Source organism: Xanthomonas sp. Leaf148, assembly GCF_001423585.1.
Lineage (GTDB): Bacteria > Pseudomonadota > Gammaproteobacteria > Xanthomonadales > Xanthomonadaceae > Xanthomonas.
Genome location: NZ_LMOP01000008.1, coordinates 632,664 through 747,067, shown reverse-complemented (window position 1 = coordinate 747,067; position 114,404 = coordinate 632,664). Strand labels below are relative to the sequence as shown.

The window sequence follows — 114,404 nt, the reverse complement described above, 5'->3', positions numbered from 1 at the left end:
TTTCGGAGATGAATCAGCATCTGACCCGTGTTATCGCGCGAGAAATCTTGGGTATCCAAGTGGAATTCCGTAGTTCCACCGAATTCTCGCTCAATGGCAGCAAGCTTGAACGCCTAGTGGATCTAGTTCGCCAATCCGGCGCTACTCACTACTTGTCGGGACCTGCAGCCAAAGCATATATTGAACCCACTGCATTCGAGAAGATCGGCGTAGCCCTGCAGTATAAAGACTATGCTGGATACCCCCAATATAGGCAACAAAGCGAGACGTTCGAACATTCCGTGAGTGTATTGGACCTGATATTCAACACAGGCGACAACGCTTCAGACTTCATTTGGGACTGGCGCAACCGGTCTTGACTTTGCTCAGGTGCGTGCTTACTTCGTCACGGTGTCCGCCCGTGCAGATCCAGCCAAGCTTCCCGCACTCGAACGTTTGTCTCCCTTGAGCAGATAACTATGGCTTATTTTTTCGTCGCGCTGACCATCATGCTCACGGTATATGGTCAATTGGTACTTAAGTGGCAAGTTGGTCTGTACCCCCAACTGATCGGCCATCCATTTAGCCTACACAACATTGTCGCCCTACTACTTAAGCCTTGGGTCCTATCCGCTTTTGTCGCTGCGTTTGGTGCTTCGATTTGCTGGATGGCTGCAATCAGCAAGCTCCCGTTGAGTCGAGCCTACCCCTATATGGCGGTCAATTTTCTCTTGGTCTCATTGATGGCCTCCTGGCTTTTTCATGAGCAGCTCAATGGCTACAAGCTAGCAGGCACTGCGCTAATCATGCTGGGAGTCCTCGTCCTTTCCCGCTCCGCTGGCTGACAACACCAGCTCCCTCCGTTCCTGTGAAGAGTGCTCCATGATTCCGTTCAACAAGCCCTATATGACTGGTCGCGAGCTTTCGCTGATCGCCCAAGCCCATAGCAACGGACATCTCTCCGGTGATGGCCCGTTCACCAAGCGCTGCCATGCGTGGCTGGAGCAAAACACGGGAGCAAATCGCGCATTGCTGACGCATAGCTGTACTTCGGCCTTAGAAATGGCCGCGCTTCTTCTGGATCTGGAAGAAGGCGATGAAGTCATCATGCCCTCTTATACTTTCGTTTCCACCGCCAACGCCTTTGCCTTGCGTGGCGCGAGTCCGGTATTCGTTGATGTACGGAACGATACGCTGAACATCGACGAGCGATTGATCGAGGCAGCAATCACCCCCCGAACCAAAGCGATCTGCGTGGTCCATTACGCAGGAGTGGCGTGTGAAATGGACGCAATCATGGCGATCGCTGAACGCCACAACATAGCTGTGGTCGAAGACGCTGCGCAAGCCATCATGTCCACCTACAAAAGTCGCCCCTTAGGCACTATTGGTGAAATGGGTGCGTTGAGTTTCCATGAAACGAAAAACATCATTTCTGGTGAAGGTGGCGCGCTACTTTGTCGAGACCGCACCCATGCCGAGCGTGCCGAAATCATTCGGGAAAAAGGCACCAATCGGAGCCGTTTCTTCCGTGGCCAAGTAGACAAGTACACCTGGGTCGATGTGGGCTCTTCCTTCCTTCCTGGAGAAATCACTGCCGCGTTTCTGAGCGCGCAGATGGATGCAGCTGAACAAATCACCGCGCAACGTTTGTCTATCTGGGACAAGTACCACGCCTGGGCTGAAACGCATGAGCGTAATGGTTTAGTGCAGCGTCCGACTGTGCCCTCGCATTGCACCCACAATGCCCATATGTACTACCTGCTGCTGCCTTCACTGGACGTACGTACCCGATTCATCGCCGAGATGAAGCAGCGGGACGTGCAGACAGTGTTTCATTACATCCCGCTGCACTCATCCCCGGCAGGCTTAGCGCACGGTCGTCGCGGCTCGGAAATGACGGTCACCGACGACATCAGTGCCCGTTTGGTACGCCTTCCATTGTGGGTAGGCGTTGGACAGCATATGGATGCCATCCTGCAGCATGCCGACGACGCGCTAAATGTAGTCCAGGGCTAACCGGAATCCCTGCCCAGGCAACGCAGCATTGCCTGGGTAAGCCGCAAGATTCGCTCACCTTCCATTTCCTCATACAGCTTGGTCATTGCTGACCTATCGTTACATTTAGAAGGTAAATTTTTCTTTATCTAGTCCGCACCTGTCGCGTGTGGAAGTTCACCGTAGCGTTGCCTGTGTAACGTATTCTGACGAGAAAAATTCTAAACGAACTCGGCAGCAGGCAATCGTGCAGCAATGCCCACACAGTCAAAGCTTGACAAGCCACGACCCCAGCTGTTCATTATTGCCTGGTGGAGGCACGTCAAAAGAAGATTGGCGCGCATCCACCACAAAGGTACGCCAGTTCCGCTTAATGGGTGTAACTTGGGTCCAGCGTTGATGCAAGCGTTGACCGTCACTAGATCTGCCGCCTGGGCTTGCATGGCTCTGACTTAATGCGTGATCATCGGTATGTCCGCTCAGTGAGCGTATACCTATTAGCTCCCTCTTGAAGGATCCGAGATGGCTCAGAAGACTACCGGCCTCCATGCAGTTTTGTCGGCCCCCTGGGCCTATGACCTGTTGCAGAATTTACTCGGGGCACACAGGGGGAGAACACAGCTGGTGAGAGATCACATTCGCCCTGGCCAGGAATTCACGATCCTGGATATCGGCTGTGGGACCGGCGAAATCGTTCCACATCTTCCCGGAGACAGTAGCTACCACGGCTTCGACCTTTCGCCTTTGTACATTGACTCTGCGAAGCGCAGATTTGGCCAACGGGCCACTTTCCACTGCATGGACATTGCGGACTACCAACCCACGGACAACAGCAAGCTGGCAGATGTTGTGCTCGCGATAGGCATTCTTCACCACCTTGATGATGGGATCGCTCATAAGTTGATAGAAGGTGCACGTAGCAAGCTCAAACCAGGTGGACGACTCATCACCATGGATGGCGCCTTGGTCGAAGGTCAATCTTCAATGGCAAGAAGCCTTATTCTGCGAGACCGTGGCCAGAATATCCGTACGCCGGATGAGTACCTTGCGCTGGCCGGAAAAGCATTTGATCGTATCAAGATGACCATCCGGCACGACATGATCTATGTCCCTTATACACACTGCATCATGGAATGCAGTGCCTAACAATCTATTTTATGCGTATGTCCATCGCCCACCATGCCACCCGCGCTAGGGCGCGGCTGACATGGCGAGCTACCGCTAGGGAATAGGCGAGAGTGTTACACCCTTGTAATTAACTATACCTTCACCATTGCAGATAACCCGAAGTTCCAGATTCTGCACTGGCTGACTTAAGCTAAATTCAATGACATAACTGCTTTGATCATTAGCCACGACGGCCATTGCACCTAAGGTCTGAGTGCCTCCCCCGGCAACGACATCCACTGTTGCGACTGCCGGCTTGCCGCCCTCAGTTTTACCTGATACGTCAAAGGAAGCGCGATAGCGCCCACGCCCCAACTGCATGTAAGGTCCAAACTGGAGAAAGCCAGACTCACCTAGACGCGCCTGCAAAGCTCCCTCCGCCTCTATCCATCGACCCACAGTCTTCATGCCATCAGGTACGGCCCAGATGCGCTGAGGACCATGCAAACGAATACCCCACCCTGGCAAATTTCCAGACAAATTATCCTTAAAAACAAAGACATGCATACCCTGGACCGTGGCCTCCCGCACAGGTTGGCCCACATAACGGGTCAGCGTGCTCCAATCAACAGCACTAACCTCTGCATCTGTGAGAAGCAGGAACGTCTCACCCTTCCACGCTTCCGGCTCATACCAGCGATTGGAGGAAAGGTGACGCATGGGCAGCGGCAAGCCCTTGGGAATAAGGATTTGGCGCACTTTGAGTTCGTTTCTGCCTAAAACAGTAAGCGCTCCTGCATTCCAGTAACTGGCATAGCCATAGCGAAGTCCCATGCTTTTCAGCTCATCGACCAGTTCCTCGCGTTGCAGATTCTTCCAACCCGGATGGATCAGCGAGTTTGGGTTGATGCGAACTATGCTATTAGACGCAAGAAGTACACCCAGACCAACAACCATCATAGTTTCGAACCAGGAAGCTTGTTTGAGTGGTGTGCAAAACAACACCATTAGGCCCAGCACCAACGCCGGAGTCAGATAACGCGCTGAAACCAGGGGATTGTTCATGTCGGGCACTGTAGTCGTGACTTGCAGGAACAAGAAACACAGCGCGAGTCCTGCAACAGCACCGCCAATGTAACGCGCTCTGGGAGCCTGATTGCTACACAGCTGGACAACCTTGCATGCAATCAACACGAGAACGATCAACCCCGCTATCAATCGGAGCGCAGCATAAATACCCGAACGGGAAATGACATCGCCATTGACTACCGGCAGGGCTCCCAGCAACCCCATCAAGCCATGGATCGCCTGCAGGGCGTTTCGCGTCATGCCATTGAAATCGAGCCAGCGCGCAGCGCCTGCTCCGGCATTATTATTTACATGACCCAATGACCAAAAGCTGATCACTGATCCCAAGATGAAACCGGCTATCGTCATCACAATCACCGGTCTCATCGCGAGCAGGCGATCCTTCCATCCATCACCCCACAGATAAGCCGCTAACCCGCAGTAAAGCGGAAGAACATATGAGGCTGCGGCACGCTGTGGATTGCTCCATGTCACCAATGTCGTCAAGGTAAACAGCAATATCCACCAAACGGGACGACCCCTGCTCACGGAGGCCATCGACCTCCAACTAAGCATAATCATCAGGCATGTTAGTGCTAGCAGAACACCGTATGCTGCCTGTCCGAACATGTCCTCGGCAAACGTAGTGGAAACACCTCCGGCGAGCACAGCCAGGGATAAAAGTCGCTGCCCTAAAGTGGCACCTAGCAGACTAGTAAACCACCATCCGCTACCGAGGACGAGCAATCCTGTAACAACACCAGCCACAGCAAAGAGTGTGTAGCTGTTGTCAAAGAAGAAAAGTAAACCCCATACGAGAAGGTGAGGAAAAACCACCATCAGATCTTTATTGACATAGTTCCAGTCTTGCGGAAAGAAACTACCTGTTTCATGCATTTCCTGCGCGAGCAGATTACGGACCGATGAATCGGAGTGAAAGTAACCCCGGTAGTATGAAAACAAAAACACACAAAGCAGCATCACGTTCACCGCAAGCAATATGCCGGCAAGTGATGTACGTACTGAATTGCTGGATAACACAGAGCGAAGTAGCGCGACTGATCGCTCGACCCTAAAGCGCATCCCCGTAACCGACTTTGAAGATCCCTCAATCACTCGATTGCCCCGTACATCCAAGACAGAGTGGAAGAAAAGTCGAACTTCGGCAATGCCTCCACTACTGACCTCAGCTTATTGTTAGAACCGCGCAGTGATTTAACTTCGTTGGCACGAACGAAGGACGGATTGACCCGAACCTTGATAGCGTGGCCGGACAGATCGCGTAAAGTGTCGATGACTTGCTCCAAAGACCATTCAACGCCCGAGCAGACGTTGTAGACTTCTCCCGCAGCTGGTAGTGCCAGCAGGCGTCCATATAGCTGCGCAACATGGCGAACATCGTAGAAATCACGTGACACGTCCAAATTGCCCAGTTCGATGACCTCGTCCCGGCGCTGAAAATGCGACACGATTTTCGGGATCAAAAACCGTTCGGATTGGCCCACGCCGGTGTAATTGAAGGGGCGCACGATCGTAATCGGCAGCCGATCAGCCCAGAGTTGAGCCATTGCCTCCATTGCCATCTTACTTACCGCGTAGTCATTCTGTGGAAACAGAGGTGACTGTTCGTCCAAAACACCTCCAATATTCCCATAAACGTTTGCGCTACTGACCAACAAGATATGCGACGGAGGCGACGGCAATTCGGCCAGAGCCTCGAGCAAATTTCGGGTACCGACAATGTTTACCCGATAGATCTCCTCCGCATCGCCATGGGCGACGAACGAAATCGCCGCCAAGTGAACGACCGCATGCGGTCGCAGAGTCTGCAGTACGTCGCGCAGAGCGTCGCGATTTAGCAAATTGACAGAACTGGAGGTTGTCGTGCCGGTAGATGACAGTTGCACCACCTCCCAACCTTCGGCTCGCAATTGGTCAATAACGTAGCGCCCGGTGAAACCGGACGCTCCAGTGATCAGTACCCGCTTGCCCAAACCCTCAGAAGGAGAAACCACGTTCATTCCTTTTGAGATCGGCTTCGACCATCATCTGGCACAGCTGTTCCAATGTGGTCTGAGGCTTCCAGCCCAGAACGCGCTCGGCCTTCAGCGGATTACCAATAAGTAAATCAACTTCTGCCGGGCGATGAAACTTGGGATTGATCCGCATCACAGTCTTGCCGCTGGCAGCGTCGACGGCGGTTTCATCCTGATCCTTACCGCGAAACTCTATATCGATTCCGGCACCCTTGAAGGCCATCTGCACAAAATCGCGAACGGTTTCGGTGCGATTGGTCGCGAGCACGAAGGTATCCGGCTCGTCGGCTTGCAGCATGCGCCACATACCTTCCACATACTCCTTAGCGAAGCCCCAGTCGCGCTTCGCATCCAGGTTGCCCAACTCCAAACAATCAAGCCGACCCAACTTGATCTTAGCGACAGAGTCAGTAATCTTACGAGTGACGAACTCCCGTCCGCGCAGCGGGCTTTCATGATTGAACAAGATGCCGCTGGACCCAAAGATGTTGTAACTTTCACGGTAGTTCACCGTGATCCAGTGTGCGTAAAGCTTAGCCACACCGTATGGGCTACGTGGGTAGAAGGGGGTCTCCTCGATCTGAGGAATGGCCTGTACTTTCCCGAACATTTCCGAAGTCGATGCTTGGTAGAAACGGGTCTTTGGATTGATCAAACGGATTGCTTCTAGCAGGTGCAGTGCGCCCACGCCGGTGATCTGCGCGGTAGTCGTGGGTTGCTCGAAGCTAACGCCAACGAAGCTTTGCGCTGCCAGATTGTAGATTTCATCCGGCTGGATCCGCTGCAACATCGCGATAGTAGTACCAAGATCTGTCAAGTCGTACTCGACCAGCTCAAGGTTGGGATGATTGGTAACGCCAACCTCGTCGAGACGCCAAAAGTTAACCGAGCTGGTGCGACGATAGGTACCGTAGACCTTATATCCTTTCTCTAGCAACAACTCTGTCAGGTAAGCGCCGTCCTGCCCAGTGACGCCGGTAATAATTGCCTTTTTCATAATCTTTCTTCTTCTTCAATGATAAGTGAGGGTTAGAGAATCTAAATACTCAGCCGCAGCTTTGCGGCACACGATGGTCATGGACTCGATCCGTGCGGCGCTTCATTCAGAACACCTGCTGCAACTAGCCAATCAGACCAGGCGACCTCAACCACACCTCTCCAACGTAGATGACGCTTAGCAGACTCAGCCGAGGGCGCGCCAGCGGAGAGGATGAAAATATCGCCGACACGCGCATCAACTGGCTCATCACATAGCATACTCGTCGGGCAGCCGAGCAGCTCTAAAGTGAACTGACGGGCATAACTGTAAATTCCATCGTCTGAAACTATGACCGGCTCAATCCGCCAGCCTACTGGGGGCGCGAGCAACAAATCGCGTAGGGCATCCCGACCAATCGCGACACTGCGTTCGGCCAACGCTACAACATCGACGAATACCTGTTTCGCAGGTTGCGGCAATGATGAGTTCCATGCCAATGCCTGACCCAAAGCTTCTTCGTTGATCACATTGCCGCCATCAGCCAAATAGCGCCCAAGAGACGACATCAACTGCTGCTGGGAGCCCTGAACTGGTACGTAGAACTCTTCAATCGTTTGAGCATAGGCATCTGCACAGCGCCGCGGCTGGTGGTGCTCAGTCATCAGCGCCTTGGCGGCCGCGGACAACTGCGCTCGTAGCACCTCATCTTGATAGAGAAGCGCTAATGCATCCCGCAAAGCACTATTGTCAAAGTCGTTGGGCAGTTTGATGACCACATCATCAGGTAGGTCGTCCATTGAGCCATTCGCATTAACGATCGTCGCTAGTCCATAACTGAGAGCATCCAGGACGGCTGCCGAAGTCTCTCCCCGGGACATTGTGCGCAGCTGTACAGCGACATCTGCCGCTTGCAGATAACCGCGGAAGTCATCCTGCGTAACGAACCCCGTTATGCGGATGCGTTCACCTGCCGAAGTTGAACGAATCTTCTTATCCAGTGCTAGTCCGTATTCGTTTGGATCTGCGCCGCCGACGAAGACAAGATAACAACGGTCGTTGTTGGCCAAAGGAGACGCTAGCCATGCGTCAACCAGCTCAATATTCAGCTTGGTTGGTGCAGTGAAGCCAAAACTGCACACCAAAAATGCATCCGACGGCAAATCAAAATTATCTCGCACAGCAGCCCGGGATGAAGGAAGTTGCGCAGGTGCACGTAAGAGAGGTACCTCTTTCCAGCGTAGCGTGCTGCTATGTGGGTAATACTGACAGGCCATACGGGTCGACACGGCCGAGTGGACAATCAGACCAAGTGCCGCTGCGAGAACCGTAAAGTTGCAGGGATAATTCAGTAAAACGGGTTCATGTTGCCTAGCGGCGAGTGCAGGCAGAGGTGCATAACCGTGTGATCGATATAACACATCAGACCAGGATCCCTTCACGCCGAGCATGAGCTCGCGATAAGCAAACATTCCGCTCAAGAAGAAATCGTGCAGCACAACGACACCCGGGACTCGCTCGAGCATCTCAACCATGTGGACGTGGAATTCGGAGTTACCGAAATGATAGACGACCCGATCATAACTACGCCCATGAAGCTCGAACCAGGCGAGATCGCGTATACGAGCTGCGCCCGCCACAGCCGGGTTATCGACACTGGGCTGCGCTACGATTACATCAATCTCGTAGTGTCGTGCTAGTTCAGGAATCAGGTCCGCACTATAGTCCGCAATACCACTTCGTTCCGGGGGAAGGGGAGAAACATAGGCAAGCCGCGGACGCATAAGTGGGAGCGGTCGCGTGCAAGCCTCCTCCATTGCGTTGAGGGCGCGGATTGCGCTCGCGTCCCACGAGAACTTCGTGGCTTGGCCCGGAGCATGCGCAAGGAGACGCTGCCGAAACGGCTCATCAGTCAAGCCCTGATGCATTTTTCCCATGATGGCATTTTCATCACGCGGATCAAAAAGAGCCTCTTCTAGACCAATCACTTCAGGCAGGCTCGATGTGGACGCGCCGATAACCGGTGCGCCACATTGCATTGCTTCGAGAGCGGGCAGACCAAAGCCCTCATGCCACGAAGGAAATACGAACAAGCGTGCCGCGTTGTACAGCTTAACCAAATCTTCGTCAGGCACGAACCCAGTAAGAACAAGCTCATCGTCACGTAGGCCAGAGTCACGCGCCAACCTTTTCAACATCGCACGCGCATCATCATTTATCGAACATACGATGGCCAGCTGATGCGTGGCGCGCACGTCCTTCGGAAGCAGCGCGTAAGCCCGTATTAGCCCTTCTACATTCTTCCGATGATCAATCCCGCCCGTATACATTACATAAGGCAGGAAAAGCGAATACTTACCAAGCAGTGCCTGCTTATCCCATGAACCAGCCGGCAGGCATTTGAAACCATCATCGATTGCCGAAGAAATATTGACAACTTTATCCGTTTCGAATCCAAGATGATCGATAGCTTCCTGGGCTGCGGAAGCGGAAATACCTAGAAGCAGATCTGCACGCCGCAAATGAGCAATTTTTCTAAAGTACCATTGCGCCATCTCCGGGTTATCCAGGTAGCGCTTCTTATAAATCATAGGAATAAGATCAAACAACGTCACCGCAGTCCGCAGTGGCTGCACTCCAGAATTAATACATGTGATCGCACAATCACTCCAGCCTTCAAACAAACTGGAGACGTGCACGATGTCCGGCTTCAACGAAGCGAAGAAAGCTTCGCGAACACGCCCTTCAACCCCTTCGTCTACAGCCATCCCCTCCGACGATGACATCCATATGTGGAAACGCCAGGAGGGAAGCGAGTCTCCAAATGCAGCTCGGATGAGCTCAATACTGTCGCCCAAGCGCGCATTGAGTGCTACATGGATCTCGTGCGAGCCGGCGTTACGCACCATCGCCAACGCCAAGGACAACGAGTAGCGCCCAATGCCGCGAAAGCGACTACCGGTCTGTGCACCCTGAAGATCGATAACGATACGCACTAATACTTGCCTCTCGTCGCGGCATAGCGCAAACGCAACAAGCTCTGACGCGCATATGCGGAAATGCCCTTAGGCAGAGGCTCGGATAGCTTCTGCGACACTGCACTGACCTCACTTTCAGCTAATGTTTTCTGCCGATAATCCACTACTTCAGGGCCCACCGACGCTCTGTGGAGTTGACGAACGCGCATTCCGAGACCGGGACTTGTCGCAAGCACACGCCGCACTAATCTCCGCATTATCGGAGAACGGGCCGCGCGCCGCGTCACGCCATGCACGAAGCGCCCAGCATCGGCCTTAACTTTGCCAGACAGTCGACGCAGAGCTAACGTCGGCATTTTAATAACCCAACGTACCAGACGCGACAATGATCGCAGAGGACCAGTTACAAGCCAAGAGGTACTAGAATGGATAGCCCTTAGGTCGGCATATAGCCTTGCTACATCGTCAACCGCAGCATTACGTTCTCGCTCTAATCGTTCTTGAAGTGCATCAGCACCAGCCATTATCTCTGTCTGTCGGATAAGTAGCGTACGTTCACGCTCAGCTGAATCAATACGTTGTTGAAGGAGGACATGCTCAAGCTGGACGATGGAGTCACGTGATGACGCTTGCTCAGCCTGCAGGCGGGCATTTTCGCCTTCGATCAACCACAGATTATGGCGCGCACTAACAACATCCTCCTTCAGCTTCGCGGCGAAGGTAGACGTTGCGGTACCCGCCAAGGAGAAACGATCGAATACGTTGGGACCAACACGGAACGCATCTTCGATCCATGGATGCATATCATTGACATAGAAGCGGTTCAATCCATCAAAGTAAACGAAGCGGTATCCCTTACTCGTGACCAAGGCTTCCCATTCATCATGGTTTTGCTCTTGACTCATAGGCTTGGTGCTTTCGATCACAAGTATCCATGGACGGCGATTTCCCTGCCAGCCCTCAAGTACCTGCCGTTCGGCTCCCTCAACATCTATCTTCAACCAATGGATGTCGCCATCGACGATCTCAAGCACCTTATCAAGAGACACTATAGGAACAACTTCACGCCTGACTTCACGGCCGTCGCGCTGATAGTCTTTGGCCAAATCTTCACGAGAGGTGCTCAGCCCCGTCCCCGACATAGCGAAGAACTCGCCGATCCCCTCATCCGATCCGACCATGACTTGCAGAACTACATCGCCAGGACGCTCGTTGCGAAGCTGATCCGCATAAAACGACATCGGTTCGACGTGGACTCCTTTCCAGCCATGCTCATGAAAAGCACGACTTACAGAATCTTCGAAAGCACTTTGTGCGCCCACATCCACGTAGTTACCGGCAACAACGCCTCCAAGCGCACGCCACAACATCACATCTTCGAAGTTCTGCGCGTACGAAATGATCCCCTCGGTCACGCGACACCTCCGCGGCTATCCAAGTCCTGAGCTCCTTCACGATCGATCGAGAATCTGGCATCCAACCAACTAGTACCGATGAAAACATCACGATCGACATTCACCACATCGAAAACCAGTAAGTTATCGATCCACTCATAGTTATTCTCGAGATGATTGTCTCCGCTTACCAAAGCAGGGGACACAGAGTAGGATCCCTGGCCGAGGGTGCATGTAAATTCCAACGAAAAAACAACGGAATCACCGGCAACAAGTTCCCGTTCAACCTGCCCTGTATGCCAAGTGTTAGTCCCCCAAACAACATGCCCGAATTTATCGCGCAGCATGTATCCGAGCACCAATCGCTCCACATCGACATGAACTCCAGCCACAAGTTTGAGCTTCACCTTTTGACCGACCTTCGCCACACGGATCGGGCTACCGTCAGCATCACACAGTGCAAGCGATTCGCACGTCACCTCACGCGTTCCACTACGTGTCTGCAACCAACCGTCGTCTTCCCGGCGTTGTTCGATATGGAGCGTCTCGTTTTCCTTTTTCGCTACAAGCGCGTTGTAAAAATCAACGACTTCATCAGGCGCCCCATCTTTCAGCACACGCCCTGCGTCAAGCAAGATAACGCGATCACAGAGCGTCTTGACTTCAGACATACCGTGCGAGACGAAAAGGATGGACGTTCCCTGCTCACGAAAAGTACGAATACGGTCAAAGCTCTTGTGTTGAAAGTATGAGTCACCGACCGACAGCGCTTCATCCACGATTAGTATGTCTGGCTTAAATGCCGTTGCGACACTGAAAGCGACGCGCATCTGCATTCCGCTGGAATAAGTGCGTACTGGCTGATCAAAATATTCCCCGATTTCAGCGAATGCTTCGATATCAGGCATTGCCTCAAGCACTTGCGAAACCTCATAACCCATCAATCCTGAAGCATGAATGACGTTTTGGCGCCCAGTCAATTCAGGATTAAAACCCATACCTAGCTCTAGAATCGCTGCGATGCGTCCATTGTGATCTGCACTACCAACCGTGGGCCGCACGGTGCCCGTCACGATTTTAAGCAACGTACTCTTGCCCGCACCATTCTGACCGATCAGACCTATTGTCTCACCAGCACGGACATGCAGATTTATATCGTTTAATACCCAATGCTCTTCAATCGGCTGCGTCGGAAATCCGAGCCACGATGCAATACGCTTCCATTCACTACCCCAATTGCGATATGCCTTGCCGACACCGGAAAGAATCAACTCACCGTTCATAACACGTCCACCATTTCTGAACTTGCACGACGAAACAAGAGCAGCGCTATTGGACCAACGACGAGCGTTATTACCAAAAGCCATGTTATCCCTCCCCATACGGGAGGCTTATCGTAAAGCAGAACGTTTTGGTAGCTAGTCACAAGTGGGTAAAGAGGATTCAGTGCAAAAATACCCTGAACATGCTCCGGCAGTATACGAATGTTGTAAACAATTGGAGTTAACCAGAACAATGCCTGCAGCACAACCGGCACCACCTGTCCAATATCGCGCATGAAGACGTTCAACACACCAAGAAGAAGGCCAATTGACATTGCGAATGATAAGGTAATTAGCATCAATACCGGCAACCATAACGCATTAAGACCAGGCAGGTGACCTAGCGCAGCGAAGACTAAGAAGATGGCGAAAAGTAATAATATGTTATTGACCAACATGGTCCCGCCCGCGATAAATGGCAAGCAGATTCGGGGGAACGACATTTTTTTCATGAGGTTACCGCTGTCTACGAATAGCGTGACGCACCTACTAAGTGTCTCAGCGAACAAACTCCAGCACAGCGTGCCCGACATAAGGTAAAGCGCGTAGGCGTACTTATTATCTATACCAGGCAACTTCGCCGACAACACTGTGGACAGGATCGTTGCGAAGATCAACACCTGGAGCAACGGATGGATGATCATCCACAAACCACCAAGCTTGCTACGCACGAACCTTATCTTCAGGTCGTTCCGTATGGAAGACAACACAAAATGTCTATAGCCCCAAAGGGCTCGCAACATATCATTCATTGAGACGCCTCACCGGCACTACATGTGGCCACCGCAAAAGATCGCTGCGGAGGAAAAGACTTAAAAGGATCGACATTATTTAAAACATCTTGCTGCGAAAGACCGCACTGTATAGAAGCCCCGCGCGTTATTTTTGAAGATAAGTGAATTGCACGCAGCATATTCCGGAGACGAATAGACGGCGATACCCCAGCCTGCTCTTGAGCTTCTGCAAGCGAGCGACGCGGAAGAATTGCGGATATGTCGACGACCCCACGCCTGCGCAATGCATTGAGACCATCTACATCCGGTACAAGAACGCGGGCGCAGTGCCTGACTTGAGTAAGCAATGAATCCGACCATGCAACAATGTCTTCATCATTCTCCAACAGCAGCACGATGCTCGTCCGTCCCACTCTTAGTTGCGCCAATAGCAGCTCAAGTTGATCTTGCGCTATTAGTCCTATTTGGTAGTGAATGAGCACCCAAGTTGGATTCAAAGCTTCTATTTCGGCCAACAGGACTTTCGCGCAATCTATTGATTCGCCGCGCCAGCATGGCAGGGATTCCACTTTCATTTCGACGTTGTTGACATCAAGTTCGGAAAGGATCCTCACCTCATATGGCAGTCCATGGATGAGCTCACTGACTGCAATAGAGGCACTTCGCTTGCAGTCGAGCGAGCCCACCCAGGCAACCTTGGGCATTGAATCATCTTTTGGCAACCTCGAAACATCGCTGGCGAAATGCAGCAAACGATGCGCAGCAGCGGACCATGTGAAGTGCTCACTCAGCAGACTCTGACCACGCTTGGTGCGGAGACTGCGTACCTCTTCAGGCAGTTCCCAGACCTCCCTTAGAAGCCGAGACAGGTGCTCCGGGGATGGCTCTGCCCACACGGAATCCGGCAGGTCAAAAATAGTATCTGCTTTCGCGAACTCATAATCGATCAACCACGAAGTCTCTGGAGTACAGAAATCGCACTGCCCTCCCCAGCCAGTGGTGATTACCGCCAAGCCTGACATCATTGCCTCAGCCAATGGCAATCCAAATCCCTCCGCGCGACTTGGAGCAACCATGACATGACATTGTGCATAAAGGCTTTTCAATTGAGCACTGTCGACATCCTGTTCAATGAAGATGACATGAGGAAAGCGCGCGTTATTTTTTTGCAGCTGATGTAGAAGATGCCTGACGTTTTGCTGAGGGTTAGCAAATGTTTTGATAATCAGCGTTACATCATCAGCATCGTTAAATACCTCAGCGTATGACTGCAACAGAACGTCTACACCTTTTCGAGGTAAGCAGGATGAGACGTGGAGAAACCGAAAGCTACGAGCATTCAGTGGAAACACGCCATCGTCCGAGACTCGACTCCAGTGATCAACGCCCGCCCCACACACCCCAATAGGCAAGCCAACCCCGTTGTCGATCAGTACTTTGCAGACATGAGACGAGAGGGCACTGATGCCTTGAAGGAACTCATTGAAATCTTCGATCCATGCAGACGGGATTTCGGATTCCTCCCATGCATAAGCGTGTAGAAAGTTAAAGCGTGAATCCATGTCGGCGACACGGGGTGGGTAGAGGAGGCGGCTGCTGACGTCAGCCTGACGGGGTATCAGCCGAGCAGCCTGGGCGTGTAGCTTTTCGAGTTCGGGAACCGACTTCATGAACTGCGGGTCCGGGAGAATGTCCCCGATACCATCAGTAGAGTGAAGAGCAACATGCAGACCCAAATCATTCAATGCTTTTGCTAACTCACGATTCACAAGAGCCAGGCTGTAGCTGCTATCGAAGGGACCTTCGACTCTCCACGAAGGCTTAGCAGCCAACGGCTCGCGGTGACGATAGGCATTCCTGATCATCTCTTCGTTTGCCGCCAATGCGGCGGCAGCAGACATCAGATCATGGTCATTGGCAGCAACTGACGCGCTATCCACATCCACCAACTCACCGATAAGCACACACCTGTCGGCGCCTTGGGTGTCCAGCATGTGCGCCCATCCTCCTATCGCCTCCCCTGTCCGAGCGCGGCTCTCAAATGCATCTAGCGCCCGCGAGGCGCTTGAGGCCCAAGAAAATTCATGAGACCTCCGTAATCCATACTGCCGCAGATCTTGTGCAAAGGCAGGCTCACACAGTACTCGCTCGATTGCCACCGCAATCGCCGAGGGATTCTTCGGATCAAACAGAGCATCACGTCGCGCGAGCACCTCAGGAATGCTAGTAAGGTTTGAGCCAATAACAGGCGCACCACATGCCATCGCCTCAAGAATGGGGAGCCCAAATCCCTCGTGCAGCGACGGAAACACAAAGAGTTCAGCGCCGCTATATAGTTGCGCGAGCTCTAGATCCGAGACATGTCCCACCAATACAAGGCGATCCGGTGCGATGCATAGTCGATTCGCAATCAGCCCTAACCGGTCACGCTCCAATGAGCTCAGCCGCCCGCTGACGACCAACTGGCAACGAGCTATTGAAGCTGCTGAGAGCATCGAATACGCGACAAGCAGGCATTCTAGATTTTTGCGAACATCCATTGCCCCGCTATACATCATGTAGGGACCAAGAATTCCATAATCGATTGAGAAGCGTTGTCGAATTTCAAAGTCAACAGGAATTGGCTTGAAAGTGCTTGCAGCAGCGGATGAGATATTGACAATGCGTTCTGCAGGGATAGAGAGCATCTCCATCGCGTCTGATCGAACATAGTCGGAAATTGCCAACAACAAGTTGGCACGCTTTAACGAGGCCAATTTATCCTGATACCACCGCTCCGCCCAGGCGGCAGAAAGATATTCAGAGTGATGCATCGGGATGAGATCATAGAGCGTCGCTGCAGTAAAAACGGATTCCGGGCTAGCCCCGATCGACGTCACGGCGCAATCCTGCGAACCCTCCATCAAGCTCGACACATGGACGACATCAGGTTTAAGGGCGCGCAGGAACGCTTCCCGCGCACGCTCAGAAGCCATGCGGCGCCAGCAATTCGCCGAGTCCTGCCAATGCGTGGATTGCAGGGTTCGAAAAGAAACTCGCCGTTCGGGTGGCACCAGAACTGCTATATCACCTAGATCAGGTGGGGCGATATCAGCGTTCGTGACAATCCAAAACTCATGATTGCGCGGCTGACGCAACATCGCTTCCGCCAAGGCGAGCGAATAGCGACCTATTCCACGATCCCGGCTACTGGTTTGAGCACCCTGCAAGTCAAGGACAATGCGCACTTTTAGCCCTGCCTCTTGGCCATAGCCTTGGACAGTTCACGATATATTTGGGCTTCGCGCACCGAAAGCTTTCCCTGCCGCAAGAGATTTTGATGGCGTGCATGTATTGTCAAGTGTCCAGGCCCCATGGATTGTGCAAGTCCGGCACGGACGCCAAATCGTTTCAACGACAGCGACAGGCCCGGCACCATCGCCAGTAGCTGCATGACCGGTTTCTTAAGGGTTGGTCGCAGCAACACGTAACGCATGCACTTGGCAATCCAGCTGCGCAACCGTCCTTCAGATGAGTGGCTATCAACCATGATAGTCATGGGCCAGGCACACATGTGGCAGGCTATCCCGATACGTCGACCAATCCACAGCCGTCGTCTCAATAGTTAAGAGCACGATCCAAATCCCCACGCAAATCCCCCACATCCTCAACCCCCACACTCAACCGCACCAGCGCATCGCTGATACCGAGTTGTTCGCGGCGGGCTACTGGGATGGAGGCGTGCGTCATGACGGCGGGATGATTGACCAGGCTTTCCACGCCGCCCAGCGATTCGGCCAGGGTGAACAGTTCGGTCTTTTCGCAGAAGCGCTTGGCTGCGTCGAAGCCACCCTTGAGCACGATGGAGACGATGCCGCCGAAGCCGGACATCTGGCGCTTGGCCAGTGCGTGCTGCGGGTGCGAGGCCAAGCCGGGGTAGATCACCTTTTCAATGGCGGGATGGGTTTCCAGCCACTGCGCCAGCGCCAGTGCGTTCTCGCAGTGCGCACGCATGCGCAGCGGCAAGGTCTTCAATCCGCGTAGGGCGAGGAAGCTGTCGAACGGGCCTTGTACGCCGCCGATAGAGTTCTGCAGGAAGGCCAGTTGTTCGGCAAGCTCGGCGTTGTCGCCAACCACCGCGATGCCGCCGACCATGTCGGAGTGACCGTTGAGGTACTTGGTGGCCGAATGCACGACGATGTCGGCGCCCAACTCAAGCGGGCGTTGCAGCATCGGCGAGGCGAAGGTGTTGTCGACCACGATCAGCAAGCCGTGCTTGCGGGCAATGGCAGCAATCGCTGCGATGTCGACCAGCTTGAGCATCGGGTTGGTCGGGGTTTCGATCCACACCATCTTGGTGTCGGGGCGGATCGCGGCTTCGAAGGCGGCCGGGTCGGTCAGGTCGACGAAGCTGAAATCCAGGCCGGCGGTGCGGCGACGCACGCGCTCGAACAGGCGGAAGGTGCCGCCATACAGGTCGTCCATCGCCACCACGTGGCTGCCGGCATCCAGCAATTCCATCACGGTGGAGGTGGCGGCCATGCCCGAGGCAAACGCGAACGCGCGCGTGCCGCCTTCCAGCGCGGCAACGCAGCGCTCGTACGCAAACCGCGTCGGGTTATGAGTGCGCGAGTACTCGAAACCCTGATGCTCGCCGGGGCTGGACTGCGCGTAGGTGGACGTCGCGTAGATCGGCGGCATCACTGCGCCGGTGCTCGGATCTGGCGACTGCCCTCCATGGATCGCCAGCGTTGCAAGCGCCAATGCGCGCTCGCCATCGTGGCTCTTGGTAATGCGGTTGGACATGGAGGTTCCCGGAAAAAGTGGGCGATTGTATCAAGCAGGTCTGAACGGCCAATGCCGCGCGTCTCACTGACACGCGCGGCCTTGCGCGATCACTGCACGCGGCGACGCAGGTAGTTGAGCAGATCGATGCGGGTGATCAGGCCCAGGAATTGCGTGCCGTCCATGACGATGGCGACCTGGCCGCGGTCGAACACCGGCAGCAGCGCTTCGATCGGGGAAGCGACATCCAGGCGATCGAGTTTGCTGACCATGGCAGTGGAGATCGGATCGCGAAAGCGCGCTTCATCGCCATACACATGCAGCAGCACATCGCTTTCGTCGACGATGCCGACCAGTTGGCCATCATCGATCACCGGCAGCTGCGACACGTCGTAGAGCTTCATGCGCTGGTAGGCGGTGGTCAGCAGGTCCTTCGGACCCACGACGACGGTGTCGCGCTTGTTGTACGGGCGCAGGATCAGGTCGCGCAGGTCGCCATGTTGCGGGCGCTCCAGGAAACCGTTGTCGAGCATCCAGTAGTCGTTGTACATCTTCGACAGATACTTGTTGCCGGTATCGCACACGAACACCAGCACACGCTTGGGCGTGGTCTGCTCGCGGCAATACTTCAGCGCTGCGGCCAGCAACGTGCCGGTGGACGAGCCGCCGAGGATGCCTTCTTTGGCCAGCAGCTCGCGCGCGGTGTGGAAGCTTTCGGCATCGCTGATCGAATAGGCCTTCTTGACCCGCGAAAAATCCGAGATATCCGGCAGAAAATCTTCGCCGATGCCTTCGACCAGCCAGCTGCCGGACTTCTCGCTGACGGTGCCTTCTTCGATGTACTGGGTCAGGATCGAGCCCACCGGGTCGGCCAGCACCAGTTCGGTGTGCGGCGAGGCGGTGGCGAAGGCGCGCGACAGGCCGGTCATGGTGCCGGAGCTGCCGCAGCCGAACACGATCGCGTCCAGCTGGCCGTCCATCTGCGCCAGGATTTCCGGGCCGGTGCCGAACTCATGCGCAGCCGGGTTGTCCGGGTTACCGAACTGATTGATGAAGTACGCGCCGGGGGTTTCGGCGGCGATCTTGGCAGCCAGGTCCTGGTAGTACTCCGGGTGGCCCTTGGCCACGTCCGAACGGGTCAGCACCACATTGGCGCCCATGGCCTTGAGATTGAAGATCTTCTCGCGACTCATCTTGTCCGGCACCACCAGAATCAGCTGGTAGCCCTTCTGCTGCGCCACCAGGGCCAGACCCAGGCCGGTATTGCCGGCCGTGCCTTCCACCAGCGTGGCGCCGGGGCTGAGGTCGCCGCGCTGCTCGGCCGCTTCGATCATCGACAGGCCGATGCGATCCTTGATCGACCCGCCGGGATTGTTCGCCTCCAGCTTGAGGAACAGCTCGCAGACGCCGGTGTCCAGGCGCTGGGCCTTGACGATCGGCGTGTTGCCAATCAGTTCGAGTACGGAGGAATGAATCGCCATCGGGATATCGTCGCTGCGCCGCGCGGGCTAGGCCGATCATTATCCGACGAACGGCCGGGGAATGCTCATTCAGGCGGGAAACGATCGTGCCCGCCCATGAACGAGCGTGCTCAACTGCTCACAAAGAGCAGCGCGTCGCACAGCAGGCCTATGCCAAAACGAAAGACGCGGACGGTGACAGCCGACGAGGAGGCTGCCACCGCCCGCGACGGTGAACTTGTTCTAACGGTGGGGAAGGATCAGTGCGTGAGCTGGTCGTACATCCGGGTGAGTTTTTCTTTGGCCTGCAATTTTTCGCGTTTCATCTGACCCAAGGTCACGTCGTCGATGGGGAGTACCCCAAGTTCGGCATCCATGCATTTCTTGTTCAAGAGCTTGTGGCGTTGGTACAGCTGCTTGAACTCGGGATCGGACTTGATCAATGCGTCGATTTCGGTCTGCGGTTGCCCTTCGAACATGGCGTTACCTCCTTCACTTAAAACAAGAACGCCCCGGCCGCGGACGGCACAGGGCGCTGCTTGGGAATGGAAGACCCACGAGTCACGTTGGCAAAGGTCACAACGGCAGACGCACTGACGAAACCACCATCTGTTCCAACCGCTTGCGTCGCTGCGTGCCCTTGCGTCACTGGCCCGGCCCTCCGTACTTTCCGGGCGGCGGAGTTGCTGCCCGGAGGTACGACCCTACGCCGGTCGCGGAGGGGGTTCAAGGCCGGAACGGCTGCTTTTGCCGTTCCTTGGCGCAATCAGTGACCGCGGTTCAACCGGGCGTCATGCCCGGGTTAAAAGACCTTAACTTCCAACCACTTGCACTACGGCGCTACAACGACCTCGGCCGCACGCGTTTTGCTGGCGGCACCCTTGCCACCACTGACCTGCAGCCGCGATGCCGCGACACCGCCAGCGACCAACGCGTCGCGAAGGGCCTCGGCACGCTTCTTGGCTGTGCCCGCATCGCTGTCGAAGCCGACGATGCTGACCCGCCCCTTCTTGCCGATGTTCAGATACTCGGCCAACGCCTTGGCCTGCCCGGCCGCATCGCCGGACAAGGCCGCCTTGCCACCGAACGCGCCGCTGCCCAGCGAGAACACTTCGCCGCGGCTGTCCACCTTGGACGACGGCAGCTTGGCGCCGGCCACCAACTCGGCTTCTTCATGGGCGAGCTGGATGGCCTTCTGCTGGGCGGCATTGAGCTTGGCGGTCTGCTTGCCGGCCACGCTGGTCAACGCCAGCTCGGCATCCTGGCGGGCCAGGGTTTCCTGTTCGGCGGCCTGACGCATGCGCTCGGCCTCCTCGGCCTGGATCTGCGCCTGCACACGCAGACGCTCGGCCTCCTGCCGGGCGCGCGAGGCGTCACGGCGGCTGGCTTCGATCAGCAAATCGTTGCGAGTGCCTTCCAGGCGGTCCAGCTCGCGCCGGGCCAGTGCGGTGCGGGCGGTGAGCTCGGCGATCTCGACCCGGCGGTCGGCCAGAAACACCAGCGCATCGCGGTCGCGGCGCTTGGCCTCGGCCAGTGCCGCCACGCTTTGCTGGGCCTGCAGCCGCTCGTAGCGGGCCAGATCACTGGTCTGCGGGTCGTTCTGCAACGCTGCCAGCCGCCGATTGAGCGCGTCGGCCTGCGGGTCGTCCTTGGCGGCCATGGCCAGCGGAGACAGCGTGGCCAGGCTCAGCGCACCGATGTAAAGCAAGGGACGCAGTTTCATCGGCCGTTCTCCCCGGTGTTGAGGGTGTTCTGCAGCTGCGCCACTTCCTTGCGACGTTGCTCCAGCTGGGCGCTGACCACGGCCTCTTCGCTGCGCGCTTTGGCCAGATCGGCATCGGCGGCGGCGCGCAGGGCGATCTGCGGCACCTCCTTGCGCTGTCGCTTGTCCAGTTGCGCCTGCTGGGCCTGCATCAATTCCTGGCGGGCCAGGTTGACCAGATCCGGGGCGTATTGGTCGGCATCGGCCTGGGTGGCGCGTTGTACGGCCTGTTCGGCGGCAGTGAGCTCCGGTGCCACCTGGGCGGCGGCCGGAGAGGAAAGAACCATGAAACAGGCGATGCCATACAGGGATCGCCGCAAGTATGCGAAGCTAGCCGTCATTAGGGGAGCCGTAGCGAGGAAGTCTCGAGCACGGCCATTGTCGGAAGCCTGCGGCGGACTTGCAACGAGACGCTGCTGTTTGTTGGGGAACCATTGCGCATGGATATCGGCTACTTCCTGAAGCTGATGACCGAAAAGAATGCCTCGGACATGTTCTTGACCACCGGCGCGCCGGTGTACATCAAGATCGAAGGCAAGCTCTACCCGCTCGGCAACACGGGGTTGCCGCCGGGGATGGTCAAGAAAATCGCTTACTCATTGATGGACGAGGGCCAGGTGCCGCAGTTCGAGCGCGAGCTCGAGCTCAACATGGCCATCGCCCTGCCCGATGCCGGCCGCTTCCGCGTGAACGTGTTCAAGCAGCGTGGCGAGGTGGGCATGGTGATCCGCGCCATCCGCAGCCGGATCCCGAGCATCGAAGAGCTCAACCTGCCGCAGGTGCTCAAGGACGTCATCATGACCCCGCGCGGGCTGGTGCTGGTGGTCGGCTCGACCGGCTCCGGCAAGTCGACCTCGCTGGCGTCGATGATCGACCACCGCAACAGCACCACCACCGGGCACATCCTCACCATCGAGGACCCGATCGAATATCTGCACAAGCACAAGATGTCGATCGTGAACCAGCGCGAGGTGGGCCTGGACACGCACGCCTTCCAGAGCGCGCTGAAGAATGCGATGCGCGAAGCGCCGGACGTGATCCTGATCGGCGAAATCCTGGATGCCGAGACCATGGAGGCAGCCATCGCGTTCGCCGAAACCGGTCATCTGTGCCTGGCGACGTTGCATTCCAACAACGCCGACCAGACCATCGAGCGCATCCTCAATTTCTTCCCGGAAAGCGCGCACAAAAACGTGCTGATGAACCTGGCGCTGAATCTGCGCGCGGTGGTCTCGCAGCGTCTGGTCAAGGGCGTGGACGGCCGCCGCCGCCCCGCCACCGAAGTGTTGCTCAATACCCCGATGATCCGCGACCTGCTGCGTCGCGGCCAGGTGCACGAGGTCAAGGCGGCGATGGAAGAGTCGTTGGAAGAAGGCATGCAAACCTTCGATCAATGCCTGTTCCGCATGGTCAAGACCGGCGAGATCGAGCAGGAAGAAGCGCTGCGTGCAGCCGATTCGCGCGATGGCCTGGCGCTGAAGTTCCGCCTGTCCGAAGGCGGCTCCGGCGAGCACGACCCGTATGCGGATTACGAGGCAGCGTCGGCGCCGAAGATCAGTCACGGGTTTATTTGATTGGGAATGCGGCAGCGCCCTCATCCGGCGCTGCGCGCCACCTTCTCCCGCGTGCGGGAGAAGGCCATGGGCCTTGACGCGCGCGGTGATGGCGCGCTGTGACTGATCTGCTTCTGGCGCGGCCCGCTGCGACTGATTTGTTTCCGTTGCGGCCCGTGGCTGGGGTTTGGCGCGGATCAGGGCTGTCGTTCAAGCCCTCACCTTACTCTGCACCGCTTCAACACTAGGCACCGCTTCAACGCGCCGCACGTTTCCTGCCTGTGAGGGACGGTGGCCGAAGGACTGCTGCCACCGTCGAACATCTCGCTGCACTCACACCGCCGCGTCGGGTTGGGCTTCTGGCCGGGCAGCGTCGAATTGCGGGAGTGCCAGGCACTGTCGTTCGATCCGTTGCAAGGTGGGATACGGTGTCAGATCGACCTCGAACCGACGCGCGTTGTAGAGCTGCGGGATCAGCACGCAATCGGCCAGGCCCGGCGTCTCGCCATGGCAGAACGTCCCGGTGCGCGGGTCTTGCGCAAGTTGCGCTTCCAGCGCGCTGAAGCCGCACTGCATCCAGTGCTGCGTCCACTGCTGGCGTTGCGCCGCGTCCAGCGCAACGCCGCGCTCCAGGTAGTGGGTGACGCGCAGATTGTTGAGCGGATGCACATCGCAGGCGATGACCTGCGCCAGCGCGCGCACGAGGGCGCGGTCGGCTGGGGCGGCTGGCAACAGCTGCGCACTATCCGCAAAGGCCTCTTCCAGATACTCCAGAATCGCCAGCGACTGCGGAATCACCACCGCGCCGTGGCGCAGCGTCGGCACCAGCTCCTGCGGATTGAGTTGCGCGTAGGCGGCGGCATGCTGCTCGCCGCCGTCGCGCACCAGATGCACCGGGTGCGTGACATAGGCCAGCGACTTCAGGTGCAGCCCGATGCGCACGCGATACGCCGCGCTCGAACGCCAGTACGAAAACAGCTCCAGCGCCGCGCTCATGCGCGGCCGCCAGTGACCGCGCCCGCCGGCAGGACGCTGCGCGTCATGGCAATGGCTGCCGTTCGACGCGCTGCTCGATCGCGCCGAAGATACTGGCGCCGCTGGCATCGAACATCTCGATCCGCACCACATCGCCGAACGCCATGAACGGCGTACTCGGCTTGCCATCGCGCAAGGTCTCGACCACGCGCTGTTCGGCAAAACACGACGCGCCCAGCGTGGTGTCCTGATTGGCGATGGTGCCGGAGCCGACAATCGTGCCGGCTGACAACGGACGGGTCTTGGCGGCGTGGGCGATCAGCTGGGCGAAATCGAACTGCATGTCGTTACCCGCTTCCGGCGCACCGAACCAGGCACCGTTGACGTGGGTCACCAGCGGCAGATGGACCTTGCTGTCGCGCCACGCATCGCCCAGCTCGTCGGGGGTGACGAACACCGGCGACAACGCCGAGCGCGGCTTGGACTGCACAAAGCCAAAGCCCTTGGCGAGCTCGGCCGGAATCAGGTTGCGCAGCGAGACATCGTTGACCAGGCCGATCAGCTGGATATGCGCGGCCGCCTGTTCGGGCGAGACCCCCATCGGCACGTCGTCGGTGATGACCACGATTTCGGCCTCCAGATCGATGCCGTGGTCTTCGCTGATCACCTTGATGGCATCGCGCGGGCCGTAGAAGCCGGCACTGGTGGCCTGGTACATCAGCGGATCGGTGTAGAAGCTCTCTGGTACCTCGGCATTGCGCGCGCGGCGCACCCGCTCCACATGCGGCAGGTAGGCGCTGCCATCGACGAATTCGTAAGCGCGCGGGAGCGGCGCGGCCAGCGCCTGCAGATCCAGATCGAAGACGCCATCGGCGCTGCCGTCGTCGAGCGAGGCAGACAAGGCGTTCAGCCGTGGCGCGACGTTGCTCCAGTCTTCCAGCGCGCGCTGCAGCGTCGGCGCGATGCCGGTGGCCTGCACGGCCTTGCTCAGGTCGCGTGAGACCACGATCAGGCTGCCATCGCGGCCGCCTTCCTTCAGGGAACCTAGCTTCATGACGATCCTGTTGCTGTGGCTGATCGGCCGATTGTACGACCTGTTGCAACAGTGGTTGCACCTGAAACAACTGACCCGTAGCCCAACCGCAGACGCGGTCTTTTGTGCAGCGCGCCAAACGCGCGTACACTTGTCTGGTCTGCATGCGGCCGTCCGTTTCCCTTTGGGACCGCCGGCGAGGCCAGGATCGATCGATCCGCTCGCCCGCCCCACCCGACGCCTTTCGTGGTGCCGACAAACCCATCGCTTCTTGATCGGGTTGTTCCACCATCTCGCAGCGCGGTTCACGGGAACGCTCCGAGCCTCACTTTTTGCATCTGCAATGCGTTTGCGCTCCGGGCCTGGCCTGGTGGCGACGCTTTACTTGGAGCTTCCTGATGTCTTTTGAATCCCTGGGCCTTGCGCCCTTCCTGCTGCGCGCGTTGGCCGAGCAGGGCTATGAAACCCCCACTGCGATCCAGCAGCAGGCGATCCCGTTGGTGCTGGCCGGTCACGACCTGCTGGCAGGCGCACAGACCGGTACCGGCAAGACTGCCGCATTCGGCCTGCCGCTGCTGCAGCACCTGGGCACCACCCCGCAGCCGGTCAATGGCCCGCGCAAGCCGCGCGCGCTGATCCTGACCCCGACCCGCGAGCTGGCCACCCAGGTGCACGACAGCCTGCGCGGCTATAGCAAGTACCTGCGCATTCCCAGCGCGGTGATCTACGGCGGCGTAGGCATGGGCAACCAGCTCGACACCCTGCGTCGTGGCGTGGACCTGCTGATTGCCTGCCCGGGCCGTCTGATCGACCATATCGAGCGTCGCAGCGTGGACCTGTCCGGCATCGAAGTGCTGATCCTGGACGAAGCCGACCGCATGCTCGACATGGGCTTTTTGCCGTCGATCAAGCGCATCCTGACCAAGCTGCCGCGCCAGGACCGTCAGACCCTGCTGTTTTCGGCGACGTTCGAAGAGAACATCAAGCAGCTGGCGCTGGAGTTCATGCGCAACCCGATGCAGATCCAGGTCACCCCGAGCAACACCGTGGCCGAGAGCATCACCCACCGCGTGCACCCGGTCGATGGCGCGCGCAAGCGCGATTTGCTGCTGCACCTGTTGGCGCAGGACAGCCGCGAGCAGACCCTGGTCTTCGCGCGCACCAAGCATGGCAGCGACAAGCTGGCGCTGTTCCTGGAAAAGTCCGGCATCAAGACCGCGGCGATCCATGGCAACAAGAGCCAGGGCCAGCGCATGCGTGCACTGAGCGACTTCAAGGCCGGCCGCGTGACCGTGCTGGTGGCCACCGATATCGCCGCGCGCGGTATCGATATCGACCAGCTGCCGAAGGTCATCAACTACGACCTGCCGATGGTGGCCGAGGACTACGTGCACCGTATCGGCCGCACCGGCCGTAACGGCTCTACCGGCGAGGCGATCTCGCTGGTGGCGCAGGACGAAGCCAAGCTGCTGCGTCAGATCGTGCGCATGCTGGGCCGCGACGTGGAAATCCGCGACGTGCCGGGCTACGAGCCGCAGACCCCGATCCGTTGGGGCAACAGCGCCCCGGGCCGTGCCGAACAGCCGGGTGGCGATCGCGCACCGCGCAAGAGCCACGCGCGTCGTCCGCATGGCGATGCACCGCGTCAGGCGCATGCGCATGCCGGCCCGAAGAAGCCGGGTGGCCAGCGCAGCGCTGGGCCGCGTCAGGCCAATGCGGGCGCAGGTGCCGGCCGGCGCGACAGCCGTGGCGGCGCTGGCCGTCCGGCCAACCGCGGCGCCTGATAGACAGCGTCTGCTGAGAACAAGGGCCGCCATGCGGCCCTTGTTGTATCAGGCCCGCTTTGTATTCAGGCCTGTTTTGTATCGGGCCCGGCCGGTCCGGACCCTTGCGTGATCCGGCACCACGCCGGCACCTGCCCTTCCCTTTCGTTACTGCTTGCCGATCACCGTCATGGATATCTTCAAAGTCTTTACGCTCGAAGCCGCGCATCGGCTTCCCAATGTGCCGCCCGGCCACAAGTGCGCCCGGCTGCACGGCCATTCGTTCCGAGTCGAGCTGCACGTCAGCGGCGAACCGGGTGCCGACACCGGCTGGATCATGGATTTCGGCGATATCAAGGCGGCCTTCCAGCCGATCTACGACCGCCTGGACCACCATTACCTCAATGACATCGAGGGGCTGGAGAACCCGACCAGCGAACGGCTGGCGATCTGGATCTGGCAGCAGCTCAAGCCGGCCTTGCCGCAGTTGAGCGAGATTGTGGTGCATGAAACCTGCACGTCCGGCTGCCGCTATCGCGGTTGACCGCATGCGCACTGTTTGACCCGAAGCCGCCTGATGGGCGGTTTCGTCGTTTTTGACGATCATCTAACCGTTTGAATTGCAAAGCTTTCCAACGAAGTTTGGGAAAACTTCAGGAAACGTGTTGCATCGCAACAATATCCGCGTATGCTGCAACGCAACAAACGGTCACGGCTTTCCCGAAGGGGTTCGCAATGTCGGCGCAGTTCGAAAACAGCTTTACCAGTCAGTTCGCCTCCGCTGCAGCACGTGCCAATCAGTTGGCATTGGACACGCTGGAGCAGAACGTCACCGCCACCACCAGTTTCTTCGGTGAGTTTGCGCAGGCACGCGACCTGGGTGCCTACCAGACGCTCTGGCCGAAAGGTCTGCAACTGGCCCGCGACAACCTGGAACGTCTGGCCTCGGCCAACCAGGAAGTGGTCGGGATGGGTTTGAAGATGTCCAGCGAGCTTGGGCAGTTTGCCAAGCAGCAGTTCGACACCGGCAGCGAGCAGGCCGGCGCAGCAGGCAAGACACGGCGCAGCTAAGCGCCACCAAAAATTCAGCGTCTTTGCATGGGTCCCTCCCCCCATGCAATCCGGCCCGACAGATCCCTCCCTCTGTCGGGCTTTTTTATTGTGCGTTTGCCGGCCATCTGTCGCCGCGGCTTGCGCGCGGCGAGTGGTACTGGCGTGCTTGCCGCCTGGGCGCTACTAAATCGGTAGCCGCAGCTCCTGCGCCTGGCTGGCGGCATCGGCGCCCGGGCGCCAACGGATCCGCCCCCAGCACGGCATCGCCAAACGCTGATGCAGCATCTGAATGTTCTCTTCGACGCGCTCCATCTGCGGGTCGATTGCGTTGGCGATCCAGCCGATGCACTCCAGCCCGTCGGCGGCGATGGCTGCAGCGGTCAGGCGCGCGTGGTTGATGCAGCCCAGCCGCACGCCGACCACCAGCACCACCGGCAGTTGCAGCGCGCGGACCAGATCGGCCTGGTCCAGATCGGCGCTGAGCGGGGCGGCCCAACCGCCGACACCTTCGACCACCACCACCTCGGCCTGGCGACGCAATTGCGCAAACGCCTGTGCAATTGGGTCCAGCGACAGGGTCACGCCGACATCGGCGGCGGCCAGCTCCGGTGCCAGCGGTGCGGGAAAGGCGTAGGGGTTGAGGGTGGCGTAGTCCGGCTGCGGGTCGCTGGCCGCTTGCAGCGCCAGCGCGTCTTCATTGCGCCAGCCATCCGGCGTCTGTTCGCAGCCACTGGCGACCGGCTTCATCCCCACCGCGGTGTGCCCGCGCGCGCGCAACGCATGCAGCAACGCCGTGCTGCCCATGGTCTTGCCGATGCCGGTGTCGGTGCCGGTGACGTACAACGCAGGGTGCTGCATGCGTTCGATCCTGCGGCCGGGCCGCCATTGCCGAGAGGGCGCGCAGCATAACGTGCGGATCCGAACGCGCGGCTGAGTCGCAATGCCGCTGCGGATGGCCGCTGCTAAACTTCGGCCATGTTCGCCACCTCGTCGCTGACCGGCAGCAAGCCGGAACAATATGCCCAGCTCACCGCCCAGGCCAAAGCCCTGGTGCACGGCGAGCCGGATCGGATCGCCAACGCCGCCAACCTGGCCGCACTGATCTTCAATTCGCTGCCGTCGCTCAACTGGGCCGGCTTCTATTTCTACGATGGCCGCGAGCTGGTGGTGGGTCCATTCCAGGGCTTGCCGGCCTGCGTGCGTATTCCGCTGGACAAGGGCGTGTGCGGTGCGGCCGCCAGCACCCGACAGAGCCAGCGCATTGCCGACGTGGACGCGTTTCCCGGGCATATCGCCTGCGATTCGGCATCGCGCTCGGAGCTGGTGATTCCATTGGTCAAGGGCGATACGTTGATCGGCGTACTGGATCTGGACAGCCCGGAGCTGGATCGCTTCGACGCCGACGATCAGCAGGGCCTGGAGGCCATCGCGCAGATTTTCGTCGGTGCGTTGACGTGACCACCGAACGGCTGCGCAACATCGGCCCGAAAAGTGCGGCGTGGCTGCGCCAGGTCGGTCTGCGTACGCAAGAGGATCTGCAGGCAGTGGGCGCGGTGGGCGCCTTCGTCAAAGTCCGCCGCGCCGGTTTCAAGCCCAGCCTCAATCTGCTGTATTCGCTGGAAGGCGCGTTGACCGATTGCCATTGGCAGGACGTGCCGGAAGCGCGTCGGCATGCCTTGCTGGCGGAATACGAAGTGGCCAGTGCGCTGTTGCCAGTGCGCGGCCGCGCGGTCGCGGGGCCGGTGGAAACCGTGCACTACGCGCGGGCGGACAACGACGATACGCATGGCGACATGCTCGAAGGACACGATGACGCTGCGGACCTGAGCCAGACGCGCGAGGACTGAGGCCACACAGTGGGTGGAGCGCAGTTGCGGCGTCTGGTATCGGCGCAGTGCGGCAGTACCTGACACGATGGCTGCGAGCGTTGCGCGCAGGGCTTGGTCACAACGTCAGCGGCACACCACGCAAAAACCCTGCTGCGAATTCCAGCTAGCGCACCCACTCCGCTGTCGACCGCATTATCGTGTCGCGCCGTACACCAGACGCAGCTAACAGCAGCTACGAAGCGATCGTCGGTTGGGTGCGGACGCTACGCTCAGAACCGCAGGTAAGGAAACAGGACGCGCTGCACCGATCACCGATCACGACCGCCTGGCTGCCGCGCGGTCGTTTTGTCGGCCGCTCTAGGTCAATGCCAGCAGCTCGCGCATGTCATCCATGATTGCCACCGCGCCGGAGCTCTGCACATCGAAACCGCGCAGATAGCCGTAGCGCACCATCGCCAACGGCATTGCCGCTGCGTTTGCGGCCGCTGCATCGGTGGCCGAATCACCAACCATCAGGCACTGCTGCGGTGCATGCTGGAATTGCCTGGCCAGGTGCAGCAGCGGCGCGGCATCGGGTTTGCGCTGAGGTAGCGAATCGCCACCGAGCACGCTGCTGAAATGCGCCGCGATGCCCAGATGCTCCAGCAGCGGCGCGATGAACCGCGATGGTTTGTTGGTGCACAACGCCAGCGTGGCACCGGCCTCGCGCAGGCCAACCAAGGCCTCGCCGACACCGGGATACAGCTGCGGGTTATGCAGCAGGCTGGCTTCGTAGTGACGCATCATCACCGGCATCGCGGTATCGGCATCGTGCGTGCCGCCGGCTTCGCGCAAGGCAGTGGCAAGCAGCACGTGCACGCCTTCACCGATCCAGCCGCGGATCGTCGCCTCGCTGAACTGCTGCAACCCGAGTTCGTGCAAGGTGGCGTTGAGCGCTTCGGCAATATTGGGTGCGCTGTCCACCAGCGTGCCGTCCAGGTCGAAGATCACCAGCGGATACGGAAACATGCACAACGCCTCGTTGGGGAGCGGACTGCAGTGTACGAGCGGCTGGATTCAGACCGTGTCAGCGTGCGCGATGCAGATGCGTGATGCAGTCATCGCTGAAGGCTGCAAGCTGAGAGCGGCTAACACAACGTCGCGAGCAGTCATCAGGTGGGTGTGGACAGCGCGCTCAGACCCGGAGTGTTCGCGTGGTAATGCCGCACCGAGCACCGGCTGCGCCCGCCCGGCGGTGAGCACAGCCGTTCTGGTAGCTGCTCCACCACACGGCATCGCAGGCACGACCTCACTGCGCCTGCGACATCTCGCCGAACAACTCTCCCTGCACCGCGCCCTCTTCGACATCGCTGAAACCGCTCAACCCCACTCCGACCAGGCGATAGCGTGTGTCGTCGGGCAGCTCCACGCGCTTGGTCAGTGCAAGCGCAATCTGCGCCAATGCATCAAAGGAAGCCGGTGGCTGATCTGGCGTGTACGAGCGGGTCAGGATGCGAAAGCTTGAGGTCTTCAGTTTCAGTACCACCGTGCGCCCGATCCGCTCGGTGCGACGCGTGGCGAGCCAGGTTTTTTCGGCCAGGCGCAGGATGTGCGGGTCCAGTGCATCGAGCGCCAGATCCTCGCTGAAGGTGTCTTCCGAGGACACCGACTGCACTTCCTGGTCTGGCTCCACCGGGCGGTCGTCGATGCCGCGCGCACGGCGATACAGGCTGTGTCCGAAGCTGCCGAAATGCGCCTGCAATTCTTCCAGCGGGCGCAATCGCAGATCGGCCACGGTGACAATGCCCAACGCCGCCAGCTTGCCGTCCATCACCTTGCCCACGCCTGGGATGCGATTGACCTTGAGCGGCAGCAGGAACGCATCCACGCGACTGGGTGCAATGACGAACTGGCCATCGGGCTTGCGCCAATCCGAAGCGATCTTAGCCAGGAATTTGTTTGGCGCGATGCCGGCCGATGCGGTGAGCCGGGTTTCGTCGCGGATCTGGGTGCGGATCAGTTGCGCGATTTCGGTGGCCAGCTGCATGCCGGTCTTGGCGTGCGTGACATCCAGATAGGCTTCGTCCAGCGACAACGGTTCGACCAGATCGGTATGCCGATAAAAGATCTCGCGCACCTGCCGCGACACCGCCTTGTAACGCGCAAAATCCGGCGGCACGAACACCGCATCCGGACAGAGCCGCTCGGCGCGCAGCGCCGGCATCGCCGAGCGGATACCGAAGGTGCGTGCCTCGTAGGAGGCCGCGCAGACCACCGAGCGCGCGCCGCGCCAGGCCACCACTACCGGCTTGCCGCGCAGGCTGGGATCGTCACGTTGCTCCACGGACGCGTAGAACGCATCCATGTCCACGTGCACGATCTTGCGCATCAAGCTGGTGTCTCTTAACAGGGCTGTGGCCATGATAGAGCAGCCGCGTCTCACGCCTTGATCCAGTACTCACGGCAAAGCGGCACGAAACGGGCGCGACCGTCGCCGGTTCTCGCCTTCGCCATCGCGCTGGACCGTCATGGCGGCGTCCCGATGTCGCTGTTGCCGACGGCTGGATTGCGTGTGCCAGGCCGAGGTGGCGACGCCCCCCATTGCGTGCCGCAGCGCGCAATCGTCTGAAAACAGCACGCATGCGTACGGATAAAACGTTTGATTGAACCGCGCCGGCTCATGCACCCTTGCCGGCTTCGCCATTCGCTCCTTGCAGGAAACGTTTGTCATGACTCGTCAAAGTGCGTATTCGCGCGACCAATTGCTGGCCAGCGCGCGCGGGGAATTGTTCGGACCCGACAGCGGCCGGCTGCCGAACGACCCGATGCTGATGTTCGACCGCATCACCGAGATCAGCGACACCGGCGGCGCACACGGCAAGGGCGTGATTCGCGCCGAGCTGGATGTGCGCCCCGACCTGTGGTTTTTCGGTTGCCATTTCATCGGCGACCCGGTGATGCCCGGTTGCCTGGGGCTGGATGCGATGTGGCAGCTGACCGGCTTCTTCCTGACCTGGATCGGCGCTGCAGGCCGCGGCCGCGCGCTGGGTTGCGGGGAGGTCAAGTTCACCGGCCAGGTGCTGCCCAGCGCCAAGCTGGTGAGCTACGAGATCGATGTGAGCCGCGTGATCAACCGCAAGCTGGTGATGGCGCAGACCGATGCGCGCATGCTGGTTGACGGGCGCGAAATCTATACCGCCAAGGATCTGCGCGTGGGCATGTTCACTTCGACGGAGAACTTCTGATGCGTCGTGTCGTCGTCACCGGAATGGGCATCAATTCGTGTCTGGGCAATGACCTGGACACCGTCTCCACCGCATTGCGCGAAAGCCGCTCCGGCATCACCGCCCTGCCTGACCATGCCGAGGCCGGTCTGCGCAGCCAGGTGGGCGGTGCGGTCACGCTGGATCTGGAAGCCCTGATCGACCGCAAGCTCAAACGCTTCATGGGCGACGCCTCTGCGTACTCCTATCTGGCCATGCGCGATGCGATTGCCGATGCGGGCCTGAGTGCCGAGCAGGTCAGCGATGTGCGCACCGGCGTAATCGCCGGTTCCGGTGGTGGGTCCAGCCAATGGCAGGTGGAAACCGCCGACCTGCTGCGCAACCGCGGCGTGCGCAAGGTCGGCCCGTACATGGTGCCGCGTACGATGTGCTCGGCGGTGTCGGCCTCGCTGGCGACCGCGTTCAAGATTCGTGGCCTGAGCTATTCGCTGTCGGCCGCCTGCGCGACCTCGGCGCACTGCATCGGCGCGGCGGCGGATTTGATCCGGCATGGCGCGCAGGATGTGATGTTCGCCGGCGGCGGCGAAGAACTGCACTGGACCATGAGCGTGATGTTCGATGCGATGGGCGCACTGTCCACCGGCTTCAACGATCGCCCGGCAGTGGCCTCGCGCCCGTACGATGCGCAGCGCGACGGTTTTGTCATCGGCAGCGGCGGCGGCATGCTGGTGCTGGAAGACTACGACCACGCCATCGCACGCGGCGCACGCATCCATGCCGAGCTGCTCGGCTATGGCGTGACCTCCGATGGTGCGGACATGGTGGCGCCCAGCGGCGAAGGCGCGGTGCGCTGCATGCACATGGCCATGCAGGGGCTGGATCGGCCGATCGATTACCTCAACACGCACGGCACCTCGACACCGCTGGGCGATGTCACCGAACTGGGCGCAGTGCGCGCGGTGTTCGGCGACAACGTACCGCCGCTGTCGTCGACCAAGGCGCTGTCCGGTCATTCGTTGGGCGCAGCCAGCGTGCATGAGGCGATCTACAGCCTGCTGATGCTGCGCGATGGTTTCATGGCCGGCTCGGCGCATATCGACGAACTCGACCCGCGCGCCGAAGGCTTCCCGATCCTGCGGCAGACACAGGAAGCGACCTTGAACACGGTGATGTCCAACAGCTTCGGCTTTGGCGGGACCAACGGCACACTGGTGTTCGGGCGGGCGTGATGGCTGCATGCGAACGCGCGTGAGCGCGTTGTGCTGCCACGCGGGTACGGAGAGTCGATCCGTGTCCGCGCCGTGCAAGGGCTTGCCCCTCGTCCATCAGTGGAAAGACGGGCGGTGCAACTTCAAGCAACCGCGATGCACCAGAACAGCGTTGCCAGCGCGCATGTTGACGACATGCCTATGTGAAAGCAGCGACGTGCAATCACGCGTTACCGCCCTGCGCCAAGGCGCAGGTGCGGTGCCTTATTCGTCCCGCAAGCGGTCGCAATCTTCCATCGAGGTCCCACTACTGGCGGGCTGGCCATTCGCGTCCCTGGCAGCGCTTTGCTCTTGTGCGCGCTGCCTGCTGCGGCACGCCGTGCGGGCCTGATCGCGCTTGAACTGCAAGCTCCTGGCCGCATCGATCTCGGCTCGCTCGCGGTTGGTCCGTTCGGTAGTTACGCGTGTCTCCTGCTTGGCGCGTCTTGCGATGGAGGGGTCGCCGGTTTGCGGCAGGCCCTCACCGGGCGCAAGCACTTCCAGCGCCGGCGAGTTGCCGGGTGAATGGTCGCGCCACAGCGCGCGCTCACTCTCAACGGTCCATTCGCGGCCGCGGTAATGCGCATCCCAATAAGTGTCCAGCGAGAACTCGATTTTTGGCACCACGCGGCTCAGATCGCCGCGCTCCAGTGCGATCGCTTGCGCAGGCATCCAGCCGCGCGCATCCGGCGTACGCACATCGCACCATGTGCCGTTTTTCAGGCACCCATAGACCGTGAGCGCGTTGCCGGCGCTGGCCTCGCCCACGCGCCGGTATTCCTCGCCCGGGCCTGCGCGCAGGCCAGCCAGACTGCTGGCGTGACCGGCGTGCTGCGCCGCGGCCGGTACCGCCGCGGCAATCAACACCACCAAACTCCATGACAGACGTTGCTGCATTGCACGTTCCTTGATGTGCTGATCCAGTCGCGCATCGGCCACCTGAGTGACCGCGCTGCTGCGCTTAAACGACAACCCACCTCACTGCATTGCGAACGCTTGCATTGCGAACGCAACGCCTGCCAGCGATGGCAGGCGCACGACTGGCCCGCTCAGCCCGCCATGCCGTTATGCCGCAGCAGCGCATCGATGCTGGGCGCGCGACCACGGAAGGCGCGGAAGTTGTCGGCAGCGCTACGGCTTCCGCCACGCGACAGCACCTCAAAGCGAAAGCGCGCACCGGTCTCGGCAACTTGCTCGGGTGCTTCTTCGAACGCGGCATAGGCGTCGGCGCTGAGCACTTCGGCCCATTTGTAGCTGTAGTAACCAGCCGCGTAGCCGCCGGCAAAGATGTGGCTGAACTGATGCGGGAAGCGATTCCACGCCGGCGGGCGATTGACGGCCACCTCGTCGCGCACGCGCTCGATCAGCTGCAGCACGCTGTCCTGAGCCGGATCGAAACTGATGTGCAACTGCATGTCGAACAACGCAAATTCCAGCTGCCGCACGGTGAACATGCCGCTCTGGAAATTGCGCGCGGCCAGCAGCCGGTCGAACAGATTGCGTGGCAGCGGCTCGCCGGTTTGCACGTGCGCGGTCATCGCCTGTACGCGCTCCCATTCCCAGCAGAAGTTCTCCATGAACTGGCTGGGCAATTCCACCGCGTCCCATTCCACGCCGTTGATCCCGGCCACACCCAGCTCGCCGATCCGCGTGAGCAGCTGATGCAGGCCATGGCCCATTTCATGGAACAGCGTAGTGACTTCACCATGCCGGAACGTGGCCGGTGCATCCCCGCTGCCACGGCCGAAGTTGCACACCAGATACACCAGCGGCGTCTGCACGCCATTGGCGGTCTCGCGGCGGTTGCGGCAATCGTCCATCCACGCGCCACCGCGCTTGCCTTCGCGCGCGTACAGATCCAGATAGAACTGGCCGACCAACGCGCCTTGCGCATCTTCGAGGCGGTAAAAACGCACATCCTCATGCCAGACCGGCGCGCTGTCGGGCTTGACGCGCAGGCCGTACAAACTGTGGATCACGTCGAACAGGCCGGCCAGCACTTTCGGCTCGGTGAAATACTGCTTCACTTCCTGCTCGGAGAAACTGTAGCGCGCCTGCTTGAGCTTTTCGCTGACGTAGGCCAGGTCCCAGGCCTGCAGGTCGTCCAGGCCAAGTTCGTCGCGCGCAAAGGCTTCGAGTTCGGCGCGGTCGCGTTGCGCATAGGGCTTGGCGCGCACCGCCAGGTCGCGCAGGAACCCCATCACTTCATCCGGGCTTTGCGCCATCTTGGTGGCCACCGAATAGTCGGCATACCCGGCAAACCCGAGCAGCTGCGCCAGCTCTGCGCGCAGGGCGAGAATGCGATCGATATTGGCGCTGTTGTCCAGCGCGGCATCGCCGAATTCGGACGCGCGCTCGGCGTTGGCGCGATACAGCAGCGCGCGCAGGTCGCGGCTATCGGCATCGCTTTGCACCGGCAGATAGCACGGCATCTGCAAGGTGAACTTCCAGCCCGGCACGCCATCTTTCTCGGCGGCAGCGCGGGCGGCGGCGATCACTTCGGCCGGCAGGCCGGACAACTGGGTGTCGTCTTCGGTCACGTACGACCATGCGTCGGTGGCGTCGAGCACGTTCTGCGAAAACTTGGCCGCCAACGCAGACAGCTCTTCCTGGATCTGCGCAAAGCGCGCCTTGGCCTCGTCGTCCAGCTCGGCGCCTCCAAGACGGAAATCGCGTAGCGCGTTATCCAGCACTTTGTGGCGTGCGGCGTCGTAATCGGCCGCTTCCGACGATTGCGCCAGCGCCTTGTACTGCGCGTACAACGCCAGGTTCTGGCCCAGCGCGCTGCCGAAGCGGCTCACCTTGGGCAGATTGCTGTTGTAGGCCTCGCGTAGCTCGGGCGTGTTCATCACCGCCTGCAGATGGCCGACCTGGCCCCACGCGCGCCACAACCGCTCGGTGGCATCGTCCAGCGGCACCACGAAGCTGTTCCAGCTCACCGGGCTGACCTGCTCGGCCGCCTTCACCGCCGCTTCCGCCTCGGCCAGCAGTTGGTCGATCGCCGGGCCCACGTGCGCGGGAAGGATGGCATCGAAGGACGGCAGTCCGGACAGGTCGAGCAGCGGGTTGGTCATGAGGCGCTCCGGCGGTGGACTGGATCAGGGATGACGAAGATGTCGGGTGACACCTGCCGACACGCGGCGCGCGTCAGCAGGCTCCCGATATGGCGATCATTCCAGCGCAGCACAAGGCAGCTGCGGCAATGCGCCGCCGTTGACCGCGCCGGCAATGGCCGCATCGCTGTCGGTGACATCGATCGCGCGTTCCACATACCAGGCCGGGTTGTAGTAACTGTGCGCGTAACGCTCGCCGGCATCGCACAGGATGCTGACGATGGAGCCCTGACGGCCTTCCTCGCGCATCCGCTGCGCGGCGTGCAGCACGCCGATGAAGTTGGTACCGGTGGAACCGCCCACGCGACGGCCCAGGGTGGCGCTGACGTGACGCATCGCGGCCAGGCTCAAGGCATCGGGCACCTTGATCATTTCATCCACGCAGCTGGCGATGAAGCTCGATTCCACCCGCGGCCGGCCGATGCCTTCGATGCGCGAGCCGCCGGTGATCGCCAGCTCCTTGGGGCACTGCCCGTCCACCGCGCGGCAATAGCCGTCGAAGAACACCGACACTTCCGGGTCCACGCACAGGATGCGGGTGTGATGGCGGCGATAGCGCACATAGCGCCCCAAGGTGGCGCTGGTGCCGCCGGTGCCGGGGCTGCAGACGATCCAGTCGGGGATGGGGTGCGGTTCTTCGGCCAGCTGCTTGAAGATCGATTCGGCGATGTTGTTATTGGCGCGCCAGTCGGTAGCGCGCTCGGCGTAAGTGAACTGGTCCATGAAGTGCCCACCGGTCTCGCGCGCGAGCTGGTGCGAGGCGCTGTCCAGATCGCAGGCACGCTCCACCAGATGGCAGCGGCCGCCCTGGAATTCGATCGCGGCGATCTTTTCCGGCGAGGTCGAGGCCGGCATCACCGCGATGAAGGGCACCCCCAGCAAGCGCGCGAAATAGGCTTCGGAAATCGCAGTCGACCCGCTGGACGCCTCGATCACCGGGCGCCCTGCACGCAGCCAGCCATTGGTCAGCGCATACAAAAACAGCGAGCGCGCCAAGCGGTGCTTGAGGCTGCCGGTGGGGTGGCTGGACTCGTCCTTGAAGTACAGGTCGATGCCCGGATAGCCCGGCAGGCCCATCGGAATCAGATGGGTGTCGGCCGAACGATTGAAATCGGCCTCGATCTTCTGGATGGCGGCGGCCACCCACTGGCGCTGCGACATGGGCACGGACGTGATGCGAAAGAGACGCCGATTCTACCGCCGCCAGGCGCGCACCCGGGGCGGGCAGTCATCGGGCGGACAGTTGCGGGCCGGTGGTATGCTCGCAGCGTCCTTTGCCAGCCCCGACCGCCCGTGCTGCGTTGCCTGTTCCGCCTGCTGTTATGCCTGTGCCTGGTCGCCAATACGGCCACCGGCGCGTGGGCGTCGGTAGGCATGGCGATGCCGGACATGGCCAGGCCGCAGGTAGCAACGCACGCGATGCAGGCGCGCATGACAGCAGCAATGCCTTGCCATGACGCCATGCCAGCGCCCGATACGGCGCCGTTGCCCGACAAGACCCAACACGCGCACGCAAGCGACTGCTGCAAGCTGGGCAGCTGTGACTGCCTGCAACACGGCAGCCTGGCCTTGCTGACCCTGCCTGCGGTTCCGGCAGGGCTGCTCGGTCATTCCGCGGTGCCTGCCGCCCTGGACGAAGGCCGTGCCAGCCCGGCACACGAACAACCGGTTCGACCTCCCATCGGCTAACGGCCGATACGACACGACGCGCTTCATCAGCGCTGCGTCGCCGCTGCTCAGCATCGGCAGGGGCTGCGCGAACGCTTCGACGATCCGTGCGTCGTCCGTCTGATCCGACGATCGCGCGCCGCGTCCATCGGCCATTCCACGCATGCTTCGCCCCGCGTCCTCGCACGCGGGATTTCCCAGCGATGCGCTGCGTCTGCCTGCTGTTGCAGACGCGCCGGAGGTGACATGTCTTCCGATTCCCCTGTGTTCGATCCAACATCCACACCCACCCTCAGCCGGCGCCGTTTTGTGCAAGGCCTGGCCCTGGGCGGGCTTGCCGCAGGCGCCGGGCTGTGGCGCACCGATGCGCGTGCGGCCGGCGCGGTCTCCACGCCGGTCCTGCGCGGCAGCAGCCAGTCGCTGCAGATCGGCCGCCTGCCGGTCAATTTCACCGGGCGCACGCGCCCTGCCATCACCGTCAATCAGAGCCTGCCTGCGCCAACGCTGCGCTGGCGCGAGGGCGACACGGTGAGCGTGCGTGTGCGTAATGCGCTGACCGACCAGCCCACCTCGGTGCATTGGCATGGCCTGCTGCTGCCCGCCAACATGGACGGCGTGCCGGGCATGAGCTTCGATGGCATCGCGCCGGGCCAGGAATATCACTACCGCTTCGCGCTGCGCCAATCCGGCACCTACTGGTACCACAGCCACTCGATGTTCCAGGAGCAGGCCGGCCTGTATGGCGCCATCGTCATCGACCCGCTGACACCGCCGCCGTACCGCCACGATCGCGAACATGTGGTGCTGTTATCGGACTGGACCGATCTCGACCCGGCGGCGCTGTTCCGTCGTTTAAAACAGATGCCCAGCCACGACAATTACGCGCAACGCACGGTGGGCGATTTTGTGCGCGATGCCCGCGAAGACGGCTTGCGCGCGACACTGGCCGACCGCGGCATGTGGGGGCGCATGCGCATGACACCCACCGACCTGTCGGACGTCAACGCCAACACCTACACCTATCTGCTCAACGGCGTGGCGCCGGCCGGCAACTGGACCGGCTTGTTCACTCCCGGCGAAAAGGTGTTGCTGCGTTTCATCAATGGCTCCTCGATGACCTACTTCGACATCCGCATCCCCGGCCTGCGCATGACCGTGGTCGCCGCCGACGGCCAATACGTGCATCCGGTCAGCGTGGACGAGCTGCGGATTGCCGCGGCCGAAACCTTCGATGTGCTCATCGAACCGACCGGCCAGGACGCGTTTACGTTGTTTGCGCAGGACATGGGCCGCACCGGATTTGCCTGCGGCACGCTGGCAGTGCGGCATGGCCTGCGGGCGCCAATTCCCACACTGGACCCACGCGCGATCCTGACCATGCAGGACATGGGGCATGGCGATGGCATGGGACATGCCGATCACTCTATGCACGCTGACGATGCCATGCAGGGCGACATGCATGCCGGACATGCGATGCCGATGCCGGCCCAGCATGCGCACACCCCGGACAGCGCATCGGACAAGGCACCGCACCACTCCGCCAGCGAAACTGGCAATCCATTGATCGACATGCGCAGCAATGCCACTGCACCGCGACTGGACGACCCCGGCATAGGCCTGCGCGATAACGGCCGCCGCGTGCTGTGTTACGGCGATCTGCACAGCCTGTTCGACGACCCGGATGGCCGCGCGCCTAGTCGCGAGATCGAGCTGCATCTGACCGGCCACATGGAAAAATTCGCGTGGTCCTTCGACGGTATCGCCTTCGCCTCGGCCGACCCGCTGCGGCTGCGTTACGGCGAGCGGCTGCGCATCGTGCTGGTCAACGACACCATGATGCAACACCCGATTCACCTGCACGGCATGTGGAGCGACCTGGAAGATGCCGACGGCAATTTCCAGGTGCGCAAGCACACCATCGACATGCCGCCCGGCACGCGCCGCAGCTACCGCGTGCGCGCGGATGCGCTCGGCCGCTGGGCCTACCACTGCCATCTGCTGTACCACATGGAAGCGGGCATGATGCGCGAAGTGCGGGTGGACGCATGAGCGCGTTACGTCTACGCCCACTGTTCGTGAGCACGTGGTTGCTCAGTGCATCGTTGGCCGCACAGGAACATGTGGATGCACAGAGCAACGACGCAGCGCACGACACGCATGTGCATGCAATGCAGATGACGGCCGAAGCTGACGATGCCGATTTGCACACGGTGACAGCGTCGGATGCGGAGTCGACAACTGCGCAGGACACGCCTCCTGCCATCGAGATGGCCCACGCGCACAAGAAGCACGTCGGTCAGGCGTCATCGCCTGCAGAGACTGCTCACCACGACGCCGCACAACATGCAGCACACACCGATGTACCGGCGCTGCAGCATGCCGAGACGCAGAAATCCGCATCAAAACCGCCTGCCGATCACAGCCACATGTCGCACGCGGGCATGGAGCATGGCTCCATGGATCACGCGGCGATGAATCACGCTTCCATGGATGAAGCCCCAGCGCAGCAGATGCCGATGGATCACACACCTATGGACCATGCGCAGATGCATCAGGACGCGCCTACAAACGTGCCGATGCAAACGCATGCATCCATCCACAGCACCGCACTGCCACGCGAGCCGATTCCAGAGCCGACCGCCGAAGACATCGCAGCGGCCTTCGCCCCGTTGCAGAGCCACGCGATGCATGGCACGGGAGTCAACCGGTACGTGCTACTCGATCGACTGGAGGCCTTCGACAGCGATCGCGGAAGCGGCCAGGAATGGGAGGCGCGCGCGTGGATCGGTGGAGACATCAACCGGCTCTGGCTACGCAGCGAAGGCGAGCGACAACAGGGGCGCACGCAAGATGCGTCGGTCGAAGCGTTCTACGGCCACGCCGTTTCGCCCTGGTGGGATGTGCTGGTTGGCGTGCGTCAGGACATCGGCACCGACCATCGCAGTTGGGCAGCATTCGGCGTGCAAGGCCTGGCGCCGTACAAGTTCGAAACCGAGGCCACCCTCTTCGTGGGCAGCGGCGGTCGCGCGGCCCTGCGCCTGGAAGGCGAATACGACGTGCTGCTCACCAACCGCCTGATCCTGAAGCCGCGTGTGGAAGCAAACACCGCACTGAGCGAGGATACACAGCGCGGCATCGACAGCGGACTGGAGCAGCTCGAAGCGGGCGTGCGACTGCGCTACGAAATCACGCGCCGGTTTGCGCCCTACATCGGCTGGGTGCATCAGCGCAACTTCGGCGACCGAGCCCAGCGCGCCACGATGGATGACGAACCGGCACGCGACAGCCGCTTCATCGCCGGCGTGCGCATCTGGTTTTGAGATGGACACAGCCGTGCGCATGGACCTAGCCGCTCCGGCCCATGCGCACGGCCTGTACGCAGGCAAACGCAGACATAAAGCAATGATCGACTACAGCGCGTTGCGGCCAGATCACCGACGCGCGTAATGCAGACACGCCGACAACCATTGCCTCGCTAACATCGGCATCCACTGCAGCACTGACCTGTGCCCCGGATTTCAACAAGGAACCCAACATGCCTCTGACCGATCTGCAACACGTTCCCGGCGCCAGCACCGCGCCCGCTGAAACCAGTGGTTTCGTGTTCAACCACACCATGCTGCGCATCAAGGATGCGCAACGCTCATTGGACTTCTACACGCGCGTACTCGGCTTCCGCCTGCTGGATGCGCGTCACTTCGCCGAAGCCCAGTTCAGCCTGTACTTTCTCGCACTGCTGCTGGAAGGCGTAGCGATTCCCGACGACGACGCAGCGCGCCGTCTGTGGATGGCCGGCATCCCTGGCGTGCTGGAACTCACCCACAACCACGGCACCGAAACCCAGGACGGCCCGGTCTATCACGACGGCAACAGCGACCCACGCGGCTTCGGCCACATTTGCGTCTCGGTACCGGACATCCACGCCGCCTGCGCACGCTTCGACAGCCTCGGCGTGGCATACCAAAAACGCCTGCAAGACGGCCGCATGAAGCACCTGGCTTTCATCAAGGACCCGGACGGCTATTGGGTGGAGATCATTTCCAATACACCGCTGGCGTGAGCACGCAGGCCGCTCGGCACCACTAAGGTTTCAGCGGACGGGTGATGCAACGGACGAGGTGCAGGCCTAAAACCCCACACCTCCGCTTACCCCGAAGCCCCATGTCCAGCGGGCATCCTGCCCCCGCAATGCTCGGCGCGACGACTGGACACATCGCCGCGCTGGAGTAGACTTTCGCCGCCCTCCGCAATGGATGCACCCTATGCTCGTCAGGAAGATTCCACTGATCCTTGCGCTAGCGATGATCGCCGCCTGCAAGCCGGCGGCAACGGACGCCACACCTCCGAAGACAGCCGCCACCGCGGCCAGCGCCATCCCCAAACCTTCAGACAAGGATGCTTCTCCCATGCAGGATGCAACCCAGGGTTCAACCCAACAGCTCCAGCCCCCCCGTCCGGATAGCGTGCTCTACTTCATCAGCAACCTCGATGGCGACGGAGCAACTTCTTACGAAGTCGCCAATGGCAGCTGGATCAATTACTGGTACGGCTTTCAATTTGAACTCGGTGGTACGCGTTACTACACCGGCTTCGCCTGGGAAACGCCCGAGCTCTACGGTGCCGAGCGCGAGAATCACTACCCTGCGCCAGACACCAAGGTGACCTTGGCACAGGCCACGTTCGTGACTAGCGAGCCTGGTAGCAAGTCGCCGTGGAAGCTGCGAGGCGTAGAACCCTACATTGGTGAATTCGGGGGCAGCGAAAAAGGCAACGAGGTTGATACCGAGCGCAAGCCACAGACCTGGAGCACACCCTCGGGCGACATGCTGCTGGCGTTACCCACGTGGTATCTGGTCTCGGGTGTCCGCATGCGGACGATCGAGATCCTGCTATTCAATCCGCACGAATTGACAAAAACCGATGAAAACATGTGGCGCTACGTTGCAACGCTTGAGGCCGGCTCCAATAACGACGCTAGCTGCGGACCTGACTCACCCGGCTCCATCCCTTGCGTCGACGTCACCGGCAAGCTAGCAATCGTGCCGCAAGATGGTAGCGACATGCCGCTGTTGCGGGTGAGCGTTCCGGGAGCAGCCAGCCAGGGTGACACTGTGACCGAATACCTTTACGATGTGGCGCAGAAAACCTACCGGTCGACCTCCCGGTAAGGGCCAAAGGATTGGCTCAGGTCGACTTAACGCGGCAGCATATGCTGCCGCCTCAATCGCATGGAGAACGCGATGGCACGTGACTACACCCGCGCTGAAGTACTGGACATCATCGAACGTGAAGCACAGCAGCGGAATATTCCGCGCGACGACTTTATGCGCTTCGCCTACATCGAAACCGGCGGCCAGTTTAACGAACAGGCATCCCGCGGCCCTGATAGCGCCAAAGGTTTATTTCAGTTCGTACCCCAAACGGCTGAGCAATACGGCATCAAGGGCCGTGAGTTGGATGCTGTCGCTAACACCGATGCGGCTGCACAACTGTATCAGGACAATCGTCGCATTCTGGTAAACCGCCATAGTAACAACGGCATGCCCTATCTATCGGGCAAAGAGCAGCCGGATGGAATGGACCTGTACATGGCGCACCAGCAGGGTGCAGACGGCTATCGTTCGATCCAGTCGGCGATCACACACGGCGAATTCATCCGCCCCGATACCCGCGCGAAGATCATCAACAATGTCTCCAGAGAAGACCTGAAGGAAGTTACAGGGGTCGACTACGATGCGTTTAAACGTCTTCCTGACAAGGAAATGGCACAAACGTTCAGTCAATACTGGGATAGTAAGTTTGATCGAATCCGAATCCCTGAAAAGGGCATCGAACCAGTTAACGATGCACCTTCACGCGTATCGACGCAGACACAGGGCACTCCTGAACAAGCACGGACGCCGGCAGCACAGCAGAAGGGTCCTATCGAGCTAAGCGCTGCCTACGATTTGACGGAGAAGTATGACCACGTCAAATACGCGATGAGCGGCAAGCACGCAGGTGTGGATGGTAAGCACCCGGAGCAGGGATATGTCGATTGTTCTGGCTGGGTAGCCACGATGCAGAACGCAACCATGAAGGAGATCAACGCCAAAGCTGGGCATACCGTGTTCAGCAAAAATGACGAATTCAAGCTGGCAATTGACGGTGCGGCGATGATCCTGGAAAAGGCGAAGGAGCGATCCGGCGTGCTGATTGAAGGCAAAGACGTCACTGCCCAGACCCTCAAAGAGGGCATGATCATTGGCGAGGACAATGGTCCCCAGAGTTGGGACAAGGGGCGCTACAAGGGCATCGACCACATCACCATGGTGGTGCGCGACCCCAAGGATGGCGAACTCAAGATCAGCCAGTCGCGTGGTGGCGAGGGCGTCGAACTCAGTTCACTTGACACCTACCTTGAACGCAAGCACGCCAAGGGCGTCAAGCTCTATGCCAGCGACCCGCTGTCCGAGGCGCGCGAGTTGCTGCAGGACCGCAGCCAAAGCAAGCAGCAGTCTCACGACGGCAACGCACACAAACCGGCGCATGCGCAGGCTGGGGCAGAAACATCCGGGGTGCTGCGCGACAAGGCGCACGGCACTGAGGTTTTGAAAGTGCAGCAGACCTTGCAGCAGTTGGGCTACAAGGACGCAAAGGGCAATGCGCTCGACGCCGACGGCGCCTATGGTCAGCGAACGGGTGAAGCGGTCAAGGCCTTTCAGCGTGCACACGGGCTACAGGATGATGGCGTAGTGGGTGGCGATACGCTCAAGGCACTGAAGCAGGCCGAGAAGACGCCGTTGCTGTCGGAAAAAACCAATCCCGATCATCCGCTGTACAACCAGGCCGTTAGCAAGCTGGAACAGCTGGGTCCGAATGCATTCACCGACCGTCGTGCGTTGGAAAATGCGGCGGGTTCATTGGCCTTCGAAGCCAAGGTCAGCGGTCTGCAGCGCATCGACGCGGTCATGCAGAGCAAGGACGGCACCGGATTGTTCGCTGTACAGGGTCAGCCGAGCGACCCGGCGCACCAACGGATCTATGCGGACAAGGCCGCCGCTGCAGAGCGCCCGTTGGAGCAAAGCAGCAATGCCGTGCGGCAGGACGCGCAGACGCAGACGCAGGCTCAAGATCAGAATGAGCAGCAGCGTAACCAGGCGCGCAGCGTAGGCTGATCGTTCTGCAATAGGAAGACACAAGGGGCACTGATCGATGGATCAGTGCCCCTTGTGGTTTAGGGATGCATTTCCCGTGATTCTTGTCGGATTACATCAGGCGTCGGATATCCGGCGTCGACAGATTTGGCGATTCAGTTGGACGCCGCAACAGCCGCTCTGTCGGGAAACCACTGCGGCAACCGCTCGGCGAATTTCGCTGCGCATTCGTCGCTATAGGCTTGTGCGGCCTCTTTGACCAATGCGTAATCGTTGGCTTCCCACTCTTCCAACGAGGCGGTGCGCGGTGTGGGCGTACAGTCCAGACTGACTGGGCTCGCCTTGCGCTTGAGAAGGCCCGTGCGTTCCCCGCCGATCGTCACTGCGTAGCGTAATTCGTAGGGCGATTTGGTGTCAGCCAGGCTCTGATAAACCAGCAGCCAGTCGGACATCAGCACCTGCAATGGGAACCGATCCACCGGCAGCGCTGCCGGATGCCCGGTGAAGTAGGTCTTCAAATGCGCGTTGACCGCATCGCGCTGCAGTTGATAACCGGGATTGCCCACACCTTCCATCTTCTCGCCTTTCAGCTGACCCTTGCTGAAGGCAGATACAGTAACGCCGCGTGCAAACAAGCTGGTCGCGATCTGCAACCCCACTAACGCTCCGGTATGCCCGCGCCGCACCACGCGCAACATTTCATCGCCGTTGGGCAGACCGTTCGAGCCTACCCGCATGCTGGAATGTAACGGAAGCTGCAAGGCCCAGTCAGACGACGGTGTAGTGACATCCTCTACATCGGCTGGTGTTTGCGTCGATGGCTGCCCTTCTGCCGGCGCAACCGCAATCGTCCCCGCTTCAGCCGCCGCCGCATAGGCGATTGCCGTGGAAAAATCACCGCCCGCCAACGCAGGTACCACCGCAGCGGCTTCCGTCACGCGCGCAGGCGTACAAAACGTGGCAGCTGCCCGCATCTGCGCTGCATGGAAACCGATGCCGTTTGTCTGATGCACCACGGCATCCTTGCCGTACTGCTCCACCAGCTTGGCGATCACCGCATCCGATGGCGGTTGCTGTGCGCAAACCTCGGCAGCGGCGATGCGCGACCAGGCGAACTGCAGTGCAGGATCCCAGCCCATCGCATCTTCGCCCACGAAGCCGTGGTCGTAGTGATACGCATAGATGGCAGGGTCGATTTCCTGCAGCGTCATTCCGCCCTCACCGGCATAGCCCGGCGGCAGGTCTTGTGCAATAGCAAGCCCAGGCAGTGCCAACAGCACCGCCGCGATACACGTCTTCATGAATCCACGTCCCTCTGGATGATTGCGACGCGCAGCATGTCCCCCATGCTGCGCGCACGATGCGCCGCAGCGCATCGACGCTACGACGATCAACACTGCAGGGCATTGATCATGGGGGTAATGGCACTTACCCGGCGGATCTGCCTGCCGGGGTAGTGTGCGCGCAGACGCGGGCAATCGCAGTCGGGGCGGACCCGACGCGTGTGTCGGGACCACCCCTGCCCAGGCTCACTGCTCAGGCATGCAAGATCCCGCCCGCTCCAGGTTGCCAATTGGGTGGCGTGCGTAATGCAGCAAGGATGCGGACCAACTCGCGATAACTGTCGGCCAGTTGCGCGAACAGGCTTGCATCACTGCAGCGGGTGTCGGCGACGTCGGAATAGGCGCCGCGGCCGAGATCGATGAAGTAGTCCACGCTGACCCGGCGGCGTTGTGCCAGGCCGGGAAACAACCCGGCAATCAGCAGACAGCCGTCGCCCACATCCCGCAACAAATCGGCACGCACACTGCCGACCTGCTCCTGCGCGTGCAACCACGCCAATGCCTGCGTGCGCGACAGCAGATGCGCATCGCGCTGAAAGCGCAGCAATACGAAGACCAGATAATGCTCGCGCGACTCGTCCAGCGGACGTGCGATCCGCTGCCCCGCCTCGCGCACCAACGCCTGCCACAATTCGGCCGGCGCCCCCTGTTTGAAAGACTCTTGCATACGTCCTCCTGCGTGGTGTGGACCCTCGCAAGAAGCTTATGCATAACCTGGGCCAAAGCGTTGGCAGAGGCTGTGCTCGAGCGCCAGAAACCGCTGACCAAGCTGCTGCCGGCCGTCAGGCAAGTATGGTCGTTGCGCGAATCGACCCGCGCCACTCGCAACAGCAGAGATGTCTGCGCCTCGCGACTACTGCGCAACCACGGCGATGCACGCTCCACTCGCAATCGCTGCCTTGCCGATCGCATCGCATCGCAGAATGATTCCGTCACGAGGGCGGAGGGAAGCGAACGATTCCGCAGCGCGATGCGGCAGCGGGCGACCACCCCATATCGCCTTCACATGTCTCAAAGAGTGACTTGGCTCCCGCAGCGAGACATTGGAACCAAGCGAGCACGACTGTGTGACATCTGTTCGCATTCAAACAGCTGCGCATCTCTAGGATGGCCGCTGCTCGGCGAGCCCCACGCCACTGAGCATCATGGTTCTGCGGTTGTAGCAGGCGCATGCGCGTGTGCGATGCACCGCTGTCGTCATCCAGCAATAACCGTTGAACCGTCTTGCACGATCCTTGCGCAACGCATCGCGTGGTGGTCGCACGTTCCGGAAGCCCTTCGCTTCCGCATCAGGAGTGATCCGACATGGGTGTAAAAACCTCCAAACTTACGGCCTTTATCGCAGCGACGCTTTGCGTTGCCAGCACTGATGGCAGCGCATCCCAACGGCCTGATCTGGGCGCTAACCAAGCGCGCACGGGAGGCGCGGCTTCTCCTGCATCGCTTGCTTATCCACGGCCTGACGAGGTGCCGCCAGGTACCGCAATGACGTTCTGGGCATCGCAGCCGGTCGATCGCAACGAGACGGTTGTCGTGAGCGGCGGCAATCTCAACCCAACCGCCACAGTGCGCCTTACCCGGCTCGACGATGGCGCAGTAGGCAGCCCATTGGATGTCGCCGACAGCACCAACAGTGGTTGGATCAACGTGGTGCCGAGCCAAGCCACCGAGCAATCACTCAAGTTTCAGCTGCCTGATCGTGCGCGCGGCGTCTACGCGTATCGGATAGTCACCGGCATCGGGACCGGTGCGACAACGCTGGTGAATGCGCCGGATATCTGGTTCGTGCAAGGCAACGTCGGCGGTGGTGCGTCTCCAGGCGGCAGACTCAACGTCTTCGGCACGGCACTGGGCAGAATGTCGGCATCGAGCCAACCGGTACGGATCGCATTGGTCAGAAACGGAAGCGTGCAGCGAATCCTGAGCGCAGATCTCTCCAATCCGAAGGAAGGCATGTATGTGCAGAGTTTTGCCATTCCCGCCGACGTGCCGCAAGGCGATTATGAGCTGTATCTACACAATGGCTCCGGTGGCCCAAGCGCATGGAGTCGTTATCAAAACTTCGGCAGCGGACCGGATCGCACGGCGCCGCGCACTACCATCACCAGTATCAACATCGGGTATGCAACCAATTGGCCGCAAACCCGATGCAATGTCGCGCCGCCCATCGGCAACGGCGCTTCGGACGACGCCAGCTTTGCGGCCGCATTCGCCTGCGCGGCCAATGCAAAGGGTGGCGTGGTGTCCATTCCTGCGGGCAGCTACACCTTGTCCGGCCGAGGCTTCGACAATATCCCCAACCACACAGTCATCGCAGGTGCGGGCAAGCAGGCAACCGTGCTGAACTTTCCGCAGGTGGTCGGCAGAAAGGATGCGCCGGCGGTGATCTTCAAGGGTGGCTCCACTGCCTACAACCAGGCCAAACAACCTAAATGTGGCCGCCCGATCAATTATGCCGCTGGCGTGTATGGCATACGCGATCTCTCCATCAATGCGCCGAATCTGCGCGAAGGCAGTGCAATCCTGTTCGAACACATGTCCGTCGAGGACCTGCATTCGATTCCGTTCGTACGCGACTCAATCATCACACTCGGCAAGTCGTCAGATCGGACAAGAACCGATCCGCACACGACCGGCATCAAGGCCATGGATACGTCCAACTTGCAGATCTCCGGTAACGACATCACCAGTAGCAAACCGATTTTCATGGACAGCAATGTTTATGGCGTGACAGTGCAGGGCAATACCTTGCGTTGGCACGAGACGGCGCTGGCGTTCAACCACGACGCGCAGAACGCGCTCATCACCCACAACAGGAACATTTCTGCAGGGGCACCCTATTACGGCACACCGTCGGAACTGCAATTCAGCGCGCCAAGCCGGGATGTGTATTACGCCAACAACGCCAATCAATACCCAGTCGACGCCGAGCCCCCACCGTGGCAGCTCACGATGGACGAAGGCACGGGCAACTACTTCGGGAAGGCTGCTGCGGTCTCGGGGAAGCAACTGACATTGGCAAGGCAAGCCATCGATCTGGCGTACCGCTGCAATGCCGACGGCAACTCAGCGATGATCGTTGCTGGAAAAGGCACCGGACAGCAGCGCTACCTGACAGGCAACCCGCTGACTCTCGGCAACACCGTCACCCTAGACAGCGCCTGGCAGATCCCCCCTGATCAGCAATCGGATCTGAGCATCGTGACGACCAATGGCAGGATGCTGTTCGTCAACAACGATTACAACGGGTCCGGCCCTGTCACCAACTTTTATCCATCCGCTGATGTGATCCATGCGTACAACCGTTTTAATCGCTTCGGCGGGAGCCTGGTGCAGCCGAACGGTTTTTACACCGATGCCCAGGCGCTGCTACCCGGTTGGCATTCGCAAATGCTCAACAATGAAGTCACCGCCGAGGCGACGACGAATCCATTGTCGTCGCAAGACTCGACCGCAACGTTTACCGTACATGGCGGCAATCGGATGATCAGCCAAGGCGAAGATCTGCAGAACCGCACGTACACCGGCTCCGTTCTCAGTACCGCCATCATCCGCAACAACCGGTTTGCCACCGGTGCGAGCGGCAGCGTTGGGCTGTGGGATCGGGTGAGCAATTCGCTGCTGGAGAACAACATCGTCCCGGCGTTTCGAATTCAGAATGAAAACGTCAAAGACTCGCTGATCCGCGCCAATCGCACTGCGGGCGGAGGCGAACCGCAGCGCTTGATCAATGAGCCCCGCCCTGGCAACGGCAACATGCTTTGCACAAGCACTGACGCCAGCACCTGCGCAGCACTCAACCGCTAGCGCGCACTCCCGGATGGACGCCGGCGCTGCACGCAAGCAGCGCTGGCGTTACTCCACCGTCACCGACTTGGCCAGGTTACGCGGCTTGTCCACGTCGGTGCCGCGTGCCAGTGCGGTGTGATACGCCAGCAGCTGCACCGGGATGGTGTGGATCACCGGCGACAGCACGCCGGCGTGGCGCGGGGTGCGGATCACGTGCACGCCTTCGGACTCGCTGAAGTGGCTGTCCTGGTCGGCGAACACGAACAGCTCGCCGCCGCGTGCGCGCACTTCCTGCATATTGGATTTAACCTTTTCAAGCAGCCGGTCGTTCGGTGCGATCACCACCACGGGCATGGCCGCATCCACCAGCGCCAGCGGGCCGTGCTTCAATTCGCCGGCCGGATACGCTTCGGCGTGGATATACGAGATTTCCTTGAGCTTGAGCGCGCCTTCCAGCGCGATCGGGTAATGCAGGCCGCGGCCGAGAAACAGCGCATTTTCCTTCGGTGAGAAGCGCTCGGCCCAGGCCATGATCTGCGGTTCCAGATTCAAGGCGTGTTGCACGCTGCCGGGCAGGAAGCGCAGCTGCTCCAGATAATCGGCTTCTTCAGCCTCGCTGATGCGGCCCTGCAGCTTGCCCAGCACCATGGTGAGCTGGAACAGCACCGCCAGCTGGGTGGTGAACGCCTTGGTCGAGGCCACCCCGATTTCGGCGCCGGCGCGTGTGTAGCAAACCAGTTCGCTGGCGCGCGGGATCGCGCTCTCGGGCACGTTGCAGATCGACAGCGTATGCAGATGGCCCAGCGATTTTGCGTATTTCAGCGCCTCCATCGTGTCCAGCGTTTCGCCGGACTGCGAAATGGTGACGATCAGATGCTTGGGATTGGCGTACGCAGCGCGGTAACGGTATTCGCTGGCGATCTCCACGCTGCACGGCAGCCCGGCGATGGCTTCGATCCAGTAGCGCGCGGTCATGCCGGCGTAATAGCTGGTGCCGCAGGCCAGGATCTGCACGCCTTCGATCTCGCGCAACACCGCTTCTGCGTTGGCACCAAACAGCGACGCCGGGAAGCCCTTCGCATCGATCGCCGCTTCGATGGTGTCGGCCAGCGCACGCGGCTGCTCGTGGATTTCCTTCTGCATGAAATGGCGGAACGGCCCCAGCTCCAGCGATGCCAGCGACACATCGGACAGATGCAGCGGGCGCTCGACCGGCGCGTCGTTGGCATCGAAGATGCGCACGCCCTCGCGACGCAGCTCGGCGGTATCGCCTTCTTCCAGGAAGATCACCTGACGGGTGGCCTGCACGATGGCCGAGACATCGGAGGCGACGAAGTTTTCGCCCTCGCCCACGCCGATCAACAACGGGCAGCCCATGCGCGCGCAGACAAACCGCTCCGGCTCGGCCTGGCTCATCACCGCCAGCGCGTAGGCGCCGGTGAGTTCCTTGACCGTGCGCTGCAGCGCGCTGAGCAAATCGCCCGCGTCGGCCAGATGGTGATGGATCAGATGCGCGATGACTTCGGTGTCGGTCTGCGACTCGAAGCTGTAGCCGAGCGCACGCAGCTTTTCGCGCTGTTCTTCGTGGTTTTCGATGATGCCGTTATGCACCAGCGCCACGCCGGCACTGATGTGCGGGTGCGCATTGGCTTCGGTGACGCCGCCGTGGGTGGCCCAGCGGGTATGGCCGATGCCCAGCGTTGCGCCGAACTGTTCGGCCTGCGCCGCCTGCGCCATCTCGACCACCCGCCCGGTGCGCCGCACCCGCCGCACCTGCGCGCCATCGAGCACCGCAATGCCGGAAGAATCGTAGCCCCGGTATTCCAGGCGCTTGAGTCCTTCGATCAGGACCGGGACCACATCGCGCCCGGCGATCGCTCCGACAATGCCGCACATAGGGACAGCTCTTTAGGAAGAAGGCCGGCATTTTAGCGTGTCCGCTGTTGTCCACTGCATGACCGTGCCCGGACAGCGTGTCCGCGTCGGTGTCCGCGGACACTGCGGACACGCGCCCATCCGGGATGAATGTCTTTTATTTCAGCCACTTGGCAGTTGGCACGCGCCCTGCTTTGTCAGCGTGACGCCACCGAGCACGCCGACCATGATTCGCGACACCTCTGCCCAGGACCAGGTTCTCCGTACCCCCGCCCACCACGCGCCATGGCGCCGTTGGCTGTGGCCCACCGTCGCCACCGTGGCGGTGCTGGCCAGTATCGGTTGGGCGATCAGCGCGTGGAGCGCCGGCAGCAGTTCGTTCGATGCCAGCCGGGTGCGGATCGCCACGGTGAGCCAGGGCGATCTGGTACGCGACATCGCCGCCGATGGCCGGGTGATCGCCGCCAACAGCCCGGTGCTGTACGCCATCTCGGCCGGCACGGTGACGCTGAGCGTGGTGGCCGGCGATGTGGTCAAGCAGGGCCAGGAGCTGGCGCGGATCGACAGCCCGGAACTGCGCAGCAAGCTGGCGCAGGAACAAGCCACCCTGGCCGGACTGGAAGCCGAGTCCAGCCGCGCAGGGCTGGACGCCACGCTTGCCCGTGCCAACGCCAGCAAGCTCACCGACCAGGCCAAGATCGACAAGCAGGCCGCCGCGCGCGACCTGGAGCGCTATCAGCGCGGCTACGACGGCGGCGCGGTGCCGCAGGTGGAGCTGGCCAAGGCGCAGGACACCTTGAAGAAAACCGACATCGACCTACAGCACGCCGAGCGGGATGCGTCGTTGAAGAGCCAGGGTGCGGATCTGGATTCGCGCAACAAACGTTTGCTGGCCGACCGCCAACGCGCAGTGGTGGCCGAGGTGCAGCGCCAGGTCGACGCACTGACGCTGCTGTCGCCATTCGATGGCCAGGTCGGCCAGGTGCAGGCGGTGCAACACACCCAGGTCGCAGCGAACGCACCGATCCTGGGTGTGGTGGATCTGTCCAAATTTGAAGTGGAGATCAAGGTGCCGGAAAGCTTCGCGCGCGATCTGGCGATCGGCATGCCGGCCCAGCTCACAAGCGGCAGCGGCGAACCCTTCCCCGGTGCCATTTCGGCGGTGTCGCCGGAAGTGGTCAACGGCGAAGTCACCGCACGCATCCGCTTTACCGACAAGCAGCCGCCGGGCCTGCGCCAGAGTCAGCGCATGAGCGCGCGCGTGGTGATGGACACGCGTCGCAATGTGCTCAAGGTCGAACGCGGCCCGTTTGTCGAGCAATCCGGCGGCAGCTACGCCTATGTGATGGATGGCAACACCGCAGTGCGCCGCCCTGTGCGCACGGGTGTCAGCAGCCTGGGCGAGGTGCAGGTGCTGTCCGGGCTGCAGGTCGGCGACCGCGTGGTGGTGTCCGGTGCAGACAATTTTGGTGACGCCCCGCGCGTCACCGTTCACTGATTCATTCAATCCTCTTCGTCGCACTCTCTTTCGCAAAGGAATCGGCAATGCTCAAGATGCAAGCGGTCTCCAAGGTCTTCCGCACCGAACAGGTGGAAACGCACGCGCTGCGCTCGCTAGACCTGCATGTGCGCGAAGGCGAATTCGTCGCGGTGACCGGGCCGTCCGGCTCGGGCAAGACCACCTTCCTCAACCTGGCGGGACTGCTGGAAACCTTTACCAGCGGCCAATATCTGCTCGACGGCGAAGACGTCAGCCATCTCTCCGACGACGCGCGTTCGCGGCTGCGCAATCAGAAGATCGGTTTCATCTTCCAGGGCTTCAATCTGATCCCCGACCTCAACCTGTTCGACAACGTCGACGTGCCGCTGCGCTATCGCGGCATGCCCGCGTCCGAGCGTAAGCAGCGCATCGAAGACGCCTTGACCAAGGTCGGGCTGGGTTCGCGCCTGAAGCATTACCCCACCGAACTGTCGGGCGGCCAGCAACAGCGCGCCGCCATCGCACGCGCGCTGGCCGGCAGCCCGCGCCTGCTGCTGGCCGACGAACCGACCGGCAACCTCGACTCGCAGATGGCACGCGGGGTGATGGAGCTGCTGGAAGAAATCAACAGCCAGGGCACCACCATCGTGATGGTCACCCACGACCCGGAACTGGCCGCACGCGCGCAGCGCAACGTGCACATCGTCGACGGCCAGGCCACTGACCTGGAACGCAATCCCAGCCTGATGCGCGCGCCCAATACCACTGCAAGCCTGGCCGAATAAGGACCGCCCCCATGTTCGGCTATTACTTCAATCTCGCGCTGCGCAGCTTCCGTCGCAACAAGGTGCTCACCGCGCTGATGGTGCTGGCGATCGCGCTGGGCATCGGCGCCAGCATGACCACCTTGACGGTGTTCTATGTGCTATCCGGCGATCCGTTGCCTGGCAAGAGCCAGACGATTTTCATCCCGCAATTGGATGCGCGCTCGCGCGATCACCGGAGTAAAGAAGCACTCGAGCAGTTCACACGGTTCGACGCAGAAGCCTTGCTCCGCGAGAAGCGCGCAGATCATCAGGCGATGATGAGCGGCGGAAAGGTGGCTTTGGAACCCGACAATGCATCACTACGCCCATTTTCGATCGATGCGCGCTATACCTCGACCGACTTTTTCCCGATGTTCGACGTGCCCTTTCTGTATGGCGGCGCCTGGTCGACCAGCGATGATGGCAGCCGCGCACGCGTCGCAGTGCTGTCGGAGGCGCTGAACAAGCAGCTCTTCCACGGCGAAAACAGCGTGGGCCGAACAGTGCGCGTGAATCGCAACGCGTTGCGCGTCGTCGGTGTCCTCAAGGACTGGCGTCCTACCCCAAAGTTTTACGACATCAACACCGGCAGGTACTCCAAAATCGAACAGATCTTCATTCCCTTCAGCACAGCAGTCGAGCAGAAGTTCGCAACGACCGGCGCGCGTTCCTGCTGGGGTAACAGCTCGGGGTCCAGCAATGAAGAAAAAGGAATTAATGAGCCCTGTGCCTGGGTCCAGTATTGGGTACAGCTGGACAGTCCACAGAAAGCCGTCGCCTATCGCCAGTACCTGGAAAACTATTCCGATCTGCAACGGCGTGCTGGTCGCTTCGAGCGACCCAACAATGTAGAGCTGCGTAGCCTGATGGAATGGCTGGACTTCAAGAAAGTGGTGCCCAGCGATGTCCGCCTGCAGACCTGGCTGGCATTCGGGTTTCTACTGGTCTGCCTGGTCAACACCATTGGTTTGATGCTGGCCAAATTTTTGCGGCGCAGCGGGGAGATCGGTGTGCGCAGGGCGCTTGGCGCGACCAAACGCAGCATCTTTGCGCAAGCGCTGGTGGAAGCCGGGACGATCGGGTTGACCGGCGGCCTGCTGGGTCTCGGCCTGGCCAGCCTGGGGCTCTGGGGCGTACGACAACAGCCCAGCAGCTACGCCGATCTCGCGCATCTGGATCCAGCCATGTTGCTGAGCACCTTTGCGATGGCCCTGCTCGCCAGCATCCTGGCTGGAATGCTACCGGCATGGCGTGCCTGCCAGGTCGCTCCTGCCATTCAACTCAAGTCTCAGTGATGCCTTGTCGGCCGATACGACCTTCGTCGCGTCGGCCGCAGCCAGCAACCAGAAAGGACACGCTCATGGAAATCCGCCCCATCCTATCCACGCTGCAACGGCACAAGACGGCTGCCGCATTGATCGTGCTTGAGATAGCACTGAGCTGCGCCATCATTTCCAACGCGCTGTTCCTCATCGGCAACCGAATAGAGCGTATACAGCGCCCCAGCGGCCTGGCCGAAAACGAAATCGTCAGCATCAGCATCGCTGGCATCGGGGAAGATCAAAACGCCAATGCATTGACCGAAACCGACCTGGCTGCGCTGCGCGCCATTCCAGGGGTGAAGTTCGCCTCCTCGGTCAGCCAGGTCCCGTTCGGCGATAGCATGTGGGTCACCGGTATCAAGCTGACCGCGGATCAACGGGTCCCGACCGTTGACCTCAATACCTACCATGGCGATTCCCAGACGCTCGATACGCTCGGCCTGCGGCTGGTGCAGGGGAGGCGTTTCACCGAAGGAGAATTCAGCTGGAACAATGACGAGAAGGCCACAATTCCCAGCGTCATCATTACCAAGAGCGCAGCGGAAAAATTGTTTCCCGGGCAATCGGCATTGGGTAAGTCGATCTATACCGAAGAAACGCCTAGCAAGATCGTCGGCATCGTGGAGCACTTCGCGCGTGTCAACGACTATGGTGGAGAGGCTTCCTATGACGACTCGATGCTATCCCCTGTCAAAATTTCCTACAACGATGGGCATCGTTACCTGCTGAGAACCGATCCGGATCGACGCCAGGAGGTACTGCGTCAAGCGGTCGCGATCCTGGAGAAGAACAGCAACAGTCGCATCATCGAGGAGAAGAAGACGCTGGAAGAGATGCGTCGCGACTTCTATCGCCAGGATCGTTCGATGTCCTGGCTGCTCGTCACCATGAGCATCGCCCTGCTGATCGTCACCGCACTGGGCATCGTCGGTCTTGCCAGTTTCTGGGTACAACAGCGCACCAAGCAGATCGGCATTCGCCGTGCACTCGGTGCCACGCGCGGGCAGATCCTGCGCTACTTCCAGATCGAGAATTTTCTGTTGGCCTCGGTCGGGATCGTGCTCGGCATGTTGATGGCTTACTCGATCAACCTGTGGTTGATGGCGCGCTACGAATTGCCGCGCCTGCCGTTGATCTACCTGCCGATCGGCGCGCTCACGCTGTGGATGCTGGGCCAGATCGCCGTGTTCTGGCCCGCACGTCGCGCGGCGTTGGTGCCGCCGGCAGTCGCGACGCGCAGCGCCTGAGCACACCATGGGACGCTGCCTCAAACCCATCACCACACCCTGGCGCCCGGCGATGCCGGCCGCTGGTCAGCTGCGCATGCCGACAAACCGCGATACTTCCCTCCCAAGGACTCTCTCCCTATGCGTCCGATCGTCCATCCCCGTATCGTCGCCGCTGTACTCGCCATCGCTGCGATGAGCGGCACGCTGCATGCCGGCAGTGGCGCCTCCGTGCACCCCACAACGCAGACGCGTAGCGAAGTGACTGAGCGCACCACGCTGCGTATCGACGATCATCAGCTGCACTGGCAACACAACGCACAGACGCTGGCGCTGACCGCCACAGCTGCCGGCCTGCTGGTCACGCAGGCCAGCGATACGCTGGTACTGCAGCTGCGCAAGGGCGATACCCTGCGCGCAGCCGATGGCCGCGGCATCGCCACCGTGGAAGAACTGCTGCACGCATTACGCGCTGCCGCCGGCCGTCCAGTGCAGGTCCAGGTGGCACGCGGGCAGGTGCCCTTGAGCCTGACCTGGACCGCGCAGATGTATGCATCGCTGCTGCCACCGTTGCCGCCCGCGCCACCGACACCACCACAAGCGCTGCGGTAGCCGTCGCTTGCAGCCGGGGCACGCACGCGCGCCAGCCTGTCACACGTCCAGCGCCAACTACGCCGGCGCACTGCCCAGTCGCAACGTCCGTTGCTATCGCCATCGGCTTGCGGCACGCAGTGTGCGGCGACACCGGCTGGCGCCGTATGCTGTGGCAAGTACTTCCCCAACACCTTTCGCCTTTCGAGCGCGCAATGCCGCATATCCTGATCATCGACGACAACACCGCCGTGGCCACCGCGCTGGAGGTGCTGTTTTCCTTGCACGACATCGAAACGCGGCATGCGTCATCGCCGCAGGCCGGATTGGCCCTGCTGGACGAGCAGGCGTTCGACCTGGTGATCCAGGACATGAACTTCACCGCCGACACCACCTCCGGTGAAGAAGGCGAGGCGCTGTTTACCCAGATCCGCCAGCGTCATCCGGATCTGCCGGTGATCCTGCTCACCGCCTGGACCCATCTGGGCAGTGCGGTGGGCCTGGTCAAGGCCGGCGCCGCCGACTACATCGCCAAACCGTGGGACGACACCAAGCTGCTGACCACGGTCAACAATCTGCTCGAACTCTCCGAGGCGCGCCGTGAACTCGCGCACCGCCGCGAACGCGAGCACCGCGGCCGTGAGCAACTGACCCAGCGCTACGATCTGCGCGGCGCGGTCTTCGCCGACCCCGCCAGCGAACGGGCCATCGCGCTCGCCTGTCAGGTCGCACGCTCGGAGCTGCCGGTGCTGATCACCGGCCCCAACGGCAGCGGCAAGGAAAAGATTGCCGAGATCATCCAGGCCAACTCGGCAACCAAACATGGCCCCTTCATCGCGCTCAATTGCGGCGCTCTGCCGGGCGACTTGATCGAGGCGGAATTGTTCGGTGCCGACGCCGGCGCCTACACCGGTGCCAACAAGGCGCGCGAAGGCAAATTCGAAGCGGCCGATGGCGGCACGCTGTTCCTGGACGAAATCGGCAACCTGCCGCTGGCGGGCCAGATGAAGCTGCTGCGCGTGCTGGAAACCGGGCGCTATGAGCGACTGGGTTCCAATCGCGAGCGGCATGCAAAAGTGCGCGTGATCAGCGCCACCAACGCCGACCTGCCGTCGATGATCCGCGATGGCAGCTTCCGCGAGGATCTCTACTACCGCCTCAATACCGTGGAGATCGCGCTGCCGGCACTGGCCGAGCGTCCGGGCGACATCGCGCCACTGGCCGAGCATTTCCTGGCGGGCGGCAAGCCGCTGTCTGCACAGGCGCGCGATGCGCTGCAACGGCACGCGTGGCCGGGCAATGTGCGCGAGCTGCGCAACGTGCTGCAACGTGCGTCGCTGCTCGCGCAAGGCGCGCGCATCGAAGCCAGCGATCTGAACCTGCCACGCGCCGCCGCGGCGCGGCCAGTAGCAGCAGTCGCTGGCGAGCCCGATCGCGCGCGCATCGAACAGGCGTTGGCGCGCGCGCAAGGCGTGATCGCGCAGGCCGCCGCCGAATTAGGATTGAGCCGGCAGGCGCTGTACCGGCGCATGGACCGTTACGGCATCAAACCGGAATGAATCTCCGCATGCGGCATCGCTCCTTCACGTTCGCCCTGTTTTTACGACTGTTACCGGTGCTGGCACTGGCGGCCGCGCTGCCGTGGTTCATGGCGTACTGGCTGGATCGCGGCTGGCAGGTGACTGCGATTTCGGTCGTCGTTTTGCTGGCCGCAATGTGGTTCAGCCTCAACCGCGCTACCGCACCGATGCGCTCGCTGTTTCGCGCACTGGCCGGCACCACCAGCAGCTACCGCGATGGCGAATACAACTTCGGCGTGCACTGGCGCGGCACCGACGAACTGGCGCAGTTGGTGCAGGCACATGCCGAACTCGGCGACGTGCTGCGCGCGCAACGGCGCGATCTGGTGCAGCGCGAATTGATGCTCGACACCATGCTGCAAAACACGCCTGTCGCGATGCTGCTGGTGGTGGCCGGCGGCGATGGGCTGCGCCGCATCGGCTTTTCCAACAATGCCGCGCGCAAACTGCTCTACGGCGGACGCAAACTCGAAGGCCAGCATCTGGACGACGTGCTCGAACGCATGCCTGGCGAGCTACGCGACGCATTGGCACGCGGCGGCGACTGCCTGTTCGCCGTGCGCGAGGACGGCGACGACGAGGACGACGAGCAGATCTACCACCTCTCGCGGCGCAGCTTCCACCTCAATGGCCGCGGCCACGAGTTACTGCTGATCCGCACCCTGACCACCGAATTGCGTCGGCAGGAAGTGCAGACCTGGAAGAAGGTCATCCGCGTGATCAGCCACGAATTGAACAACTCGCTCGCACCGATCGCCTCGCTGGCGCATTCCGGCGCCGAACTGTTACGGCGCGAACGCACCGACCGCCTGGGCACGGTTTTCGAGACCATCGAAGAACGCGCGCGTCATCTGGAAGGCTTTATTCGCGGCTATGCGCGCTTTGCCAAGCTGCCGCAGCCGCAATTGCAGACCATCGCCTGGGCGCCATTTCTGGAACGCCTGCAACAGCAGATTCCGTTCCAGGTGCAAGGCGACCTTAGCGATGTCAGCAGCCGCATCGATGCAGCGCAGATCGAGCAGGCCATGCTCAATCTGCTCAAGAACGCACACGAGGCCTGCAGCGAAGCGCAGCCGCCCAATAGCGACGTTGCGGTGCGCGTGACACGCGTATCGCAGTGGCTGCGGATCGAAGTGCTAGACCGCGGCAATGGCATGAACGAAGCGGTCTTGCACAATGCCCTGATGCCGTTCTATTCGACCAAACGCAATGGAACCGGGCTGGGGCTTGCGCTCACCCGCGAGATTGCCGAAGCGCATGGCGGGCGTATTTCGCTGCACAACCGCGAGCATGGCGGCCTGTGCGTGACCTTGTTGCTGCCCTCGGCATCGGCTGCTTAGGCATCCACTCGCGACACTGTGTTGCCCGTTCGAACGCGCGAGCTGACGCTGCTCCCTGATCGATTGCCGAGCTGGCAGGACCACTTCCGCCGCGCAGACAGTGACTGAAAAAATGCGCGCAATCACTTTATAAGTGCAGCGCCGTCAATCGGGCTTCAACGTACCACGCTCTGCAATGCGCGGCCGTTTGAGCGCACCACATGCATCGTCTGCACCAGTGGTACGTGTCGCATCAATGGCGCGGTAATACCCGATGCCCACGGTGTTGCCAACAAACTCACCGCCCTGCGAGGGACACTCGCCATCGGCTTTGAACCAGTCGGAAAACGCGGCGTATTTGCCAGCCCTGAGAAAGTGATTACCGCTGACATAGGTCTGGTCGGACGCATCGCGCGTGCGTATTGCATCGCCGTTGACGTCCACAAACGTATTGCCCTCGATCCGGTTACCAGACGAGTGCCGCGCCAGATACAGCGCGTGAATAAAGCCCGAGGTGTCGGTATCGTTTTCGATCGACTCAAAGCGATTGTGTTCGATGCGGTTGTCGCGTGACTGTTGCAGCCGGATCGCCGCAAACGAATACGCGGCCTCGGCACTGCGGCCGTAGCGCCCACCGATCCGTGCGAACTGCATGTTGCGGATCGTGTTGCCACCATTGCCGTCTTCATCGGTCTTGCTGCTGCCCAGATCCAGCGCCATCCAGTAATTGCTGACCTTCAACCCATCGAAGGTCAGGCGCGTCGGTGCATTTCGACCACCTTTCAATGCGAACCAGGTCGCGCCGCCGCGTCCGTCGAAGAGCGGCGGCGTGGCAGCGCCGGGAGCGGCGATAACCCGGATGGGCGCGCCATTGGCAAAGGTCCATTGCACCGACTGTTGAAGATAGGTACCCGAGGCGATCACCACCTCCACCGCCGCTGCCGGCCGTCGCTCGACCAGGCGTTGCTGCGCAGCACCGAGACTGCGCAATGCGGTCGAAGGCTCGGTGCCTGCCGCCGCATCGTTGCCATCGGGCGCCAGATACAGCCGATAACTTGACGCCGCTGCAGTGCCCGGCTGCAGCATCAGCACGCCAAGAGCAGCCAACAACACGTAGCGCGCAATCGTCAGATGGGTGTAGCCGGCGAACGGCAATCTGCGATTGGCCCATGCCGCTTCCGAGCAACGACCTCGCCCGCCTGGCGGCTGCGCCGTCGTTCGATCAGCTGCGCCATGTAGCAGGATCATCACCGTGTCTGGTCGTAGCTGCATCGTGCACCTTCCGTCATGACCTGCAACGCAGTCCACCATTGCAGCAGAGCACAACTGCTGTCTCATGCGTCCGCACCGCGATAACGCTCCATGCTACTTCTTGGTCGGCCGCTCCCAGCCTTCGATCACGGTCTGACGCGGGCGCGCAACGCTGAGCTGGCCAGCCGGCGCGTCGCGGGTGATCACCGAGCCCGCACCGATGGTCGCATTGGCCCCGATCTCGATCGGCGCCACCAACGCGCTGTTGGAGCCGACGAACGCGCTATCACCGATGGTGGTCTGCGACTTGTTCACGCCATCGTAGTTGCAGGTGATGGTGCCGGCGCCGATATTGACCTTGCTGCCGATCACCGCATCGCCCAGGTAAGTGAGGTGGTTGGCCTTGCTACCCACCCCCATCGTGACCTTCTTGGTCTCGACGAAGTTGCCGATATGCACCCCATCGGCCAACAGCGTGCCCGGACGCAACCGCGCGAACGGGCCGATCATTACCGCACCCTCGGTCACCACACCTTCCAGATCGCAGTGCGCACGTACCTGCGTGCCGGCACCCAGCGTCACATCGCGTAGCCGTACGAACGGGCCAATCACCACGTCATCGCCCAGCGTCACATCGCCTTCCAGAATCACATCGATGTCCAGTTGTACATCCCGCCCCACCTGCACCGTGCCGCGCTGCTCCACGCGCGCCGGGTCGGCCATGCGCACGCCCTGCAGGCATAGCGCACGCGCCGCACGCAGCTGCCAGGCGCGTTCGAGCTGAGCGAGTTGCCAGGGGTCGTTGGCACCTTCCACATCCTGCGGGTCGCCCACATGCACCATGTCGGCCGGGGTGAAATCGCCGGCGGCGCTGGCAAACACGTCTGTGAGATAGAACTCGCCCTGCGCATTGTTGTTGGACAAGCCACCCAGCCAACGCCGCAGTGCAGTGGATTCGGCGGTGAGGATGCCGGTGTTGATGGTGCGGATGCGTCGCTGCTCGTCGTTGGCGTCCTTCTGCTCGACGATCGCCGCCACCTTGCCTTCGGCATCGCGCAGGATGCGTCCGTAGCCGGTGGGGTTGGCAAGCTCGGCGACCAGCACCGCCATCCGGCCGGGCGCATGCAGCAACTGCAGCAGGCTCTCGCTCTGGATCAGCGGCACATCGCCGTACAGCACCAGCACGGTGGCCGCATCCGGGATCGCATCCATCGCCTGCTGTACCGCGTGGCCGGTGCCCAGCTGCTGCTGTTGCTCGGCCCACTGCAGATCGGCCTGCCCGGCAAATGCGGCACGCACCTGATCGCCGCCATGCCCGTAGACGATATGGATCGCGGCCGGCTGCAGCTGCCGTGCGGTGGCGATGACATGCGCCAACATCGGCTGGCCCGCCAACGGCTGCAGCACCTTGGGCAGGGACGAGCGCATGCGCTTGCCCTCGCCCGCAGCCAGGATCACGACGTGCAAGGGCAGGGTCATCAAAAATTCCAAAGGCGGGAGATGGGCTAAATTCTAGTCGCAGCCATGCAAAACCGCGTGCTCGATCGATGTCTTAGAGCGGCTAACAACACGTAGCGAGCAGTCGTCAGGTGGGTGCGGGCGGCGCGGAGGAACCGGAGTGTATAAGTGGTACATGCCGCACCGAGCACCGCCCGCGCCCGCCTGGCGGTGAGCACAGTCGTTTTGTTAGCTGCTCTTAAACACGCGATGACAACTTTTTTAGCACTGCGGCCGCTAGGATGGGCGCACTTTCTTCGTCCCCGGCACGCATGAGCCTGTTTCGCCAAGGCAGCCAGTTCACCCTGATTGGCGGCCTGCAATTGGCTGTGGATTGCGGCATCTTCATCGCCGCCACCGCCGCCGGCATGCCGACGGTGCCGGCCAATCTGCTCGGGCGCATCAGCGGCGCGGTGCTGGGGTTCTGGCTCAACGGCCGCTACACCTTCGCCCAGCAAGGCGGCGCGCGGCTGGGCTGGCAGCGTTTCCGCCGCTTTGCGGTGATGTGGCTGGCGTTGACGTTGATCAGCACCTGGCTGCTGTCGGCGACGGTGGATCTGGTCGGCCTGCGCCAAGCCTGGCTGGCCAAGCCACTGGTCGAAGGCGGGCTGGCGATCGTGTCGTTCTTTCTCGGCCGGCATGTGGTGTATCGCTGAACGCACGCGGGCGACCAAGGCTGGAGCGCGCGTCGTTGAACCAAGGCAGCCGACTGTTTCCCGCTTAAGTCACTCAACAAGGCGCGCACTGCAGGCGTCCACCAAGCGTGCGCCGTCCACACGCTGACGAAGCTTAAGAGCGGCATCTGCCAACGCGCCGCCTTTGCGCACCACGGCGACAGCACACCCCATCTGTTGCAGGAAAACAGCAGCCAGCAAGCGATGCACATTGCCCCGCTGCCGGCTTCATCACCTCGATTGCGTTTTACAGGCGGATTGCGATCGAGGTGGAAGCCGCGCGGCACTCTGCGGCGGATTGGTTCGCATGGAACTGCGTCGACCTTGCTGAAACATCATTACGGCAGTCGCCTTGCGCCACCGTGCCTTGTGCCGACCACACCGCGCTAGCTCTTGGCGGGTACCTGCTGGCAAAAGTCGCCCAGGCCACGCACCAGTGCTGCACGATGCAAGGCATCCAGCTGCCATTGCCCAGCGTAATGTGCCGCCGCACGTGCCGTGCTGGCCGAGCATTGCGCCGCCGAGCGCGCCGCTGCGACATCGGCCAGCGCGTCGAGCAACTCGCCCTGCAACTGGTCCAGGCGCGCGCGCAGCGCGGCCAGATCCGGGCGTACAGTGTCCGGTGCCCGTCCACGTTCATGCCAATGGTTCAACAGCGCGTATTGCACCGATTTATTGGCCTCGATCTGCGCCGCAAAGAAGCGCGCCGCGTCGTCGGCATCCAGTCCGTGCGCCGGCGCCTGATCGCGCACGCTCTGCAGCACCGCCGCTTCGCGTGCCTGGTCCAGCACCGGCTTGCCGCTATCCCACTTGCTCAGCGCCACCGCATCGCCGATCGCATTGCGTTGCACGATGCGATCCAGCAACGGATCCAGCGGCGGCTGGCTGCGTACCGGAAGCGCGCAACCCAGCAGTGCAACTGCAAGCGTGCACGTCAGTGCATAACCGCGTAAGCCATCGATCGAGCGGGTCATGGGGTGTCCTCAATGTCGGGGGTGACCATGCCATGGCGCAGCGAAGCGAAGCGCTGCATGGCAACCTGCCACGCAGTGTGCGCGCTGTCCACAACACGCGGCCTTGTGCCACGCAAGCGCATCTCCCAAAACGAAAACGCCGACACGAAGGTCGGCGTTTCCAATCCACATCTGCCTGCGGCATTACAGCTGAAGCATCTCGCTTGCCCGCAGACAATGGGGCAGGCAATCGATCAGTGCTTGAGGGTGCGGCGCAACCGCTCCAGCGCCTGCAACTGCACCGTCGCCTCGGCCAGCTGACGCTGCGCCTGGGCCACGTCCACCGTGTCGCCACGGTTGGCCAGCAAACGCTCGGCTTCCTCCTTGACTTTGCGGACCGCGGCCTCGTCGATGTCCTGCGCCCGTATCGCGGTGTCGACCAGCACGGTCACTACCTGCGGCTGCACTTCCAGGATGCCGCCGGAGATGGCGAAATCCAGCTGTTCGCCGCTGGCGGTGGTGACCACCACCTTGCCCGGCTTCAGGCGGGTGATCAACGGCGCGTGCTTGGGCGCGATGCCCAGCTCGCCCAGTTCGCCGGTGGCCACGACCAGCGTCGCCTCACCGTGGAAGATTTCCTTCTCGGCGCTGACGATGTCGCAACGAATAGTGCTCATGGTGCCTACCTTGTGAGGTGGGGATTAGGGAGTCGGGATTGGGGATTAGCAACAGCGCATTCGCCGCCACGACCACCAATCACGCTCCCGCTCACCGCCGTACCAAATCCCGAATCCCGAATGCCAAATCCCGGCCGTTAAGCCTTGGAGCTCATCTTGTTGGCTTTCTCGACGGCTTCTTCGATGTTGCCGACCATGTAGAACGCCTGCTCCGGCAGGTGGTCGTATTCGCCATCGCAGATCGCCTTGAAGCCACGGATGGTGTCCTTCAGCGACACGTACTTGCCCGGCGAGCCGGTGAACACTTCGGCCACGTGGAACGGCTGGCTGAAGAAACGCTCGATCTTGCGTGCGCGCGACACCGACTGCTTGTCTTCTTCGCTCAGCTCGTCCATGCCCAGGATCGCGATGATGTCCTTCAGTTCCTTATACTTCTGCAAGGTCTGCTGGACGCGCTGGGCGGTGTCGTAATGCTCGTTGCCGATCACCAGCGGATCCATCTGACGGCTGGTGGAATCCAGCGGATCCACGGCCGGGTAGATGCCCAGCGAAGCGATGTTACGGCTCAGCGTAACGGTGGAATCCAAGTGGGCGAAGGTGGTCGCCGGCGACGGGTCGGTCAGGTCGTCCGCAGGCACGTACACGGCCTGGATCGAGGTGATCGAACCGCTCTTGGTCGAGGTGATGCGCTCCTGCAACACGCCCATTTCTTCGGCCAGGGTCGGCTGGTAACCCACCGCCGACGGCATACGGCCGAGCAGCGCGGACACTTCGGTACCGGCCAGCGTGTAGCGGTAGATGTTGTCGACGAACAGCAGCACGTCCTTGCCCTTGCCGTTCTCGTCCTTCTCGTCGCGGAAGTACTCAGCCATGGTCAGGCCGGTCAGCGCCACGCGCAGACGGTTGCCCGGCGGCTCGTTCATCTGGCCGTACACCATCGCGACCTTGTCCAGGACGTTGGAGTCTTTCATCTCGTGGTAGAAGTCGTTGCCCTCGCGGGTACGCTCGCCCACGCCGGCAAACACGGACAGACCCGAGTGCGCCTTGGCGATGTTGTTGATCAGTTCCATCATGTTGACGGTCTTGCCGACGCCGGCGCCGCCGAACAGGCCGACCTTGCCGCCCTTGGCGAACGGGCACATCAGGTCGATGACCTTGATGCCGGTTTCCAGCAATTCGGTGCTGGACGACTGGTCTTCGTACGACGGTGCGGCGCGGTGGATTTCCCAATGGTCCGCTGCCTGCACGTCGCCGGCTTCGTCGATCGGACGACCCAGCACGTCCATGATGCGGCCCAGCGTACCGGCGCCGACCGGCACCGAAATAGCGCGCTCGGTGTTGGTCGCCAGCAGGTTGCGCTTCAAGCCGTCGGTGGAGCCGAGCGCAATGGTGCGCACGACGCCGTCGCCGAGCTGCTGCTGCACTTCCAGGGTGATGGCGGTGCCTTCGACCTTCAGCGCGTGATAGACCTTCGGTACTTCGTTGCGCTGGAACTCGACGTCGACGACCGCGCCGATGATCTGAACGATCTTGCCCTGACTCATTTGGATAACTCCACTAATGTCTGTTCGATTCTTGTGTCGGGAATGGGAAATCGAGAATGGGGAATGGGAAGATCAAGAGCACCGAAGCCTTGCCTATTCCCGTTTCACGATTCTCCATTCCCGGCTAGACAGCGGCCGCGCCGCTGACGATTTCCGAAATTTCTTGGGTGATCGCCGCCTGACGTGCCTTGTTGTAGATCAGTTGCAAGGTGCCGATCATCTTGTTGGCGTTGTCGCTGGCGGCCTTCATCGCCACCATGCGCGCGGCATGTTCTGACGCGACGTTCTCCAGCACGGCTTGGTACACCAGCGACTCGATGTAGCGCGTCATCACGTGCTCCAGCACGGTCGCCGCATCGGGTTCGTACAGGTAGTCCCAATCGTGATGCGCCACCTTGTGCTCGGCGGCCGGCAGCGGCAGCAGCTGATCGAAGCTGGCCTTCTGCGTCATGGTGTTCACGAAGCGGTTGTAGACCAGATACACGCGGTCCACCTTGCCGTCGATGAAGGCATCGATCATCACCTTGATCACACCGATCAGCTGCTCGACCTGCGGGCTGTCGCCCAGATGGGTCACGCTGCCAACCATGTTGACCTTGATGCGACGGAAGAACGCCGACGCCTTCTGACCGATGGTCACCACGTCGATCTCGGCGCCCTTGTCCTGCCACGGGCGCACTTCGCCCAGCATCTTGCGGAACAGGTTGTTGTTCAGACCGCCGGCCAGGCCGCGGTCGGAAGAGATCACGATGTAACCGACCCGCTTGACCTGCTCACGCTCGACCAGAAACGGATGCTGGAAATCGGTGCTGGCCTGCGCCAGATGCCCGATCACCTGCTTCATCGCCTGCGCATACGGACGCGAGGTCTTCATGCGCTCCTGCGCCTTGCGGATCTTGGAGGCCGAGACCATTTCGAGCGCGCGCGTCACCTTGCGGGTGTTCTGCACGCTCTTGATCTTGGTTTTGATTTCGCGTCCGCCTGCCATTGCTCGCTCCGCTCGTGAGAATCGGGAATCGGGAATCGGGAATGGCCAGAGCCTCCCGCGTCCCACTTCACGACTCTCTAATTCCTAAATCTGGGATTCGGCAGCGGTGATTCGACATGGGACAACGCCCCGAACCACCGCTCCTACAAATCCCGAATGCCCAATCCCGAATCCCGGCGCCTTACCAGGTGCCGGTGGTCTTGAACTCTGCGATGCCCTTCTTGAACGCGGCTTCGATGTCGTTGTCCCAACCGCCGGTGCTGTTGATCTTGGAGATCAACTCGCCCTGGGTGTTGGCGAAGTGCGCATGCAGGCCTTCTTCGAACGCCAGCAGCTTGTTGACCGGCACTTCATCGAGGTAACCCTCGTTGACGGCGTAGATCGACAGCGCCTGGTTGGCGATGGACATCGGTGCGTACTGCTTCTGCTTCATCAGCTCGGTGACGCGCTGACCGCGCTCAAGCTGCTTGCGGGTGGCTTCGTCCAGGTCCGAGGCGAACTGCGCGAACGCCGCCAGCTCACGGTACTGCGCCAGCGAGATACGAATGCCGCCGGACAGCTTCTTGATGATCTTGGTCTGGGCCGCACCACCGACGCGCGACACCGAGATACCGGCGTTCACGGCCGGACGGATACCGGCGTTGAACAGGTCGGTTTCCAGGAAGATCTGGCCGTCGGTGATCGAGATCACGTTGGTCGGCACGAACGCGGACACGTCGCCGGCCTGCGTTTCGATGATCGGCAGCGCCGTCAGCGAGCCGGTCTTGCCGGTCACCGCACCGTTGGTGAACTTCTCCACGTATTCCTCGGACACGCGCGCTGCGCGCTCCAGCAGGCGGGAGTGCAGGTAGAACACGTCGCCCGGGTAGGCTTCACGGCCCGGCGGGCGCTTGAGCAGCAGCGAGATCTGGCGGTAGGCCACGGCCTGCTTGGACAGATCGTCGTACACGATCAGCGCGTCTTCGCCGCGGTCCATGAAGTACTCGCCCATGGTGCAGCCGGCATACGGGCTGATGTACTGCATCGCGGCCGATTCGGACGCGGTCGCCGCCACCACCACGGTGTGCGCCAGCGCGCCGTTTTCTTCGAGCTTGCGCACGATGTTGGCAACGGTCGAGGCCTTCTGGCCGATCGCCACGTACACGCACTTGATGCCGGTGCCCTTCTGGTTGATCACCGCATCGATCGCCAGCGCGGTCTTGCCGGTCTGACGGTCGCCGATGACCAGCTCGCGCTGACCGCGGCCGATCGGGATCATCGCATCGACCGACTTGTAACCGGTCTGCACCGGCTGGTCGACCGACTTACGCCAGATCACGCCCGGCGCAACGCGCTCGACCGGTGCGGTCTGGGTGGCGCCCAGCGGGCCCTTGCCGTCGATCGGCTCGCCCAGTGCGTTGACCACGCGACCCAGCAGTTCCGGACCCACCGGCACTTCCAGGATGCGACCGGTGGTCTTGGCCACGTCGCCTTCGCGCAGGTTTTCGTAATCGCCCAACACCACGGCGCCGACCGAATCGCGCTCCAGGTTCAACGCCAGGGCGAAGGTGTTGTTGGGCAGTTCGATCATTTCGCCCTGCATCACGTCGGCCAGGCCGAAGATGCGCACGATGCCGTCGGACACGCTGGTCACGGAGCCTTCGTTGCGCGACTCCGCGGACAGCTTGACCGTCTCGATGCGGGTCTTGATCAGGTCGCTGATTTCGGAGGGGTTGAGCGTGGTTGCCATCGTTCAGTCCTAGGTGCCGGCCGCGAGGGCCATGCGTTTATGTGAATTCAGTGGGCGAGCGAGCTTTGCAGACGCGCGAGCTTGCCCTTCAGCGAGCCGTCGATGACCACGTCGCCGGTGTCGATCACCGCGCCGCCGATCAGCGATGCATCTACCGCGGTGGTGATGTCCACCTCGCGGCCAAAACGCTTCTTCAGTGCAGCGGCGATCGTGTCCAGCTCGGCCGGCGTCATCTCGGTGGCCGAGGTCACGGTCGCTTTGACGACATGCTCGGCCTCGGCACGCAGCTGTTCGTACAGCCCCGCCACTTCCGGCAACAGCGACAGCCGATGCGCATCGGCAAGCAGGCCGAGGAAACGCAGATAGTGTTCGCCAGCCTGCGGCGGCGCCAGCAACGTCACTGCCTGTTCCTGGCGCAGGGCCGGGTTGAGCAGCAGCGCAGCCACGCGTGGGTCGCCGGCCACCTGCGCCGAAAACGCCAGCGCATCGGACCAGGGCGCGAACGTGCCGCCCTCACGCGCGATTGCAAACGCGGCACGGCCGTAGGGACGGGCAAGTGTGAGGGCCTGACTCATCGGTTAAATCTCCGCCGCCAGCTCGTCGAGCAGCGCCTTGTGGGCGTTGGCGTCGATTTCGCGCTTGAGCAGCTTCTCGGCGCCGCTGACCGCCAGCACCGAGATCTGCTTGCGCAGTTCTTCGCGGGCACGGGTGGCAGATGCGTCGATTTCGGTCTGGGCCAGATCCTTCTGACGGTTGGCTTCGGCAATCGCCTCGAGCTTGGCCGCTTCGATGATCTGATTGGCGCGCGCATGGGCCTGATCGATGATCTCGTTGGCCTTGGTGCGTGCGTCTTTCAGTGCTTCGTTGACCTTTTCCTGGGCCTGCGCCAGATCCTTCTGACTACGATCGGCGGCAGCCAGACCTTCAGCGATCTTTTGCTGACGCTCTTCGATCGCCTGCAGCAGCGGCGGCCAGATTTTGGTCGCGACGATCCAGATCAGACCGGCGAAGGCCAGCGCCTGGGCAAAGATGGTAAGGGTGATATCCATGGGTCGCTCAATCGCTGTTTAGGGGTGAAAGCGCCGCCGCAGTGGCGACGCTTTCCGACCTTCATCCGCGGGCGCAGCCGCACTGGCTGCATCCCACATCCTGCTACCGCTGGATCAGCCGGCAGCCTGCGACAGACGCTCGATGAACACCTGGGCCAGCGGGTTGGCGAAGGCGAACAGCAGGCCGACGGCGACGCTGATGATGAACGCGGCGTCGATCAGGCCGGCGGTGATGAACATACGCACCTGCAGCACCGGAATCAGTTCCGGCTGGCGCGCGGCCGATTCCAGGAACTTGCCAGCCATGATGGCCAGACCGAGGCCGGCACCCAGCGCGGCCAGGCCGATCATGATGCCGACGGCGAGGACGGTGGAGCTCTGGACTTGAGCGAGGTTGGTCAGGACGGCGAGGTACATGGTGATCTCCGAACGAAAGTTTCTAAGGGTGATGGATGAATCGAGATGAAGCGTATGAAGGGTGTAGCGAAACTCAGTGACTGTCTTCCGCAAGGCTCAGATACACGATCGACAGCATCATGAAAATGAAGGCCTGCAGCGGAATCACCAACAGGTGGAACAGCATCCAGCCAAGGCCGAATACGCCGCCAGCGACCATGCCGGCGATGCCCGCACCGCCCAGCACCCAGATCAGCAGGAAGACGATCTCGCCGCCGAACATGTTGCCGAACAGTCGCATCGCCAACGAAATCGGCTTGCTCAGCCACTCGACGATGTTCAAAAGCAGGTTGAACGGCATCATCCATTTGCCGAACGGCGCCGTCAGGAATTCCTTGGTCATGCCGCCAACGCCCTTCGAGCGCAGCGAGAAGACGATCATCAGGAAGAACACGCTGATCGACATGCCCAAGGTGGCATTGACGTCGGCGGTGGGCACCGGCTTCCAGGCGTGGATGCCTGCCCAACCCAGCGGAATGGCGATGAAATCGGCCGGGACCATCTTGAGGAGATTCATCAACAGGATCCAGAAGAAGATGGTGATCGCGATCGGCGTCACCAGCTTGCTGCTGCCGTGATAGGTGTCCTTGGCCTGCCGGTCGACGAACTCCAGGCAGATTTCCACGAATGCCTGCCACTTGCCCGGCACGCCGGCCGTGGCATTGCGGGTCGCCGTCCAGAACGCCAGCACCATGACCAGGCCCATCAACACGGCCATGACCAGGGTATCGACGTGGATGGTCCAAAACGTGCCGCCACCCTCGCGAACCGGATAGATCAGGTTCTGCAAGTGATGCTGGATATAGGAGGTAGGTGTTGCTGCCTCGCCCGCCATGTGTCTGGAGCCCTTTAAGTTCGAATCAACGCCTGGCCAGAGCCAGAACCTGAAAAATCAACCCGATGGCAATACCTGCCAACAGAGCCAGAGGAGGCAACCGCCACAGGGCAAAGCCCAGCGACAACGCCGCAAATACCAACACCCACTTCAGCACCATCGCCAGCACCAACCGCACCATCGCGATGCCGGCTGCCTGGATGCCGCCGCCGAGCGCGGTGCGTGCCGCAACCCAACCGCCCAGTACCGTCGCAAACCCGGTCAATGCCAGACCGGCAGAGTAACGGGGACCGACCAACAGCAACCCCAGACTGGTTATAGCTACAGCAGCAAGCGGATATACCGCAGCGCGCAGCATCAACCGCCGACCCGCGTCAACGGAGTTCAGCACTACGGTTACCTTACGTGTGAATGAGGGGGGAAGCGCAGTTGCGCCTCGTCGAGCCGCGAAAGTATAGCAATGGGACAAATTGCGAGACAACCGGCAGAAGTCATTCGCTGCTGCAATGCACCAAGGATGCGTCGTGGCGGCGGGTGGGAACTTTGCCACAAACCGACGGTCAGAACCTGCGAGGCCTGCACATCCTCGTCGAAAGGTACCGCCGCAGGTCGCGTATGGGAGCCCTGGGAGACCGGGGCTCCCGCTTTTTACGCATTTTGTCGCACCCTGACACTTTCCCATCCGCGGTCCAATCCGCCGCACTGCACGATGTTTCGATCTGTGCAGTGCCTGGGTTCGGGGCACAGCAACGTGTGAAACGTCGTCCGTTGCGCAGTTGGCGGCCGTGACCGTACCTGATGGTATGCACTGCGACACACTTTGCGCGGGTCGTCTTCGACCCTGAATCTGCCGCGCCCTGCGCGCGATGCCCATGCCTGTTGAACTTGCGGACCGTTTTGTCCGATTGCTATATCGGCCTTCACATGTGCGCGACGAGTTCTTCACTTTTGAAAGACGCCGCCTTATCGATAGTGCGCGCCACTGGCCCATCGGCCTGACCATTCCAAGATTACGGAGCTCCCCATGAAACACCTTCTCGCACTGGCGATCCCGTGCGTTCTGGCCGTCGCCTACGTCGCCCCCGCGCACGCCGAAGATAGCGATGACCGCTTCCAGATTCGCCTCGGTGCGATGAACGTGGACAACGACAACACCATCCGTGGCAACACGCTGGTGGCAGGCAACAATGTGTCGGTCAACGAAGATTTCAAGCTGGGCGGCAAGGAATGGGAGCCGCGCGTCGATGGCGTGTTCCGCATCAGCACCCGTCAGCGCCTGATCTTCGATTACTTCAAGTACGACAAGGATCGTCGCGAGACCCTGACCCAGGATCTGAGCGCCGGTGGCGTGACCGTGCCGACCGGTAGCTTCATCAAGGGTGAGCTGAAGTATCAGGTCGCGACCCTGGTGTACGACTACTCGGTGATCGATTCGCCGGAATTCAGCCTGGGCCTGCAGATCGGTGCCGAATACGCCAAGGTTGAAGCCAATGCGTATGCCGATCTGGGCAGCGTGTTCTCCGGCGATGTGCTGGACGAGAAGGCCGATGGCGTTGCGCCGGTGGTTGGCGTCCGCTTCACCGCGCGTCCGAGCGAGCATTGGCTGTTCAACGTGCAGGGCCAGTACCTCAACACCAGCTGGGGCAACTTCGACGACTACGAGGGCGACCTGAGCCGCGCCAACGCGATTGCCGAATACCGCTTCACCAAGAACTTCGGCATCTTCGCCGGCTACGACTGGTTCAAGCTCGATGTCGACCAGCGCGGCAGCGATGGCCTGATCGGCCTGAAGCAGGAGTTCAAGGGCCCGGTGGCAGGCGTGACGTTCGCGTTCTGATCTGCGCCACTGTTGCAAGCGAACGGCCCGCCCTGTGCGGGCCGTTCGCGTTTCAGCTGCCGGGCGGCGTCGACGGCACCGGGAACAGCTGGGTGGCCACGCACACGTAGTCGGCCAGCGGCATCTCGTCCATGCCGGCGCGCAGTACGTCCACCTGCGCCGGATCGGCGATCGGCTTGGATACCCAACGTCCCTGCTCTGGGATCAGTTGGCTGCCGTAACGCTGCGGCGTGCCGTTCGCGATGAGCACGCGATCGGTCAGCAACACCAATTGGTGCGCCGACACCTCGCCACTGCGTGCGCCATGCCGGGTCAGCGTGCCCAGCACGCGCTCCTGCAAGGCCGGATCGGCGTCGGCATGCTGCACCAGCAGCCAGGCGGCGGCCACGCCGTCGCGTCCGACCTGCGCCACGCTGGGCAAACCATCATGATCGGCGACGATGCGACGCATCTGCGGCAGATGCTCGGCGTCCATCGCCAGCATCTTGCCCATCGCTTCCTGCGACCAGTCACCGTTGCGGACCTGTTGATCCAGGCGCTCCATCTCCAGCAACCGCGCGCGCAATGCGGGGTCGCTGGGAGCCGCCGTCGCCTCGGCAGGCGCGGCGGTCGCGGCATCCGCCTTGGCCTGCTCCTGCGCGCGCACGAACGCCGCCGCGCTTGGGCATTTGGCCAGCGCCGCCGCCATCTCCGGATCGTCCTGCGTGGACGCAGCTGCGGCGGTCACCGTCGCGAGCATGCAGCTCATCCATAGTCCGAGCACGGCCTTGCGCATCGATCGACACTCCCTGTGATGGACTGCGTGGCCGGACATCCGGACAGCTTCCACCTGCAGCATGCCCAAGCCACGCTGCCTCGTGCAAGACAGGGCGCTGAGGTCTTGCAGAGGCCGAGCGGACGCCTGCGCTGTTGGCAGCGTGCGCAGACGTGGCCGCCCTCAGGGATGTCATCCACACCCGGTTCCGAGTAAGGGCGGCTAACAACACGACTGCGCTCACCGCCAGGCGGGGGCGGCCGGTGCGCGCTGCGGCATGGACCACGCGTTCACTCCGGTTCGTCCGCGTCGTCCATACCCACCTGACGACTGCTGGCTACGTTCTGTTAGCCGCTCTGGRGCGCGGTTGCGCAGSMACGCCATCGGCCCGCTTGTGCCGCCATACCCACCTGACGGATGCTGACTACGTTCTGTTAGCCGCTCTGGAGCGCGGTTGCGCAGGAACGCCATCGGCCCGCTTGTGCCGCCCATGCCGCCCTTGCCTGCGGACGCGCGGTTTTGCGTGCTCTTTCCAGTTCCGATCGCGTTGCCACGCTACTCGATGAGTCGCTTGTCGATCAGCGCACCAACGACGCGCGCATCGTCAACCAGCGGCACGCTGCAGCTACGCACCGGCGAGCGCCAGGGTGCTCACTCGGCGACGCGTTCGCCGCCCTTGATCACACCCTCTACCTGCCGCAGCACGGTGACGTCCTGCAGCGGATCGCCGCTGACCGCAATCAGATCGGCGTAGCGGCCCGGGGCGATGGCGCCGACGTCACTGCTGCGCCCCAGGGCCTCGGCTGCATCCACGGTGGCGGCGCGGATCGCTTCCAACGGCGTCATGCCCCACTCCACCATCTTGGCGAACTGGCGGGCGTTTTCGCCGTTGGGATACACGCCGCCATCGCTGCCGAACACCAGCTTCACTCCGGCCGCGTGCGCGGCGCGGAAGGTCTCACGCTGCTTGCGCCCGATCTGGCGCTCCTTTTCCAGCGATTCGGCGAACAGGCCGTTCTTTTCGCCCTCGGCCAGAATGTAGTCGTCGTTGTAGATGTCCATCGAAAACCAGGTGCCGTGCGCCTTGGCCAGCTTGAAGGACTCCGCATCGGCCAGGCTGGCGTGCTCGATGGTGTCGGCACCGGCGCGGATCGCATCGTTGATGCCGGCGGTGCCATGGGCGTGCACGGCGACCTTCAGGCCCAGCCGGTGCGCTTCGTCCACCAGCGCGCGCATTTCCTCCAGGCTGTATTGCTGCCCGCCGACGCTGTCGGTCTTGGACAGCACTCCGCCGGTACCGCAGAACTTGATCACTTCTGCGCCGTATTTACGCAGCGTCCGCACCGCGGCGCGGATCGCGTCCGGACCATCGGCGACACCGGGGCCGGTGACCTTGACCGAGGGCGGGAATTCGGTGGCATCGCAGTGGCCACCGGTCGCGCCGATGCCGTAGGTCGCCGGCACGATGCGCGGGCCGGGCACGGTGCCGCGCTCGATCGCCTGCTTGAGTGCGACATCGTCGTAGTTGAGCGAACCGACATTGCGCACCGTGGTGAAGCCCGCGCGCAGCGTTTTTGCGGCATTGGCCACGCCGACCACGGTCCAGAAATTGTCGGTGTACTCCAGGCCCTTGTAGCCGCCCAGGGTAGGGTCCACGGTGAGATGCACATGCATGTCGATCAACCCCGGCAACAGCGTGCGCTCGCCCAGATCGATGCGCTGCGCATCGGCCGGCAGCGGATCGCCCTGCCGACCGACGCGGGTGATACGGCCAGCGGCCACTTCGATCTGCGGTTTGTCCACATAGCGGCCGGTCTGCACGTCCAGCAGGCGCGCGGCGGTGATCACGGTGGTCTGTGCGTACGCACACAGCGAGGCACACAGGCAGCCAGCAGCGGCGAGCAGCGCCGGCAAACGCATCTTCGACATCGGGGTCGTCCCTGAGCTGCGAACGGCGTGTCCGCGACCCGATGGTGCAAGCGCGCTGCGGGCTGTGCAAGCGCCATGGAGATCGCACTGTGGCAATGCCATGCGCGGCGGCGTCAGCCCTGCCTAGCGCGCGCAATGCACGGGCGCCACGCGCCCAGACTGGATACTGCCGGATGACCTGCGAAATCGGCTTGCAGGGGTCAGCATTGTCGACGCATGCGATCGAGTGCAGCCGCCAAGCCAGGTCGCCATATGCGGCTAAGCACCACGCTGGAAACCCCGGAAAAATCCGCGCGTGCGCAGTAGCGCCGCATGCACTTGCCCCCTACCACACGCATGGCACGGCACCGCAACTGCAACTGCAACGACCACAGCAAAAGCGATCCCGCGCACTGAGCCCCATCACGACAACGCCCCGCACAAGGCGGGGCGTTGCTGACAGCAGCCGAGGCGAGCCGTTACTTCTTCTTCGGGATGTACAGGTCGGTGATGGTGCCGTCGTACACCTCGGCCGCCATGCCGACCGATTCGCTCAGGGTCGGATGCGCGTGGATGGTGTGGCCGATGTCTTCGGCTTCGGCACCCATCTCGATCGCCAGGCCGATCTCGGCCAACAGGTCACCGGCATGCACGCCGACGATGGCGCCACCGATGATGCGGTGGGTGTCTTCGTCGAAGATCAGCTTGGTGAAGCCTTCGGTGCGGCCGATGCCGATCGCGCGGCCGCTGGCGGCCCACGGGAACTTGGCCACGCCGACCTTCAGGCCCTTGGCCTTGGCTTCGTTCTCGGTGACGCCGACCCAGGCGATTTCCGGGTTGGTGTACGCCACCGACGGAATCACCCGCGCCACCCATTCCTTCTTCTCGCCGGCAGCCACTTCAGCGGCCAGCTTGCCTTCGTGGGTGGCCTTGTGCGCCAGCATCGGGTTACCGACGATGTCGCCGATGGCGAAGATGTGCGGCACGTTGGTGCGCATCTGCCGGTCCACCGGGATGAAGCCGCGCTCGGTGACGGTGACGCCCGCCTTCTCCGCGCCGATCTTCTTGCCGTTGGGCGAGCGGCCCACGGCCACCAGCACGCGATCGAAGGCAGTCGCCTGCAGGCCGGGCTTCTCGCCCTCCACGGCCGCTTCGAAGGACACGGTGATGCCGCTCTTGTCGGCCTTCACGTCGGTAGCCTTGGTCTTGAGATGGACTTCGACGCCCTGCTTCTTCAGGCGATCGGCCAGCGGCTTGACCAGGTCCTTGTCGGCGCCCGGCATCAGCTGATCCATGAACTCGACCACGGTGACCTTGCTGCCCAACGCGCTGTACACCGTGGCCATTTCCAGGCCGATGATGCCGCCGCCAACCACCAGCAGGGTCTTGGGAATGTCGTGCAGTTCCAGCGCGTCGGTGGAGTCCATCACGCGCTTGTCGTCCCACGGGAAGTTGGGCAACTTCACCGCCTGCGACCCGGCGGCGATGACGCAATGCTCGAAGCGCAGCAGCTGCGTCTTGCCGTCGTCGCCGACGATCTCCAACTCGTTGGGCGAGACGAAGCTGGCCACACCGGTGACGGTGCGCACCTTGCGCTGCTTGGCCATGCTAGCCAGGCCGCCGGTGAGCTTGCCGACCACTTTTTCCTTGTACTCGCGCAGCTTGTCCAGGGTGATCTTGGGCTGGCCGAAGTCCACGCCGAAATCGCCGGCATGGGCCACTTCGTCGATCACCGCGGCGGCATGCAGCAGCGCCTTGGACGGGATGCAGCCGACGTTGAGGCAGACGCCGCCGAGGCTGGCGTAGCGCTCGATCAGCACCGTGTCCAGCCCCAGGTCGGCAGCGCGGAACGCGGCGGTGTAGCCGCCAGGGCCGGCGCCGAGCACCACCATCTTGCAGTCGATGTCCGCGGTCCTGCCGCTGGCCAGCGCCGGCTTGGGCGCTGCCGGCTCGGCCGGGGCGCGGTGCGACGGCGTCACCGGCGGCTTGCTGCCGGGTGCGGCGGCCGCGGGAGCTGCAGGCGCGGCGGCCTTGGTCTCGGCCTTGGCGGGCGCAGGCGCGGCGGCCTCGCCTTCGGTTTCCAGCAGCAGCACTACGGCGCCTTCGGACAAGTTGTCGCCAATCTTGACCTTGAGCTCTTTGACCACACCGGCAGCCGAAGACGGCACTTCCAGCGTGGCCTTGTCCGATTCCAGCGTGACCAGGCCCTGGTCCTTGGCCACGCTGTCGCCCACGGCGACCAGCACTTCGATGACGGGGACATCGCTGTAATCGCCGATGTCAGGAACCTTGATTTCAATGACCGCCATTTGCTTCTCCTGTGGCTTAACCGGCCGTGCCGGCAAGCGTCTGCTGGAGTTCATCCAGCGACGATTCGATTTGGGTCCAGCGCTTGTCGCGCTTCTTTTCCTTGCCGTCGCTGGCTTCGATCAGCAGCGCGGCCTGTTGCAGCAGCAGTTCGCCAGCGCCGCAGCTCGGGCGCGTGCCGCTGTAGCGCACGCCCTCGACCTGGAACGACAGCACTTCGCCCTCGGTCACCGGCGCGGTGCGGCCGCTCGGTGCCAGCTGGGTCAAGGCCGCGGTCCAGTTGCTGACCAGCCGTTTGGCCAACGCCGCCGGAATCGGGATCTCGACCGTTTCAGGCGTCTGCTCGGTGCGGAACTGCACACTGCCGCGATCGCTCTGGCTGACCCAGCTGTAGACGCGCTCGTCGGCGCGGCTGTGGCGCAGGGTCCAGTCGGCGCCGTCCTTACCCGGCACCAGCGACACGCCGCTTTCCACGCCACGTGTGGGCAGGGTCAGCAACGACAATGCCGGCTTGTTGCCGCCGTCGAGCAGCGTGCTCACCGCGGTGCCGTAGTTGCCCACGGCCGGTGGCCAGCCGCGCCCCAGCGTGCTGTCGCACTCGCGTGCCGTCGCGCAGGTCCACGGCAACACGCCGAGCACGGCGATCGTCAGCAGTGCAGTCCTCACAGCAGGACGCGACGCATGTCGGCCAGCACCTGGCTGAGGTAGGTGGTGAAGCGGGCCGCCAGCGCGCCGTCGATGACGCGGTGGTCGTAGCTCAGCGACAACGGCAGCATCAACGTCGGCACGAACTCCTTGCCGTTCCAGACCGGCTGCATCGCCGACTTGGACACGCCCAGGATCGCCACTTCCGGCGCATTGATGATCGGCGTGAACGCGGTGCCGCCGATGCCGCCGAGCGAGCTGATCGAGAAGCAGCCGCCGCTCATGTCGGCCGGGCCCAGCTTGCCGTCGCGCGCCTTCTTGGCCAGCTCGCCGCTTTCCTGGGCGATCTGCAGCACGCCCTTCTTGTCGACGTCGCGGATCACCGGCACCACCAACCCATTCGGCGTATCGGCGGCAAACCCGATGTTGATGTACTTCTTCAGCGTGAGGTTTTCGCCGGCCGCATCGAGCGAGGCGTTGAACTCGGGGAACTTCTTCAGCGCCGCGGCGCTGGCCTTGACCAGGAAGGCGAGCATGGTCAGCTTGATGCCGGCCTTCTCGTTTTCCTTGTTCAACGCCACGCGCAGTGCTTCCAGGTCGGTGATGTCGGCCGATTCGAACTGGGTGACGTGCGGAATCATGGCCCAGTTGCGCGCCAGGTTGGCACCGGAAATCTTCTTGATGCGCGACAGCGGCTGGGTTTCGGTCTCGCCGAACTTGCTGAAGTCCACCTTCGGCCAGGCCAGCAGGTTCAGGCCGTTGCCACCACCGGCCGGTGCGGCACCGGCTGCGGCAGGCGCGCCACCAGTGAGCGCGGCCTTGACGAAGCGCTGCACGTCTTCACGGGTGATGCGGCCGCCCTTTTCGCTGCCCTTGAGCTGGTTCAGATCCACGCCCAGCTGGCGTGCGAACACGCGCACCACCGGGCTGGCATAGGCCACCTTGGACGGCAGCACGCTGTCGGCGTCGAAGGTCACCGGCGGGCTGCTCGGGTTGCCGGCCGATGGCTGGCTGCCTTGCGAGGCGTCGCTGGAACGTGCGCCCTGCACCTGCGCGATCTCGCGCTGGGCCAGCTTGTCCGGCTCGGCCGACACCGCGACCGGCTCGACCTTGCCGGCAGTTTCGGCGGTGTCGGTGGTGGGTTTGGCCGGAGACTGCGCCGCACCGGCGCCGCCATCGCTGGCAGCGATGATCGCCACCACATTGCCCTGCGACAGGGTGTCGCCGACCTTGACCTTGAGCTCCTTGACAACGCCGGCGGCCGAGGACGGCACTTCCATCGTGGCCTTGTCCGATTCCAGCGTGACCAGGCTCTGGTCCTTGGCGACGGTATCGCCGACAGCGACCAGCACTTCGATCACCGGGATGTCGGTGTAGTCGCCGATATCGGGCACGCGCGCTTCGACCAGACCGCCTTCGGCGGCGGGTGCAGCCGGCGCGGCCTTGGCAGCAGGTGCCGGTGCAGCAGCGGGCGCGGCCTTGGCCGGAGCAGCAGGAGCAGCTGCTGCGGGCTTGGCCGCAGTGTCGGCGCCGGCATCGGCCACTTCGATCAGCGCCACCAGGGCGCCCTGCGACAGCGAATCGCCGACCTTGACCTTGATCTCCTTGACCACGCCGGACACCGACGAGGGCACTTCCATCGTGGCCTTGTCCGATTCCAGCGTGACCAGGCTCTGGTCCTTTGTGACCGTATCGCCGACCGACACCAGCACCTCGATTACCGGGACGTCGCTGTAGTCACCGATATCGGGGACAAGTGCTTCCTTGATTTCGGCCATACGGGGGAACTCCGGCAACAGATGGGGAAACCCCTATTGTGGCCGGCCACGGGCCGCAGCGCCAACCATTGGCGTCGAAAAAATCGCACGGCCCGCAGGATGCAGCGTCCGCGCACGCAGGTGCATGCTTATTTCGAGGCGCTTCGATCCACCTGCAACAGATGCAGTGGCTCGCCCGAGGGCAAACGATACGCCAGCGCATTGTCCAGCCCATCCAGCGCTTCGACGCGGTCACACAAGCGCTGCGCACGCGGGCGCAATGCACGCGCCTGCGGCTCGACCAGACGCTCGATGCGCGCTTCCAGCCCATCGAGCGAACGCAGCTGCATGTCGTTGCCGGTGAGCCCGGACTGCACCGCACCGGCGATCACATCGCCGATCAACTGCGGCAATACCTCGGCGACCAGCGCGCCGATGTCGTCGTCGATATTCACGGGTGTGAGCTGGCTTTTGCTGAAGCTCTGCTTCAAGCGCAGATCGATCTTTTCGCGCACGCTGGCTAGTTGCGCGCGGGTCGCCTCGGGACTGCGGCTGAACCCGGCCGCCACTTCGCCGAGCGCGGTGACCGCGATGTCGGCGGCCTCGCGCCCGACCTCCTGCGCCAGCGGCACCACCTCACGGGTCTGCCGCTCGAACTGGATCAGGCGGGTACGGTCGTCGGCACTCAGCGTCACCCAGCGATCGTCGACGAACAACGCGCCCTGGCGCATCACCAGGCGCTGCGGCGTCCCGGCGTTACGAATCAGGATGAGGCTGCGCGGATTGAGCGTGAGGTCATAATCGCTGCTGACATCGCACTGCATCTCGTCGGCAAGCGCCGCATCCGCTGCAGTGAACATACCCAGTGCGAGCGTTGCCGCCATCGTCATTGCATGTCTGATCGTCATCGCGGTGCTCCTTCATGTGCTGCCTGCACTGTGCGGCCACGCGCTGCGGGCTGCCTGTGCCGGACGCTGGCATGACTTATGGCGGCAGCTGGCGACGTGCTGGTTGCATGCGCACGCGCTGACGGGCGCGCATTGCGCAGACACGCATCATCGTCGGCGATTCATTGACGTGGGCCAGGGCCGCATCACCCCAACGCTTCGCGCACCGGTTGCCATGCGGCGCACAAACGCGGCAACGACCAAGCGGCGTTGGCCGGACTGGTGGACGGCAAGGCCAGCAGCGGTACGCTGCGCGCGTCCTGCGACAACAGCGGCCGTACATGGCGATGCCAGGCCTGCGCCGCCGCGGCGCCATTGCAGGCCACCATGCGCAGCTGCGGCAAACCTGCCAGCAACGCAGGCAGCGGATTGACCACCACACTGTCTGCGACGATCGCAGCATCCAGGCTGCCGCGACGCGCGCATTGGCCGATCACATCCCATAACCCGACACCCTGTGCGTTCAATGCCTGCATGCGTGCGGCATACATGGCAGCAGCATCAATACCCAAGAGGGCATGCATCACTGGCCAGAACCGATTGCGTGGATGCGCGTAATAGCGGCCCGCCTCCAACGAGGCGATACCTGGCATCGAGCCGAGTACCAAGACACGGCAATCGTTAGGAATGTGCGCTGGCAAGCCGTCACGCACGGCGTTTTTCGTCACGGCAATCGCATCTGCGTGAATGTCTTTTTCAGCTTGCATGTCGCAACCACGGCCTTCTTGGGAAAGTTCCTGAACAAACGAAATTTTAGCGGGTCGCAGGTGGGCGTGGATTCAGATTTTCAGGAATAGCTTTGGCGCGGCCCACTCCACGGGCCTAACAAAAATTATGCGAGGAGACCCCCAATGCGTGCCATTTCCATCCTGAGCCTGGCTGCTGTATCCGCACTTGCGATTGCACCGTCCGCGTTCGCGCAGGACACCACCTATACCGGCGATACCTCCTCGACTTCCACCAGCGCTGAGAGCGCGTCCGGCAAGCATTGGGCAGTGGTCGGCGGTGTCGCCTTGATCAAGCCGAAGAACGATCCGGCTCCGGGCCTGGACGTCGATGGCGGCCCGGCACCGACGCTGAGCGCCAGCTACTACATCAACGACAACTGGGCTGTTGAAGTGTGGGGCGCTGCCGACAAGTTCAATCACCGCGTCAACGCCGATGGCGTGGGCAAGGTGGGCACCGTCGAGCAGCAGCCGATCGCCATCAGCGGCCAGTACCACTTCGGCCAGGCCGACAATGTATTCCGTCCGTTCGTGGGCGTGGGCTACTACGAGTCGAACTTCAGCAACGAGAAGATCGATGCGGCGTCGACCACCGGTCAGCACGTTGGCCTGGATACCGCCAAGGGCGTGATCGGCACCGTCGGTGTTGACATGAACATCAACTCAACCTGGTTCGCACGTGCCGACGCCCGCTACATGCGTTCGCGTCCGGAACTGCGTGTCGGCGGCCAGGGCACCGGCAGCGAGCTGGAACTGGATCCGTGGACTGTTGGCTTCGGTGTCGGCGCGCGCTTCTAAGCACACCGATTGACTAAGTACCTCACCGAACAGGCCCGCAAGGGCCTGTTTTTTTTGATCCAAACCTCAGTTCGAAGGGAATTTTACGTCTAGGATTTCGTTGCGGGGGGGATAGATCGCGTAGAAATCAGCGCGACTTCTTCAGTTAAATATGGAGATACCATGAGCATAAGATGCCATGCAGCAGCGATATTTCTTCTTGCACTCGTTTCCTTTGGAGCTCAGGCTCAGACAACCGTCCCTACCACAGGACTTGGAACCTGCATTGACTTTATAACTTCCCAATCAACGACACTTACCGGACAAATAAACAGCAGCACCACTTTCAAGATCGCTTACGGCTCGGCCAGCTATACGGACATGCCCAATAAAGTTGTATATATCCGAAATTATAGCTGCGCGAGTCAAGATATGCCGGGCATGTATTTTACAGTCTCAGCCCTAGCCCATGAATTTGGTCATGTGAAATTCAATTATTCGTTTGCCAAAACGACTCGGCAAGCATATATAGATGAAGCATGTAAGATGGAAGGACTTGCCGTAACAAATAACATAGTTGCAAGGAATGAAATTTGGAGTTCCACTCAAAATAGCATAGACATTAAACTTGCAGCATCAAATCCCGAACAGCTTTTCGGGGCTTACTCTGCTGGAGGACCTAATGTCGTATCAAACGTTGGAAAATCCTTCTGCGCGAACAACGTAACCTCAACCACAGGACAGAACTACAACGTATATTATGGAGAGCAGTATGACAAACTTCCTTAACAGACTATCATATTCCCGCCTTACAATAACGCTAATTGCTGCCCTGATTGCACCTTCATTATATGCAACTAAAATTACAGCAGCGACAGCAGCGACAGCAGCGACAGCAGCGACAGCAGCGACAGCAGCGACAGCAGCGACAGCAGCGGATGCTGCTCGTACGTTTGAATTAGCCGAAGAAATTTCGAGAAATCTCAAAAAATCACCCTCTGAATTTATTAATTCATGGCCTGGAGCCAGAATTTCGACGCCGAATTTGAAAAACGAAGGAACGTATAAAGTTAGCGGAGGAATATTAAAGATAGGCGACCATCTGACTGCCAAGGACTCTTTCATATCAATATCAGCCGATAAAAAAAATATTGAATCAGTCCTACTCAGTCTGGAAGGCTCCTGTGTCTCTCGCCAGGACTTTAAAAGCCGCTACCCGAATTATCTGATTTCAAATATTCCGAGAGGACAGAGTAATTCAGAAACATTAACTTTGGCCGTCGTTAAAAACCATGAGAAGATGGAGTTCTCGTTCCCGGAAACCTCTCCAGATTGCCTAAGTGCCATCCGCATAGCACCAGCAGACGCGCAGATGCTCAAAGCTGCGGAAGCATTTAATTAATTAGGCATACTTGAAATTGTTACTGCTAGCACCGAGAGGGCTGGCAGTAACAATGGTTACACCTTAATACTACTCATCCTGACCGGATAAATGGTACCTAGTGAGACACAATCTGAGCACTTCTTGAAAGTCGAGGTTTGTAGAAACGCCAGTTATTTCGGGATTGTGAGTTGGTAAGGCTTCAATTTAAGGATCACCGCCAGTAGACGCTGCCGCGCAGGCGCGCGCTGCGCCAGCGCCACCACAGCAAGGTGGCATAGGCGAGCGCATAGCCGAGCAATACGCCGGCCGCGCCCAACAGGCTGGCGTGACTGAGCCACCCTTCCGAGGGCCAGGCAGCACCCTGCCAGGTGCTGCGCCACCCCTGCACCATGCCGGCGATCACGCGTGCCGCCACCAGCGCGGTCAAGACCAGCACCAGCCACAGATTGGGCCGGTAGAACAGCCCCTGCTGGGTGCGCTCGAAGCGGGTCAGACGCAGTGCCAGCAGCCCCAGCGCCAGCCCGCAGGCCCAGCCGAAGGTGGCATGGCTGATCGCGCCGGGCCAGAACGCGGCGGCGATCAACACGAAGATCACGAACAACACGGTGGAAAGGCCGGCCGAGACCAGATTGATCATCAACAGCCAGCCGCGTGCCTGCCGCCGCGCGGTACCGACACGAAAGCGCTGCACCAGCGACAACGGCAACAGCACCGCGAACACCGCCAGGGCGATGATCACGGCCAGCGGTATAGCGAGGAGAAGTGGCATCACATGCTCGTTGGCGGCGAAGGGTGGTTGGCAACACGTAACGAGCGGTCGTCCGGTGAACGTGGACGGCGCGCAGCAACCAGCATGTCCGCGGGGTGCATGCCGATGCCGAGCATCGACCACACCAGCCTGGCGGTGAGCGCAGTAGGTTTGATCGCCGCTCTTAGAATGCCGGCAGTACCGCGCCTTTGTACTTCTGTTCGATAAAGGCCTTCACTTCCGGGCTGGTCAATGCCTTGGCCAGCTTCTGCACGCGCGGGTCGTCCTTGTTGTCTGCGCGCGCCACCAGGAAGTTCACGTACGGCGACTCCTTGCTTTCGATCGCCAGCGCGTCGCGGGTGGGATTGAGCCCTGCATCGAGCGCGTAGTTGGTGTTGATCAGGGCCAGATCGACCTGATCCAGCACACGCGGCAACATCGCCGAATCGAGCTCGCGGAATTTCAGCTGCTTGGGGTTGTCGACGATGTCGCGCTGGGTAGACAGCGCGTTGCTCGGGTCCTTGAGTTTGATCACCCCGGCCTTGTCGAGCAGGATCAGCGCGCGGCTGTTGTTGCTCGGGTCGTTGGGGATCACCACGTCGGCGCCGCTCGGCAGATCGGCCAGCGCCTTGAAGCGGCGCGAGTACGCACCGAAGGGCTCGATATGCACGCCGACCACGGTCACCAGCTGGCTCTTGCGGTCGCGGTTGTAGGCATCCAGATAGGGCTCGGTCTGGAAGTAATTGACGTCGATCTGCTTCTGCACGACCTGGTCGTTGGGCTGTACGTAATCGTTGAATACGCGCACGTCCAGCTTCACGCCCTGCTTGGCCAGCAGCGGTTCGACCACTTCCAGGATTTCGGCGTGCGGCACGGCGGTGGCGGCCACGGTGAGGGTGTCGCCGCCACTGCCACCATTGCCGCCGCAGGACGCCAATGCCAGCGTGGCCGCAGCAAGAAGGGAACGAAACGCAAATGTGCTCATGAAAGGGTCCGTGGGAGGAGGAATGCGGACGGGCCGCAGGCGTTAAACCTAGCAGACCGCAGGTGCAGCGGCGATGCGGCGGCCCGCACGGGCTGTGCCTGCAAGACACACACCGGGGCGATGTCAGCGCATCCGCCTGCAGCCCGCAGCGGCGATGCACGCCGCAGCGGCATGCAGCGGCGCATCCACCAGCCGCGCGCAGCGACGCGACTGGCTCAGCGGCGGCTGTAGCGGGCCACCAAACGGTCGCCCAGCATCTGCAGCAGCTGCACCAGCACCAGCAAGGCGATGACGGTGATCAACGCGACGTCCGCATGCGAGCGCATATAGCCCTCGCGGTAGGCCACATCGCCCAGACCGCCGGAACCGATCGCCCCGCCCATGGCGGTGAACCCGATCAACGCGATGGTGGTGACGGTGGCGCCGGCGATCAGGCCAGGGCGCGCTTCTGGCAACAGCACCCACAGCACCAGCTGGCGGGTGGTGGCGCCCATCGCCTGGCTGGCTTCGATAATGCCGCGGTCCACCTCGCGTAATGCGGTTTCCACCAGGCGCGCATAGAACGGCGCGGCGCCCACCACCAGCGGCAGGATCGCGCCGCGCACGCCGAGCGAGGTGCCCATCAACGCCAGGGTGAGCGGAATCATCGCAATCATCAGGATGATGAAGGGCACCGAGCGCAGCAGGTTGATCACCAGCGCCAGCGCGCCGTACAGCACCGGGCGACGGCGCAGCTGCGGGGCGCCGCACAGGAACAGCGCAACCCCCAGCGGCAGGCCGATCAGCAAGGTCAGCGGCAGCGCGCCGGCCAGCATCAGCAAGGTGTCCAGGGTCGCCTGCCCGATGTCGCCCCACTTGGCGGCATCGAGATTGCGGAAGAAGCCGCCAGCGGCGGCGATCGGCAGCAGGTTCATACGCGCAGGTCCTCTACGTGCACGCCGGCGGCGACGAAGCCGGCGCGCGCTGCATTCTGGTCGCCACCGGTCAGGGCGACGATGAGCTGGCCATACGGCGTGTCCTTGATGCGGTCCACGCGCCCGGACAGGATGTTGTAGTCCACCCCGGTCTCGCGGGCGATGCGGCCCAGCACCGGCTCATAGGTGCCGTTACCCAGGAAGGTCAGCCGCACCACACGTCCGCCGACGGCGGCGAAATCGCGGTGCAGCTCGGCCTCGTCCACGTGCTCGGCTTCGGACACGAAGCGCCGCGTGGTGGCATGTTTGGGATGCAGGAAGACCTCGGTGACCGGGCCGGTTTCCACCAGTTTGCCGGCGTCCAGCACTGCCACGCGGTCGCAGACGCGGCGGATCACGTCCATCTCGTGGGTGATCAGCACGATGGTCAGGCCCAGCTCGCGGTTGATCTGCGCCAGCAGTTGCAGCACCGAGGCGGTGGTCTGCGGGTCCAGCGCGCTGGTGGCCTCGTCGCACAGCAGGATCTGCGGGCGGGTGGCCAGCGCACGCGCAATGCCCACGCGCTGCTTCTGGCCGCCGGATAGCTGCGCCGGATACTTGTTGGCGTGCTCCTGCAGGCCGACCCGCGCCAGCAGCTCGGCCACCCGCGCATCGATCTCGGCGCGCGCCGTGCCGGCCAGTTCCAGCGGAAAGGCGACATTGCCGGCCACGGTGCGCGAGGACAGCAGGTTGAAGTGCTGGAAGATCATGCCGATGCGCCGGCGCAAGCCACGCAGGCCCTGGCTATCCAGCGCGGTGACGTCTTCCTCGCCGATCAGCAATCGCCCACCGCTAGGCTCTTCCAGCCGGTTGATCAGCCGGATCAGCGTGGATTTGCCGGCACCGGAATGGCCGATGATGCCGAACACCTCGCCGGGGCCGATCCGCAGATCGAGCGGGTGCAACGCCACGATCTGGCGACCGTCGACGGAGTAAGACTTGTGCAGGCCCTGAAACTGGATCACAGCGGGTGGCCGATTGGGGGGTCGTGAAGCCTACCAGTCAATGTTTACGGCCGTCATTCCATTCGGTTCTATGGTTCGGGATTGGGGAGGCGTAACAGCGCAGCGCTCTTGCCCTTGCGAATCCCGAATCCCCAATCCCCACTCACGGCCGCTCAAGCGGCAACGGACGATCGGTCTGGCGAATCCGCTCCCGGCGCAGCAGATACAGGCCGCTGGCGACGATGATGCCGGCGCCGGTCCAGGTCCAGCCGTCGGGCAAGGTCTGCCACAGCAGCCAGTCCCAGCCGATCACCCAGACCAGGCCGGTGTATTCCAGCGGCGCGATCATCGAGGCTTCGCCGCGCAGGAACGCCTGGGTCAGCGCAATCTGCCCCAGCGCGCCGGCCAGGCCCATGCCGGCGATCAGCCAGCCGTGGCTTGCCCGCAGCGGCACCCAGTCGGGGATGGCCAGCACCCCGGCGCCGATCGCCATGAACAGCAAAAACCACACCACCATGGCCTGCGGCGTATCGGTGCGGGTCAGCAGGCTCACCGTGACCGCGGCGATGGCGTAGGCCGTGGCCGCCAGCAGCACCATCAGGCCAGGCAGCGAGACCAAGCCGCCCACGCCCGGGCGCAGCACCACGATGACCCCGACCAGGCCAATGCCGATCGCCGTCCAGCGCCGCGGCCCCACGTGCTCGCCCAGCAGCGGCACCGACAAGGCGGCCACCAGCAACGGCGCCACAAAGTAGATGGTGTAGGCGGTGGACAGCGGCATGCGCTTCAGGCCGTAGACGAAGCAGCCGATCATCACCATGCCCAAGGCCCCGCGCAGCAGATGCAGGCCCCAGCGCACCGGCAAGATGGCACGCGGCCCGGCTGTGGCGAACACCCACACCAGCACGAACGGCAGCGACGCGGCGCCACGCAACAGCGTCACCTGCAACGGCGGGTACTGCGCAGCCAGCAGCTTCATCGCCGCATCCATCAGCGAGAAGCAGGCCACGGCGGCGACCATCCAGGCGATGGCGGGGAGCGGAGAACGGGTGCTGGGCATGGGCGCATTATCGCCGTCGCAGCGCGCCGACCGCCATGCGTCGATGACGGCCATCGCGGCACGATGGCCTAGAATGGCGGCTGTTTTCAGCCAACAGGAGCTTTGCATGCCTTCCTTCGACGTGGTGTCCGAAGTCGACAAGCACGAACTGACCAATGCGATAGACCAGGCCAACCGTGAACTGGACACGCGTTTCGACTTCAAGGGCGTGGAAGCCAAGTTCGAACTGGAAGACGGCAAGGTCATCAACCAGTCCGCCCCCAGCGACTTCCAGCTCAAGCAGATGACCGACATCCTGCGGGCGCGGCTGTTGGCGCGCAGCATCGATGTGCGCTGCCTGGACTTTGGCGATGTGGAAACCAATCTGGCCGGCGCGCGGCAGAAGGTCACCGTCAAGCAGGGCCTCGAGCAGAAGCAGGCCAAGCAGCTGGTGGCCAAGCTCAAGGAAGCCAAGCTCAAGGTCGAAGCGCAGATCAACGGCGACAAGCTGCGCGTCACCGGCAAGAAGCGCGACGATCTGCAGGACGCGATGGCGCTGCTGAGAAAGGCCGATTTCGAGCAGCCGCTGCAGTTCGACAACTTTCGCGACTGAGCGTGGTTGAGCGATGCCGGTGAGTGCGGTGACCGACGCGCAGTGGGGCAACCGAGGCCTGCGGCATCCCTGCGTGGATCACCATCGCCGCAACGGGCTGCAGGGCTAGCGGCCCCGATGCGCTCGCTGCTCACCCGCTTGTTGCATCGCCTGCACGCCCGGCAGGCGAACGCGTCTGCCGCAGGCGGTGTGCAGTCGACCAAGATCCACGCGCAACCGCAGATCGAAAGCGGCTCGACGCTGCACACCATCGCCGGCCTCGATCCGGTGGCTGCAGCGGCCTTTGCCGACGCCTTTGCGGTGGAGATCGAACACGCCATTGCGCGCTGCACGCTTGGCGATGCCGACACCAGCCAGGCGCAGGCGCTGGAACAGATCCACTCGTTGAAGAACACTATCTCGTTGACCGGCTCGCAGCAGTTGCTCAAGGCCTGCGACCAGCTGCGCGGCGAGGTGGAACGCGACGCGCTGAGCGACACGCTTGCGCACCGCTTCACTGCCGTGGCCACTGCCGCAGGTCTACTGGTCAAGCGCTACCGGCGCACCCTTCTCATCGACGACGCGGACCCTCATGCGTAGCACTCCCAACCACGCAGCGACCGGCCTGATTCTGGCGGCCAGGCAGTTGCGCAACGACAGACTCGTGCGGTTGTTCGAGTCGTTTCTGGAATACCGCGCCTGCGTCGGCCGGGTGATCGTGCAGACCATGGTGACCCTGTGGTGCCTGGGCTGGCTGTACGGCCCACAGCCGGTGCTGGTCAAGGATGCGCACAACGTCTTCCCCACCGCAGTGACCGTGTGGGTCGTCTCGGTGGCATGGATGGTGCTCGTGCGGCGCCGGATCATCCCGCCGGGTGAGTGGCTGGATGCGATGGGCTTTGCGATGAGCCTGTTGTTCATCGGCATCCAGACCACGCTGGCCTTCATCCTGTTGATGTCGTTGAACGCCTTTCTGCCGTTCATCACCATCGCTGCGGTGGCGCGCTATGGGCAACGCGCCACCTTGCCGGTGCTGCTCAGCACCTTCGTGCTGATGCTGTTGACCGCACCCAGCGGCTACTGGCTGTCGCGGCCGGCGTACTTTGTGTATGCGGTGGCGCTCAGCATGGTATTGCCGCTGCTGGTGGCGCGCATCGTGCTTGCGATGCAGGAAGTGGCGCTGCAGGCGCTGGCCTCGCGCGATGCGCAAAGCCGCTTCATCAGCACCATGAACCATGAGCTGCGCACGCCGTTGAATGCGGTCATCAATTGCGCGCAGCTGATCGATACCGACGGCATGCCAGCCGAACAGCGCGACCTGATGCAGGCGGTGACGGTCAATGCGACCGCGCTGCGCCATCGCGTCAATGAAGTACTGGACGTGGCCAGCATCGACGGTGGGCGGCTGCAGCTGCAGAGCAAGCCACTGAGCATGCTGGACGTGCTGACCACCGTCAAAGCGGTCTGCGCGACCGCCGCATCCACCAAGGGCGTGTCGCTGAGCGTGCGCATGGAGGCACCGGAGACGCCTCATGTGCTGGGCGACGAGGGCCGCATCGAGCAGGTCATCAGCAACCTGGTCATCAATGCGATCAAGTTCACCCCGGCCGGTGGCGCGGTCGAGTTGCTGATCGAAGCCACGCAGCTACAGCAGCGCTGGTCGATCGCCGCGACGATCACCGACACCGGCATTGGTGTGCCCGACGACAAGAAGGCCTACATCTTTACGCCGTTCACCCAGCTCAGCACCGGATTCAGCCGTGCCGAGGGCGGCGTCGGACTGGGGTTGTATATCGCCTTGTCGGTGTCCGATGCGATGCACGGCAGCCTGACGGTGAGCGACAACCCCGACGGTGGCAGCATCTTCCGCTGGATCTTCGAGCTACCCGTGGCCGCGGCCGACAGCAGCCGCACGCTCGGCCTGCGCGATGCGCTGGCGCACCACGCGCAGACCGTACCACCGCTGCATTGCCTGGTCTTCGAGGACATGGACACCAATCGCCTGGTGATCGGCAATCTGCTAACGCGCGCAGGGCATCGGGTGAGCTTCCATGTCGATGGCACCGATGCGGTACAGCGCATTGCCCAGGCCGCGCCGGATCTGGTGTTTCTCGATCTGCACATGCCCGGCACCTCCGGCTGGGATGCATTGGGCCAGGCCCGCGATGCGATTGCCGCGCTGCCGCCAATCATCGTATTGACCGCCGATACGCGCGCCGATTCGATACGCGAAGCGGCAGCCGCCGGCGTGGCAGGTTATCTATCCAAGCCGATCAACGCCCACGAACTGCTCGCACTGCTGGCCCACCATGCACACCAACGACAGCACTGAGTTGAAGCCCGGCAATGCGGCGCGCTGGCATTGGCGCAGCGCTGCCCAGACACGCACCGCCGTGGCGCTGCTGTTCCTGCATGGGTTTTCTGCAAGCCCGGGCGAGGCCGGCGCGCTGCCCGAACAGATGGCCGATGCGCTGGGCGCCAACGGCTACGTGCACCGCTGGCCCCGCCATGGAGGCAGTGCACCTGATGCGATGCAGGGGCTGACGACGGCGGCGCTGCAACGCTCTGCGCTGGAGGCGCTGGCGCAGGCGCGGCGGATGGGCGAGCGTGTGGCAATTGTCGGCTCATCAATGGGCGGCACCTTGGCGCTCTGGCTTGCGGCGCAGCATCCCGAGCAGGTTGCAGCGGTGGTGGCATGGTCGCCAGGCATCCAGCCGGTCAATGCGGGCTTGCTCGATCGGCTCTGCGACGCCGATGCGCCGATCGCCGACCCTTACCCGCGCAGCGCTGAAGAACTGGCGTATTGGTCGGACACCATCCATCCGGACGGTTTTCGTAGCTTGCGCGGCCTGTTCGACACACTCGCCGCCGCGCCGCCGTGGCCACAGGTGCGCTGCCCGGTGCTGCTGGGCTATTACCGCGCGCCCAATGGCGACGAAGATCAGATTGCCTCGGTGCCGGCGATGCTGGCCATGTTCGATGCGCTGGGCACGGCTGCCCCGCTCAAGCAGGCGATCGCCTTCGACAGCGGCGCACATGCCATCGGGTCGCCGCACAAGACGCCACTGGCCGAGTACGTCGCCCAGGTGTCGGTGGAGTTCTTGCGCACGCATGTCGGTGCGCACGTGGGCGAGGCGCCGCGCAGCGACGACAGCGACACACGCTGATTGCGCGTGCGCGGCAGCATGGCGCCTGGCAGCATAGGTTGCGTCTGTTGCGTCTGTTGCGTCATCGCTGGTGAATCAGCCCGCGCGGCCGCTTCGGCAACGATCGCATACACTGGCGCGCCATCACGCCGCCGCCACGATGACCACCACGCCTGCCACGCCCGATCCGTTGACCGCTACCCGCACGTGGATCGAACGCGCGGTAATCGGGCTGAACCTGTGTCCGTTCGCCAAGGCGGTGTACGTCAAGGAACAGGTGCGGCTGGTGCTCAGCGATGCCAGCACGCCCGAGGCGCTGCTGGAACAACTGGCCGAAGAACTTGTCCTGCTGCGCGACACGCCGGCCGAGCAGATCGACACCACCCTGATCGTGCATCCGGACGTGCTCACCGACTTCCTGGATTACAACGACTTCCTCGACAATGCCGACGCGGCGGTGGAAGCGCTGGACCTGCAAGGCATCCTGCAGGTGGCCAGCTTCCACCCCGACTATCAATTTGCAGGCGCCGCGCTGGACGATGTGGCCAACTTCACCAACCGCTCGCCCTTCCCAACCTTGCACCTGCTGCGCGAGGACAGCGTGGAGCGTGCGGTGGCGGCGTACCCGGATCCGGACGTGATTGTCGAGCGCAATATTCAGACGTTGGAACGGCTGGGCCGCGCGGGCTGGGAACGCGTGTTGAACGGCGCCCAACACTGAGCCTGCGCCCTGCCGCGCGCCAAATGCATGCAGCAGGGGCCGAACGCCGGCACCGTGCGGCGGCGGCAATCCGTTGAAATGCCCATGAAAAGCGCGGTCGCGTCGCTACCGTAGGCGTCGCCGGTGTTGCTGTAGCACTGACATGGCGCGCGCTACAGTGCCGCACCCTTTCGTTATGCGCACACGCCATGGCCCTGATTCCCGCTGTTTCCGCATGGAACCCGTCACCGCTGCAGGACCGCGTGGTGGTGATCACCGGTGGCGCGCAAGGGATTGGACGCGGCATTGCGCAGGCCGTGCTGGGTGCCGGCGGCAGCGTGGTGATCGGCGATCTGGACGCCGCTGCCGGAAAGGCCTGTCTGCAGGACTGGGCGCTGCCGCAACGCAGTGCATTCGTGCGTTGCGATGCAGCGCGCGAGACCCAGGCCGCGCGTCTGATCGCCACGGCGCGCAAGCGCTTCGGCCGACTCGATGGCCTGGTCAATAACGCCGGCGTACCGGATCCACACGTTGCGCCATTGCCGCAGCTGGAGTGGGATGACTGGAATCGGCGCCTGGCAAGCCTGCATGGCGCGTTTTTATGCAGCAAACATGCCTTGCCTGCACTGGCGCAGGCAGATGGCGGTGGTGCGATCGTCAACATCGCCTCCACCCGCGCCTGGCAGTCGGAGCCGCATAGCGAAGCCTATGCAGCGGCCAAAGGTGGCCTGGTTGCGTTTACCCACGCATTGGCACTGAGCGAAGGCCCGCAGGTGCGCGTCAACAGCATCAGTCCGGGGTGGATCAGCACCGATGCCTGGCGTGCACCGCAACGTCGTCGTGCGCCCAAACTGTCGCGACGCGACCATGCGCAGCATCCGGCCGGACGTGTGGGCACGCCGGAAGACATCGCGCAGCTGGCGGTGTACCTGCTGTCACCGCAGCTATCCGGATTCGTCACCGGGCAGGACTTCATCGTCGACGGCGGCATGTCGCGCAAGATGCAGTACGTGTGACGGCGTGCTGCTCTGATACGACTTAGGTGATGCGCTTTGCAGCGCGCTGCTGCGACGCGGGGACGCGCGTGCTTGCCGGTCTGTAGTGTTCGTCATGCACGACATCGACGTTGGGATCGGTGAGGCGGAAGCTCGGAGACCGGCGCGCGTCGTGCATCCGCAGCGGCGCTTTGGGCGTTGTCCATGCGTAGTGTGGCGTGAGTCGGTTGCTCGTGCCCTCACCCCAACCCCCGCTCCGCGCCCCAGCCCGCGTTTACGACGCGGGCGCTCCAAGGCACGCGCGCCAGTGGCGCGCAAACCGCGCCTTCTCGCCCGACGGGAGAGGGGCTTTGATGGTTGCGCACGCAGCGCCCGCGCGTGGTGGACTGATCGCCAGCGCGTGCTGCAGCGCCTGTCATTTGGGCGCTGCGTTCCAGACGACTTTCCGGAGGCTTTTTCGGACGCTAATCCACACCCGCTGATCAACCCGACAGTTGCGCTTCCAGCAGGCGCTGCGCATCGCCCAGCGAGGGCATGATGCGATGGCCCAACGCGCGCACGTCCGCATCGGGTTCGAGCAGGTCCGGGATCTGGATCGGGGTCATGCCCGCCGCCAATGCAGCGCGCACGCCGGTCGGCGAGTCTTCCAGCACCAGGCAGTGTGCAGGCTCCACGCCCAGCGACTGCGCTGCCAGCAGGTAGATATCCGGCGCCGGCTTGGGATGCTGCACATCGCTGGCGGTGCACACCGCATCGAAGCGCCACAGCAGATCGGCTGCTTTGAGCTTGCGCAAGGCAAGCGGGCGTTGGGTGGAGGTCGCCACCGCACGTGGCATGCCGAGCGCAGCCAGATACTCCAGCAGCGCAATGATGCCGGGCCGGTGCGGGATGCCGCGTTCCGCGACGGCGTCATAGAGCAGTTGGGCGCGCGCCAGCATGCGTTCGGCAGCGGCGTCGCCGACGCGTTCGCCAAGCAGACGGCGGCAGGCCACATCGCCGGTACCGACCATCTGCAACCAGAACGTCGGCTCGATTGTCAGCCCCTGCGCATCGGCCGCCTGCGCCAGACAGGTAGTGATGGCGCGCTCGCTGTCGAGCATCAAACCATCCATATCGAAGATCACCGCCTGCGGGCGAAACGGCAGCGGCGTGGCCGCCGTCATGCAGTCGCTCCGCGCCCGAACAGCACCTCCAGATCGCTTGCCTCCAAGGCACGCCATTGGCCCGATGGCAGCGCGTCCAGCGACAAGCCGCCGATGCGGCTGCGATGCAATGCCGCCACGTGATTGCCGGCGGCGGCGAACATGCGACGCACCTGGTGATAGCGGCCCTCGTGCAAGGTCAGGCGTGCCTGGCGCGCGCTAAGTACCTCAAGCTCGGCGGGAAGCAATGGCTTGGTTTCGCCTTCCAGCAGCAGCTCGCCGCTGGCAAACAGCGCCGCTTCATCGCCGCGCAGGTCTTCGGCCAGGCTGACCTCGTAGACCTTGTCCAGTGCGGATTTGGGCGAAATGATCCGGTGCAGCAACGCGCCATCGTCGGTCATCAGCAGCATGCCGCTGGTCTCGCGATCCAGCCGCCCCACCGGCGCCAATACTGGCGCACGCGAGCGAAAACGCAGGGGCAGTAGCTCGTAGATCAACCGGCCGGTGTCCTTGGTCGAGCAGGTGTAACCGCTGGGCTTGTGCAGCAACAGGCTGAAACCCGGCGGCGGGTCCAACGGCTCGCCATCGATGCGGATGGCATCGTGCTCCACCTGATCGTCGGCATACAGCACCTCGCCCTGCACATCGGTCACGGCGCCCTGGCGAAACAGCTGGGTCACCTGCTTGCGGCTGCCATAGCCGAGATTGGCGATGTGTTTGACCAGCTTCATGCGCGTGCCGCCTTGCCGCGCACGGCAGCGATCAACTTGAAGCCGCCGCGCTCGGCGGCCACGCGGACCTGACCGAAGCTTTCGTTGAGCACCTGCTCGTAAGGCAGATGCCGGTTGGCCACCAGCAGCAGCTGCCCGCCCGGGCGCAAGGCCTGCGCGGCCACAGCGATGAAACGCTGGCCAATATCCGGGCGATCGGCGCGCGAGGGCGTGTGGAATGGCGGGTTGCTGACGATGAAGTCGTACTGCGCCGCCAGCCCGGCGGTGACGTCCTGCCAGAGGTACTGCAGCTGCGCCGGATGCGCGATGTCCTGCAGATTGCGTCGCGCCAGCGCGAGCGCACGCGCTTCGGCTTCGTACAGATCCAGCGCAGTGACCTTGGCGCAGCGCGCCAGTACTTCGGCCGAGAGATACCCGAACCCCGCACCCAGATCGGCACCGTGCCCGGCCAGGGTGGCGGGCAGGTGCTCGACCAGCAACGCCGACGCAGGATCGATGCGATCCCAGGCGAACACACCCGGTCGACTGACGAAGCGTCCATCCAGAATCTTGCGCGGCGCATCCAGCGCCGCCCAGCGCGCCTGCAGCGCGGCATCGGTGTCGGCGGGCAGCGGCGCGGTCCAGTAGGTGCGGCAATGGTGCTTGGTCAGGCTGCCGGCCAGACCGGCAAGCTGGCGCAGATCTGCCTCGCCTGAGCGGGCGCCCTCGTTGTTGGACTGGCATGCCACCACCCGGCCACCGGGCGCGGTCAGCGCCAGCGCGCGCGCAAACAACGCGCGCGCTTCTTCGCGCTGCCGCGGCGGCAGCACCAGTACCAGCGCGTAGCGGGTGCTGTCGGCCTCGATCTCGCTCTCTTCGCGCACGCTCCAGCCACTGCCCTCCAGCGCCTGCGCAAACGGGCGAAAACTCTGCTCGCAGGTCAGCGCATCGGCGGACGCGTGCTCGCGCAGCGGAAAGCCGTCGCGCGCACGCAGAAACAGCACAGGGCCTGTCGGCCACGGCAGCGCGCCTTGGGCGAAGGGCAGGAACAGGGCTTGAAGCGGGGCATCGTGCGGGCCAGCCATCGGATCATCAGGTCGGGAACAGGCCGCCATTGTAAGGGAGCCCTGCCTGCCGCCCGTGCTCGCCACGCGATCCGTGCTTGCCATGCGCTGACGCGGGTCATCCATTGCGTGACCTGCGAACGGATTGCCTTGCGCTGTTTATACGGACCGTTGATGCGCACGCAACATCTGCCGGCCTAGGCTGGAAGCCAAGCCCACACCGGAGATACGCGATGCGAGCCCTGTTCGTAGGTGGAGTCGTCGACAACAGCGAAATGGACCTGGACGACACCCCGCCACCCATGCATTACCCCGAAAACACCGGCGCCGGTCGCCCCCGTTACCGCCTGCATCAGGTCGGTGAGCGCGACGACGGCAGCGTGGCCTACGCGGTCTACGGCGCGCCAGAAATGGCCGACGCCGACGTCATCCGCATCACCGAAGAGCGCGGCTACGCACGCCGTTTCAGTGCATCGCCAGAGGCGCCACGCTGAGCATGGGTCTTTGTGCAGATGGCAGATGATTGAACTGCGTGCGGTACGTGTTGGCATTAGATACGTGCGGTATCAGCTAACGGTTCGGCTAGCAGCATCTTGCTGAAATCTGGCTAGCGGCTGTTCGTCGATACGCGCATAAGAGCTTGGCGCGGCAGGCATAGACGCGTCCGCTGTGCTGCTTCTATTGACGATGTGGTGTCCCCATTGCATGCCGCCGCATCTACGTTGCATGGCCATGGTGTCCGCGCAGTATGTCCACCAAGAACTGGGCAAATGTCCAGTTTTTCTGGCCGCCATTGTTGCGACCACCCATGTCTCCTGGTGGCCAAACACGGCTGAACGGAGAGAACCGTCACCTCGGAAAATCCTGCCCCCAAACAGGAAAGCGGCGACAAATCAAAGTCTCTCCTTCATCGGGAGAGGAGTTGGAATGAGAGTGCGGGGCGAAGCCCAGTACGCAGCAAGTCTACGGGGCTGCGCGCGTACCCTCATCCGCCCTTCGGGCACCTTCTCCCGACGGGAGAAGGGACAAAGCCCCTCTCCCCTCGGGAGAGGGGTTGGGGTGAGGGTACGAGGCGAAGCCACGCTATGCGGCATGTCCACAAGGCTGCGCACGTACCCTCATCCGCCCCTGCGGGGCACCTTCTCCCGCCGGGAGAAGGGACAACGCCCCTCTCCCTCGGGAGAGGGGTTGGGGTGAGGGTACGGGGCGAAGCCACGCTGTGCGACATGTGCGCGAGGCTGCGCACGTACCCTCATCCGCCCTTCGGGCACCTTCTCCCGAGGGGAGAAGGGACAGGGACAACGCCCACGAACTCCCGAGGGGAGAAGGGACAACGCTCACGAAACACCTCCGCTTACCGCGCCTTCGGCGTCACACGCCAGATCACGTTGCCCACGTCATCGGCCACCAACAGGGCACCGCTGTTGTCGGGTGCAACGCCCACCGGGCGTCCCTGTGCGTTGCCTTCGGCGTCCAGAAATCCATCCAGCACGGTGATCGGCGTCCCGCTGGGCTTGCCGTCGACAAACGGCACAAACAGCACCTTGTAACCACTGGGCGGGTCGCGATTCCACGAGCCGTGCTGACCGATAAAAGCGCCCTGGCGGAAACGCTCCGGCAGCAAACTGCCGCTGGCGAAGGTCAGGCCAAGCGAAGCGGTATGCGGGCCCAGCGCGTAGTCCGGTTTGATCGCCTTGGCCACCAACTCGGCATTTTGCGGTTCCACCCGCTCATCCACGTGCTGACCGTAGTAGCTGTATGGCCAGCCGTAGAAGCCGCCATCGCGCACCGAGGTCAGGTAGTCCGGGACCAGATCGCTGCCGATTTCGTCGCGTTCGTTGACCACCACCCACAGCGATTTGCTCTGCGGTTCCCACGCGGTGCCCACCGGATTGCGCAGCCCGCTGGCGAACACGCGGCTGCTGCCGGTGGCCGGATCGATCTCCAGGATCGCCGCGCGGTTAAGCTCGGCCTCCATGCCGTTTTCGGCCACATTGCTGTTGGACCCGACGCCCACGTAGAGCTTGCCGCCATCGGCGTTGGCCAGCAGCGATTTGGTCCAATGGTGGTTGAGCCCGCCGGGCAGATTGGCCACGAACGTGGGCTTGGCGCTGATGTGCGTGTCGCCCGCCTTGTAAGGAAAGCTCACCAGCGCATCGGCATTGGCCACGTAGAAGCGGTCACCGACCAGCGCCATGCCGAACGGCGAGAACAGCCCGCTGATGAACTGCGTGCGCACCTCCGCCACGCCGTCGCCATCGGCATCGCGCAGCAAAGTGATGCGGTTGGCGCTGGGCACCACGGCGCCAGCTTTCTTCATCACTGCGCCCTGCACTTTCTTGCGCAGACCACCACCGCTTTCGGCATCTTCAGGCTTGGGCGGTTCGGCGGTTTCGGCCACCAGCACATCGCCGTTGGGCAGCACGTACACCCAACGCGGGTGATCGAGATCGCGCGCAAAGGCATTGACCTGCAGATCGTCGGCCGCCATGGGTTTGGCGTTGGCGGCCCAGCGCTTGACCGGGGCCACTTTTACCGTGGGAATCAGGCGTTTGACCGGCTCGGGCAATTGCGGGTCAGGCCCGGTCCCCTGTTCGATGGCCAGCGTGGCGGTGTCGCCGCATCCGGCGAGAACGGCAACCGCCAGCAACGACAGCGGCCAGCGAATGAGCGGGAGCAGGGGTGCATGCATTGCGAGCCAATCCTGAACAGTTGCGACAGTCGGCCATCATGCCGGCAACCGCCCAGGAAGAAGTAAATACATCGTCAACACGTCCGCGTCACGGCATCACCTGTGGATCGTCGCCCAGTGGCAGCGGGTGCACGGCCACGATGCGATCCATCCAGATCCAGTGCGGCGCCTGGGAGGCATCCAGCTGATCCAGCCGCAACTGCCCATTGACGCCTTCGTTCTCGTTGTCATCGAGATAGGTCTGGATGGTCGGGCGCACTGCGACGGTGCCGCTGAGCATGCTGCCGTCGTCGAGCTCGATCCGCACACGCTCCTGTCCGTTGAGCAATGAGACCCAATGTTCGAGCGTGGCGATTTGCACGTGTTCGGAATACACGTGCGGGGCGTATTTGGACATCGCGATGTCTCCCTGGGCGGAGCGCATCACGCTAGGCCATCGTGCGTGAACGATGCAGCAAACGCTGCACCTGTGTTTTGCCTGAGTGCGCACCGCGCATGCATGGGCGGCGATCTCACGCGGTCCGCTCCCAAACCGAGCGACCCGTGCCTATGGCGACACCTTCCTTCAGCTGCGCGACGTTGCCGCCGCGTCGGCATCACTCCACCGCTTCGCGCGCCGCACGGACCGCGGTGACCAGCTGCGCCACGCTATACGGCTTGGCCAAGTGTTCCTGAAACCCGGAGTCCAGCGCGCGCTTGCGATCGTCGTCGCGGGCCAGTGCCGTCACCGCGACCGCCGGCAGTGCATGGGCATCCAGACCCAGGTTATCGCGCACGGTGCGGATCAATCCGTAACCGTCCATGCCAGGCATGCCGATGTCGGTCAGCATCACGTCGAAGCGTGCGTGGCCGCGGTGATCGATCAATGCCAATGCATCGGTGGCGCTGCCGGCGGTGACCACTTCGGCGCCCTGCTCTTCAAGCAGGCGACGCAGGTAATCGAGCATGTCCGGTTGATCTTCCACAGCCAGCAGGCGCAGGCCGTTGAGCGCACGCGCTTCGACGATCTGTTCGGACATCAGGCGCCGACGCAACTCGCGACGCGGGCGCTTGGCCTGATCGGGAATATGCTCGGGCAGACGCACCGTAAAGGTGGCGCCCTTGCCACGCCCGCCACTGGTGGCGCCGACCTGCCCACCGTGCATTTCCACCAGCTGCTGCACGATCGCCAGACCCAGCCCCAGGCCGCCGTGCTGGCGGGTAGTGGTGCCATCGGCCTGACGGAAGCGGCCGAACAGGTGCGGCAGGAACTCGGCCGCGATGCCGTCGCCGGAATCACGCACAGAGACCAGCAGGTGCCCGTCGTCGCGTTCGATGGTGACATCGATGCGGCCGTGCGCCGGGGTGAATTTGATGGCGTTGGAGAGCAGATTCCACAACACCTGCTGCAAGCGGGTGGCATCGCCTAGCACCAGACACGGTGTCGGCGGCACATGCAGTTCCATGACCTGATCTTTGCCGTCGGCGGCCAGTTCCTGCGTGCTCAGCGCCTCGCGCACCTGCTCGGCCAGGTCCAGCGATTCGACTTCCAGCTGCACCTTGCCCAACAACATGCTGCTGAGGTCGAGCATGTCCGAGATCAGCCGCTTCTGCGCGCGTGCGCTGCTGGCAATCACCGACAGGCCCTTGTAATTGGGATGTCCTTCTTCGACCCGCTGCAACAGCAACTCGCTCCAGCCCAGGATGGTGGTCAGCGGCGTGCGCAACTCATGCGACAGCGTGGCCAGGAACTCGTCCTTCAGCCGCGCCATGCTTTCGGCTTCGTTACGCGCACTGCGCTCCGATTCCAGCAGTTGCTCGCGGGCCAGTTCGATTTCGCGCTGCTCGGTCACATCCGGGCTGCTGCCGGCCAGGCCGATGAAACGCCCATCGGCCGAATAGCGCGGTGTGGCGGTCATTTCGATCCAGCGCCACTGCCCGTCGTGGCGGCGCGCACGCACCAGCGCACGCAGGCCGCGTTGTTCTTCCAGGGCGGCGGAGAGCTCGAACTGGAAGACAGGCAGATCGTCGGGGTGCAGCAATTCGCTCCATGCCGATACAGTGCCGCTGGAAATATCCAGGCCGAAGAATTCGCCGTAGGCGCTGTTGACGAAGCGCACCACGCCCTGCGCGTCCAACACCCAGACCGGCATCGGCAGGCCGTCCGCCAGCGCGGAAAAACGCGCCTCGCTTTCGGCCAGCTCGCGCTCCACGCGTTTGCGCTCGGTAATGTCCATGAACAGCACCGCGACCCGCGCCTGCTCCGGCTGACCGACCCGGAACGCGTCCACCGAATACCAGCGGCGCAGCGCTTTGGCCTGCATTTCGAAGTGAATGCGGTTGCCGGTGCGCGCGACCTGGCCGTAACGGTCGAACCATTCCTGCTCATGCTCGGGGAGCATGTCGCGAATGGACACATTGAGCGCATCGGACAGACCGGTATAGCGCTCGAACGCGCCATTGGTCGTGCGGATCACGTAATCGACCGCCTGCTCGCCCTCGAACACCATGTCGATGACGCAGAAACCGGCATCGATGTTGTGGAAGATCTCGTGATACATCGCCGGATCGAGAAACGGCTCGGCGATGACGGCCGGCAAGGCGGCGGCCAGATCGGGGCTGGAAGATGAGGTGCTCAAATCGGAAACCACGGATGCTGCCGGAGCGGATGACGGGCAGATGAAACCACGGCCGATGTCGTCAGCGGGTGCACAGGGGGCCGGTCTGGTTCACGCGGCCATTGCAGGGCGCCATTCCGCCCCTGTGTCGCAGGCTTACCACAGCGTGGCTGCGGCCAGGGCGATGCAGGTCGCCAGCACCACGATGCCGGCGATCACCCCGCGAAATACCCACTCGCCCTCACGGCGCAACTGCTCGTCCATCCAGCGCTGCGCTTCTTCGCGCCAGGCGGTGGAGCGTGCGTAGTCGGCATCCAGCAGTAGCAGCCTCACCCGCGACAACCCCAGTTCTGCGCACTCGCCACGGCAGCGCTGGCTGAAGCCGTCGTCGCCGGTTGCCACCTGCGCCCCGAGCGGCAGTTCCAGTTCCAATTCATGCCTGGACATAACGCGGGCGCTCCTGATCAAGCTCGTTTTCCAGCGCCATGCGCGCCAGCTGGGTGTAATTGGCACGCGGCCCTTGTCCACGGCCGGTGAGCATTCCCTGGTAATCCAGGTCCTGCCAGATCCGCGCAGTCCACTCGACACAGTCCTCGGCGATCACCAGCATCAGCGAGTAGCGATAGGTCAGACCCGTCGCGGCGGTGTAGGCGTACACCGGCGGAAACTGCACTGCCACATCGACCTGACGTGCCAGCGCGGCCAAGTGCTCGCGCAACGCATCGCGCGGGTCGGTACCGGGCTCCATGTGCAAAGCGCGCGTGGCCAGGTCCAGGTCCACCTCGCTTTGTAGGGCGACGAAGGCGGCGGCCCCGGTGGCGGGGTTGTGGCCGTGCTGTTTTGCCCAGTCGATGAACTGCAGGCGCACGTCCGCCGGCATATGTGCCGGCGCCGAAGAAACTGACTTTGTGCGAAAAGAGTGGGTGTCCATGCGAGCGATCTTCCGGCCTGTGCCGTGAAGCGCGGGCGCAGGCGCAGTGAACTCGCCGTCATGGTCGCTGCGGTGCGGATTAACCGGGCGGCAACGCAAGACGCCCCCGCGCGCAGCGTGCGTTGCGGGCGGCCTGGTGCAGCCCCACACTGCTGTAACAGCGGGTACGCAACGTACCTTCCGCTTGGAGGCTTTCCATGAAACTTTCCAGTGTTTCCGGCGCCGGCCTGTTGCTGGCAGGACTGCTCGCGGCGACCGGTGTGCAGGCCCGCGTACGCAACGTCACCGACCCGCAGGCGCCACGTGCGCTGAGCAGCGATGGCAAGGTGGACGTGCGCTGGACCGACCCGGCCGATTTCTCCGAAGTGCGCTTCAGCGGCAACCGCTGGGAAGCGCAGCGCGGCGATTGGGTAACCCAGCTGGCGACCCATTTCCAGCAGAGTGCCGCCCGCAAGCTCCCCGACGGCCAGCACCTGAGCGTGACCATCACCGACATCCGCCGCGCCGGCCAGTACGAGCCCTGGCACGGGCCACGCATGCAGGACGTGCGCGTGGTCAAGGACATCTACCCGCCGCGCCTGAGCTTTACCTACACGCTGACCGGTGCCAACGGCGAGGTGATCGACCAGGGCGAACGCAAGCTGGTGGACTCGGCGTTTTTGATGAGCGGCCCACGCCTGACCGACAGCGACCCGCTGCGCTTCGAGAAAGCGATGATCGACGACTGGGTACGCAAGCAGTTCCGCGGCGATCGCAGTACGGCTGGGTTGTGAGCTGACGCTTCGAACCCCTCTTACTTCGGTAGAGGGGTTGGGGTGAGGGGACGAGCGAAGCACGCGTAGCGCCCAGCCTGCACGAGGCTTCGGCCGTCCCCTCATCCGGCGCTACGCGCCACCTTCTCCCGCCCGGCGGGAGAAGGCCAAGCTGTCGAGCTGCTGCTCAGGCACCTCTCCCCGCGGGAGAGCGAAGCACTCGTATCGCCCAGCCTGCGCAAGGCTTCGCCCGTCCCCTCATCCGGCGCTGCGCGCCACCTTCTCCCGCCCGGCGGGAGAAGGGCAAGCAGTCGAGCTGCCGCTCAGGCCCCTCTCCCCGCGAGAGAGGGGTTGGGGTGAGAGACGAGCGAAGCACTCGTATCGCCCAGCCTGCATGAGGCTTCGCCTATCCCCTCATCCGGCGCTGCGCTTGCCCTTCTCCCGCCCGGCGGGAGAAGGGCAAGCGGTCGAGCTGCTGCTTGAAGCCCATCTCATCTCCTCTCCTCTCGGGACAGGGGTTGGGGTGAGGGGCGAAGCACTCGTGTCGTTCACACTGCTGCAGCTTCGCCCACATACACCCGGGGCACACGCTTGAGTCCGCACAGCAACTGATACGCACTGACGTTGCACTGCGTCGCCAGCGGACTGACGCGTGGCGCATCGCCCCAGAGCTGGACGCTGGCACCGATGTCGGCCTGCGGGTGATCGGTGAGGTCCACGGTGAGCATGTCCATCGACACGCGCCCGATCAGCGGGCACACCTGGCCATCCACCAGCACCGGGGTGCCGTTGGGCGCGAACTGCGGGTACCCGTCGGCATAGCCCATCGCCACCACGCCCACGCGCGTCGGCCGCTCGGCCACGAAGCGCGCGCCATAGCCCACCGGCTCGCCGGCCGGCAGGTCGCGCACCGAGATGATGCGCGAGCGCAGCGTCATCACCGGGCGCAGCTGCGTGGTGATCTCGGTGTCCTGCGGGAACGGGTTTGCGCCGTACAGCATCAGGCCCGGGCGCGACCAATCGTTGCGCAGCGCCGGCCAGCCCAGCAGACCAGGCGAATTGCGAATGCTGGTTTCCGCACGCATGCCGCCAGCGGTGAGCGCGAACGCCACCGCCTGTTCGTCGGTGCGGCTGCATTCCAGCTCGTCGGCGCGCGCCAGATGCGTCATCAACACCAGCGAGGCGATCTGCGGCAGCCCGCGCAGACGCAACCAGGCGGCGCGAAAATCCTCCGGCGACAGCCCCAGCCGGTGCATGCCGCTGTCCAGCTTCAGCCAGATACGCAACGGGCGCGGGCTTTGGAACTCGGCCAGCGCGCGTACCTGTTGCGGCGTGGCCACCACCGTCCACAGGTCATGCTCGGCGATCAGGCGCAGCTCGTCCTGCTCGAAAAAACCTTCCAGCAGCAGGATCGGTGCGCGGATGCCGGCCTGGCGCAGTTCCAACGCCTCTTCGATGCATGCCACCGCAAAGCCGTCGGCCTCCGGCTCCAGCGCCTGCGCGCAGCGCACCGCGCCGTGCCCGTAGGCATCGGCCTTGACTACCGCCAGCGCCTTGCCGCCGCCCAGCTGCTTGGCCAGGCGGTAGTTGTGACGCAATGCATCCAGATCGATCGACGCTTGCGCAGGACGCACTACGCGGCCTCCCGCTGCGGGCGCTGGCTGCGCGTGGACAGGTAGCGGAATACGTCCAGGCCCTCGGTATCGATCTCGGGCGTACGGCCCTGCATCAGGTCGGCCAGGTAACGCCCGGAGCCACAGGCCATGGTCCAACCCAGCGTGCCATGGCCGGTATTGAGGAACAGGTTGGCGTACGGGGTGGCGCCCACCACCGGGGTGCCGTCCGGGGTGGCCGGGCGCAGGCCGGTCCAGAACTCGGCCCGGGCCAGATCGCCGCCGCCGGGATACAGGTCGTTGACCACCATTTCCAGGGTGGCGCGACGGCGCGGGTTCAACGACAGGTCGAAGCCGGCCACCTCGGCCATACCGCCGACGCGGATACGGTCGTCGAAGCGGGTGAGCGCGATCTTGTAGCTTTCGTCCAGCACCGTGGAGGTCGGCGCGCGCGCGGCATCGACGATCGGAATCGTCAGCGAATAGCCCTTGAGCGGATAGACCGGCAAATGCAGGCCGAGCGAGAGCAGCAGGTCGGCCGAATAACTGCCCAGCGCCAGCACGTAGCGGTCGGCGGTGTCGAGACGGCCATCGATCTGCACGCCGGTGACGCGGCCGCCGCTGTGTTCCAGCCGCTCGATCTGCTGCCCATAGCGGAACTCCACCCCCGCCTGCGCAGCCAGCTCGGCCAGGCGCTGGGTGAACAGGCGGCAGTCGCCGGTCTGGTCTTCGGGCAGGCGCAGCGCGCCGGCCATCTGTGCGCCGCCGCCGGCCAGGCCAGGCTCGAACTGCGCGATCTGCGCCGGGCTCAGCAGCTCGTACGGCACCCCGTATTGGGCCAGGATCTCGATGTCCTGCGCGGCGGCGTCCAGTTGCTGCTGGGTACGGAATAACTGGGTGGTGCCGAGCTGGCGGCCTTCGAATTCGATCCCGGTGCTGGCCCGCAGCGCGTTCAAGCAGTCGCGGCTGTAGTCGGACATGCGCACCATCCGCGCCTTGTTCACCGCGTAGCGCTCGGCGGTGCAATTGCGCAGCATCTGGCTCAGCCACGTCAGCTGGCGCAGGTCGCGGGTGGGGCGGATCGACAGCGGGGCATGCTGCTCGAACAGCCACTTCATCGCCTTGCCTGGCACGCCCGGCGCGGCCCACGGGGAGGTGTAGCCGAACGAGAGCTGGCCGGCGTTGGCATAGCTGGTTTCCAGCGCAGAGGCCGGCTGGCGGTCGACCACGGTGACCTCGCAGCCCGCCTGGGCCAGATACCACGCGGTGGTGGTGCCGATGACGCCGCTACCGAGAATGAGCACCCGCATGTCGCTCTCCTGAAAGGGTATTCCCCCACAAGCAAGCGCCGAGGGAGACAGTTAGACGCAGTATATTGCGATCCAGGCAGTGCGATTGCTGGAATCGGCTCGCCTTTACAGTGAAACTTCCTGTCAAAGCTTGTGGAGACAAACCCCATGGCCACCCGCGCGCGCGAGCTGGACAAGATCGACCGCAAGATCCTGCGCATCCTGCAGCAGGAAGGGCGGATTTCGTTTACCGAACTGGGCGAACGGGTCGGCCTGTCGACCACGCCGTGCACCGAGCGCGTGCGCCGGCTGGAGCGCGATGGCGCCATCACCGGCTACTACGCGCGGCTGGACCCGCACTACCTCAAGGCCAGCCTGCTGGTGTTTGTGGAGATCAGCCTGGCTTACAAATCCGGCGACATCTTCGAGGAGTTTCGCCGCGCCGCGTTGAAGCTGCCCAACGTGCTGGAGTGCCATCTGGTGTCCGGCGATTTCGATTACCTGCTCAAGGCCCGCATCAGCGAAATGGCGTCCTATCGCAAGTTGCTGGGCAGCACCCTGCTCACCTTGCCGCATGTGCGTGAATCCAAGAGCTACATCGTGATGGAAGAGGTCAAGGAGACGCTGGCGCTGCCGATTGAAGGCTGAGATTGGGGATTCGGGATTGGGGATTGGGGATTCGAAAGTGCGGTTTGCGAGGGCCGGTAGCAAGGCGGGTGGAGCAGTGGCCGGCTCGGTTTGGTGTTTGGTGTTTGGTGTTTGGTGTTTGGTGCTGGGTGGCTGGCGGCAGATGTGCGGGGAGTGTGTGGCTGAGCATCTGCCTGCTGGATGGCCGCTGATGGGATAAGCACATTCACCCTGCGGCGCTGACCACGTTGCCACTGCATGCCGGCGTTGCCACTGGCTGACAGTCGGCAGGCACCACTGCCGCTGTCAGCGCACCACGCGCATGCCGTCGCCGGCCGGGACGGCGTCGTAGTAGCGCCCGGTTTTGGTATCCAGCACCCGGTTGGGGCCGGCCGGCTGCATGCCTTGCAGCAGACGCCCGTTGCGGTCGTAGACCATCGGCGTGGCGGTCGGTACCTGACTGCCCACTGGCGCAACCGGCGTTGCGGCCGGGCCACGCGTGGGGATGCTGGGAGCGGCCGGGCGCTGGCTCAGCTGTGACGGCACCGGGCTCAACGCATTGGATGGCTGCAGCGCGCGCGGCGGCGCCACCTTGGGCTGCGCGGGGGCCGGCGTCGCGATGGGCTGCAGCGTGTTCGACGAGCGCGTGCTGGTGGCGGACTGCGCCAGGGCAGCACCGGCAATGCCGAGCAGGGCGCAGGCCATCAGGGCGCGCGTGGAAGGATGGATCGCCATGTCAGCCGCCGCAGTGAGTAAGGACACTCACGGAGTGGGGGCGCCACCGTTGCGTGGCAATGGATGTGCCCGGCCGGCACATGAACGTCGGTGCTCGAAAAACCATCAAGGTGCCGTGAAGCGGACCTATCCGGGCGCGCAACAGAGGTGTCTGCGACAGCGGATCCCGATCAGGCATGGGAACAAGCGTTGGCAGACCCTGGTGCTCACTGTTCCATCCCTTGTCGGCAATGCTCCCCTGCCCCGCAAGCGCCCCGCAGGTGCGCATTGCCGCTACGACAGTTCGGCAGAACGACCGATGCAACCACGCCGATCCCCGCAGGTCTGCGCGAAGACTTGGCGAGCGTGTGCCCTCGCCTGGGAGCGCCTGCGGGGCAGCGGCGACCGGTGAACGGGTCGGCCAGCGTTGCGCTCCCGCTCCCGGTTCACCGCTCCCCGTTAACCGTTAACCGTTCACCGGTCGCTGGTCCCTGGTCCCTGGTCCCTGGTCGCCGCCAGCCAACACGGTTGAACCGGGCCCGCCGTGCCCATATCACCTGTGCAGACGCCGGTACGTCGCCAGCGCGCGCATGCGAGAGCCCTATGAGCCAGTTCGACCTGACCCCTCCCTCCCCCGCCCAGCGCGATGCCTTGATCGCCGGGCTCAGCGACGAGGAACAGCGCGTGCTGCTGCACCATGGCACCGAGGCGCCGTTCTGCGGGGTCTTCCTGGACAACAAGCTCGACGGGGTCTACACCTGCCGGCTGTGCGGGTTGCCGCTGTTCCGCTCCAGCGCCAAGTTCGAATCCGGCACCGGCTGGCCGAGCTTCTTCGCACCCTACGATGTTGCCCATGTGCGCGAAATCCGCGATATCAGCTACGGCATGATCCGCACCGAAATCGTCTGCGCACGCTGCGATAGCCACCTGGGGCATGTGTTCCCGGACGGCCCGCCGCCGACCGGCGAGCGGCATTGCCTCAACTCGGTGTCGCTGGGCTTTACCGAAAACGGCCAGGCGCTGCCCAACCCGCTGCATCGCGATGGCGCCGAGGCACAGCCGGCCTGATGGAAGCAATGGGTACGGGAGCGTGGCTGAGGCAGTGCCGCATCCCGGCTGGTGCCGACCGCAGCTAGCAACACGTCGGCCTCTGCTGCCACCGCCCACTCCGCAGACGCAGTGGGCTGGCGCTGCGGCGAGCGGGCGATCGCCGCCCGCTTCGATCCGGCCACCGAGCGGTGCAGCTGATCTTCGCCGGCCGCATGCTGGCCCTGCTCGGTGCCCAGGCCGCCTCCGGCATGCGGTTTGCCGACGCCCAGGGCAATCGATTCCGCGAATATGCCGGCGACGCGCCGCTGCCGCTGACAGGCGGCGATGCGCTGAAATGCGTGCATGAGGCCGCCACGACAATCGGCTGAGCGTTCAGTTACAGCGCACATCTTCACGCCGTGCACTTCAAGAATCCGCCGCGCAAGCCGAAACAACTAGCACTCCCAGCTTGCTTCCGGCTTCGCCATGCTCATCATCGTTGGCTTCATTGTTGTCATCGTCAGCGTCCTCGGCGGCTATGTGCTGTCGCACGGAAAGCTGGGCGCGTTGTGGCAGCCGTACGAACTGATGATCATCGGCGGCGCGGCATTGGGCGCGTTCCTGGTCAGTACGCCGGCCAAGATCGTCAAGGAGACCGTCGCCGACGTGCTGGGCGTGTTCAAGGGTCCGCGCTACAAGTCCGACGACTACAAGGACACCCTGAGCCTGATCTACGAGCTGTTGAACAAGGCGCGTCGCGACGGCTTCATGGCGCTAGAAGACCATGTCGAAAAACCGCAGGACAGCACCATCTTCGGCAACTACCCCAAGGTGGTGGCCGACCATCACCTGCTGGACTTCATCACCGACTGCCTGCGTCTGATGATCGGCAGCAACATCGAGCCGCACGAACTGGAACCGCTGCTCGAACTGGAGCTGGAAAAGCACCACCACGAAGCGATGGCGCCATCGCATGCGCTGAGCAAGGTGTCCGACGGCCTGCCCGGCTTCGGCATCGTGGCGGCGGTGCTCGGCATCGTGATCACCATGGGATCGATCGGCGGCCCGATCGAAGAGATCGGCCACCACGTCGGCGCCGCGCTGGTCGGCACCTTCCTGGGCATCCTGCTGGCCTATGGCTTCGTGGCGCCGCTGTCGGCGGCGATGGAAGCGCGCGCCGATCAGGACGGGCGCATGTACGAAGCGGTCAAGACCGCGCTGCTGGCCTGCCTGCGTGGCTACAACCCGAAAATTGCACTGGAATTTGCGCGCAAGACCCTGCCGTCCAACGTGCGCCCGAGTTTCGGCGATTTCGAAATGCACCTGAAGACGATCAAGTAGGACCGCGGTCATGGCCGAGGGCAAATCCACCGTCGTCATCCGACGGGTCAAGAAGGTGCAGGGCGGCGGCCATCATGGCGGCGCCTGGAAAGTGGCGTTTGCCGACTTCGTGACCGCGATGATGGCCTTCTTCCTGGTGTTGTGGCTGATGGCCGCCACCACCAAGGAACAGCGCGCGGCGATCTCCGAGTATTTCCGCAACCCCAGCCCGTTGTCCGGCAAATCGCCAGCGCCTTCGCCCGGCATGAACGGCCCGGGTGGCGCCAGCACCTCGATGATCAAGCTCGGCGGTACCGCCGACATGGCCAAGGGGCAAAAGGACGAGATGGGCCGCAAGCGCGACAACGCGGCCGATACCGACGTGGACAGCCGCGCAAAGGACAAGAAGCGCCTGGAAGCGCTGATGCAGGACCTCAAGGAAGCCATCGACAAGAGCCAGGCGCTGGAGCCGTTCAAGGACCAGTTGCTGCTGGACCTCACACCCGATGGCCTGCGCATCCAAATCGTGGACAAGCAGAACCGCCCGATGTTCGACATCGGCCGCGACCAGCTCAAGCCGTACACGGTGGACATCCTGCGTGAGCTGTCCAGCTTCATCAATCAGGTGCCCAACCACATCAGCATCACCGGCCATACCGACACCACCGCCTACAGCAGCGATGCCGGCTACACCAATTGGGAACTCAGCGCCGACCGTGCCAACGCCGCGCGGCGTGCGCTGGTGGTTGGTGGCATGTCCGATGCCAAGGTGACCCGCGTTGTCGGGTTGTCGTCATCGGTGCTGTTCGACAAGACCGACCCGCAGAACCCGATCAACCGCCGCATCAGCATCGTGGTGATGACCCAAGACGCCGAACAGGCGGCGCTGGCCGGCGCCGGACAGGGCGTGGCGCTGGGCAAGTCGGTGCACGACGCCGACACCCAGGTACCGGACCTCAGCGCCGCTGCTGCTACCGGCACGGCCACGGTGGGCGCGCCAGCAGCCGGTGCTGCGCCGGCTGCGGCTGCGTCGGCTACGACGCCACCCGCTGCAGCAAAGGGCGCCGCGGGGGCGACTCCGGTGCCGGCCAGCACGGCCGCTGCACGCCCGGCCGCACCGCGGATGTCGTCCAGCGCACAGGTGGCTTCGGCCGCTGCGCTTGCCAAGGCGGCCGAAGCGGCGGTAGCCGCGCCGCGGGTGGCGGTGGAGGGGCAGTGATTGGTGCTGGGGATTCGGGATTCGGGATTTGAGCTCCAGAATCTGCCAGGCAATCGCACCTGGGGCGTGGACTCCGCCTGGCCCGTGACCCCGCCGATTCCCACGACTCATCGCATCGTGCGGCGCACGTTCTAGAATGGCCGGCCATTCCCAGCGTCGAGAACACCGTGTCCCGCAATTCCAAGGCCAAGCGCGACAAGCGCAAGAAGCAGCTCCCCAAGCGCCCCATCGTCCGTCTGGGCCAGGCGCCCCAGGTCACCAACCACGCCGTGCTGCAGGACGCCGACGGCCGTGTCGTGGCAGCGATCGGTCTGCAGGGTGGCAGCGAGTGGATGCTGTCGATCGGTGGCCAGACCATGGGCAGCGCCGACAACCCGGTTCCGATGCTGGCCATGCTCAAGCACCTGGCCAACCTGCAGGAAGCCGA

104 protein-coding genes, 4 other RNA genes and 2 pseudogenes (2 of these 110 cut by a window edge) are annotated in these 114,404 nt (G+C 62.6%); 47 read left to right on the top strand and 63 right to left on the bottom strand.

The window, feature by feature from the left end:
• The 4 genes from ASF90_RS07925 to ASF90_RS07910 form a co-directional block, all read left to right on the top strand.
• Positions 1-359: the 3' portion of a WbqC family protein gene (locus ASF90_RS07925; protein WP_055848127.1), read on the top strand. Its footprint begins 349 nt before the window's first position; 359 of the gene's 708 nt are visible here — the last part of the coding sequence; its start codon lies off the left edge, out of view; it ends in the stop codon at positions 357-359.
• 99 nt (positions 360-458) lie between these two features.
• Positions 459-824, top strand: a complete 366-nt coding sequence (locus ASF90_RS07920) for an EamA family transporter (RefSeq protein WP_055848124.1) — start codon at positions 459-461, stop codon at positions 822-824.
• Positions 825-861: 37 nt separating this feature from the next.
• Entirely contained in the window at positions 862-1,998 is a 1,137-nt protein-coding gene (gene rffA, locus ASF90_RS07915; RefSeq protein ID WP_055848122.1) for a dTDP-4-amino-4,6-dideoxygalactose transaminase, read from the top strand.
• Between the two features lie 501 nt (positions 1,999-2,499).
• Positions 2,500-3,123 carry a class I SAM-dependent methyltransferase gene (locus tag ASF90_RS07910; RefSeq protein WP_055848119.1) on the top strand — a complete coding sequence of 208 codons (624 nt, stop codon included), beginning with the start codon at positions 2,500-2,502 and terminating at the stop codon, positions 3,121-3,123.
• Between the two features lie 75 nt (positions 3,124-3,198).
• Here the strand turns inward: ASF90_RS07910 and ASF90_RS07905 are convergent, their stop codons facing one another.
• From ASF90_RS07905 to ASF90_RS07850, 14 genes are all read right to left on the bottom strand, one after another.
• Positions 3,199-5,142 carry a hypothetical protein gene (locus ASF90_RS07905; RefSeq protein WP_156364961.1) on the bottom strand — a complete coding sequence of 648 codons (1,944 nt, stop codon included), beginning with the start codon at positions 5,140-5,142 and terminating at the stop codon, positions 3,199-3,201.
• 122 nt (positions 5,143-5,264) lie between these two features.
• Positions 5,265-6,167: an NAD-dependent epimerase/dehydratase family protein gene (locus ASF90_RS07900; RefSeq protein WP_115560309.1), complete on the bottom strand. Its 903-nt coding sequence runs from the start codon at positions 6,165-6,167 to the stop codon at positions 5,265-5,267.
• Positions 6,151-7,185, bottom strand: a complete 1,035-nt coding sequence (gene gmd, locus ASF90_RS07895) for a GDP-mannose 4,6-dehydratase (RefSeq protein WP_055848110.1) — start codon at positions 7,183-7,185, stop codon at positions 6,151-6,153. Before gmd ends, ASF90_RS07900 begins: the two co-directional genes overlap by 17 nt.
• A gap of 77 nt (positions 7,186-7,262) precedes the next feature.
• Positions 7,263-10,160, bottom strand: coding sequence for a glycosyltransferase (locus tag ASF90_RS07890; RefSeq protein ID WP_082473455.1), 2,898 nt, complete (start codon positions 10,158-10,160; stop codon positions 7,263-7,265).
• Positions 10,160-11,557 carry an FkbM family methyltransferase gene (locus ASF90_RS21785; protein ID WP_082473454.1) on the bottom strand — a complete coding sequence of 466 codons (1,398 nt, stop codon included), beginning with the start codon at positions 11,555-11,557 and terminating at the stop codon, positions 10,160-10,162. The genes ASF90_RS07890 and ASF90_RS21785 overlap by 1 nt, the downstream gene beginning before the upstream one ends.
• On the bottom strand, positions 11,554-12,819 hold the full coding sequence (locus ASF90_RS21780; protein WP_082473453.1) for an ABC transporter ATP-binding protein: 1,266 nt from the start codon (positions 12,817-12,819) through the stop codon (positions 11,554-11,556). The genes ASF90_RS21785 and ASF90_RS21780 overlap by 4 nt, the downstream gene beginning before the upstream one ends.
• Entirely contained in the window at positions 12,816-13,610 is a 795-nt protein-coding gene (locus ASF90_RS07875; RefSeq protein WP_115560197.1) for an ABC transporter permease, read from the bottom strand. Before ASF90_RS07875 ends, ASF90_RS21780 begins: the two co-directional genes overlap by 4 nt.
• A complete protein-coding gene (locus ASF90_RS21775) occupies positions 13,607-16,819 on the bottom strand; it encodes a glycosyltransferase (RefSeq protein ID WP_153066582.1) in 3,213 nt (1,070 codons plus the stop codon). The genes ASF90_RS07875 and ASF90_RS21775 overlap by 4 nt, the downstream gene beginning before the upstream one ends.
• Positions 16,820-16,821: 2 nt before the next feature.
• The gene (locus ASF90_RS23375; RefSeq protein ID WP_115560198.1) at positions 16,822-17,130 is read right to left on the bottom strand and encodes a hypothetical protein; all 309 of its coding nucleotides are present in this window, start codon (positions 17,128-17,130) and stop codon (positions 16,822-16,824) included.
• Between the two features lie 59 nt (positions 17,131-17,189).
• Positions 17,190-18,377 (bottom strand): cystathionine gamma-synthase, encoded by a 1,188-nt coding sequence (locus tag ASF90_RS07870; protein ID WP_055848096.1) that lies wholly within the window; start codon positions 18,375-18,377, stop codon positions 17,190-17,192.
• Between the two features lie 89 nt (positions 18,378-18,466).
• A complete protein-coding gene (locus ASF90_RS07865) occupies positions 18,467-19,837 on the bottom strand; it encodes a pyridoxal-phosphate dependent enzyme (RefSeq protein ID WP_055848094.1) in 1,371 nt (456 codons plus the stop codon).
• 239 nt (positions 19,838-20,076) lie between these two features.
• Positions 20,077-20,295 (bottom strand): YdcH family protein, encoded by a 219-nt coding sequence (locus ASF90_RS07860; RefSeq protein WP_005991804.1) that lies wholly within the window; start codon positions 20,293-20,295, stop codon positions 20,077-20,079.
• A 353-nt stretch (positions 20,296-20,648) separates the two neighbouring features.
• Positions 20,649-21,539 carry a hypothetical protein gene (locus ASF90_RS07855; RefSeq protein WP_055848091.1) on the bottom strand — a complete coding sequence of 297 codons (891 nt, stop codon included), beginning with the start codon at positions 21,537-21,539 and terminating at the stop codon, positions 20,649-20,651.
• The gene (locus tag ASF90_RS07850; protein WP_055848089.1) at positions 21,536-21,919 is read right to left on the bottom strand and encodes a DUF4398 domain-containing protein; all 384 of its coding nucleotides are present in this window, start codon (positions 21,917-21,919) and stop codon (positions 21,536-21,538) included. Before ASF90_RS07850 ends, ASF90_RS07855 begins: the two co-directional genes overlap by 4 nt.
• 99 nt (positions 21,920-22,018) lie before the next feature.
• Here ASF90_RS07850 and ASF90_RS07845 point away from each other — a divergent pair, with 99 nt between their 5' ends.
• A complete protein-coding gene (locus ASF90_RS07845; protein ID WP_029221250.1) occupies positions 22,019-23,152 on the top strand; it encodes a PilT/PilU family type 4a pilus ATPase in 1,134 nt (377 codons plus the stop codon).
• Positions 23,153-23,464: 312 nt separating this feature from the next.
• On the opposite strand, the gene maiA is transcribed toward ASF90_RS07845, so the two are convergent.
• Both maiA and ASF90_RS07835 read right to left on the bottom strand, forming a co-directional pair.
• On the bottom strand, positions 23,465-24,127 hold the full coding sequence (maiA, locus tag ASF90_RS07840) for a maleylacetoacetate isomerase (protein ID WP_055848086.1): 663 nt from the start codon (positions 24,125-24,127) through the stop codon (positions 23,465-23,467).
• Positions 24,128-24,170: 43 nt separating this feature from the next.
• Positions 24,171-25,160, bottom strand: a complete 990-nt coding sequence (locus ASF90_RS07835) for a fumarylacetoacetate hydrolase family protein (RefSeq protein ID WP_055848083.1) — start codon at positions 25,158-25,160, stop codon at positions 24,171-24,173.
• Here ASF90_RS07835 and ASF90_RS23990 point away from each other — a divergent pair.
• From ASF90_RS23990 to ASF90_RS07820, 4 genes are all read left to right on the top strand, one after another.
• The gene (locus tag ASF90_RS23990) at positions 25,159-25,548 is read left to right on the top strand and encodes a hypothetical protein (protein WP_153066583.1); all 390 of its coding nucleotides are present in this window, start codon (positions 25,159-25,161) and stop codon (positions 25,546-25,548) included. The genes ASF90_RS07835 and ASF90_RS23990 overlap by 2 nt on opposite strands.
• Complete coding sequence (locus tag ASF90_RS07830) at positions 25,538-26,923, top strand: DEAD/DEAH box helicase (RefSeq protein WP_055848080.1); 1,386 nt, start codon at positions 25,538-25,540, stop codon at positions 26,921-26,923. The genes ASF90_RS23990 and ASF90_RS07830 overlap by 11 nt, the downstream gene beginning before the upstream one ends.
• A 169-nt stretch (positions 26,924-27,092) precedes the next feature.
• Positions 27,093-27,446: a 6-carboxytetrahydropterin synthase QueD gene (gene queD / locus ASF90_RS07825; RefSeq protein ID WP_055850251.1), complete on the top strand. Its 354-nt coding sequence runs from the start codon at positions 27,093-27,095 to the stop codon at positions 27,444-27,446.
• A 191-nt stretch (positions 27,447-27,637) separates the two neighbouring features.
• A complete protein-coding gene (locus tag ASF90_RS07820) occupies positions 27,638-27,973 on the top strand; it encodes a phasin family protein (protein ID WP_055848077.1) in 336 nt (111 codons plus the stop codon).
• Positions 27,974-28,138: 165 nt separating this feature from the next.
• On the opposite strand, the gene bioD is transcribed toward ASF90_RS07820, so the two are convergent.
• Positions 28,139-28,813: a dethiobiotin synthase gene (bioD, locus tag ASF90_RS07815; RefSeq protein WP_055848074.1), complete on the bottom strand. Its 675-nt coding sequence runs from the start codon at positions 28,811-28,813 to the stop codon at positions 28,139-28,141.
• Positions 28,814-28,930: 117 nt separating this feature from the next.
• Here bioD and ASF90_RS07810 point away from each other — a divergent pair, with 117 nt between their 5' ends.
• On the top strand, positions 28,931-29,413 hold the full coding sequence (locus tag ASF90_RS07810; protein WP_055848072.1) for a GAF domain-containing protein: 483 nt from the start codon (positions 28,931-28,933) through the stop codon (positions 29,411-29,413).
• Complete coding sequence (locus ASF90_RS07805) at positions 29,410-29,802, top strand: TfoX/Sxy family protein (protein WP_055848069.1); 393 nt, start codon at positions 29,410-29,412, stop codon at positions 29,800-29,802. The genes ASF90_RS07810 and ASF90_RS07805 overlap by 4 nt, the downstream gene beginning before the upstream one ends.
• 339 nt (positions 29,803-30,141) lie before the next feature.
• On the opposite strand, the gene gph is transcribed toward ASF90_RS07805, so the two are convergent.
• The 3 genes from gph to dinB form a co-directional block, all read right to left on the bottom strand.
• Positions 30,142-30,792, bottom strand: coding sequence for a phosphoglycolate phosphatase (gene gph, locus ASF90_RS07800; protein WP_055848066.1), 651 nt, complete (start codon positions 30,790-30,792; stop codon positions 30,142-30,144).
• 117 nt (positions 30,793-30,909) lie between these two features.
• Positions 30,910-30,985: non-coding RNA, sX9 sRNA (locus ASF90_RS21770), on the bottom strand.
• An 87-nt stretch (positions 30,986-31,072) separates the two neighbouring features.
• Entirely contained in the window at positions 31,073-32,152 is a 1,080-nt protein-coding gene (gene dinB / locus ASF90_RS07795) for a DNA polymerase IV (RefSeq protein WP_055848063.1), read from the bottom strand.
• 340 nt (positions 32,153-32,492) lie between these two features.
• Between dinB and fabA the strand changes: the two genes are divergently transcribed.
• Complete coding sequence (gene fabA, locus ASF90_RS07790) at positions 32,493-33,008, top strand: 3-hydroxyacyl-[acyl-carrier-protein] dehydratase FabA (RefSeq protein ID WP_039421849.1); 516 nt, start codon at positions 32,493-32,495, stop codon at positions 33,006-33,008.
• Positions 33,008-34,216: a beta-ketoacyl-ACP synthase I gene (gene fabB / locus ASF90_RS07785; protein ID WP_055848060.1), complete on the top strand. Its 1,209-nt coding sequence runs from the start codon at positions 33,008-33,010 to the stop codon at positions 34,214-34,216. The genes fabA and fabB overlap by 1 nt, the downstream gene beginning before the upstream one ends.
• Positions 34,217-34,609: 393 nt before the next feature.
• Here fabB and ASF90_RS07780 read toward each other — a convergent pair.
• The 3 genes and pseudogenes from ASF90_RS07780 to ASF90_RS07770 form a co-directional block, all read right to left on the bottom strand.
• Positions 34,610-35,131, bottom strand: a pseudogene (locus ASF90_RS07780) (SH3 domain-containing protein); the annotation flags it as partial.
• A 152-nt stretch (positions 35,132-35,283) separates the two neighbouring features.
• Complete coding sequence (locus ASF90_RS07775; protein WP_055848054.1) at positions 35,284-37,308, bottom strand: M3 family metallopeptidase; 2,025 nt, start codon at positions 37,306-37,308, stop codon at positions 35,284-35,286.
• 96 nt (positions 37,309-37,404) lie between these two features.
• Positions 37,405-38,508 carry a PLP-dependent cysteine synthase family protein gene (locus ASF90_RS07770; protein ID WP_055848051.1) on the bottom strand — a complete coding sequence of 368 codons (1,104 nt, stop codon included), beginning with the start codon at positions 38,506-38,508 and terminating at the stop codon, positions 37,405-37,407.
• Positions 38,509-38,640: 132 nt separating this feature from the next.
• Here ASF90_RS07770 and ASF90_RS07765 point away from each other — a divergent pair, with 132 nt between their 5' ends.
• From ASF90_RS07765 to ASF90_RS07740, 6 genes are all read left to right on the top strand, one after another.
• Entirely contained in the window at positions 38,641-39,036 is a 396-nt protein-coding gene (locus ASF90_RS07765) for a CopL family metal-binding regulatory protein (protein WP_055848049.1), read from the top strand.
• A gap of 225 nt (positions 39,037-39,261) precedes the next feature.
• Positions 39,262-41,064 (top strand): copper resistance system multicopper oxidase, encoded by a 1,803-nt coding sequence (locus tag ASF90_RS07760; protein WP_055848046.1) that lies wholly within the window; start codon positions 39,262-39,264, stop codon positions 41,062-41,064.
• Positions 41,065-41,282: 218 nt separating this feature from the next.
• Positions 41,283-42,335, top strand: coding sequence for a copper resistance protein B (locus tag ASF90_RS07755; protein ID WP_055850249.1), 1,053 nt, complete (start codon positions 41,283-41,285; stop codon positions 42,333-42,335).
• A gap of 215 nt (positions 42,336-42,550) precedes the next feature.
• Positions 42,551-43,075, top strand: coding sequence for a lactoylglutathione lyase (gloA, locus tag ASF90_RS07750; protein ID WP_055848041.1), 525 nt, complete (start codon positions 42,551-42,553; stop codon positions 43,073-43,075).
• A 346-nt stretch (positions 43,076-43,421) separates the two neighbouring features.
• A complete protein-coding gene (locus ASF90_RS07745; protein ID WP_055850247.1) occupies positions 43,422-44,183 on the top strand; it encodes a hypothetical protein in 762 nt (253 codons plus the stop codon).
• Between the two features lie 72 nt (positions 44,184-44,255).
• Positions 44,256-46,172 (top strand): XVIPCD domain-containing protein, encoded by a 1,917-nt coding sequence (locus ASF90_RS07740; RefSeq protein ID WP_055850245.1) that lies wholly within the window; start codon positions 44,256-44,258, stop codon positions 46,170-46,172.
• A gap of 134 nt (positions 46,173-46,306) precedes the next feature.
• On the opposite strand, the gene ASF90_RS07735 is transcribed toward ASF90_RS07740, so the two are convergent.
• Both ASF90_RS07735 and ASF90_RS07730 read right to left on the bottom strand, forming a co-directional pair.
• Complete coding sequence (locus tag ASF90_RS07735; protein WP_055848038.1) at positions 46,307-47,452, bottom strand: hypothetical protein; 1,146 nt, start codon at positions 47,450-47,452, stop codon at positions 46,307-46,309.
• A gap of 235 nt (positions 47,453-47,687) precedes the next feature.
• Positions 47,688-48,161: a hypothetical protein gene (locus ASF90_RS07730; protein ID WP_055848035.1), complete on the bottom strand. Its 474-nt coding sequence runs from the start codon at positions 48,159-48,161 to the stop codon at positions 47,688-47,690.
• 638 nt (positions 48,162-48,799) lie between these two features.
• Between ASF90_RS07730 and ASF90_RS07725 the strand changes: the two genes are divergently transcribed.
• Positions 48,800-51,301 (top strand): hypothetical protein, encoded by a 2,502-nt coding sequence (locus tag ASF90_RS07725; RefSeq protein ID WP_153067872.1) that lies wholly within the window; start codon positions 48,800-48,802, stop codon positions 51,299-51,301.
• 48 nt (positions 51,302-51,349) lie between these two features.
• Here the strand turns inward: ASF90_RS07725 and glmS are convergent, their stop codons facing one another.
• Positions 51,350-53,179: a glutamine--fructose-6-phosphate transaminase (isomerizing) gene (gene glmS, locus ASF90_RS07720; protein WP_055848030.1), complete on the bottom strand. Its 1,830-nt coding sequence runs from the start codon at positions 53,177-53,179 to the stop codon at positions 51,350-51,352.
• 205 nt (positions 53,180-53,384) lie between these two features.
• Between glmS and ASF90_RS07715 the strand changes: the two genes are divergently transcribed.
• From ASF90_RS07715 to ASF90_RS07685, 7 genes are all read left to right on the top strand, one after another.
• Entirely contained in the window at positions 53,385-54,656 is a 1,272-nt protein-coding gene (locus ASF90_RS07715; protein ID WP_055848027.1) for an efflux RND transporter periplasmic adaptor subunit, read from the top strand.
• Positions 54,657-54,703: 47 nt separating this feature from the next.
• Positions 54,704-55,423, top strand: coding sequence for an ABC transporter ATP-binding protein (locus tag ASF90_RS07710; protein ID WP_055848024.1), 720 nt, complete (start codon positions 54,704-54,706; stop codon positions 55,421-55,423).
• Positions 55,424-55,434: 11 nt separating this feature from the next.
• Positions 55,435-56,739 carry an ABC transporter permease gene (locus ASF90_RS07705; RefSeq protein WP_055848021.1) on the top strand — a complete coding sequence of 435 codons (1,305 nt, stop codon included), beginning with the start codon at positions 55,435-55,437 and terminating at the stop codon, positions 56,737-56,739.
• A gap of 65 nt (positions 56,740-56,804) precedes the next feature.
• Positions 56,805-58,013, top strand: a complete 1,209-nt coding sequence (locus tag ASF90_RS07700; protein ID WP_055848018.1) for an FtsX-like permease family protein — start codon at positions 56,805-56,807, stop codon at positions 58,011-58,013.
• Positions 58,014-58,133: 120 nt separating this feature from the next.
• The gene (locus ASF90_RS07695) at positions 58,134-58,604 is read left to right on the top strand and encodes a PDZ domain-containing protein (RefSeq protein ID WP_236699225.1); all 471 of its coding nucleotides are present in this window, start codon (positions 58,134-58,136) and stop codon (positions 58,602-58,604) included.
• 194 nt (positions 58,605-58,798) lie between these two features.
• Complete coding sequence (locus ASF90_RS07690) at positions 58,799-60,142, top strand: sigma-54 dependent transcriptional regulator (protein ID WP_055848015.1); 1,344 nt, start codon at positions 58,799-58,801, stop codon at positions 60,140-60,142.
• 8 nt (positions 60,143-60,150) lie between these two features.
• Positions 60,151-61,503 (top strand): HAMP domain-containing sensor histidine kinase, encoded by a 1,353-nt coding sequence (locus ASF90_RS07685; RefSeq protein WP_055850242.1) that lies wholly within the window; start codon positions 60,151-60,153, stop codon positions 61,501-61,503.
• A 144-nt stretch (positions 61,504-61,647) separates the two neighbouring features.
• On the opposite strand, the gene ASF90_RS07680 is transcribed toward ASF90_RS07685, so the two are convergent.
• The 3 genes from ASF90_RS07680 to ASF90_RS21765 all read right to left on the bottom strand — a co-directional run bounded on the left by ASF90_RS07680 (position 61,648) and on the right by ASF90_RS21765 (position 64,368).
• Positions 61,648-62,568 carry a right-handed parallel beta-helix repeat-containing protein gene (locus tag ASF90_RS07680; protein WP_055850240.1) on the bottom strand — a complete coding sequence of 307 codons (921 nt, stop codon included), beginning with the start codon at positions 62,566-62,568 and terminating at the stop codon, positions 61,648-61,650.
• Positions 62,569-62,847: 279 nt separating this feature from the next.
• Positions 62,848-64,212 carry a bifunctional UDP-N-acetylglucosamine diphosphorylase/glucosamine-1-phosphate N-acetyltransferase GlmU gene (gene glmU / locus ASF90_RS07675; RefSeq protein ID WP_055850238.1) on the bottom strand — a complete coding sequence of 455 codons (1,365 nt, stop codon included), beginning with the start codon at positions 64,210-64,212 and terminating at the stop codon, positions 62,848-62,850.
• A gap of 80 nt (positions 64,213-64,292) precedes the next feature.
• Positions 64,293-64,368, bottom strand: a non-coding RNA gene (locus tag ASF90_RS21765) — sX9 sRNA.
• A gap of 134 nt (positions 64,369-64,502) precedes the next feature.
• On the opposite strand from ASF90_RS21765, the gene ASF90_RS07670 reads away from it, so the two are divergent.
• Entirely contained in the window at positions 64,503-64,886 is a 384-nt protein-coding gene (locus ASF90_RS07670; RefSeq protein WP_046963367.1) for a GtrA family protein, read from the top strand.
• Between the two features lie 404 nt (positions 64,887-65,290).
• Here ASF90_RS07670 and ASF90_RS07665 read toward each other — a convergent pair whose 3' ends face one another.
• The 10 genes from ASF90_RS07665 to ASF90_RS07620 all read right to left on the bottom strand — a co-directional run bounded on the left by ASF90_RS07665 (position 65,291) and on the right by ASF90_RS07620 (position 73,526).
• Entirely contained in the window at positions 65,291-65,878 is a 588-nt protein-coding gene (locus ASF90_RS07665) for a chorismate mutase (protein WP_055848013.1), read from the bottom strand.
• Positions 65,879-66,111: 233 nt separating this feature from the next.
• Positions 66,112-66,534, bottom strand: a complete 423-nt coding sequence (locus ASF90_RS07660) for a F0F1 ATP synthase subunit epsilon (protein ID WP_055848010.1) — start codon at positions 66,532-66,534, stop codon at positions 66,112-66,114.
• A gap of 137 nt (positions 66,535-66,671) precedes the next feature.
• Entirely contained in the window at positions 66,672-68,078 is a 1,407-nt protein-coding gene (gene atpD / locus ASF90_RS07655) for a F0F1 ATP synthase subunit beta (protein ID WP_055848007.1), read from the bottom strand.
• Between the two features lie 124 nt (positions 68,079-68,202).
• Positions 68,203-69,066: a F0F1 ATP synthase subunit gamma gene (atpG, locus tag ASF90_RS07650; RefSeq protein ID WP_055848004.1), complete on the bottom strand. Its 864-nt coding sequence runs from the start codon at positions 69,064-69,066 to the stop codon at positions 68,203-68,205.
• A 181-nt stretch (positions 69,067-69,247) separates the two neighbouring features.
• Positions 69,248-70,795, bottom strand: coding sequence for a F0F1 ATP synthase subunit alpha (gene atpA / locus ASF90_RS07645; protein ID WP_055848002.1), 1,548 nt, complete (start codon positions 70,793-70,795; stop codon positions 69,248-69,250).
• Between the two features lie 47 nt (positions 70,796-70,842).
• Positions 70,843-71,370 carry a F0F1 ATP synthase subunit delta gene (locus ASF90_RS07640; protein WP_055847999.1) on the bottom strand — a complete coding sequence of 176 codons (528 nt, stop codon included), beginning with the start codon at positions 71,368-71,370 and terminating at the stop codon, positions 70,843-70,845.
• Between the two features lie 3 nt (positions 71,371-71,373).
• The gene (locus ASF90_RS07635) at positions 71,374-71,844 is read right to left on the bottom strand and encodes a F0F1 ATP synthase subunit B (protein ID WP_055847997.1); all 471 of its coding nucleotides are present in this window, start codon (positions 71,842-71,844) and stop codon (positions 71,374-71,376) included.
• Between the two features lie 114 nt (positions 71,845-71,958).
• Positions 71,959-72,261: a F0F1 ATP synthase subunit C gene (gene atpE, locus ASF90_RS07630; RefSeq protein ID WP_002814105.1), complete on the bottom strand. Its 303-nt coding sequence runs from the start codon at positions 72,259-72,261 to the stop codon at positions 71,959-71,961.
• Positions 72,262-72,334: 73 nt separating this feature from the next.
• Positions 72,335-73,135, bottom strand: a complete 801-nt coding sequence (gene atpB, locus ASF90_RS07625) for a F0F1 ATP synthase subunit A (protein WP_055847994.1) — start codon at positions 73,133-73,135, stop codon at positions 72,335-72,337.
• Positions 73,136-73,160: 25 nt separating this feature from the next.
• Positions 73,161-73,526 (bottom strand): hypothetical protein, encoded by a 366-nt coding sequence (locus ASF90_RS07620; RefSeq protein WP_074059361.1) that lies wholly within the window; start codon positions 73,524-73,526, stop codon positions 73,161-73,163.
• A 633-nt stretch (positions 73,527-74,159) separates the two neighbouring features.
• On the opposite strand from ASF90_RS07620, the gene ASF90_RS07615 reads away from it, so the two are divergent.
• On the top strand, positions 74,160-74,972 hold the full coding sequence (locus ASF90_RS07615) for a hypothetical protein (RefSeq protein ID WP_055847993.1): 813 nt from the start codon (positions 74,160-74,162) through the stop codon (positions 74,970-74,972).
• Positions 74,973-75,024: 52 nt separating this feature from the next.
• Here the strand turns inward: ASF90_RS07615 and ASF90_RS07610 are convergent, their stop codons facing one another.
• The gene (locus tag ASF90_RS07610; protein WP_153066285.1) at positions 75,025-75,711 is read right to left on the bottom strand and encodes a DUF6624 domain-containing protein; all 687 of its coding nucleotides are present in this window, start codon (positions 75,709-75,711) and stop codon (positions 75,025-75,027) included.
• A gap of 292 nt (positions 75,712-76,003) precedes the next feature.
• On the opposite strand from ASF90_RS07610, the gene ASF90_RS21760 reads away from it, so the two are divergent.
• A non-coding RNA gene (locus ASF90_RS21760) (sX9 sRNA) lies at positions 76,004-76,079 on the top strand.
• Between the two features lie 298 nt (positions 76,080-76,377).
• Here the strand turns inward: ASF90_RS21760 and ASF90_RS07605 are convergent.
• The 6 genes from ASF90_RS07605 to ASF90_RS07580 form a co-directional block, all read right to left on the bottom strand.
• Entirely contained in the window at positions 76,378-77,655 is a 1,278-nt protein-coding gene (locus ASF90_RS07605; protein WP_055847987.1) for an amidohydrolase family protein, read from the bottom strand.
• 458 nt (positions 77,656-78,113) lie between these two features.
• Complete coding sequence (gene lpdA, locus ASF90_RS07600) at positions 78,114-79,943, bottom strand: dihydrolipoyl dehydrogenase (RefSeq protein ID WP_055847986.1); 1,830 nt, start codon at positions 79,941-79,943, stop codon at positions 78,114-78,116.
• A 16-nt stretch (positions 79,944-79,959) separates the two neighbouring features.
• A complete protein-coding gene (locus ASF90_RS07595; RefSeq protein WP_055847983.1) occupies positions 79,960-80,607 on the bottom strand; it encodes a hypothetical protein in 648 nt (215 codons plus the stop codon).
• Positions 80,604-82,364, bottom strand: coding sequence for a dihydrolipoyllysine-residue acetyltransferase (locus ASF90_RS07590; RefSeq protein WP_055847980.1), 1,761 nt, complete (start codon positions 82,362-82,364; stop codon positions 80,604-80,606). Before ASF90_RS07590 ends, ASF90_RS07595 begins: the two co-directional genes overlap by 4 nt.
• 128 nt (positions 82,365-82,492) lie before the next feature.
• Positions 82,493-83,251, bottom strand: coding sequence for a DUF2884 family protein (locus ASF90_RS07585; protein WP_055847978.1), 759 nt, complete (start codon positions 83,249-83,251; stop codon positions 82,493-82,495).
• Between the two features lie 185 nt (positions 83,252-83,436).
• Positions 83,437-83,997 (bottom strand): DNA-deoxyinosine glycosylase, encoded by a 561-nt coding sequence (locus ASF90_RS07580; protein WP_055847976.1) that lies wholly within the window; start codon positions 83,995-83,997, stop codon positions 83,437-83,439.
• A 144-nt stretch (positions 83,998-84,141) separates the two neighbouring features.
• On the opposite strand from ASF90_RS07580, the gene ASF90_RS07575 reads away from it, so the two are divergent.
• The 3 genes from ASF90_RS07575 (at position 84,142) to ASF90_RS21750 (ending at position 86,194) form a co-directional block, all read left to right on the top strand.
• A complete protein-coding gene (locus tag ASF90_RS07575; RefSeq protein WP_055847974.1) occupies positions 84,142-84,813 on the top strand; it encodes an OmpW family outer membrane protein in 672 nt (223 codons plus the stop codon).
• A 162-nt stretch (positions 84,814-84,975) separates the two neighbouring features.
• Entirely contained in the window at positions 84,976-85,581 is a 606-nt protein-coding gene (locus ASF90_RS21755) for a hypothetical protein (protein WP_082473449.1), read from the top strand.
• Positions 85,565-86,194: a hypothetical protein gene (locus ASF90_RS21750; protein ID WP_236699224.1), complete on the top strand. Its 630-nt coding sequence runs from the start codon at positions 85,565-85,567 to the stop codon at positions 86,192-86,194. Before ASF90_RS21755 ends, ASF90_RS21750 begins: the two co-directional genes overlap by 17 nt.
• A 193-nt stretch (positions 86,195-86,387) precedes the next feature.
• On the opposite strand, the gene ASF90_RS07570 is transcribed toward ASF90_RS21750, so the two are convergent.
• The 6 genes from ASF90_RS07570 to ASF90_RS07550 all read right to left on the bottom strand — a co-directional run bounded on the left by ASF90_RS07570 (position 86,388) and on the right by ASF90_RS07550 (position 90,866).
• Complete coding sequence (locus ASF90_RS07570) at positions 86,388-86,945, bottom strand: hypothetical protein (RefSeq protein WP_055847972.1); 558 nt, start codon at positions 86,943-86,945, stop codon at positions 86,388-86,390.
• A 25-nt stretch (positions 86,946-86,970) separates the two neighbouring features.
• Positions 86,971-87,046, bottom strand: a non-coding RNA gene (locus ASF90_RS21745) — sX9 sRNA.
• A gap of 62 nt (positions 87,047-87,108) precedes the next feature.
• The gene (locus ASF90_RS07565; protein WP_055847969.1) at positions 87,109-87,909 is read right to left on the bottom strand and encodes a MetQ/NlpA family ABC transporter substrate-binding protein; all 801 of its coding nucleotides are present in this window, start codon (positions 87,907-87,909) and stop codon (positions 87,109-87,111) included.
• Positions 87,910-88,124: 215 nt separating this feature from the next.
• Positions 88,125-88,817 (bottom strand): methionine ABC transporter permease, encoded by a 693-nt coding sequence (locus ASF90_RS07560; protein ID WP_193552510.1) that lies wholly within the window; start codon positions 88,815-88,817, stop codon positions 88,125-88,127.
• A 2-nt stretch (positions 88,818-88,819) separates the two neighbouring features.
• Positions 88,820-89,827: a methionine ABC transporter ATP-binding protein gene (locus tag ASF90_RS07555; protein WP_055847963.1), complete on the bottom strand. Its 1,008-nt coding sequence runs from the start codon at positions 89,825-89,827 to the stop codon at positions 88,820-88,822.
• A 142-nt stretch (positions 89,828-89,969) separates the two neighbouring features.
• A complete protein-coding gene (locus ASF90_RS07550) occupies positions 89,970-90,866 on the bottom strand; it encodes a DMT family transporter (protein ID WP_055850236.1) in 897 nt (298 codons plus the stop codon).
• Between the two features lie 106 nt (positions 90,867-90,972).
• Between ASF90_RS07550 and ASF90_RS07545 the strand changes: the two genes are divergently transcribed.
• The 6 genes from ASF90_RS07545 (at position 90,973) to ASF90_RS07520 (ending at position 96,299) form a co-directional block, all read left to right on the top strand.
• Positions 90,973-91,458, top strand: coding sequence for a YajQ family cyclic di-GMP-binding protein (locus ASF90_RS07545; protein ID WP_055847960.1), 486 nt, complete (start codon positions 90,973-90,975; stop codon positions 91,456-91,458).
• A gap of 117 nt (positions 91,459-91,575) precedes the next feature.
• A complete protein-coding gene (locus ASF90_RS07540; protein ID WP_055847957.1) occupies positions 91,576-92,037 on the top strand; it encodes a hypothetical protein in 462 nt (153 codons plus the stop codon).
• Positions 92,030-93,769, top strand: a complete 1,740-nt coding sequence (locus tag ASF90_RS07535) for an ATP-binding protein (RefSeq protein ID WP_055847956.1) — start codon at positions 92,030-92,032, stop codon at positions 93,767-93,769. The genes ASF90_RS07540 and ASF90_RS07535 overlap by 8 nt, the downstream gene beginning before the upstream one ends.
• The gene (locus ASF90_RS07530) at positions 93,747-94,604 is read left to right on the top strand and encodes an alpha/beta fold hydrolase (protein WP_055847953.1); all 858 of its coding nucleotides are present in this window, start codon (positions 93,747-93,749) and stop codon (positions 94,602-94,604) included. The genes ASF90_RS07535 and ASF90_RS07530 overlap by 23 nt, the downstream gene beginning before the upstream one ends.
• A 139-nt stretch (positions 94,605-94,743) precedes the next feature.
• A complete protein-coding gene (locus tag ASF90_RS07525) occupies positions 94,744-95,304 on the top strand; it encodes a DUF1415 domain-containing protein (protein WP_055847951.1) in 561 nt (186 codons plus the stop codon).
• A gap of 188 nt (positions 95,305-95,492) precedes the next feature.
• Positions 95,493-96,299: an SDR family oxidoreductase gene (locus tag ASF90_RS07520; protein ID WP_055847948.1), complete on the top strand. Its 807-nt coding sequence runs from the start codon at positions 95,493-95,495 to the stop codon at positions 96,297-96,299.
• 461 nt (positions 96,300-96,760) lie between these two features.
• Here the strand turns inward: ASF90_RS07520 and ASF90_RS07515 are convergent, their stop codons facing one another.
• The 3 genes from ASF90_RS07515 to ASF90_RS07505 are packed head-to-tail and all read right to left on the bottom strand — an operon-like array spanning position 96,761 to position 99,215.
• The gene (locus ASF90_RS07515; protein WP_055847945.1) at positions 96,761-97,441 is read right to left on the bottom strand and encodes an HAD family phosphatase; all 681 of its coding nucleotides are present in this window, start codon (positions 97,439-97,441) and stop codon (positions 96,761-96,763) included.
• Positions 97,438-98,151: a pseudouridine synthase gene (locus tag ASF90_RS07510; protein WP_055847943.1), complete on the bottom strand. Its 714-nt coding sequence runs from the start codon at positions 98,149-98,151 to the stop codon at positions 97,438-97,440. The genes ASF90_RS07515 and ASF90_RS07510 overlap by 4 nt, the downstream gene beginning before the upstream one ends.
• Positions 98,148-99,215 carry a class I SAM-dependent methyltransferase gene (locus ASF90_RS07505; protein ID WP_055847941.1) on the bottom strand — a complete coding sequence of 356 codons (1,068 nt, stop codon included), beginning with the start codon at positions 99,213-99,215 and terminating at the stop codon, positions 98,148-98,150. The genes ASF90_RS07510 and ASF90_RS07505 overlap by 4 nt, the downstream gene beginning before the upstream one ends.
• 212 nt (positions 99,216-99,427) lie before the next feature.
• Between ASF90_RS07505 and ASF90_RS07500 the strand changes: the two genes are divergently transcribed.
• On the top strand, positions 99,428-99,688 hold the full coding sequence (locus tag ASF90_RS07500; protein WP_115513966.1) for a hypothetical protein: 261 nt from the start codon (positions 99,428-99,430) through the stop codon (positions 99,686-99,688).
• Between the two features lie 860 nt (positions 99,689-100,548).
• Here ASF90_RS07500 and ASF90_RS07495 read toward each other — a convergent pair.
• From ASF90_RS07495 to ASF90_RS07475, 5 genes are all read right to left on the bottom strand, one after another.
• On the bottom strand, positions 100,549-101,886 hold the full coding sequence (locus ASF90_RS07495) for a sorbosone dehydrogenase family protein (protein WP_055847935.1): 1,338 nt from the start codon (positions 101,884-101,886) through the stop codon (positions 100,549-100,551).
• Between the two features lie 88 nt (positions 101,887-101,974).
• Positions 101,975-102,283: a DUF3247 family protein gene (locus ASF90_RS07490; protein WP_055850234.1), complete on the bottom strand. Its 309-nt coding sequence runs from the start codon at positions 102,281-102,283 to the stop codon at positions 101,975-101,977.
• Positions 102,284-102,482: 199 nt separating this feature from the next.
• Positions 102,483-104,516 carry an ATP-binding protein gene (locus ASF90_RS07485; RefSeq protein WP_055847933.1) on the bottom strand — a complete coding sequence of 678 codons (2,034 nt, stop codon included), beginning with the start codon at positions 104,514-104,516 and terminating at the stop codon, positions 102,483-102,485.
• A 123-nt stretch (positions 104,517-104,639) separates the two neighbouring features.
• Positions 104,640-104,930: a hypothetical protein gene (locus ASF90_RS07480; protein ID WP_055847930.1), complete on the bottom strand. Its 291-nt coding sequence runs from the start codon at positions 104,928-104,930 to the stop codon at positions 104,640-104,642.
• Entirely contained in the window at positions 104,917-105,363 is a 447-nt protein-coding gene (locus ASF90_RS07475; protein ID WP_055847927.1) for a hypothetical protein, read from the bottom strand. The genes ASF90_RS07480 and ASF90_RS07475 overlap by 14 nt, the downstream gene beginning before the upstream one ends.
• Positions 105,364-105,611: 248 nt before the next feature.
• Here ASF90_RS07475 and ASF90_RS07470 point away from each other — a divergent pair, with 248 nt between their 5' ends.
• Positions 105,612-106,187, top strand: coding sequence for a DUF3016 domain-containing protein (locus ASF90_RS07470; RefSeq protein ID WP_055847924.1), 576 nt, complete (start codon positions 105,612-105,614; stop codon positions 106,185-106,187).
• Between the two features lie 527 nt (positions 106,188-106,714).
• On the opposite strand, the gene alr is transcribed toward ASF90_RS07470, so the two are convergent.
• Positions 106,715-107,800, bottom strand: a complete 1,086-nt coding sequence (alr, locus tag ASF90_RS07465) for an alanine racemase (RefSeq protein ID WP_055847922.1) — start codon at positions 107,798-107,800, stop codon at positions 106,715-106,717.
• The gene (locus ASF90_RS07460) at positions 107,800-109,089 is read right to left on the bottom strand and encodes a D-amino acid dehydrogenase (protein ID WP_055847919.1); all 1,290 of its coding nucleotides are present in this window, start codon (positions 109,087-109,089) and stop codon (positions 107,800-107,802) included. The genes alr and ASF90_RS07460 overlap by 1 nt, the downstream gene beginning before the upstream one ends.
• Before the next feature lie 147 nt (positions 109,090-109,236).
• On the opposite strand from ASF90_RS07460, the gene ASF90_RS07455 reads away from it, so the two are divergent.
• Positions 109,237-109,716, top strand: coding sequence for an Lrp/AsnC ligand binding domain-containing protein (locus ASF90_RS07455; RefSeq protein ID WP_005992148.1), 480 nt, complete (start codon positions 109,237-109,239; stop codon positions 109,714-109,716).
• Positions 109,717-110,001: 285 nt separating this feature from the next.
• Here the strand turns inward: ASF90_RS07455 and ASF90_RS07450 are convergent, their stop codons facing one another.
• The gene (locus tag ASF90_RS07450) at positions 110,002-110,430 is read right to left on the bottom strand and encodes a hypothetical protein (protein WP_055847917.1); all 429 of its coding nucleotides are present in this window, start codon (positions 110,428-110,430) and stop codon (positions 110,002-110,004) included.
• A 582-nt stretch (positions 110,431-111,012) separates the two neighbouring features.
• Here ASF90_RS07450 and msrB point away from each other — a divergent pair.
• From msrB to ASF90_RS07425, 5 genes and pseudogenes are all read left to right on the top strand, one after another.
• On the top strand, positions 111,013-111,477 hold the full coding sequence (gene msrB, locus ASF90_RS07445) for a peptide-methionine (R)-S-oxide reductase MsrB (RefSeq protein ID WP_055847914.1): 465 nt from the start codon (positions 111,013-111,015) through the stop codon (positions 111,475-111,477).
• Between the two features lie 60 nt (positions 111,478-111,537).
• Positions 111,538-111,827: pseudogene (locus ASF90_RS24190) on the top strand (MliC family protein); the annotation flags it as partial.
• Between the two features lie 97 nt (positions 111,828-111,924).
• Positions 111,925-112,779: a flagellar motor stator protein MotA gene (gene motA / locus ASF90_RS07435; protein ID WP_055847909.1), complete on the top strand. Its 855-nt coding sequence runs from the start codon at positions 111,925-111,927 to the stop codon at positions 112,777-112,779.
• A 10-nt stretch (positions 112,780-112,789) separates the two neighbouring features.
• Entirely contained in the window at positions 112,790-113,977 is a 1,188-nt protein-coding gene (gene motB, locus ASF90_RS07430; RefSeq protein ID WP_055847906.1) for a flagellar motor protein MotB, read from the top strand.
• Positions 113,978-114,144: 167 nt separating this feature from the next.
• Positions 114,145-114,404, top strand: the 5' end (the start) of a protein-coding gene (locus ASF90_RS07425; protein ID WP_055847903.1) for a hypothetical protein. Its footprint extends 322 nt past the window's final position; only the first 260 of its 582 coding nucleotides appear in the window; the start codon lies at positions 114,145-114,147; its stop codon lies beyond the right edge, outside the window.

Coding starts and splice junctions, on each gene's coding strand:
- ASF90_RS07820 (WP_055848077.1), top strand. CDS start 27,638: ATGTCGGCGCAGTTCGAAAACAGCTTTACCAGTCAGTTCGCCTCCGCT.
- ASF90_RS07910 (WP_055848119.1), top strand. CDS start 2,500: ATGGCTCAGAAGACTACCGGCCTCCATGCAGTTTTGTCGGCCCCCTGG.
- ASF90_RS07525 (WP_055847951.1), top strand. CDS start 94,744: ATGACCACCACGCCTGCCACGCCCGATCCGTTGACCGCTACCCGCACG.
- ASF90_RS07580 (WP_055847976.1), bottom strand. CDS start 83,997: ATGCAAGCTGAAAAAGACATTCACGCAGATGCGATTGCCGTGACGAAA.
- ASF90_RS07745 (WP_055850247.1), top strand. CDS start 43,422: ATGCAGGATGCAACCCAGGGTTCAACCCAACAGCTCCAGCCCCCCCGT.
- ASF90_RS07710 (WP_055848024.1), top strand. CDS start 54,704: ATGCTCAAGATGCAAGCGGTCTCCAAGGTCTTCCGCACCGAACAGGTG.
- ASF90_RS07540 (WP_055847957.1), top strand. CDS start 91,576: ATGCGCTCGCTGCTCACCCGCTTGTTGCATCGCCTGCACGCCCGGCAG.
- ASF90_RS07520 (WP_055847948.1), top strand. CDS start 95,493: ATGGCCCTGATTCCCGCTGTTTCCGCATGGAACCCGTCACCGCTGCAG.
- ASF90_RS07570 (WP_055847972.1), bottom strand. CDS start 86,945: ATGCCACTTCTCCTCGCTATACCGCTGGCCGTGATCATCGCCCTGGCG.
- ASF90_RS07835 (WP_055848083.1), bottom strand. CDS start 25,160: ATGAAGCTAGGTTCCCTGAAGGAAGGCGGCCGCGATGGCAGCCTGATC.
- gph (WP_055848066.1), bottom strand. CDS start 30,792: ATGTTTCCGTATCCGCTGGTGATCTTCGACCTGGACGGCACGCTGGTG.
- fabB (WP_055848060.1), top strand. CDS start 33,008: ATGCGTCGTGTCGTCGTCACCGGAATGGGCATCAATTCGTGTCTGGGC.
- ASF90_RS07685 (WP_055850242.1), top strand. CDS start 60,151: ATGCGGCATCGCTCCTTCACGTTCGCCCTGTTTTTACGACTGTTACCG.
- ASF90_RS07775 (WP_055848054.1), bottom strand. CDS start 37,308: ATGACCAACCCGCTGCTCGACCTGTCCGGACTGCCGTCCTTCGATGCC.
- atpE (WP_002814105.1), bottom strand. CDS start 72,261: ATGTACCTCGCCGTCCTGACCAACCTCGCTCAAGTCCAGAGCTCCACC.
- ASF90_RS07760 (WP_055848046.1), top strand. CDS start 39,262: ATGTCTTCCGATTCCCCTGTGTTCGATCCAACATCCACACCCACCCTC.
- ASF90_RS07700 (WP_055848018.1), top strand. CDS start 56,805: ATGGAAATCCGCCCCATCCTATCCACGCTGCAACGGCACAAGACGGCT.
- ASF90_RS07730 (WP_055848035.1), bottom strand. CDS start 48,161: ATGCAAGAGTCTTTCAAACAGGGGGCGCCGGCCGAATTGTGGCAGGCG.
- atpA (WP_055848002.1), bottom strand. CDS start 70,795: ATGGCAACCACGCTCAACCCCTCCGAAATCAGCGACCTGATCAAGACC.
- ASF90_RS07855 (WP_055848091.1), bottom strand. CDS start 21,539: ATGAAACTGCGTCCCTTGCTTTACATCGGTGCGCTGAGCCTGGCCACG.
- ASF90_RS07495 (WP_055847935.1), bottom strand. CDS start 101,886: ATGCATGCACCCCTGCTCCCGCTCATTCGCTGGCCGCTGTCGTTGCTG.
- ASF90_RS07770 (WP_055848051.1), bottom strand. CDS start 38,508: ATGTCGCAGCGCCAGTGGGTGGCCGCCGCCATCCAGAAGATCGAGGCC.
- bioD (WP_055848074.1), bottom strand. CDS start 28,813: ATGCAGCACCCTGCGTTGTACGTCACCGGCACCGACACCGGCATCGGC.
- ASF90_RS07605 (WP_055847987.1), bottom strand. CDS start 77,655: ATGTCGAAGATGCGTTTGCCGGCGCTGCTCGCCGCTGCTGGCTGCCTG.
- ASF90_RS07850 (WP_055848089.1), bottom strand. CDS start 21,919: ATGACGGCTAGCTTCGCATACTTGCGGCGATCCCTGTATGGCATCGCC.
- rffA (WP_055848122.1), top strand. CDS start 862: ATGATTCCGTTCAACAAGCCCTATATGACTGGTCGCGAGCTTTCGCTG.
- ASF90_RS07500 (WP_115513966.1), top strand. CDS start 99,428: ATGCGAGCCCTGTTCGTAGGTGGAGTCGTCGACAACAGCGAAATGGAC.
- ASF90_RS07515 (WP_055847945.1), bottom strand. CDS start 97,441: ATGACGGCGGCCACGCCGCTGCCGTTTCGCCCGCAGGCGGTGATCTTC.
- ASF90_RS07715 (WP_055848027.1), top strand. CDS start 53,385: ATGATTCGCGACACCTCTGCCCAGGACCAGGTTCTCCGTACCCCCGCC.
- ASF90_RS07535 (WP_055847956.1), top strand. CDS start 92,030: ATGCGTAGCACTCCCAACCACGCAGCGACCGGCCTGATTCTGGCGGCC.
- ASF90_RS07490 (WP_055850234.1), bottom strand. CDS start 102,283: ATGTCCAAATACGCCCCGCACGTGTATTCCGAACACGTGCAAATCGCC.
- fabA (WP_039421849.1), top strand. CDS start 32,493: ATGACTCGTCAAAGTGCGTATTCGCGCGACCAATTGCTGGCCAGCGCG.
- ASF90_RS21755 (WP_082473449.1), top strand. CDS start 84,976: ATGAGCATAAGATGCCATGCAGCAGCGATATTTCTTCTTGCACTCGTT.
- ASF90_RS07810 (WP_055848072.1), top strand. CDS start 28,931: ATGTTCGCCACCTCGTCGCTGACCGGCAGCAAGCCGGAACAATATGCC.
- queD (WP_055850251.1), top strand. CDS start 27,093: ATGGATATCTTCAAAGTCTTTACGCTCGAAGCCGCGCATCGGCTTCCC.
- maiA (WP_055848086.1), bottom strand. CDS start 24,127: ATGAGCGCGGCGCTGGAGCTGTTTTCGTACTGGCGTTCGAGCGCGGCG.
- ASF90_RS07755 (WP_055850249.1), top strand. CDS start 41,283: ATGGCCCACGCGCACAAGAAGCACGTCGGTCAGGCGTCATCGCCTGCA.
- ASF90_RS07615 (WP_055847993.1), top strand. CDS start 74,160: ATGAAACACCTTCTCGCACTGGCGATCCCGTGCGTTCTGGCCGTCGCC.
- ASF90_RS07865 (WP_055848094.1), bottom strand. CDS start 19,837: ATGGCGATTCATTCCTCCGTACTCGAACTGATTGGCAACACGCCGATC.
- ASF90_RS07680 (WP_055850240.1), bottom strand. CDS start 62,568: ATGCTGCAGCCGGGCACTGCAGCGGCGTCAAGTTATCGGCTGTATCTG.
- ASF90_RS07470 (WP_055847924.1), top strand. CDS start 105,612: ATGAAACTTTCCAGTGTTTCCGGCGCCGGCCTGTTGCTGGCAGGACTG.
- ASF90_RS07530 (WP_055847953.1), top strand. CDS start 93,747: ATGCACACCAACGACAGCACTGAGTTGAAGCCCGGCAATGCGGCGCGC.
- ASF90_RS07875 (WP_115560197.1), bottom strand. CDS start 13,610: ATGAATGATATGTTGCGAGCCCTTTGGGGCTATAGACATTTTGTGTTG.
- ASF90_RS07455 (WP_005992148.1), top strand. CDS start 109,237: ATGGCCACCCGCGCGCGCGAGCTGGACAAGATCGACCGCAAGATCCTG.
- atpG (WP_055848004.1), bottom strand. CDS start 69,066: ATGGCAGGCGGACGCGAAATCAAAACCAAGATCAAGAGCGTGCAGAAC.
- ASF90_RS21780 (WP_082473453.1), bottom strand. CDS start 12,819: ATGAACGGTGAGTTGATTCTTTCCGGTGTCGGCAAGGCATATCGCAAT.
- ASF90_RS07510 (WP_055847943.1), bottom strand. CDS start 98,151: ATGAAGCTGGTCAAACACATCGCCAATCTCGGCTATGGCAGCCGCAAG.
- ASF90_RS07725 (WP_153067872.1), top strand. CDS start 48,800: ATGGGTGTAAAAACCTCCAAACTTACGGCCTTTATCGCAGCGACGCTT.
- ASF90_RS07860 (WP_005991804.1), bottom strand. CDS start 20,295: ATGTTCGAAGGGCAACCGCAGACCGAAATCGACGCATTGATCAAGTCC.
- msrB (WP_055847914.1), top strand. CDS start 111,013: ATGAGCCAGTTCGACCTGACCCCTCCCTCCCCCGCCCAGCGCGATGCC.
- ASF90_RS07920 (WP_055848124.1), top strand. CDS start 459: ATGGCTTATTTTTTCGTCGCGCTGACCATCATGCTCACGGTATATGGT.
- ASF90_RS07870 (WP_055848096.1), bottom strand. CDS start 18,377: ATGTCCAACCGCATTACCAAGAGCCACGATGGCGAGCGCGCATTGGCG.
- ASF90_RS07635 (WP_055847997.1), bottom strand. CDS start 71,844: ATGGATATCACCCTTACCATCTTTGCCCAGGCGCTGGCCTTCGCCGGT.
- gmd (WP_055848110.1), bottom strand. CDS start 7,185: ATGAAAAAGGCAATTATTACCGGCGTCACTGGGCAGGACGGCGCTTAC.
- ASF90_RS07450 (WP_055847917.1), bottom strand. CDS start 110,430: ATGGCGATCCATCCTTCCACGCGCGCCCTGATGGCCTGCGCCCTGCTC.
- ASF90_RS23990 (WP_153066583.1), top strand. CDS start 25,159: ATGACGATCCTGTTGCTGTGGCTGATCGGCCGATTGTACGACCTGTTG.
- ASF90_RS07660 (WP_055848010.1), bottom strand. CDS start 66,534: ATGAGCACTATTCGTTGCGACATCGTCAGCGCCGAGAAGGAAATCTTC.
- ASF90_RS07480 (WP_055847930.1), bottom strand. CDS start 104,930: ATGTCCAGGCATGAATTGGAACTGGAACTGCCGCTCGGGGCGCAGGTG.
- ASF90_RS07575 (WP_055847974.1), top strand. CDS start 84,142: ATGCGTGCCATTTCCATCCTGAGCCTGGCTGCTGTATCCGCACTTGCG.
- ASF90_RS07735 (WP_055848038.1), bottom strand. CDS start 47,452: ATGAAGACGTGTATCGCGGCGGTGCTGTTGGCACTGCCTGGGCTTGCT.
- glmS (WP_055848030.1), bottom strand. CDS start 53,179: ATGTGCGGCATTGTCGGAGCGATCGCCGGGCGCGATGTGGTCCCGGTC.
- motA (WP_055847909.1), top strand. CDS start 111,925: ATGCTCATCATCGTTGGCTTCATTGTTGTCATCGTCAGCGTCCTCGGC.
- ASF90_RS07460 (WP_055847919.1), bottom strand. CDS start 109,089: ATGCGGGTGCTCATTCTCGGTAGCGGCGTCATCGGCACCACCACCGCG.
- ASF90_RS07545 (WP_055847960.1), top strand. CDS start 90,973: ATGCCTTCCTTCGACGTGGTGTCCGAAGTCGACAAGCACGAACTGACC.
- ASF90_RS23375 (WP_115560198.1), bottom strand. CDS start 17,130: ATGACTATCATGGTTGATAGCCACTCATCTGAAGGACGGTTGCGCAGC.
- glmU (WP_055850238.1), bottom strand. CDS start 64,212: ATGACCCTGCCCTTGCACGTCGTGATCCTGGCTGCGGGCGAGGGCAAG.
- ASF90_RS07670 (WP_046963367.1), top strand. CDS start 64,503: ATGAGCCTGTTTCGCCAAGGCAGCCAGTTCACCCTGATTGGCGGCCTG.
- ASF90_RS07695 (WP_236699225.1), top strand. CDS start 58,134: ATGCGTCCGATCGTCCATCCCCGTATCGTCGCCGCTGTACTCGCCATC.
- ASF90_RS21750 (WP_236699224.1), top strand. CDS start 85,565: ATGACAAACTTCCTTAACAGACTATCATATTCCCGCCTTACAATAACG.
- dinB (WP_055848063.1), bottom strand. CDS start 32,152: ATGCGCAAGATCGTGCACGTGGACATGGATGCGTTCTACGCGTCCGTG.
- ASF90_RS07640 (WP_055847999.1), bottom strand. CDS start 71,370: ATGAGTCAGGCCCTCACACTTGCCCGTCCCTACGGCCGTGCCGCGTTT.
- atpD (WP_055848007.1), bottom strand. CDS start 68,078: ATGAGTCAGGGCAAGATCGTTCAGATCATCGGCGCGGTCGTCGACGTC.
- ASF90_RS07585 (WP_055847978.1), bottom strand. CDS start 83,251: ATGACGATCAGACATGCAATGACGATGGCGGCAACGCTCGCACTGGGT.
- motB (WP_055847906.1), top strand. CDS start 112,790: ATGGCCGAGGGCAAATCCACCGTCGTCATCCGACGGGTCAAGAAGGTG.
- ASF90_RS07845 (WP_029221250.1), top strand. CDS start 22,019: ATGGATATCGGCTACTTCCTGAAGCTGATGACCGAAAAGAATGCCTCG.
- atpB (WP_055847994.1), bottom strand. CDS start 73,135: ATGGCGGGCGAGGCAGCAACACCTACCTCCTATATCCAGCATCACTTG.
- ASF90_RS07590 (WP_055847980.1), bottom strand. CDS start 82,364: ATGGCCGAAATCAAGGAAGCACTTGTCCCCGATATCGGTGACTACAGC.
- gloA (WP_055848041.1), top strand. CDS start 42,551: ATGCCTCTGACCGATCTGCAACACGTTCCCGGCGCCAGCACCGCGCCC.
- ASF90_RS07740 (WP_055850245.1), top strand. CDS start 44,256: ATGGCACGTGACTACACCCGCGCTGAAGTACTGGACATCATCGAACGT.
- ASF90_RS07705 (WP_055848021.1), top strand. CDS start 55,435: ATGTTCGGCTATTACTTCAATCTCGCGCTGCGCAGCTTCCGTCGCAAC.
- ASF90_RS07830 (WP_055848080.1), top strand. CDS start 25,538: ATGTCTTTTGAATCCCTGGGCCTTGCGCCCTTCCTGCTGCGCGCGTTG.
- ASF90_RS07690 (WP_055848015.1), top strand. CDS start 58,799: ATGCCGCATATCCTGATCATCGACGACAACACCGCCGTGGCCACCGCG.
- ASF90_RS07610 (WP_153066285.1), bottom strand. CDS start 75,711: ATGCTCGCGACGGTGACCGCCGCAGCTGCGTCCACGCAGGACGATCCG.
- ASF90_RS07505 (WP_055847941.1), bottom strand. CDS start 99,215: ATGGCTGGCCCGCACGATGCCCCGCTTCAAGCCCTGTTCCTGCCCTTC.
- ASF90_RS07475 (WP_055847927.1), bottom strand. CDS start 105,363: ATGCCGGCGGACGTGCGCCTGCAGTTCATCGACTGGGCAAAACAGCAC.
- ASF90_RS07565 (WP_055847969.1), bottom strand. CDS start 87,909: ATGAGCACATTTGCGTTTCGTTCCCTTCTTGCTGCGGCCACGCTGGCA.
- lpdA (WP_055847986.1), bottom strand. CDS start 79,943: ATGGCGGTCATTGAAATCAAGGTTCCTGACATCGGCGATTACAGCGAT.
- ASF90_RS07665 (WP_055848013.1), bottom strand. CDS start 65,878: ATGACCCGCTCGATCGATGGCTTACGCGGTTATGCACTGACGTGCACG.
- ASF90_RS07550 (WP_055850236.1), bottom strand. CDS start 90,866: ATGCCCAGCACCCGTTCTCCGCTCCCCGCCATCGCCTGGATGGTCGCC.